We start from the raw sequence: 108,015 nt of genomic DNA, 5'->3' as shown, positions 1-108,015 counted from the left end.
AAGTAAATCAGCACCCAAAACAATCTCAACATCTTTAAATGATCCGCCAGGAACATCATACATATATACTAAGGTTGAAGGATAAACAGCAGGAGTAGGGTCATTCTTATTTAAAACCAAAGTGTTAGCGCCTGTAGTGTTGATTTGATTCACATTTAACCTGTAAACCATAACACCATAGCCGTATCGTCCATAATTTCCTAAATTGCCTTGATCCCTATACCATTCCAGTGGAACAATTTCATAACCGTTGAATTTAGCATCAAACATTTCCCTAGTTTCATTATAAGCTTTAGCGTTAAACCAGTTATATGGAACGAATAGGAATGCTTCCCTAATTTCAGTGTCTTCAGGCAAATTGATGTTCCAGACATCGGTTCTGTTCATGTCTGAAGCACCCAAATAAGTGCTGTCATCTTTTACATCAACTACAACATCACCCCTAATTTGGATTGTACGATAATACGGTTCAAGACCTCGAACATCATACCCATAGTCATAACCTAAATTACCGTTGTAAAGTACAGGAACTGTTTTGTTTGCTTTTCCGACAACAGTGCCATTGTAAATAACATCAACTTCATATTCCACTTGAGTGTTATTGGCGCCGTTTACGGTAGTTTCATCAATTGGCCTGATTTTAGAGTCAGTCAACAGTAAAGTGGTTTCATTTTCACCGTCAAGTTCAACTTCGGCTGTTTCATATGCACCATCACTGGATACTAACTCAACCATGTATTTGCCGGCTTTATTTGCCTTAACTTTAACAGTTAATGTGTTATTGGTTCCGGCATAACATGTAGGAACACTAGTGTATTCAGTGTTGAATGTCACATCAGCGCTAGCTGTTTTGGATTGTATTTTTAAAACAGTTAAAACGTTTTTAAGTGATCCGTAAGCTGAAGTTCCTGCATATCTGCTCATGATTTCAGTATTTTTGCCTTCTTCTATTTTATCTGTAACATCCCAGTAACTGTATTGATAAGTGCTGCCTGCAGTGTGGTTATCAGGTTCGCCAAGCAACTTATCATTTAATGTGAAGTTTCCATTAGCACTGGAAAGTACAATATCTGTTAAATCCGCTTTTGCAATATCTGTTACACCCTCAGTATCAAAAGAAATTGTAACATTGGTTTTTGTCCATCTTTGAGCAGAATCTATCCAATAGTTAATTTCATCTGCATCCCCGTCATCATATGCTAAAACCAAAGCGATTAACTTGATTCTGCCGTCAAATGACTTATTAGTCATTTCAAATGTATCAACTTTAATAGAAACAGATGTACCGTTCAAACCTTTTAAAGAGTCTGTTATGTCATAACGCATTTGATAGTCTGAATAACACTTATCGACATGGTCATTTACAGGATAAACGGTTCCATCAGTAGTTCCATTTTCAATCCATAACTCTTCGCTTGCTATCTGATTTTCACCATTTTGGGTTTTCAGACTCACATTGGCATTTGCACCATATGTATTTTTTGCACTGCCCGAATAGACATTCACATAAACATCTGCACTCTTGACGTCTTTGGCATCGGCAGGAATGTCATATGTCAGCTCACCTGAGGTAGTATAAGGATTTTCACTAACTACAACAACATCCCCTGATACCTGACCGGAATCAGATGTCTGTAAATCGTCTGCGCAAACAGCGCTGAGAGAGAAAACCATCACAAAAATCAGTGCAATTAAAAAAATAAATGATTTAGTTTTCATAATATACCACGATTTTTTTTACTTTCGGCAGTTTATTTAAAGTGGGGAATAAAAGGAAAATGGGCTCTATACACTACTTTAAATAACTAAGCCTTAATTAAAGTGAAGTAGTAATAACAATATAAATATTTCTTATTACTTTTTTTATAAAAATTTGTTTAAAAGTAATACTTTTAGCCAAAAGTAATACTAATTTTAAAAAAATTGCAATAATAGTAATAAAAATTAAATGAATTGAAAAATGAAAAGTAATACTCTGTAAAAAATATATTAACAAAAATTAACCATCACGAAAATTTTGCCCAAAAAATTGAAAAAAAATAGAGAATAATACTCTATTTTTTAATTACAATAGTACTTTTTGCACTGATTGTGTATTTTGAATTGCCGGAAGAAATCACAACCTTATGACTACCAACCTTCAGTGCCTTGGTATTGAACTGGGCAATGCCTTTGCTGTTGGTTTTAATGGTCTTGGTTACGTATTTCTTGCCAGTGTAGATTTTTAATTTGACTTTAACATTCTTAACTGCCTTTTTAGTTGCCTTGTTTGTAACAGTTACTTTGAAATATTTAGATTTTTTAAACTTATTGGTTACTTTCACAGCCTTGACAGTTGTTTTGGCTTTGGATACCTTAATTGATGATGTTGCATTTTTAACAGCATAAGTTTCATCAGATGATATGATTTCAACCTTATGTGAACCAATGGCCAATTTTGATGCATCTTTAAAGCTTGCAATACCATTTGCATCTGTTTTGATAGTTTTTGATGTGAACTTATTGCCTGTAAATATTTTTAAAGTAAGCTCCAAACCGCCAACAGGATTACCTTTCGAATCCAATGCAGTAACTTTAAATGCCTTGGCAGAATCATATGTAGCGGATAATGCCTTAGGTGTTAAAGTAACTTTTACTGGTGCATTTTTGTATGTTACCACAATTTGATTCAACGCCAGAACTGTAGATCCGGTTGCAACAAAAGCAATATCATTTGAGTCTGTTAATTTAGATGAAATGTCGAAGGTGAATGAATCAAGAGAGTTAGAAGTGCCGTTCCATACATCTTCCATTACATTTCCATTGAATATAATGTTTCCTTCACCTTTTTGAGCACCGGCAGCAAAAACAGTGAATGCAGAATTAATTACATCATTAACATCTGCATTTAATACATTTGAAGTTTTAACAACTCTTCCAGCATCATTGTTGGAATTTGCAAGCAAATCAGCACCATTCAACAGGTAAATATTTTTTATATAATCGCTTTCAGTGCTGTTGTATAAATATATTAAATTTCCAGGATATACTGAAGTCAATCCTGATTGCTTATTTAAGATTAAAACATTATCTCCAGGTTTTGCCAAATCAGACACATCATAAAACATCAATCCGTACCCATATCTTCCGTAACTGCCCAAGTTGGACTGATCACGATAGCTGGATTTAGGAGAAATGGCATTACCGTTGAATGTGACGTTAAATACAGGCCCTCCAACACCACTCTTATCCCAGTTATAAGCAATGTAAACGAATGCTTTTTCCAGAGATGAGCTTTCATCCAAATCAATTTTGAAAATATCTGTTCTGTTTGATGCGGAGGCAGACAGGTAAGTTGAACTGTCTTTAGTGTCAGCTGCAATTCCCCCGGTGACTGTAAATACCCGAATATCTTCAATATAACGTGCATTGTAGGCCAAATCCTTTCCAAGATTACCGTTATACAATACCGGAACGGTTTTATTGGCACTTCCTACAATAACATCACCCAATTTAACATTGATTATATAAGTTACTTCTTTATTGCCGGCACCATTAACAGTAGTTTCATCAACTGCCCTGACAGTCGGGTCGGTTAATAAAACAGTAGCCTCTTCAGCAGCATCCAAATCAGTTTCACTGCTGTTTAGAAGTTTACCGTCAGCCAATAGCTCTATTGAATACCTGCCTGCAAAATTGGAACTGACCTTTACAGTCAATGTGTTGTTGGTGCCTGCATAACATGTCGGAACACTGGTATATTCTGTATTGAATGATACATCCGCAGTTATGTTTTTGGATTCCAGCTTCAAGAATGTTAAAACATTTTTTAGTGAACCGTAAGCACTTGCACCTGCAATTGAAACAAATTCTGTGTCCTGACCTTCCTTTACATTATCAAGAATATTCCAGTAGTTATACTGATAGTAATTTCCGGATACATGTTCGGTTGAATCGCCTATGAATTCACCATTTAATTTGTAGATTCCGTCACCGCTGGAAAGTGCAATATTTATCAAATCGGCTTTTACGATACTGGTTATGTCTGCGGTATCAAATGAAGTTGTCACATCTGTCTGTGTCCATTTCTGTGTTGCATCAAACCAGTAATTAATTTCGTCATCATCTCCGTCATCGTATGCCAAAATCAAGGCAATGAGTTTGATTCTTCCGTCAAACTGTTTATCACTCATTTTAAATGAATCAACATTAACTGAAATTGATGAACCGTTCAAACCCTTCAATGAGTCTGTTATGTCATAATGCATCTGATAGTCGGAGTAGCACTTATATGTGTGATTGTTTAGTGGATAAATGGTTCCGTCAGTGCTTCCGTCTTCAATCCATAATTTCTCACTAGCTATTTGATTTTCACCGTTTACAGTCCTTAAGCTCACGTTGGCATTTGCACCATAGGTGTTTTGGGCGCTTCCGCTGTAGATATTTACATAAACATCAGCACTTTTAATGTCTTTTGCATCAGACGGAATGTCATATGTCAGCTCACCTGAAGTTTTCCATGGATTAACGGTAGCTACATCAACATCACCTGAAACCTGACCCGAATCGGTTAACTGCAAATCATCTGCACTGACGGCGCTTAGAGAAAAAAGCATCATGAAAATCAGTGCAAATAGATAAATAAATAATTTGTTTTTCATAATATCATCCAATAATTCCATTTTTTCCTATCCTTCCACCATTATCAGCTTGCCCGTTGAAGGATCCTTATAAACCTTTCCCATTTCCATATAGCCCTGACCTGAGCTTTCGGATGACTCCGGTGTTTCGTTCAACTGCTGACCCTCTGTTACCTCGGTAATGTTGGCAGGAGATTTCTGGACGGCCTGGGACTGGTCCTGTGAGGTGTCCTGAAAAATTACACTTTGCATATTCCAGCTTATTACAACAAAAATAAGAAAACCGACTGCAATAACAAGCATTGCATCAACAAGATTGGAAGTTCCAGCCATCGGGTCCTCTTCACCTTCGGAAAATCTTTTCTTGCATTTACGCCTAACCATAGCTAAAACTCCATCGTTATTGTTTTAATTTATCCAAAAGCGCATCGCATAAAGCATCAAGATTGGAGAGGTCTTCCTCATACCATCTGCGTCTTATCTTTGATACGATATATCCAACTGCACCTGCACCAATACCTACAACGGTTGTATCGAACGCAACAATAATAGCATTTGCCAGTGTATTTACATCACCCGCACCCAATGCAGCAAGACCCGGACCCATAGGGATTAAAGTACCCATCAAACCTAATGTTGGTCCTATACGGGTTACAATATCTGTTCTTTCTAATGTTTTTGCTGATTTTGTCTCTTCAAATTCTATCAGTTTTCTGGCCAATGTTTCGCGTGTATCATCGGTCAGTGAATCTGCACGCAGGATTTTAACCAAAATCACCTTTTGATTTTCATACAGCTTGGCATTCTTAATTATATTCATTAATTCCTCACTGGAGGTTGCATTTGATATGGAATAAATCAATTTTTCCAATGTATCTGGAGTAACCTTTTTTCTTGATGTGTATTCGCTTACAAGGCTACCCAATGTAAGTATTGCAAAAAATGCAAAGACGACTAAAAATATGATTACCGGAATCTGTAAACTTTGAGCAATCATATTCAAACCGGAAGTTAATATTTCACTTCCGGGAATTGTTGTTACCATATATTATCACCATTAATCTAAATAACTGTTATTTTTAAAGTAAAATGCTCCTAAGAACATTATCATTAACATTAAGCCTAAAACCGCTAAAATATATTCTGGAGACTGGATTGAGATTGCATCCATCGGACTTTGCAGAAGTGCAGTAATGTTCGGAAGGCATAATGCGGAAATTAAAAAATAAATTCCCAAAAAGAACATGAAATTTCCCAAAACAATAGGATAAGGCTTTTTAATAAATCTTATGAGGTAGTTTGATGCATAATAGGTTGCAATAATTGTTAAAACCAAAGCGACTGCAACGATAATACTTAAATTCATAAGCCCTAAACCTACAGTTGGTGCCACAAGCATGATACTTACAATAATTGAACCGAAACAACATGGACAAGGAGCCACAACCGCCATACATGTGGCTGCAGTAGTATTTTTCTCAAAAACCTTATATTCCCTTATTGTAAAGATTCCTGCAAGAATCATTATGACCGCCATTATCAGGAAAAATTCAAAATTATAAGTGTAAATCAAATCTGTAATTTGTGCTGTGTAAAATGAAGATATTTCAGTTAAAATTAAAACTCCAGCACCATAACCTATTGAAACCATTGCCAAATATCTTTTGGACATGTTTGCAAGACCAGTTGCAAGTCCCAATTTGATTCCAAAGATTAAAACTGCGGATAATATTCCAAGTTGCCATAATAAATTAATTACTTCCATCTTTTTCCCTCTTTTAAAAAATAAAAAATTAATGAACTAGATAATTTTTTCATTATATAGCTCATCTAATTTACTTGAATTTTTATCTTCATCTTTGTTTCTAAAGTAACCGACTCCAATTATTAAAATTAAACATACCACTCCCAAAACTGCAATCAAGCTCATTCCGACTTCACTTGCAGACTGCTGAGTTACGGGATTAATTTCAATTGATTTTTTAACGTCAGCTCCCTGTGCAGAAGATCCGCCTACATCACCTGATGGAGCAGATTCACCGGCATCAGAAACTGACTGTCCGTTTGAAGCAGAACTGGACTGTGAAAACTGATTGTTGCTTGTGGTTGTTGAGTTAGCTGAAATTGTTGAAGATGAAGTGGAACCTTTAATCGGATTAGGAGTTGATGCCTCATTGTTTGAAGGGTCCGTATTTTCAGGAGGAACACTGTTGGTGTTATTTAAAAATACGGGATTTTGAGTTGCATCATACAATTTAGGCAATAGCTGAGCCAGTATATCCGGATTTACATATTGAACTGCCCACTGCATCATAGCAATATTACCGCAGCTGCAGTCACAGCATGCAACACCGTTCTGAACTGTTGCCTTTGCCCATGTATTTGCGATGTCACTAAGTGTAGCCTTATCGGCGTTCCAATATCCTTCATGAGCTGCAGTCAACATGGTACCGCTCATGGAAATAAGTGAATATGCATTATTTCCGCTCATCAGCCAATCTTTAACACCCAAACCATATTTATCCTTATAATAGGTGTTGTAAACCCTATTCCACAAGTCATCAGATACTGAAGCTGGTCTTGTTACCTGCCAGCCGTATAAATTACTTACGAATTTGTTTGACATGTAACGGGCTCCGCTGTAGCCTTCGCCCATCATGCCCTTAATCCAGTTAGGGTTGTCGTATCTTGCAGCAATTTCGCGATACATTACCTCTTCCAGGGATGAAACATATGCATTGTCCTTATCCGCATACATCAGCACTTTCATTTTAGGGGACTTGCCTGAAACATTTTCAACAGCCATGGACAAACCTCCCCAATAATCAAAGAAGTCATCGTTGTCCAATACCCCATACTGATTGGTGTTACGGCTTGTAACTACTGTATCTGAATTTGACAGTGCCCTTAAAAATACCAAGGAGTTTGTATCTCCCCAATACTTTTTGGAATACATGTTTCCCATTCTTCCCAGATAGAACTGTGCCAGTTCGTCGGTATCGTTCCAAGTCCATGACATTGATACCAGTTTAGATATTCCTGCACCGTAATCACCGTTAGGAGGTGCAAAAATACGGGTAATGGCACATTCTCCAGCATAAGTTGCATTATAGCCAATGCTTAGATAGTACTTGGTATCTTCTATCCAATGTTTTGCAACATAGTTGTCGCTTATTGCTTCATTTGAAACACCATAATAATTGATGCTTTCCATAACTCCTTCCAAAGCCTGTTTCAAATCATTATCTTTCATTAATGTCTTATTGTTGATTAATGTGAGGTATGATCTTGCAAGTGCGACCCTATATGCGTTATCCATCAGGATTGACTGGGAAGAGTATAAATCCCTGAACAAACCGCTTGTAATTACAGTTACGTCAATTCTTTTCTTGGCCCATCCGTCAGGACGGGTTAAATCATTAAGTTTGATTACTTCAGGCATTGCGCCTACCTTTTTACCTGTCGGATTTCCTTCATCGTCATATCCTGCACTTGATGAATCTGTCCAGACAGGTTTCATTCCAAGCAGGTATAAAACGCTTGAAACCAATGCTCCATCATCCCTTGCGGTTTCCACACACCATATTCCCATGATAACCTTTTCAGTCTCATCATCAAGGTCGGATAGTGTTAATAGTGCAAGGGTCTTTCCGTATTCCCATGCCTCTTGTGTCGGAAGCTCACTGGACTGGTCCTGGAACATGTTTGCCCCGGTTGGAAGGATGCTTGGTTTTACTACAATTTCTCCACCTTCACCCACTGGAACGTATCGGCCGTTCAAACCGTTTATCATGGCATTGAGTTCATTTGAAATACTCAGATTTATCAATTCAATGTAGGATTTAGCTAGATTTAAGCATGCCATTACCTTGGAATCGTTGAATTTGGCATTTTCTGTGGCAAGAACCTCACCGACAGTTGCCGCATCCCAATAGATTAATGCCTTTGCAATGTCATATGATTTGTTTAAGATGAATTCCCTTTCAAAAGCTGATAGGGAGGAATATTCCTTTGAGAAATAAATATCCGAAAGTTCACCAAACAGATTAAGCACACCTTCATTGTTTTCCAGCACATGATCCCTTGACAGCATTGCACTTACTGTGCTTGCTATGTCCTGTTCGCTCCAGGCATCACCCAATGCATGAAGACCCAAAGGATGGAGCGTGTCCTGGGTGGTTTTAAGGAAAGTGTTGACCTTATCCATCAGGGAAGCGAACTTAATAGTTTTGACTTCACTTTTATTAAGTCCGAGATTGGTTGAATAATCATTGCTGATTATCAGATTGCGGATTTCATTTTCCGTGCTTTTTTTAGGGTTTTTATTGTAATCATTGATTAAATTAGCTAAACTGGTTAAATTACCATATAAATGTGTATATGCCATTGGAGAGGTTAAATGTGAAATTATAACGGCAAAACCTCTTCTTTTAGCTTGAATAGCTTCTGCCAAACCATCACTGATATAGAAATATAACTGCGGAACATCACCGACAACAACGGATCCATAGTCAGTTGATGAGAGAAGAATTTCCTTTCCAGGCAACCATTCGTGTGTAGCGTGCCTTCCCACAAATATCATTGCATTAGGATGTGATTTCTGCATGTAGTAGTAAGCCGCCAGATATTGGTGTGTTGGAGCGACAGCAGTACAGTGGTACAGGTTTTCAATGTCTGCCTCCCATCCCCTTTGAGGTTCGGGAGCTATGAATATGTTTCCAAAGGTCAGACCGGGAATGACAAAATAATCTGTACCGTTTCTATTGATTACCATCACGTTTCCTGGAGCTTCACCCCAACCGTTTAATCCTGAAATGTTTAATTTAATAAATTCATCATAATACCTTAAATATAAATCATAATAATCTCCAGATTGTGTTTTTGCATAATTTTTTAAGCTTGACACAATATTGTCCAATGCCTTTTTGGCTTCACCAGCCTTTTCATCCGGTAAAAGTGCAACAACCTGATTTAACCAGTCATCGATTGTATCGGATATTGTTTCGGTGTAGTTCAGCTCAACGGCACGTCTTGTCAGCTCGCCTATGTATGCGACAGTACCGTTTGTCACCTGTATTTTTACAATATCATCCAAAGAGTTAAACCATGATGTGTATTCCTTTACTGGAAGCAGTGTAACTTGCGGACGGTTTGCCAGTTTTGCAAGCTCGCCTGGTGCCCATGTAGCGACATTTATACCGCAGGAAATGATTAAATCTTCCAGTTCGGATACATTGTTCGGCAGACTGCCGACGTCATATCCCTCTTCCTTTAATGTGAGAAGAATGTTGTAAATACTTTTAATAGTATCCAAATAGCTTGAACCGATATTCTGTTTTCCAGGAGGATAATTGTAATATATGATGGAGAGCAGTTTCTCGTCATTTGCAGTGTATTTCAAGTCAACCCATGAGTCAATCCTGTCAGCCAAAAGCTCGATATTGCCCTTATGAGCAATGTATGTTGTGATTTGAGCTCCAGTCAGGTTTGAAACATAGCTTGAAGCGCCTCCAATGAATGTTGCATCGATTATCCCCTGTGTTTCGGCAATGGTAATGTGCCACCATTTGTCACTCTTTTCTGTTGTAAGACCGGTTGAACCAAGTTCCCACCGTTCATTTGAAACATAATCCGAGTGGACTGCCCTGAATACAGGAACTCCTGCCTCTTCAAAAAAGTCTGTCGCTTTGGTGAAATTTTCACCTCCGACACCATAGGCAACCATGGAAACTATTGCATCAATGTTAATGTCGTATTTAGATGAATCTGCCAAAAATCCGGATATGTCACTGCCTGCATCTGTCCATGATTCAACCATTACCTTAAGCTGGTCGGCAGACCCTCCTGCAGCAAAAACAGGAATGACATTATATCCCCTGGATTCCAAAGACTCTATAATTGAATAGCAGGTATGCAGCTGCTGGGATTCAATATACATTGTACTTTCAAGCACTCCAACTGTCCTGTTGAAGTTCGGATTGAAGAAAGTAGCTACATATTCATCTAAGGAGTACCATCTGTCCCTGTAGATGCCGTAGGTTTTAGAGCCTGTAAACACAGGTTTTTCAAAACTGACATTGACGCCAAGGTAATTGAGAATGTAGAGAATCTGATTTTTCAAATTGTCCTTGTCGTTCAGGTCCTTATAGAGAACAAGCTGATTTAAAATAGGGCTGAAACCTTTCGCATCATCTGTCAAGTAACTGTTGACATTAGAGTATGATATTCCTCTTTTAGTGTTTTTGAAGTATTTTATTAACTCTTCGTTGGAATATGCTGCAAAGATTTTGTTGTAGTTCAGGGTATTGTTCCTAAGAAGCTTGATTGAACTGGAATCAGAATTCAGATTACCTGAAGGAGGTTCCAATATCAGAAACATTTTTTTATTGGATAAACCGGGATTTTTTGATAAGACGCTTGTTAGAACTGAATCCACATCACTGCTGATCCACTCCCCGACAAAAGCGTCACAGCCAGACAGCAAACCTTTCAGTTCATTTTCATTCATTGCCTTAATCTGCTCACCGCTTCTGATGATGAGATTTACATTGTCAAGTTTTTTCTCATCGTGGAGTTCCCAGCCGGCCTTATCTAAAATATTGGTTCCGGGATTATCGCTGATTATAAATAAAGTAGTATTTTTAGAATCTGATAATTCATTTTGTGAATTATCAATTGAAATCTTATCCTCATCACAATATTCATTGCTTAAAACTTCAATTCCACTATCGTCATTTACTAAAGTATCGTTTGTCTCGGCAAAGGCAACCTGCGAGAACAGCAATAATGACAGCATCACCAGAAGTGCAATAAGAATATTGTGTTTTTTTCCATAAAATTTCATTTTTTTTACCTCTTAAATAAAAGGTCGAATATGTAGTAAATTTTTAAACAAAAATATTACTACAAATGATAATTTTGTAATAATTTATAATATATAATTTTCTAAAAAAAGTAATACGAAATAGCTTAAAATCGGCAAAAAAGTATTAACTATTGTTTAAATATGGAAATTGTAATACATAGTATTTAAATAACTAAACAAAAAGTAATACTTTCTCAAAGTATTACTAAAACCCTTAAAATAAGAAAAAAAGTAATACTTTTTAATAGCCGCACTGCCTTTTGAACTTCATATTAAATATCCAGATGCAGGCAAAACCCAGAATCGAACCTATGTTCATGCCGATTATGGCACCGAGATATACTCCGAAAACGCCCATAGACATGGTTATTCCCATCACATAAGCAAAGGCCATGCTCAAAACCAGTTCCCTTAAAGCAGTCAGACCCAATGATTTAAATCCTGCTCCGACACCCTGATAAGTATATGCGGCAGTGGCCCCAAACGAAATAAGACAGTTGTAGAAAACCAGAAGCCTTAATATTTCGGCAGCACGCTCAACCAGAGCGGGATTGGCTGTCTGGAAGTTGAAAAGACCACATATCGGATATGCGAACAAATAAAATATAGCACAAATCGCCAATGTTATTGTCAGACTCAGCAGAGTGGAGTATTTGATTGTCTCGTTGAAGTTCGGCCAGTTGCGGGCGCCGTATGCAACCCCTGAAACCGTTATTGTAGCTATTCCGATTGCCATGCATGGCAGAAATGCAATGCAGATGAACCTCCAGGCAATGGTAAAGGATGCGACTTCCCCGACACCTGCGGTTGTCATGATGAGATAATTCAGGATGATGGCAACCAGTGCAAATATTATCTCCTCCGTTCCTGCCGGAAGAGAAACGACAAGGATTTCCTTATAGATTTCAAGATTGCGCCTATAATTTTTAAGCTTGAATTCAAAGAAAGTGTCCTTTTTAATGAAAATCCAGTAAATCATCCACAGCCAGCCGATTAAGGAGGCTATCACTGTTGCAAGGCCCGCTCCGAAAATCCCCAAATCCAGACCGAAAATCAGTATGGGATCCAAAATCATGTTTATGATGGCAGTTAGAATCAGAGGATTGGTTGCCCTTTTGACATCCCCTTCTGCCCTGAATATGCTTGAGGTAACGTTCGGCGCAAGAAAAACAATATTGAGAAGAAATATGATAAATCCGTAGCTCACGCAATATAACTTTACCGAAGATGCACCGAGAAGCACGACCAGGTCATCCAAAAAGAAAATGCCCACAATCAAAACAATTAAAGAAACGATTCCCATCAAAATCAGTGCATGAACAACGGCATTGTTTGCATTGTCAAACCTTTCGGCGCCGACATATCTTGAAATAAGCGAATTGGCGCCTGCACCAACGCCGCTTCCAAGACCTATGATGACCAGATATAATGGAGATATGAATCCCAAAGCGGCCAGCGCATCAGCATTGATGCCTGAAACCCAAAAGCTGTCAATCAGATTATTCAAAAACATCAGAAGCATTGAAAAAATGGTTGGAAATGCCAGAGTGTTAATAGCTTTTCGAGGATTTCCGACAATCGTTTCAATATTATCATTTGTCTGCATCAATCATATATTTGCAGAGAGAACAGATTAATCTTTCTTATTCTTTTTAACCAGCTCTTCGAGATGGTCAAACTTATCGTTGGCATATCTCATTACAATGGCAACGGCCAAAGTGGCGGTACCCACACCTGATAAAAGAAAACCGCTCCAAACCAGTATCAGCGCATTTATTTTTCCAAATGTTGAATTTCCCAAAACCGAATAACCGTTACTTGTAAATGCATTGGAAACCATTGCAAGAGAATCAAGAGGCATAGTATTTTCAACAAACATCGTAATGAAGAAACTGACAAAGACTATTCCAAATAAGAACAGTATAGTGATTCCTAAACTATTGGTCTCAGTGTAATCGAGGAATTTGTGAAAATACAGTCTAATAAGATATAGGAAGACAAATATATGGAAAAAGTCCATAAAACTAATGAAGTTATTATAAAACATTATATATGACAATGAAGCGAAAGGAATTATCAAACAGTAAGCCAGCTTGTTTTTGGAAAATGAAATGTCCCCATTGATTACCGCATACAATGAAACAATAATGTCCATAAGCAATAGATTGATGGAGTTTTCACGCCAGCCAAATATGATATATATTATATTCGTAACAAAAATCAAAATCATTATAAGGTAAAATACCTGTTTGACGGTTGAGGCTTCCTCTTCGGGAAGATATTCATCAATATTCAAGAACTTGGAATTTTTAAAGCGGGATTCTGATTTGATTTTGTCATGAACAAATTTTCCGACATACGCCAGAACAAGAAAAATTCCCAATGATAATATAAACTGAAATATAAGAATTATAAGTATCTCTTCCCAGTTCATTGCTCATCACCTTCGTCAATCAATCTTTCAAGCTCTTCAAATCTTTTATTGAAGTGCCTCATTAAAATGGCTGCAGTTAAAGTTGCCGTACCCGCACCTGATATGATATATCCTCCCCATACCAGAAAAATACTGTTAATCTTACCAGGAATGGATTGGCCCAAAACAACATATCCGTTACTTGTAAATGCATTGGAAACCATTACAAGAGAATCAACTGCATTGGCCTTTTCAACCACCTGAGTAACGAAAAAACTAATGAATACTATTGAAAACAGAAGAAGTATGGATACTCCCAGACCGTTTGAATTGGTAAACTCACTGAATTTATCGTAATAATACTTAATGAAGTAAATGAAAACAGGAACGTGAACAAGGTCCAGCAGACTCACCATAGAAAATCCGAATATAATGTAATTCAGGGACCCCCATGGAACCACCAAAAATAATATGATCTTGTTTTTCAGGGAACTCTTCTCATATGTGATTGCAATATATAATGACAGGCCCACATCAAACAGTACCATATAGATATAGTCAGCATTCAGTATAAAAGTATAAATTACAACAATAAAACAGGCACTTAACATGATTAGATAATAAACCTGCCTTAAAGTGAATATCTCATCATCTGGAAGAAATTCATGAATATCCAGATATCTGTTATCGGAGTTTTTAACCTTATTGAATACAAACACTCCTATAACTGTCGCAACAGAAAAAATAATCAGTTCAAATAAGAATTGAAAAATTGAATTGCCCAATATGTCCACTGATATTCACCATTATTAATATATAGCAATAATATAATTTAAATGTTAAATATTTAAAAAAAAAAATAGAAAAAGAGTGAATAAGAATTTTATTCACTTTTGACAATTTGTAAACCTACCTCATCACACATGTCCGGCAGATTTCTGAATGTGTTCATATTGTTTTCCTGAAGTTCCTCATCCAAATCTTCCCATTTTACCAGATTTGGAGAGGTCTTTTCTTCCACATCAAGAGGCCCGTGTCTCCAACCCAAATCATACTTGAGCATACACCAGCCGTAATGCTCTCTTTCGGCAAAATGTTCCAGATCATGCTCATCAAAGTCACCGCTTTTAATGGCATCAATCTTGTCATTCTTGTCAATTATGTCATAGCCCCTTTCATTCAATATTTTAATAATGAAATTGGTTTGCTTATAATTGGTATATTTAACATAGTCAGGGAGTTTCTTAAAGTTATCTTCAGAGCTCAATTCAGGGTCATATTCATCTTTTTCAATGTTTTTCTCAAAGTATTCCTGCATTTTATAGGTAAGCAATCTGATTTTGCTTCTTACCACTTTCAATCCTAATGAATTTAAAAGTTCAGGAATTATTACAATCGTATCAACATCATACTGTTTAATCTCATCGGATAACTCATCCCATCCCACAATGTTAGGGTTTTCACGTAAAACTTCATCTTTTACAGGACCGTATGTCCAGCCGGTACCTCTTTTTTCCCTACACCATTCCTGATGTTCAAAGATTGCCAGGTTTTCAATTTCCTTCTCATCCAAGTCTTCAAAAGTTATCTCTTCACGTTCATCATCCTGAGGAGCAATCTCACAACCTATCAGATTCAATTTCTTAGGAATTGACCTGGCCTGTCTGAGATTGGATAACTTATATTCCGGAGACAATTCATTGAACTCCACCAGGGAGTTGTGGGATATTTCAAGATTTTCATCTATTTCCTCACCGCTCTTGACGGCCTCATCATAGTCTTGATTAATACGGTTGTTATAGTTGGCATTTATCTTGCTTGCCAGCTCTTCGATATTTTTAATCAGAATATCCGGAGCTTGGATTTCCTCAAAATCAATATTTCTCATGATGCCCTCTTCAATGTCCGGTTCGACATCACTGGATACGAAAATGCCCTTTACAAATATGGATTCAATATCCAAAACATTGTTGATGAAGTCCCTTTTATCTTTGGAAAATCCTAAGCCCATTGAACCATTTTTTATAATGTAAATTACATCCATGGAATTTTCCCCAATGCTAATGGACAGTTCATTTACATGCAATTTCTGCTTATCAATCTGACCGAATGGCTGCCTGTTCCATTCCTGAAGCTCATCACACAAAATCAGCAGATATGCAATAGGATTGGATTTAGGAGAGAGTTTTTTTAAGTTAAACGGATCTTTCTGCAGGGTTTTGTTGTAATAATTATGCAACAGTATTGCTGAAGCACTGTCCACAATAGGATAGAAGAAGAATATGTTATTCTTATCATATTTCTGCAAAATTTTTCCATATGAGTTCAGGACCAAGATAGCTGAATAAAAACCATGGTCGATGAAATCCTTCTCTCTCATATAATAGATAAAGCCGTCTAAATGTTTTTTCAACAATCTAAATTTCTCATTGTTGAATTTGAAATCCTTTGCCACTTTATGCGCTAAAATATCTGTAGGCTTATATAAATCCAAGACTTTGGATCTCTTGTTTCTTTTACGGTAATTGTCAGCAAAATCATAAGGGTCCATCTTTACAATGGAATTGAATTCATCGAAATCATCAAAATCAATTCCTAGGTTTACACTGTATGAGTTTGAAATGGACTTGACACCATCATTGATTATCTTTTTAAGCTGCTTTCCAACAATTTCAAAAGGATAACCTATATCATGCAAAAGGGAGGCCACTCCCCACCGGTATAAAAACTCCTCACGGGAAACTTCATTGTTTTCATGACCGTAATACTTTTCGTACTGGCTTTTCTTTACATAGTTTTTGAATGCCCTTCTGTATCTTTTGTTTTTAGTGTAAATGGCCAAACCCAATAAGAAAACATTGACGGAATGAATGAAATGGTCCCTTTGCCTGTCAATCAGCTCCCCTGTGTTTTTTTCGTATTTTTCCATTACATTTAAAAGATTTAAAAGCGTGTTAGGTTCACTTATAAGATTTTTATTATCTTCCCTTTTGGATTTATCCTCACCTGTTATCTGATAAATCATGAAAAAGGACCTGTATACCTCTTTTGCAGTGTAATCGCTTTCAAAATTTAAAAAAACATCAATACTTGCTTTCAAAATGCCTTTATAATCATGCCTGCCGTCATAATCATCATATAATTCCAAGTCATTGAAAAAGTCATCAATGTAATTCTTAAAATTATAGATGTTCAGTTCTTCGCTCATTGAATTTTCCACCTTAAATTGCACTGCTTAAAACATCATGATAAGATTTCAAGTCTTTTTCACGTAAATTCAAACTTTGCATCAGTTCTGTTACTAAAGCATCGAGTAAAACCAATGCTGAGACTTCAAAAGCGGTTCCCATTAATATTAACTCCAATGGACGGTAAATGTTACTGATTCCTCTGATTTCTTTAGGCAACTCATTAATCTCTTCCCATAACTGATTACTTGAGAGATCTGAGGATTTTTTAGGAAGGGCTTCGATTTTGCTTCTGACTTCCTCATCGCTTTCAAAGTTTATTAAAGCTCTTGGCAGAGTCTCCATGAAATCCTTAACATCACTGTCTTCAAGTCTAACCAGAGTCTGAGGAAGGGAGTCAATGACTATTCTTGCGTCTGCCTTTTGTGCAAGTTCGCTTTGGGTATTTCCACATACCGCAAGGAATTTGACATTGTCTATTTTGGAATCCTCTACGATTTGAGTGATTGAATTGGATTTACCTGATTTTGAAATAATGATAATGATATCTCCGTCCCTGACCGGAGGAGCTATTGTTTCATTGAATACATAGACATAAAAACCCAAATGCATAAGTCTCATCGCAAATGATTTTGCAACAAAACCTGACCTTCCGGCACCCGCCAGAAATATAGTGGTTTTTCTCTCTGACACCACACGCCTGTTTGAAGCTGAAAGAATAACATCTCTAAACTTGGCAATTGATTCTTCCTGATTAGCTACAACTGATTTACACATTTGAAGATTTTTTAGGATTTCATCTAATGATAAATCCATATATTTTAACTCAGACATATTAATAACCCTTATTTAAGCTTTAAAATTATAAATTAGTTTTACAATTTTCCCTTATTTAAGAGTATCTTCAACATTATTTAAATTATTATCTATTGGAATATACATCAGCAATCATGAAAGTTTTACCGTTGAAAAATGAAGCAGAATTTATAAACTAAACATGAAAGATTTTGAAATCAAAGCGACTGCAACAGTATTGCCTGGATTGATAATAATTAAGTTATCTGAATCTTTTTTTAAAAATCAGCTGATATATTAAAAAAAAATGGTTTAGGGTGTGGGAAATGTTATTCCTCATCAGTATTTTGAGAGTCTGCTTCCTCATCAGATTTTTGAGGAACTTCCCCCTCATCGGTATTTTGAGGCTCTTCCTCATCATCAGAACTATGAGTAGCTTTTTCATCATCATTTTCTTTTTCTATTTCTTTAATTTTAGACCATTCAGGAGTTTCTTTTAGTGAACTGCAATCTCCAAATATCTGATCCATATTCTCAACATTTGAAACGTCCCATCCATTAATGGCCGATACGTCCTCCAATGACCTGCAGTCAAAAAACATATGGTCCATTGCAGCTACATTTGACACATTCCATTTTTCTAATGCTGAAATATCTGATAATCTTCTGCAGTGTTCAAACATACCTGCCATTGTATTTACATTCAAAACATTCCATTTTCGCAATGCTGAGATTGATTCCAGTGCAATGCAGCCGAAAAACACTCCATTCATATTTTCGACATTGCTAACATCCCAATCTTCCATTGAGATTACGTGAATAATTGAAATGCAGTTCCAAAACATTGCCCTCATGTATTTAAGACCTGATACGTCCCAGTTCTTGAATGCGGAATTGTCCAAAAGGGACAGGCAGTTTAGAAACATTCCGTTCATGTTTTCAACATGACTTACATCCCATGAGGCCAGCGGTGAAATATCCCTCAGCAATTTGCATCTGTGGAACATGAAATTCATGTCACCTACATTTGAAACATCCCACAGTTTCAGAAATGTGATGTCCTCAAGTGATTCGCATTTTGAAAACATTGCAGTCATTTTTTCAGCCTTATCTACTCCAAAGGCAAAAATGGCTTCAAGGGAAGTCAAGCCCATATACTTTTCAGTCAAATCTTCTACACCTGACAGGTCCTCATTGACATACAGTATGTCCCGCCTGTTTTTTACCTGACTCCATTCAGTCAGGTTTGTTCCATCCTTCAGGATGATTAAGACTTCAAGATCTCCCAAGTCAAAAATATCGTCGGTTGTTTTGTTGAGTCTGTTGAATTCCTTTATATGTTTGCTCATTCCGCTGAAGTGTCCGTTTATACACCATACCGGATAATTGCTTATGGATTCGCAGTTTTCAAATACTCCTTCGGCACTTCTAATGCTTTTAAAAATCCAGAAATCAAGACATGATGCATCAGTAATGGATGTGCAGTCTTTAAACATCCTGTCGGCTAAAATCACATTGCCAACATTCCATTTTTTAAGAGGGCATAAATCAGCAAGCTCTTCACACCCGTCGAAGGTTTCTTCCATAGATTCTATTTTGGAGACATCCCAACCACCTATTGGAGAAATGTCATTCAAGGATATGCAATCTTTAAATAAACCTGTAAGCCTGGTTACGCCGGAAATGTCCCAATCCTTCATGGCTGAAATGTCATTCAATGACTCGCAACCATGGAACATGTCATAAAATGTTTTTACATTTGAAGTGTTCCATTCTGCCATTGGGGAAATGTCTTCCAGTGATACGCAGTCACAAAACATTTCAATCATGTTTTCAACACTTGAAACGTCCCATTTTTTCAGGGCGGAAATGTCATCCAATTCGTAACAGTCGGCAAACAGCCTCTCCATGGAAGTGACGTTTGAAACGTCCCAATTTTTAAGCGGCGAGATACTGGACAGCGAGCTGCAGCCATCAAACAGGCCACTTATTCTTGTAATGTTTGAGACATCCCAATTTTTAAGTGGTGAAATATCATTTAAAGATGAACAGTCACTAAAAAGTGACAGTAAACTTGAATTATCTGTCATTTTAGATAAATCCCATTTTTTAAGCGCTGAAATCTTTTTTAGGGAACTGCAACCTCTAAACATTGCAGTAATATTGAATGCACTAGACGGATTCCAATCCTTTAGGGCAGAAATTTCCACTATGGATTCGCAAAAATCAAAAATGCATGCCATGTCCCTTACATTGGAGACATCCCATTTTTTCAAAGCGGAAATGTCATATAAAGAGTAGCACTCGGAGAATATGTAATGCATGTCCTCTACATTGGAGACGTCCCATTCATCGAGTCCTGTCAGCTCCACTATGCTTTCACAATTTCTGAACATGTTTGACATATTCCTAAGGCCGGAAACATTCCATCCTTCCAGTGGGGAAATATCCTCAAGGGATTTGCACCCCTCAAACATCCTGCTCATGTTTGTTACATTAGACACGTCCCAGTTTTTCAGGGAAGATATGTCTGCCAGTTCCTCACAGCCTGAAAACATTCCCTCCATATTGTCCACATCCCCAAAACCGAATGCAACAATAGCTTTAAGAGAAGTCAAACCGGCATATCTATTGGCAAGATTGGTCTGGCCAAATAAATCTTCAGTTATATAGATAATATCATCCTTATCATCCACATATTCCCAACTGGTAAGATTTGACCCGTCCTTTAGAATTATTAAAACGTTTAAATCGTTCAGTTCAAAAATGCTCTGAGTTGTTGTATTCAACAGCTCAAATTCCCTAAGTTGTTTACTAATCATGAGTTTATCTTCCTGACTTTACAAATAATCAATATGTATTATATTTTACTAGTATATAAACTATCTTTATTTTTTCATAGCTTAAATATATTTTCTTACCCTATAATCCCAATGCATGACTAGAAACAGACATATTCATAACATTACATACAAAAAACTGCATTTTTTCATTCAAATCAGTTCATCGATTTAGAATCTGTCAAAATGAACCTTTGATTTGTCATACCTTAATTTCACTTCACTGTCCTGTGCAGGCCAGCCGACACATATAACCGAAAACGGAATGCAGTAATCCGGAATTTCAAGATACTCCTTAAGCCTTAAGGTCCGCTCTTCAATCGGATGAAAACCCAGCCAGACTGCACCCAGACCCTCATGAGTGGCCTGAAGAAGTATGTTTTCATTGCATGCGCCAAGGTCCTGCTCTATCATTGCGATGACTTTGGCTTCATTTAAGTTCCCTAAAGTGATAATCAAGTGTGATGCATTGGCTGCAGGCTTAGCAAACTTATGCATTTCGGAAATTGCCCGCTTATCCTCAGTTTCTGATACGACAATGAATTCCCACGGCTGTGAATTACATGAGGAAGGAGCCTGCATACCTGCTTTAAGCAAGTTTTCAATCAGCTCGTCCGGAACTTTCTCCTGTTTAAATTTACGAACGCTTTTTCTCTTAAAGATTATACTCATCTAACCACCAAATAAATCTTCAATCTCTTCTCTAACATACGGATAGTCATTGCTGTCCGTCAGCACATGTATCTGGTCGCCGTATTTGATATGGAAATCTTCAGTCGGAATGATGTATTTTCCGTTCCTTATTACAGACACCACTATTGCATTTTTCGGGAACGGAACATCCTTAATTTTAAAATTGATATAATTACAGTCCAGGGGAACCAGATATTCTGACAGTACATGTTTTGAAGTTTCCTTTACAAATTCCCTGTTTTTGGCTAAAAGCAACCTGTCATAAAGTGATTCATAAATTGGTTCGTTTCCTAAAAGGGTCGGAACAACATAAGCCAACAGGGACACAATAATCATGGCCACAAGGGATTCTGTCGAACCGCACATCTCTGCTATCAGCACAACACCTGTTATAGGTGACCTTACTGTTGCGGCAAAAAATCCTGCCATGGAGATGACTACAAACTTGTAGATTAAATCCTGCTCAAAACCGAAAATCGGAACAACAGCAGATCCGAACACCGCACCTATATAAGCTCCTAAAACAAGGATTGGTAAAAATATGCCTCCAGGCGCACCTGATGAGAATGAAAACATTGAAAACAGGTATTTCAACACTAAAAGCATTACCAAAACACCCAGTGAAGGCATCGCTATATCCAGCATGTCCATCATGAAGTGTCCGCCGTCGCTTATTTCCGGAATGGTCAGCGCAACAACACCAGATACCATAAACACCAATACGAACTTGAGCCATGACGGAATCCTTAAACGGGACATAAAATCACTTGACTTGATCATTCCAACATTATAAACATATCCCAAAAGACCTATTAAAAGTCCTAAAACAACCAAAATCCAATAATATCCAAGTGGAATATTTGGAATTACGAATGTCAGTGCTGTAGACTGACCAAATATCAATTTTGAGATGAAATCAGACACTATGGCAGATACAAGTGCAATGAACACCAGTGTCTTGTCAAATCCATGATTGATTTCCTCCAAAACAAACAATACACCTGCCAGAGGAGCATTGAATGCCGCTGTAATACCGACCGCCGAACCTACAAGAATCAGTCTTAGCTCATCGGTTTTGGAACCTTTGAAAAGTTTTGCCACACCTTTTCCGGCCATACCACCAATCTGAACAGACGGACCTTCAGGACCAAGTGACAGCCCACCCAAAGCTGTCAGCACACCTGCAACAATCTTAGAAAAGAGTACCTTTGCCCAATTGGCTTCCATATGGCCCTTTACTTCAGCATAAACCTGAGGTATTCCGCTTCCGGAAGAGTCAACTTCCCATTTTGTCAGCAAATCTATTAAAATGCCCATGATGGCCAGAGCAATGAAAAATAAAATAATATATAATAAATTTCCACGTATTACTGTTAAATATTCTCTTAAAACATGTTCTGATCCGTAAAGTAAAAATCTGTATAAACATACCATTAATCCTGCAAATATGCCTACCATCACTCCCTGAATGGTGAGACGAAAAATATATTTCGGATTTTCGGCCACAGATTTCATTGTTTTTTCAAGAGCTTTCATCAATTAATATTTTAATATAATCATATATGAAATTATCATAATTTTTAAAAAAATAGCTGATATTCATGCAACATCATTTTGAAAGAATAACCTTCAAATGGCAATTTTTATATGGATATTTTAAGATTTAGAAACCTAATATCCTCCTAAAAAAAGTAAAATTGTTTCCTAAAATTTTTAAAAAAAAAAGTAAAAAGCTATAAAAATTATAGCTTATTCTAAAATAACAGCAGGTTTAATTAAATCACGTGGTTTGTCCCTCATGATAATCATAGCTTCATAGATGTCATCGAATTTGGTGAATCTGTGAGTGATTAATTTACTTGAGTCAAATCTTCCGTATTCAACTAATTTTACAAGTTGTTCCATTCTGGCACGTCCACCAGGACATACTCCACCACGGATTGTTTTATCTGCAAGTCCAGCACCCCATGCAAGTGCAGGCAATGGAACTTCAGCAACGCCGTCATAGTGATTTACATTACCTAAAACACCGCCGACTTTAAGTACTTCCAATGCTTCACCGACAGTGTTTGCGCCACCACCGGCGACAACTACTTTGTCTACACCGGCACCATCGGTCAGGTCCATGATTTGCTGTACTGTATCACCATCATGATAATCAACTATATCTGATGCACCGTATTCTTTTGCGACTTTAACAGACACAGGTCTGCTTCCGACAGCAAGAATTCTTGAAGCTCCCATAAAGTGTGCTCCTGCTACGCCCATAAGTCCTACAGGACCAATACCGAATACTGCTACAGTGTCACCAGGTTTGATTTCTGCAAGTTCTGCACCGTAAAAACCGGTGGTCATCATGTCTGAAATCATTACAGCCTGATCAAGTGAAACGTTATCCGGCAAGTGTGCTAAATTACCGTCTGCCTGATTTACATTAAAGTGTTCTGCGAATGTTCCGTCCTTAAAGGTAATGAAGCTCATTCCAGTACCCATTCCGTAACAGTGTTGACCGAATCCTGTTTGTCCAGGAACTGTAAGCCAGTCAGGAGTGATAGCAGGTACGATTACACGGTCTCCAGGTTTGAAGTCTTTTACATGGCTTCCAACTTCTTCAACAATACCTGTAGCTTCATGTCCTAAAATACGGTTTGGAGCATCGCTCATGTAAGCATTTCCCCATACGATGTGTACATCTGAAGTACAAGGAGCAAGTGCAATAGGTTTTACAATTGCGTCATATGGTCCACATTCAGGATCAGGTTTTTCAACCCAGTCCATTACATCTTGATCTATTCTTGCAAGTCCTCTCATAATTTTATCTCCAATGAATTTTTAGATGTTGAATTAAGCAACATATAACATATAGTTTACATTTGAAAATATTTAAATATTACTTATTTAACTGAATACAATTCAAAAAAATAAGAAAAAATTTACAAAAAATAAAAAAGTGTAGTTTTTTTAAATAAATAAATAAAAAAAAACATTTAAATATTAATCATATGTTCACATCAATCTCGTCCAGCTATACAAAAGTTTATTTCCAATTGCCCTATGCAAAATTAAATAATTTAAACAAAAAAAATAATTTATTAATATAATAAAAACAAAATATCACATTATAGAAAACAAACAGCATTAAATAATAGAATAAGATGCAAAAATGAGCATATTATTACAGATATATAAATAAATACAATATTAATAATTTTTGTTTAAAAAAGAGGATATTATGATAGACATAGTCGCAATATTAACAGCAATTGATGATGTCATGTACTATCCCATATTGATTATTGTCATGGCAATAGCAGGATTGTACTTTACTGCAAGAACAAAAGGCGTACAGATTAGATTATTCCCTGAATCCATAAGGATCCTGTTGGAACCGCCAGACAAGGAGGGTTCAGTATCCTCCCTGCAGGCAATGCTTGTATCAACCGCATCACGGGTGGGAACAGGAAACATCATTGGTGTCTCTACAGCAATCTGTCTTGGAGGTCCGGGAGCATGTTTCTGGATGTGGCTAATGTGTCTTATTGGCGCTTCTTCCGCATTCATTGAAAGTACACTGGCTCAGATTTATAAACAAAAAGATTCTGAAGGCCACTCCTATGGAGGTCCTGCCTATTACATCGAACAGGGCTTGAAAAAACCTAAAATAGCATTTCTCTTTTGCATATTCCTAATCGCAACCTATGCTGTGGGATTCAATTTATTGTGTTCCTTCAATCTTCAGTCAACATTCATGGATTATCCGTTCTATAATGCGACCACACCAGTAATCGTAGGCGGACTGTTGGCTATCGTGACTGCATACTGCCTGTTTGGAGGTGGAAAAAGAATCATCAGAGTCACAAGTACCGTAGTCCCATTCATGGGAATAGCATATGTTTTAATCGCCTTAATCATAATCATTCTCAATTATCAAAACATTCCATCAATGATTATGCTAATTTTCCAGGATGCCTTTAATTTTAAAACTATATTGGGAGGATTTGCAGGATCATGTATTATATACGGAATAAAAAGAGGACTGTTTTCAAACGAGGCAGGTGTAGGTTCTGCACCGAACGCTTCCGCTTCTGCAAACGTTTCACATCCTGCAAAGCAAGGTCTCGTGCAGACATTATCCGTTTATATTGATACAATGCTCTTATGTACAGCGACCGCATTGATGTGTCTTTCCACCGGAGTGGCAAGGGACGTAAGTGTTTCCGGTGCTCCATATGTGCAGAATGCAATTTCCACAGTTTTCGGAACTGCAGGTCCTGTATTCATCACGGTGGCGATGGTTCTTTTCGCATTCACAACACTTATAGGAAACCTCTATTATGTGGACAATGCGCTGATATATTTAAACGGCAAAAAGAAACCTTCAAAAAAATTCATGAACATGTTCTATATTTTCGCTACCTTAATAGTCTTTGTAGGAGCCCTCATCCCAATGGATGCCGCATGGGCAATGGCAGACATTACCATGGGAGGAATGACCCTGATAAACCTTCCTACATGTATTATTTTAAGTAAAATCGCCATAGACTGTCTTAAAGATTATGAAAAGCAGAGAAAGACCAGTCCAAATCCTACATTTAAAGCTTCAACAATAGGATTTAGCGAAGAAGAACTTGATTTCTGGAAATGACCTTTCCAGAACAACCTTCTCTTTTTTTAAAAAAAAACAGTTTTTAATCTCTAAACTTTAGGCCAACCTTGAATCCGTCGGCTATTTTTCCACCCATTCCATAATATGAATGGTTAATGTCATCCCAGGCAATTGGATTTACCTTTTCAAAAATGATTTTGCCCTTTTCATCCACAACATCCTCATCGGCCTGAACATTGACAATCTCGCCAGTGATTTGGGTGTGTGAACCTACTTCTGCAATATTCATAACTTTGCATTCAAGAGACACCCTGAATTCATTGATTATCGGAGCGTTGACTTTTTCACCCCTTTGATGGGAGAAACTGATTTTAGCCAATTTGTCTTCACGATAACCTGATTCAATACCCAAATAATCGACTTCAGCCACATGTTCAACGCTTGGAAATGCCAGACAAAATTCTTTTGAATGCAAAATGCTTTTAAGGGTTTTTCTCTTCAATGTGGAATTGATTGCAATCATCACTGCAGGAGGACGGTGAGAACACATTGTTGCAAATGCCAGAGTGCATGCGTCAGCTCTTCCTTGCTCATCATATGCGCTTGCAACAACCGCAGGAGCGGGATACATCATGGTGTGATTTTTGACATTTACTTTCATGGTTATATATTAATAAGAGTTATTTCATTTCATCGGCTATTTCTTGACCAGTGGAAGTCAGTCTGTACAGTCTTCCCTTTTTGGCTTCCTCATTGATACATTCCACAATTTCCTCATTTTTTAATTCACTTAAAACCTTAGAAATGTGATTTGTTCTGATTCCGGTATCCTTAGCTATCTGTGTGGGAATCTTAATTTCATTGTTTAATGCACTGACTGCCTTAACCCTATAGGTAGACCCCATTACAAAGCCAAGCTTTTTTAATGTTTCATCATCTATATTAACACAACCTTTTACTTTAATAACTCGATTTAAATATTTAAGTTTATCTACAAAAATCTACAAACGTAACCTCAAAATGTTAGTATCATCAAAAATCTAAAACAGATGCTGGTATAATATTTAAAACGCCAACCACTATAATTTCTGTGCATTCATAAAAAAACTGAGAGTCAAGAGGCATAATAGCTAGTAGTAATGGAAACAATTTATCACAGATTTTTACAATTTCCAAAAAAAGTAAAAGAAATAGAGATTCCGAAGTTAGTTAATGATGTGCTATATGCACATTTCATCAATTTAACTTTTATCGGCCCAATAGCTCCATTCTCCGGTTACGGCATCCTGAGCGTAAACATATTTTCCGCCCTCTTCTTTTTCATGGTAACTGCCATCAGTATCATATTTGAAATACTTGCTATCCGGACTGTTGTAATCTATTTCTTCCGGTTCACTTGAACCTGAAGAATCAGCAGCATATGATTCTTCTGCCTCGGATGAGGAAGTTTCGCCTAATCCATTATTGTCCAAAGTGACATTGGTAGTATTGGCAGTGGCATTAGTAGTGTTAGTGATATTAGTGACATTAGTATCATTATGGTTATTTTGCTGTTGTCCCATTAAAAATCCGAATGATACAGCCATCAGAACAATAATAACTACAAGACAGATAATTATAATATTTTTTGTATCCATTTACCAACCTCAATTATATTGTTAATTAATATTTTGTAAACAGGATTATATACATATTTAGGTGATTGATTTACTAATTTGCGACAATATATTGAGCAAAATGCCTGGTGAAATTACTCCAGTAATACATATAACTTTAAATTCATGTTTTTATCCCGACTAAATCAACATCTCATTTTAACGGCAAAAATCATCGTTTTTATAAAATGTTGCCAACTGCAATAATAATTAATAACAAAATGCACATAAATATATACACATTAGAAATTCAGGAGGAAACAACTTTGAAGCACAAAAAGATAATGATTCTGGCAACGCTGCTTGTAGGTTTACTTGCAATTTCTACAGCCAGTGCATCAGAAAATGTTACTGACAATGCAGTTAGCGTAGATGATTCAGCAGAAGTCGTTGATTTAACAGATGATGATGTTGAACAGGAATATGACTCTGACAACTATCAGCCAAGAATAATCCCTCAAGGATACACCGATGATGAGGATATCCCTCAAGAGATAAACTATACGCTAGATTACGATGATTATGACGGTTATTATATATCAATTATTGATGAAGACGGGTATAATATTCCAGATCTGAATGTCAGACTCATAGACATAGATACAAATAATGAATTGATGACATTTGATTACGAAGAAGATGAAGATTCATACTGGTGTAATATCAATACCCTGGGTGCAGGAAAACATTCCTGCAGGATTATTGTCGACGATTCTTATTACGATATAAAACCAATCGACCTTAATCTTGAAGTTGGTAAAGCATATGCCGAATTAAATTTAAAAGAAATTTATGTTGTTAAGGGAGATTATGCGATTATCAAAGCAGAAGTGACTGATATTGAAGATGATTTTATCTCCGGCGAAGGTAAAGTGAAATTCACAGTCAACGGTAAAACCTACAAAAGGAGCGTTAATGATGAGGGTATTGCCACTTTGAAAGTCAAAATGAACAAACTGGGAACTTTTACCTATTCCGCAAAATATACTGGCAGCGAAAATTATAATCCGTCCTTTACTGAAAAAAGTAAAATCCATGTATTGAGTGCAAGCAAATCTGCAAGGACAATATCAATTAAAGGATACAAAGCTGTTATTTCATTATACAAATACAAGAAGTTGATTAATGCCAAAAACACTGGAAAAACTTATGTTTACAAAGTAGGCACCGGAAAAACAATTAAACAAGTAGTTGATATAATTGACAAAAATACTTATGAAAGAACAACCAAAACAGTAAAATCAAAAGTCTTCTTCTATATAGCCTATGACGGAACCGGCTACTACACTGGCAGTCTTCCAGCAAATCAGTATGTTGCAGAACTTACAACATCAAACCAACACCGTTACGGAAACATCATTTGCCACAAATGGCTGTTCGGCTACAAGCAGGCAAAAGTATTTTCAAAATTGAATTCTTCAAAAGTCAGACAAAGACTTTATGGCCTATAACTGACTTAAAAACCCATCACCAAAATTTTTTTCTTTTTATAAATAGAATTTCCCGAAGTTATACTTCTAGTTGGAGCTTCTCCATGTGTTTCCACATTTGGCGCAGCGTATGAAATTGGTTGGTGCCTCATCTGCAGATCTTGTTTGCACTGTCCACCAGTATCCTTTTGTCCCGCCGCATTTATAGCAGGTTATTGTTGTAGTCGGCAGAGCCACATTGTCCCTGTCGGTTACTATCACTTTCATTTCCGGATTGGTTTCCCCTTCCATATGATACTGTTCTTCAATATCTTCATCAGTCAATGATTTTTTATATCCACATCTACATTCAATCTTGCCATTCTTTGGCATCAGCATCGCACCGCAATCAGGACAGAATTCCATATTATTAAACACCATTTAAAATTAATAAGTATCGGTTTAACTGTAGCTAACTTCAAAATACAAGCAGCTAAATTTGTACAATCAAACCAGAATGTAAAAATCTCCTCCAAACTCATCTTGAAAATTCTGAAATGCACATTTATTCCTCATGATAAACGTGTTTATTTTACCTGTCAATCATGATATTAAATATAAACCTTAAAATTGCAAACAGAAGCAAATATAATTTCTTGGATAAATTTAAAGCAAATTGAATACCCTGTAAAGATTTTTCCTTGCCATAAAATATAGGTAAATACTATGTTTATCTTTTAAAACATATAAGGATTACAGAAAAGTTATAAAAAAATAGTAAAAAAAGTTTGACGTGAAAGGCTTAGCCCTCCACCATAATCAGCTTGCCCGTAGCAGGGTCCTTATAAACCTTACCCATCTCGGTATAACCCTGGCCTGAGCTGTTTGAAGTGTCAGGGGTTTCGTTCAGCTGTTGGCCCTGATCGACTTCGGTAGTTGTCTTCTGCTGCATCTGTTCCTGGATGTTTTGATTTGGGTCAATCATTGCCTGCATGTTCCAGCTTATGATAACAAAAACCAAAAATCCAACAGCAATAACCAGCATTGCATCCACTAGATTGGATGTACCTGCCATCGGATCTTCTTCCACACGTCTGGATCTGCGTCTTCCCTGTTTTCTTACCATATAATCACTGTCTATTCATGTAATCAAGAACTGCATCAATCAAAGCGTCCAAATCAGACAGGTATCTGTCGTACCATCCTGACCTTATCTTTCCGATAACGTAACACAATGCACCGGAACCGATACCTACAATTGTGGTGTTGAACGCAACTGTCAGGGAGCTTGCAAGAGTGTTGATGTCTCCCGCACCCAATGCGGCCAAACCCGGACCCATCGGAATGAGTGTACCCATCAGCCCGAGAGTCGGTCCGATACGTGTAATTATATCTGTCTTCTGTAAATTATTCATGGTTTTTTCTTCTTCAAATTCGAACAATTTACGTGCCAACGCTTCACGTGAATCCTTTCCTAAGGATTCGGAATTTGCAATTTCAGTGAGAGCTTTCTTTTGGGCTTTCGGTATTTTGGCATTTGCAATGACGTTTTTCAACTCATCGACTGAACTTGCATTGTTAATGTCATAAATCAAATCTCTGATTGTTCCGATTGGAACCTTTTTCCTTGAAGTATACTCGGCTATTACTCCTCCCAATGAAATAATGGATATTATAACAATTACAAGTAGGATTACAAGTACAGGAATTGTTAAGCTTTGTGATATGACATCAAGAGAGCCGGTTAAAAATTCTCCACCAGGAATATTTAAAGCCATATTTTTTCACCTAAATTTTATTCTAGAATATTTTTACCTCGTTTAGTTAAAACCATACCCCCAACGATTAGGATTGCAAATGCTAAAATTATCATCAGTATGTCCTGAGGGGAACCCAGTGATATCGGACTCATGGTCTTGCTCATGGCACCTGCAATATTCGGAATCACAATAGCTGAAAGCAGGAAATAAGCTCCAAGCAAAAGCATGAAATTTCCCAGGATAACAGGATACGGTTTTGTAGTAAATCTGATAATAGTATTTGATGCTAAATATGTAACGACCATCACTCCAACCAATGCGGCGGCAGCATACCAACTCAGATTAAGTGAACTGACACCGATTGTTGGTGCAACAATCAAAACACTTGCGATAATTGAACCGAAACAGCATGGACAGGGAGCAATGATTGCCAGGGAGGTCGCAGTAGACGTATTCTTATCGTGTATTTTCCATTCCCTTATGGTAAAGAGTCCGGCAACAATCATGATTAAAGCCATAATGATATAAAAAATGGAATTATAACCGTAAATGGCCTGAATCAGCTGGTCAGCATATAACGATGCAATAGCTGATATTATAACAACTCCACCGCCATATAAAATACAAATTACTGCAAACAGTTTTTTTGACAGATTTGCCAAACCTGATGCAAGTCCTATCTTTATTCCGAATACAAGCACGGATGCAAAAATACCTACCTGCCACAATACACTCATCATATCCATATCAATTTCCCCGTTCAAATTAAACTTATAAATTTACAATTTAATATTACTCTAATAAAGTATATAAATTTTTTAAGATGTCGATAAGAACCTAGACTAACATCAATATTATATTTAATATTCATGGTTAAAAAGATTGACACTTTACGTTTAATCAAAAGAAAATTTTATAGTGAATGGAAATTATATATAAAAACATTAAAATTAATGAGGCAAAAAATGTTTTGGAATGAAGAAATTGAGACAATGCCAAGGGAAGACCTTGAAGAATTACAATTGAAGAAACTTCAGGCCACTGTTAAACGAGCTTTTGATAAAATTCCATACTACAATAAAAGATATACAGAAGCTGAAGTATTTCCTGAAGATATTGAAACTTTAAAAGACATCGAAAAACTTCCATTCATCACAAAAGATGACTTAAGAGAAAGTTATCCTTTTGGACTGTTTGCAGTGGATATCAAAGAGATTAAGGAACTGCACTCATCATCAGGTACCACAGGTAAACCAGTTGTATCAGGATATACCGAAAAAGACCTGGACACCTGGGCAGAGACAATTGCACGTGGTCTTACCAGAATGGGAATTGGTGAAGATGACATCCTTCAAAATACACACGGTTACGGAATGTTTACCGGAGGATTTGGAGTCCACTACGGATGCCATAAAGTCGGAGCGGCAATAATTCCAATATCAACCGGACAGACAAGAAGACAAATTGAAATCATGAAAGACTTCGGAGCTACCGGATTAATCTTTACACCATCCTACGGAATTCATTTAGGGGAAGTTGCCCTTGAAGACGGAATTGATCCAAAAGAATTGGGAATTAAAGCCATTGGATTTGGAGCTGAAGGATGGACCGAAGAGATAAGGCAAAGAGTAGAGGAAATCTTTGGATGCAAAGCATACAACATTTACGGTCTAACAGAGCTTATGGGTCCCGGCGTAGGTATTGAGTGTGAAGCTCAGCAAGGTTTGCATATAGCAGAAGACATCTACTATCCGGAAATTATTGACCCTAATACCGGTAAAACATTAGGTGCAAACAAACCTGGAGAATTAGTGCTGACCAATCTTGAAAGAGAAGGAATGCCAGTCATCAGATTCAGAACAAAAGATTTAACCAAGCTTACCTATGAAAAATGCAGCTGTGGATGCACACATGCAAGAATGAGCAGAATTACCGGCAGATCCGACGATATGATTAAGGTCAAAGGAGTAGCTATTTTCCCATCACAAATCGAAAAGGCATTGCTTAAGGTTGGTGATGTAGAGCCTCATTATTTAATTATAGTTACAAGACCTGAAACTTTAGATGAAATCGAAGTCAAGGTGGAAGCATCAAAAGACATTTTCTTTGATGGCGTTAAAGAAATGATGGCCATTCAGGAAAGAATCGGCAAATCAATCGAAAATGAAACTGGAATCCGCGTAAAAGTAACACTGGTTGAACCTAAAACCCTGCCTAGGTTTGAAGGAAAAGCCAAAAGAGTAATAGATGAGAGGAATTTACATTAGGTGATAAACATGAAAATCAAACAGTTATCCATCTTTTTACAGAACAGAATGGGCAGTTTATCCAAACCTCTTGAAGTGCTGTCAGATGCAGACGTCAATATCAGGGCAATGTGCATGGCGGACACTTCCGAATTTGGAATTTTAAGACTTGTTGTTGACAATCCTGAAAAGGGAAAGGAAGCTTTGGAAGAGCAAAATTTCCTTGTTAAAATTACCGACATTATCGGCGTTGAGATGAATGATGCGCCAGGCGGCCTGACATCTGTTTTAAAAGTTATTAAAGACAATAAAATCGATTTGGAATATCTTTACGCATTTACACATGAAAAGAAAGGAAAAGCTATACTATTGCTTCATGCAGATAAACTCGATGAACTTACAGAGGCATTAAAAGAAAATGATATAGTTATCGTTTCGTCTGATGAAGTCTATAACCTATAACTTCCTTTTTTATTCTTTTTTTAATATTTTTAATTCAGACTAAACACCAAAATTTGCTTACACTCCTTTTTAGTTTTTCTTCAAAAAATATGTATTCAGGTACAATTGTTGGCTTGCACATTTACTTGAAATGACAGCAAATCTCAGAAATATTTGACAAACATCTAATTAATAGATTTAAAAATATTCAGAATATTCAATTTATTTTTTTAAATTTTTCAACAAAAACCAGCATTTTTAGTCAATATTTAAATAGTGTTTAAGATAAAATGAAATCAAGACATCATGAACTACTATGATGTTAAAATGGTGATAAAATGGGAAAACTAGAAGGTAAAGTAGCAATCGTAACCGGAGCAACCTCCGGTATGGGTAGAGATTCTGCAAAACTATTTGCAGCAGAAGGAGCAAAAGTTGTTGTAACTGGAAGAAATGAAGAAAGAGCAAAAGCCGTAGTGGACGACATTAAAGCAGAAGGCGGCGAAGCAATCTACGTAATTGTCGACATGGCAAACCTTGATGAAGTTCCTAAAGTATTTGAAGCAACTATGGAAGAATACGGAACCATTGACGTACTGTTCAACAATGCAGGAGTACTCTCAATGTCCCCGTTAATGGATGTAAGTATCGAAGAATGGACAAAAGTGTTTAACGTTAATGTCACATCAGCATTACTCTTAACACAACTCGTTGCACCTGTAATGAAAGAAAAAGGAAAAGGAACAATTGTCAACACCTGTTCTGTAGCATCCTTTGGAGCGCACCACGGATTTGCAGCATATGTTGACAGTAAACATGCAATGATGGGATTAACCAGATCCATGGCATGGGAATTAGGTCCTGAAATCAGATGTAACGGTATTGCACCTGGACTTATCCACACCGCAATGGTAGACAGCATCGGCGGACCTGCAGCACTTCAGCAAATGATTGACCAATGCCCTGTTAAAAGATGCGGCCAACCTGAAGACATCGCAAATCTTGCTCTTTTTTTAGCAAGCGACGACTCTTCATTCATTGACGGCCAAATCATCAAAGCAGACGGCGGATTTGAAATTTAAACACCTCAATACAGAAGTTGGATTTTTTCCAACTTCTCAACTATATTTCAAGCTAATTTTCAAAACGTATATGCAATAGAAAATCATTACAAATGCCAATATTAAAAATGCAAGGCCACCTACAAATATTGACATCACACCAAAATCATTAACCAAAAACCCACCTATTGCAATGCCTATGGCTATTCCACCATTTAAAATACTTAAAAATACCCCGTTTGCAATTTCAGGATCATCCGGCAATACCGATGTTTCGATATACTGAATCAGATTATATCCCATTCCATCCAGAATACCGAATATCATAAACAGGATTAAAACAGGAATCAGATAATCTGCAAAAATATAGAACAGCGCAAAAACCAAACCGCATACAATCTGAAAAATAATCAGAGTAGCCTTGTCCCTGTAGACTATCAGCTTTCCGCCAAGCCATGTTCCACCAATAGAAACGATCCCATATATGAAAAGGAGAATGCTTAATTTGTAGGTGTAGATATGGCTTACAGTCTGGAGGAAATAAGGCATGTAATTGTAGACAATGCTTGCTCCAATAGGCATCATGACTATGCCCAATGACGCCAAAATGAATTCCCTTGATTTTAGAGAAGATACCGGAAGTTCAAAGGTCTTTGATTTTCCAGGACATCTTGGGAAGAATGCCAGAATCAGAATCAATGCCAAAAAGTTTATTGCAAATATCCAAAACATTGCCGCCTGATATCCGAATATTGTTCCAAGACCGGTAGTTATGGGAAGACCAACAATGCTTCCGACCGATATTCCAAGCAATATTTTAGTAATGTAGTCCTGCTTTTCGCCTTCAGGTGCGATTTCCTCACAGAATGTCAGGGCAATTGAGATGAATCCAGGATAAAACACCGCAGAGAGAATCCTGAATATCAATGACACATATAAATTCGTGGAAAATACGATGACCAGATTTGAAACTGCAAATACCGCCAGTATGGATACGAACGTTGTTTTTCTCTCAAATTTTGAAAATAAGGCGGGAACGAACAGACCGCATATCGCTATTGTGAATGTGAATGAGCTTACATACAATCCTGAAATAGCTATTGAAGTGTTGAAATATGTTGAAATTTGTGATATAATGCCTACGATACTGAGAGGTGTGTTGATTCCCAGCGTAGCCAACATCAGAATGTACAATAATATCTTAGGATTGTTTTTCATAAAAAAAGAAGATAGAAATGTTATTTTTCAATAACAAATCCATGATTTTGTGCTTTGGTTACAAAGACTGTTCCGTTTTCACCAATGATTTCCTTGGTTTTCTCTACAATGAAGTCATTTGATTCGTCAAATACTGTGTAGAGTACAGGACCGAATGATGAAATACCTACACCATATGCGCCTGCATCTTCAATGGCTTTCATTGCAGGCAGGTAGCTTGAATCGAGTGAGTGTTCAAGCTTGTTGAAACCAACTTTTTGAAGTTCGCTTACAGCCCAGCCAAAGTTTTTGATGTCCTTTTCAAGCATGAAAGGAACAAGATTCATTAAAATCAGGTGAGATACCTGTTCAACTTCCTCTTTTGGAATAGGACAGTAGGTCTGGAATACGTCCACTTCGTCATCCCCTTCCACATGCTTTTCGATTTCAGGAATGGCAATGAGAATCTTCCATTCTTCAGGGAAATCATATCTTGCAATAAGTGTTGCAGGTTTTGCCTTGGATGCTCCGGAAGGCAGGAATAATGGTTTTTCCTCTTTGCTGTGTCCTCCATCAAGGATAAATCCTCCTAAATCGTGAGTGTATGTTCCGATTCCGGAGGTTCCTCCCCTTCCAACAATTGTACTCAATTCACGGCTTTCTATTTCTATTCCCATTGTTTCAGTTATCAGATGCGCTGTTGAAACTGCAATCTGGGTTCCGCTACCGAATCCTGAGTGTGGAGGGTAGGTTTCATGAACAATAAATTTAAAACCGGCATCAATGTCAAAATGTTCTATGGTTCTTTTTGCCGCATCAGGAATTTTTTCCTTACATTCTAAAATAGCCTCTTCATCTGTAACGGTGTCTGCAAATTCAAGTTCGATTCCACTTTCTATCTGCTCGACTTCCAATACAAATTGTGGGTCAGCCAATGCTAGACCAATTCCACCATCGACTCTTCTATATGACCCGTTCAAGTCAATAAGGGACATATGTATTCTTGAAGGTGCTTTTATAATCATCTTTTCACATCCGTTATAATATTTACCTTTAATATTTTTGTTTATATAGTATAATAAATCTTTTCATATTATATCAATTAAACTTTAAAAAAAATAAAAAGTATTTTATAGTAGATTGGATAATATAAACTCATGAACTTTAATTCTATTATTGCAGATTTAAAAGAAACAGATGTTGTAACCGCAACAGTATATCTCACTTTGATTATACCGCTGGTTTTAGCATTGATATATTCATTTTAAGGAAAAACATACTTTATTTTTCCTTTATTCTTTTTTTAACTCGTCTATTTTCCTGTTAAGTCTTTCAACTTCACCAGTCAGATCATCAATTTTTGATTCCAGTTCGTCATGATGATACCTGGAGATTTTAGACATGTATATTGTGGAGATTGCGGCAGTTATGGTTGCAAAAATCAGGATTCCGCCAATCATTGCAATAATGCCTATGAGTCTTCCGGAATGTGTAACCGGAACAATATCCCCGTAACCGGTACTTGTCATGGAAACGACAATAAACCATATTGCAGTAGGAATATCATTGATGTTCGGATCTAACAAACGAATTGAAACTGTAACTATGAAAATAAACAGAATAGCTATAAAAATAATCTTATCCAAAAGAGTATGCTTTAAAAACTTGGAAATGTTTCCGGTTGTTTCACGGGCTAATACGTATAATTTAATTAACTGAACAAGCTTTACCAGTCTCAATGCCCTTAAAAATATAAAATCTATAGGAAACATCCCTAAAATACTTAATGAATTATCCTTTAAGTACTTTTTTTTGCTTTTACTATGTCTGTAGCTGTAAATAAATTCAATCCAAAGGATAATACATACAATCAAATCAAAAGCGACAACACTATATCTTAACGTTGAAGAAACGGGAAAGAAAACTACATACCCCAAAAATAGGATATCCAAAAATGTCAGAAATATTATAATTAAATAGAATAGTCGCTTTCTGGTGCTCATCATGAAATTATATTTAATCCAACAACTATTTAAAATTTAAATTGTCTACACAGTTTATAAGTTTTAATGCCAGTGCTAATGTCAAATCCATAGGCTCATATGAATAGCATTCATAGACCAGTGTTGGAATTCCCGCCTTTGCAGTCGGTTCTGTTATAAATGGAGGACTTGATCTGAATTCGGGAGCATAATAAATAACTCCATCTACAGATTCAATGATTTCATTCATATATTTTGAGGATTTCTCATCAAAGCCCGGAGCGAAAACAAAATTGGTTATCTGATAGTCACCGGGTCCGTGTGATCCACGGTTTGAGTGAATATCCAAAAACAGATTATATTCCTTATCGATAATATCATCACGGACAAATTCCTGAGCCAGAAGCTGGCCTTCATTTCTCCCTTCGGATTCGCTTTCCTTATCGTTGACATTGATGTTGTAGATATAATAGCAGTATTTCAAATCCCCTTTGGATGTTAATTTCTCAAAAAGCGCCCTGTGTGATTTGCTTTCAAGCGGATGCATTCCAATCAGATAAGCTATTTTTACATCAGATTCAACATCTCCAAAAGGACCGTGAATATGTACACTACCCAATTCATTCTCGCCTATAAGCTCTGATTCATATTCTGTGGAATCTATCTGGGCTTTGCTGGTTGGACCTTCCGGACAGTTCATTGAAAACACCTAAAAAAAATAAGTTGAGACTAGATAAAATCTAGTCTTCTGAAGGTGAACGTGCACCTAATTCTTTGTTCAATTCGTAAATCAATCTGTTGTCGCCGTCAGCGAGTTTTATTTTTGCAACTAATTCCATTGCATTTTCCTCTTCTTCGACTTGTTCTTCAACAAACCATTGGAGGAAGTTGTTGGTTGCATGGTCTTTTTCTTCAATAGCAAGGTTAACCAAATCGTTAATAAGTCCTGATACCTTTTTTTCATGTTCAAGAACATGTTCGAAAGCTGCAACAGGAGAGTCCCATTCGGTTTGTGGACCTTCAATTTCTGTTAAAGTTACAGAAGCGCCTCTTCTTATGATATAGTCATAGAATTTCATTCCATGTTCCAATTCTTCTTCTGCTTGTACTCTCATCCAGTTAGCAAATCCTGCTAAGTCTTCATCTTCAAAGTAAGCTGCCATGGACAAATATAAATATCCTGAGTAAACTTCAGCATTTAACTGACCATTTAAAGCTTTTTCCATATTTTCAGATACCATTAAATATCACCATTATTATTTTAGTATTTGATTTCATATAAATTTTAAGTTAAAAAAAATACATATAATATAACATGATAGAAAAATCACTCTATGAAAACTACCATATCGATTTTAGTGAAAACATTACCCCCGATAGCGACGATATACTATTTGTTTTTAATGAAAACAGGGAATTATACTTGGATAATGATCAAAAATTAGCAAAATCACTGGATGATTTTAACGTTAACTTCTGCCTCTACATTGGAGATTATAACGGTAAAAAAGCGTTTGTCGTTAATGTTGATGGTGAAAAGTCATTTTATAATCTGATGGATGTTTATGAACTCAGCCATGACATGTACCATATCGCCGGAAAGGCAGTACTTGTAAACGACTGGTATATATCACACAGGTTCTGCGGAAGATGCGCAACACCGACACAAATAGATGAAAAGGACATGATGTTAATATGCCCTAAGTGCGGTCAGATGCACTATCCGCGCATCGCCCCTGCAATTATTGTGGCAATCAGAAATGATGACCAGCTGCTTATGGCAAAACACAGCTACCATGACAATATCAGATATGCCCTGATAGCAGGATTCGTAGAGCCCGGCGAATCAATAGAGGAAGCAGTCCACAGAGAGGTCATGGAAGAGGTAGGCATAAAAATCAGGAATCTGAAATACCAAAGAAGTCAATCCTGGCCGTTTCCAAACTCACTGATGCTTGGATTTACTGCAGAGTATGAATCCGGCAACATAAAAGTGGACGGCGATGAAATATTAAAGGCAAAATGGTTCAAAAAAGATGAAATAATCAGATATGCCTCCGACATCAGCATATCCGACTGGCTGATTCAGCAGTTCATTGATTCAACAGATTAACAATAGCTCACTGACAGTGAACAAAACTAAATTATTTTTTGATTATGGTTAAAGCGGTTATTCCTGCCTTTAACCTGCCCAAACCATCACGCAACAATTTCTCAGGACATGCTATATTCATCCTTAGGAAATTGTCCCCATTTTTTCCAAAGTCAATGCCTGCTGATAAAAACAGTCCCTGATTGGTTCTCAGAAATCCTGAAAGCACTTTTGACGGAACATCAAGGGCTGAACAGTCAAGCCACAGCAGGTATGTTGCATCACATTCAACCAATTTAATTATCGGAAGTTCGCTTTCAAGGTACTCTTTAACAATCTGCTTATTTTCGTATAAAACTTCCCTAAGCTCTTCAAGCCATTCTTCAGACTCGTCATATGCGGCCATTACTGCGGATGTAGCAAATACGTTGCATGAATCCGAGTTGTCAATGTGCATCTGGGCCTTGATTTTTTCAAGCAGCTCCCTATTTGTTGCATGTACAATGGAGCTTTGAAAACCTGCAATATTGAATGATTTTGAAGGGGAAAGACACCTGATGACATTATCCTGTGCCTTGAATGGATTGTATTTAACTCCGGGATCAGTCAGGTCACAGTGAATTTCATCGGAAATCAGAACCACACTATGCTTTTTGCACAGCTCTCCAATGCGGTCCAGATCATCCTCAGACCAGATTTTGCCTACGGGATTGTGAGGATTGCACAGTATCATCATCTTAACCTTTGAGAGCTTCTCATCCAAATCCTCAAAGTCTATCCTATATTCGCCGTTTTCATAAATCAATTCATTTTCCAGGACTTTTCTGTTATTGTCTTCAATGACATAGAAGAATACATGGTATACCGGTGACTGAATTAAAATTTCATCACCGACATCAGTAAGACATCTTATCATTGATGATATTGACGGCATCACTCCCATGGAATATGCCATGTCCTCCCTTTGCATTTTAAGACCATATCTTCTCTCCCACCATCCGATATATGATTCAAACAGACCGTCCGGTACAAGAGTGTAACCGTATATGGGATGGTTTGCCCTTTGTCCAATTGCATTTTCAATGGCCGGAGCCACCCTGAAATCCATGTCGGCAACCCACATCGGCAAATCGTCATCAAACAAATCCCATTTCAGGCAGTTTGTATTTCTTCTTTCAATGACTGTCATGAAGTCGTATTCAGTATTTTTCATAGTGTATCCTTTCTTCGTCAAATTTGTCCATGAATTTGTTTTCCCATCCTTCGGCAGGATATCCTATTGTAACAATTGAGTAAGGCCTGAGATTTGTAATGTCATCGATTCCAACGATTTCACCAATTTTAGTCATCCTTTCCTCATCCGGTGCGACCCCATTCCATAGGGCGCCTAACCCCAGGTTTACAGCTTCCAGCAGCATGTTTTCGCATGCGGCACCCATATCCTGTTGCCATACGGTTTTATAGAATGCCCTTTCAATGTTTGCAACCAGTAAAATAGCTACAGGTGCATTGGTAACTCTAGGTTTTATTTCACCAATTTTTGCAAGAGTTTCCCTGTTTTTGATTACGATAAATTCCCATGGCTCTGCACCCAGTCTTGATCCGGGTGCCTGCATTGCGGCCTTTAGAATCTTTAGAATATCTTCATCGCTTACCGGTTCATCGCTGTATTCACGAATGCTTCTTCTTGTTTTAATAATCTCTTCAAATTCTACCATATTTTTAAATAACATTTTGATTATATAAATAATTAATTAAAATTATGGAGGCGAATCATGGACGTACAAAAAGGTGCAGGAATACTTTCCATCATATTGGGATTGATTTTCATTATTTTCCCAATGTTTTCAGCTAGCCTGGTTTCCCTAATAGTCGGATTAAGCCTGCTGTTCTTTGGTATTTCATCAGCATACATGGGATTCAACATGAGAAATCAGATGAGTACCTATTCAACTGCAAGCATAATCATTGGAATCATAGCCATTATCTTTGGATTCTTGTTTATATTCTATATTGATGCATTATCCTTCCTTGTAGGTTTACAATTCTATATTGTCGGATTCATCATGATAGTGTTCGGAATAACCGGTTTATTATCACTAATGACAAGATTTTCCAAATTCACATCATTGCTTGTGCTGATAATGGGTATTCTTGCTATAGCTCTTGGAGCACTTGCTCTTAACCAGCCAATATATATTGCGATTATCATTGGAATTGTCTTAGTCATTGAAGGAATTGCAATGATTTTAGAATAGGCCTGGTTAATAAGAAAAAATGTTCCAACGAAAAAGATACATTAAAAAGCCATCACCAATTTAAACTAAAAAAATTATTAACCAAGCCAAGGATTCGAACCCGGTTAATAATCTGTTTTGAGAAAAAATAAATATTTTGGAAGTGTGAAAGTGCACATATGCACACTTCCGAAAGTTTTTTAAAGATTACTGTTTTCCAGCAATCTGAATCCGATATTGTTGTCACCACAATATTCATTGACATGATTTATGATGTCTTCAATATCTTTGGTATTATATTCGTTTTTAAAGTAGAACAATACCGGTTGGGCGTTGGTGTATACTGTCAAAAGCAGATAGTCGTTTCCCCAAACGCTGACGTCCTGGGTATTGTATATCTGAATCATGCGGATGATATCGTTTTTAGCCTTTCCGACAGAGGTTTCATTGCCTATGGCTTTGATATTGGTTTTTTCGTATAATGCATGTAATTTTGCCAGTTTGTCCTCATCGGTCATGACATCTATTTCCGGCTCCATTTCACTCAGCTTTTCCTTGAAGAGTTTGGCGTTGTGCAGTTTTTCCTGGACTTCCGCAAGTTCCTTTTCAAGCTGCTTTTCATCTTCAATCAGTGAGTTGATGAATGCCTCTGAGCCGTTGTTGAAATTCTCATACATTTCAAGCACCTCCCTTGGTGAGAGAATTGAATTGTTTTTGAAAAAATCTTTGGTGTGTGGTTTTACACGGATGCTCAATGGCTTCAGGTTTTCCTTTCTTGCCTTTGAAGCACCTTCAAAGAATTCTTCAGCAAAGTCATTGCCTCTTTTGTGCAGGGCATTCATTCTTCTTGAAAACATTCTTTCAAATTCTTCACGGGACATATCATTCGGGAAATTGAATTCAAAATCGCCCGGAGTGTATGACCCCCCAAATCTTTCATTTCCGAATTCAAATTTTCTAGTTCTTTTTTGGTTTGACATGTTATCACTTCAGAATTTGTATTACAAAATTGTTTTTTGTATACACTATTATATTGTGAAGAGGTAGTATATAAATGTATTCATTTTTAAAATTTGTATACGTGAAAAATTCAAAAAAAATAACGGCCGAATCATTGGCTCAATTCGCCGGCAATATCATGAACCTTTTTCAAATCAAGAGATAACTGTTTTTCTTTTGCTTGAATCAAATCTGCATCCTTACTTGCGTAATCGTTTTTGGAAATGTTTGAAAATGTATCAATGACAACATTACCGTTCAGCATTTTAAGCAAATCCTCAGACTGCTTAAGATGAGGCCTGACAGACTTTTCAAAATAATCCCTGGGATAATTGATGGTGTAGAAAAGCCCCACATTGACTTTACCCTTAAATTTATTGCCTGTCCTATATGAAACCATACAGTATATCAGCCTTTCAAGAAATGCCATATAATGACTTGACGGATTTGAGAAAAAAATTGGAGCAGCAATTATAAGAGAATCTGCAGCAAAAATCTCCTCAATAAGCGGTGAAAGCTCATCCCTCCAATAGCATTTGCAGACTTCATCATCATTCTTACATATTAAGCAAATTCTGCAGCCGCTTAAATCCAATTTATACAAATCAACATATTTAACATCACTTCCTGCAGATTCAGCACCTTTTACGGCTGATTTTGCAAGCTGTGCATTTATCCCTTTCCTTTTAGGATCTGCATTAATAACAACGGTCTTCATTTTGACAGCTCCGCTCCGATTTCAAATGCCTTTTCCAGGTCTTTCGGAAACTGCAGTATCCATTGTTTTTCCTTAAGCTCCTGTGAAAATCCCGCCATATTGAATTTTGAATAATCGCTTATTTGAATTGTATCACAAACCGGATATGTTACTATCTCCCCATTGAGAAACGAAAAGAGATATTCGGTAGTGGCCAGGCTGTCCTTCATGGAATTTTCATAAAACTCAAGTGGAGCGTTCATCGTGTAGAAAATTCCGACATTGACCTTGCCTGTAAAATAGCTTGACCCGTCATCATAAGACATTATGCAGAATATCAGGCGTTCTATTAAAGCTCGAAATTCACTTGTAGGCTGGCCGAAATAAATCGGCGAGCCTATCAAAAGGCAATCGGATGCTAGTATCTTGTCTATTACATCAGTCAAGTCATCATTCCAGTAGCATTTTCCTTTGGTTTTTGTTTTGAGTTTGCAGACAAGACAGCTCCTGCAACCCTTAAAAACGAGATCATATAAATTGAAGTATTCAGTTTCAGCCCCGACGGATTCCGCTCCCTTTTGGGCAGCCTGCATTATTTCGGCAGTATTCCATGTTTTTCTCGGACTTGCATTAATGACAATTGTTTTCATAATTATAGATTATAAAAACTTGATTAATAAAATGTTCTAAAAAAAGAAGAAATCATATAAGTAAATAATTGAATTTTTGGAAAAATTAAAAAAAATAGGGTTGAAGCTATTTTTTAGCTTCAATAACAGTTTTTCCATTCATGTAAGGGACTAACACTTCAGGAACTTTAACACTGCCGTCGGCCTGCTGATAGTTTTCAAGAATACAACACATGGTCCTTTCAGTTGCAATAGCTGTACTGTTTAAGGTGTGAAGAGCCTGTGCATCTCCGGAACCTGCCCTTCCAACACGTGTTTTGGTTTTACGTGCCTGGTAGTCCTTACAGTTAGTACAGGATACCAATTCCCTGAATGCACCGGAACCAGGGAACCAGGCTTCAAGGTCGTATTTGATTGCAGCATTGTCATTCAATGCAGAGGATACGATAGCTATTACCTGATACGGAAGACCTAATTTCTGATAGATTCTTTCTGTAACCTCCATCAGGTGGTCATGCTGGTTTCTTGAATCATCAGGAGCGGAATAGATGAACTGTTCGATTTTTTCGAACTGGTGAACCCTGAATATACCGAGTGTGTCCTTTCCGTGGGACCCTGCCTCTTTTCTAAAGCAGGTAGAAAGCGCACAGTATCTCAAAGGCAAGTCTTCAGGAGGTATGATTTCATCCCTGTGAAGAGCCGCAAGGGTCTGTTCAGCGGTTGCAATAAGATACATGTCCTCATTTTCAACCTTGTAAAGGGTTTCATAAAATTCGCCCAATTCTGAAGTTTCAGCTGCAACTTCGCCTTTTACAAAGAATGGGGTTTGCATTGGAATGTAACCTTCATTTTCCAACTCGGAAAGTGCAAACTGAATCAGTGCAAGGTTCAGGTGAAGGATATCTCTTTTAAGGTAGTAGAAACGGGCACCTGCAATCTCGGCCGCTGTTTCAAGGTCTGCTCCATCGATTTTTTTAATGAGATCAACATGATTTAGAAGTTCAAAGTCATGTTTAGGGATTTCGCCGTAGGTTCTGACTACTACATTATCGTCTTCAGTGTCTGAGATTGGAACATCCTCATCAATGATGTTTCCGACCTTGTATCTGTAGTCATCTCTGAGCTGAAGGTATTCTGCATTTTTAGCTGTCAATTCTTTGATTTCAGCCGCTACCTCTTTAGATCTGGCAATCACTTCATCTAAATTTCCTTCCTCTTTGGCCTTTTTGAATGATTTGGATAATTTATTTTTCTCAGATCTTAAGGAATTGAGTTTTCTTTCACCTTCTCTCCATAAGGTGTCATATTCTATTACTTTTTCAACATTTTCTGTGTCTCTAAATCTCTTCTTTTCAGAGTCTATGATGATTTCCGGATTTTCTCTGAATAATTTTATATCTAACAATATTTTGTCCCCTAAAATATTTTATTCAATATTAGTTTAGTTTCTCTTGTTTTTTAAAGTTAATGCTAAAATTAAACAGAATTCTGGAAATTTTTCAAAATCAAAAAAAGTAGTGTTTAGGGTTCACACCGCAACCCCAATAGCTATAACAAGTTTTCCTTAAAACTTGCCTTCAGTTCACCGGCGAGCTTTTCGGAGTAATTTTCACTGTCAACAGTTACCATGGCAATTTCATACAAAACCTTGTTTAATGATTTGCCCTTTTCAGTTAATATGTATTTTACGTTTTTCTTATCGCATTTATCAACAATACGTTGGATTAAACCGTTGCTTTCCATATCCTTAAGGCAGTTGCTTAGGACCTTGTTTGAAAGATCAGGCTTATCCTCATTGAATTCGTGAAAACGGGATTTGCCGTAAAACAAATCTCTCATTATCTGAATTACCCATTTTTTGTTAATTAATTTTACAACCAATTCTATCGGACATGATTTAACATGTTTAGTGATGTTCATGATAATACCTCCTTAAAATCAGTCGGCTATATTGACTTGTTTTTAAAGCATATAAACTTTTCGGTTTTTCATGGTTACCAAACAGTTACAAAAAGCTTTTATATACTATCGGCCCAAGTCTGTATTGAAAGCTACAAACACTGTGCTTTCAAATCCGAGGAGATAGCAAAAAACATCGAAAAAACACACCGGAATGAAGATTGAAACTTTAACGTGAAAAATAACTTATAGCATACATGAATGTAAACTCATAGCCTCCCCTAATGAGTAGCATTGCAGAACAAATTAAAAAATCGATTGTTACATCGAACCCATATTTAATCCCCAAAAAAAGGTTTCATGGATTTCATAAGAGAATTTTTTGAGACAGCATTGGGCTGTCACCATCCTCCTAATCCTTAAATCCCATATTCCCTAAAAAAAAGTAAATGGTTAAAATCAAAAAATTCCTGCTATCTCTTTTTATAATAATTTTTCTTCCCATTCCTTAACCTTAAAGCCGACCAAAACAAAATCATCAGCCACCAGAACAGGCCTTTTGACAAGCATTCCATCAGTGGCAAGCAAATCAAATTGTTCGTCTTCAGACATGTCGGGAAGCTTATCCTTTAATTTCAATTCCCTGTATTTCATGCCGCTTGTGTTGAAAAATCTCTTGAGAGGCAAATCTGATATTTCCCACCATTTGCGCAATTCTTCAGCGGAAGGATTGTCCTCAATTATATGTCTTGACTCATATTCAATATTATGTTCATCTAACCAGTTTTTTGCTTTTCTGCATGTTGAGCATTTCGGGTAATTAACAAATAACATAATTAATTGTTTGACTTTAACTTAAAAATAGTTAAGTATTTCATATGGATCATCAACAGTTTCTATAGGATAGTCGCTTTCAAATGCATCTTTTCTGCCATAACCCCAGCCGACAAGTATGCAATCAATTTCAGCATTCTGAGATGTTCTGATATCGGTTATTGAATCTCCAATATAGACTGTTTCATCTTTTGTAACTTCCAATTGCCCCATTATTATTTCAACACCACAGGGACTTGGTTTTGACGGATATGACGGGTCGTGTCCTTCAATAGCCTTAAAATCAATGTCTTTGAAAAACTTATCCACATACATCATGATGGAATCTGTGGTTCTGTTGGAGTTGATTGCCAGATATATTCCTTTATCCTGCAGAGCCTTCAGTACTTCATGGGTTTTGGCAAATGGTTTGGTATTGTCCTTAGGCAAAGAGGAATACAGTTTGCCGTATGTATCTTTAACAAGTTCGATGTTTTCGGCAGTGCTTTTGTCCTTTAAAATCAGGGAAACGATTTCATCAATGTTTCCGCCCAATCTGTCAAGATATTCCTCATGTGTCAATGTAGGAAAACCATGAATTTCAAGAGTTCTGTTAAAGCAGATTTCAACATCCCACACAGAATCAAACAATGTTCCGTCAAAATCAAAAATTGCAAGCCTTTTCATGATTTTAATTATGTTTTTTGGTAAATATATGACTTCCCAATATAATATATAAAATTTAGGTATGCCTAAATATTTAAATATTATGAAAAATTAATATAACATCAAGTGAAATGACATTCCAAAAATGTTGTTTTAAAATCAATACTGAGATGATAAAATGATTATAGGAATTGAAAACTTAAAAGAAAAACAAAAAGAAAAAGAAGAATCAGAATAATGTATCTAATCTACATTATTCTGCAAACCACGCTATCACCATTCATGAGAAAAAGAATTTTTATTTCAATCATTTTTTAAGAGCGTAAATGCAGATTGGCAGAGCCAACAGTGTAATTGCAGAAGATATCAGGTATACCGGAGCATATCCGTTGACGGCAAACATACCTAGCAGTGCCGGTCCGAATCCCATTGTTCCATCACAGAAAATATAGAATGTTGAGACTGCATAGGACCTTCTGTGTTCGGGGGCGTTTCTTGTAACTATTGTTGTACATGCGGAATTCAGTGTTCCGAAACCCAGTGCGGCGCATACCGCACAAATCATGACAGTTAATGTTGAAGGCCAAAGCGCTATTAAAAGCAGCCCGACTGACTGGGCAACAATTCCGACAACACAAATAATCAAATCACCATTTCTGTCCTGGATTTTGCCTGCAACAGGTCTTGAAAGCACCAGGACAATTGAGTACACTATAAAAAACCATGAAAATGCCGCAGTCAAATCGACTTCAGCGGCATACAGTCTGTAAAACGATAAAATGGAAACATAACCCAGGCTTGTCAGGGCTGTGAAAAAGGATACTGGAATGGCATTAATCTCAAAAACCTTTTCAATACCTGAATAGTTATTTTCACTATCCCTAACCGAATCCGGATTGTTTGCCGGATCATGCTCGCTGACATCAACAAAATAAATGAAAATCAAGGCAAGACCTGAAAAGACACTTGCGGCCAAAAAACAGCCGTAGGGACCTACAGTATCATATAGAAATCCGCTGATGTATGGTCCAAGACCTACAGCTATTGTTGTTCCGAGCATAAAATAGCCGAATGCCTCTCCAAAGCGTTTTTTGGGAAGCACATCCGAAGCTATTGTAACTATTGCATTGGCGGTTGCTCCAAAACCTATACCGTGGATGAAGCGAACACACAAAAGCAGATTAACATCTCTGACAAAAAAATACAGAAGGCATGAGAGAAAATGAATGCTCATGAATATCAGGGCTATCTTTTTCCAGCCTACCTTCTCGAGAGCATTTCCCGAATAGATTCTGGAACATAGGCCTCCGAAGATGTATAATCCTGATACAAGTCCCGCAATGGTTGCCGATGAGCCTAGCGATGTTGCATATTCCGTTACTGTTGACATCAATGCATACATTACCAGCGCTGAAAAAAGCAGAGCTCCGAATACAAGAAAGAAGTCCTTTGTAAAAATTTTTTCATCATTGACATTTGCATTCATTGATGAGAAATATGTAAATTAAAATTTAAATAGTTTCATGAAAAAAAGAAAAAAAGGATATAATTAGAAATTATATGATTCGTTGATTTTTCCGGTTATATCACGGATTTCAGCAGTAGCCTCTTCCAAGTGGAAAATAGCTAATTTGAAACCGGTTTCATCATTATAAATTCCCTGAAGGAATTCATTTCCGGAAACTATTGCATCTGCAAGTTCGTAATCAGGTTCGAAAACAACTTTTCCGTAATATCTTAAAAAGTCAGTTTCGACTAAAGCAACGATTTCGACATAAGGGTTTTCCTGCATTTGTTTGAATACGTCCTTGTGGTTTCCAACACCAAAGTAAAGTTTCCCATCTTTCAGCAAATGAAAACCAAGCGGTCTGTTTTTAGGTTTGTCCCCGTCTACGGTTGCCAAGAAAAATACTTGTGCCTCATTCATGAACTCATCGATTCTTTCTGCTCCTTCCAATGCCATTGTTATCACCTAAATATTTATACTGAACCATCACAACATTTTGAAGGTTCGGGCAATTCACAGTACCAATGCCTTATCTAAAAAAAAGATTCATTGAACATTATCATTGCCATTTAATATTTTTTGTACTGTTAGTATTTAAAGTTCAGCTATTTACGCAAAAACAGACGAAAAATATATGCCCCCGGTTTAATCCCGAAACATTATTTTTTCAAGTTTCAGCAATTCTATCTTTTTGTCAAGGCCTGCGGCATAACCAGTTAATTTTCCATTGGCCCCCAATACCCTGTGACACGGTATCATAATAGCTATAGGATTATGTCCAACGGCTCCTCCCACTGCCTGGACGGACATTGTCTCGGATATCATTGATGCGATTTCACCGTATGTCAATGTTTCACCGTAGGAAATTCCAGAAAGTATCCTCCAGACCTTTTGTCTGAATTCAGTGCCCTGAGGATTAAGTTTAAAATTGATTTTCGGGTTCAAACCAGCGAAGTAATCGTCAAGCCAATTTTTTACATCTCTAAAAATAGTCAGTTCATCTTTTCTGATGAAATCATCAAATGACGGCAAATGCTTTTGACCACAAAACGAAACTCTGCAAATGGATTCGCCATCACCTGCAATCAACATATCACCTATCGGTGATGCATAGGTTGTATAGTACATTCTTACACATACACCTTGAAGAACTCTTCAAATTCCTCATCACTCATAGGTTCAGGTGTGGATATGTTTTCATTATTCATTATACTTGAAGCAAGGTTTCTGTATTCTTGCGCTTCATCACTTTCAGGGTATTTTTCTATAACGGTTTTTGCATCTAATTCAGCATCCTGAATTAAATTACTTCTGTGAATTGTTCCAACTACATGTGTTCCTATCTTTTCTGCAAAGTCACTGACAATCTGCTCCTCATTGTCAACATTTCTGCAGTTGCACACAATACCGCTCAGGTTTCCCTTAAGCTTTTTAACTCCACGAACAATATTGTTTGCAGCATAAAGTGACATGTATTCACCTGATGTTACAATCAATACCTCATCAGCATATTTTTCACGCAAAGGCACTGAAAAGCCTCCGCAAACAACGTCACCCAATACATCATATACGACAACATCCAACTCATCATTAAAGATATCAAGCTTTTCAAGCCTTTTCATTGCAACAATAACTCCACGTCCGGCACATCCAACTCCAGGTTCGGGACCTCCGCTTTCAACACACTGAATGCCCTTAAAACCTGTAAAAACCAAATCTTCCTTTTCAGGTTTTTTGTTTTCCTTCAATGTATGGACAACAGTAGGAATTCTTGAGCCATATAATGTACGTGTTGTGTCCGCTTTCGGATCACAGCCAATAACAAGACAGTTTAAATCATCACTACCCCATACGGCAGACAAGTTTGCCACAGTAGTACTTTTTCCTATTCCTCCCTTTCCATATATAGCAATTTTTTTAATCATTCGAATTCCTCTCAATTAATTTATAAACAAAATCATTTTTTCTAACTTTAGTAGGTATTGAAACAGCAACATTGGAGTTTTTATCCACATTTTCAACCGGCTTTCCTTCAATCTGCATGGAATCTATTGTGTGTGTAATTGAGCCTGTGGTCTGGCCCTGGATGATGATTTTATCTCCAATCTTTAAATCATCCCATATCCTCAGTTCAGCAGCCTTAACCCTGCTGTAGTAGTTTACAACCTGTCCTATGTCTCTTTTGATATATTTTGACTGGTTGTCTTCACTTACCTCGAATGGAGTGCTGAAATAAAAGTTGGTATCAAAACCACGGTTGAATACGCTTGTCAGCTCGTCCATCCACTCGTCTTTAACATTATACTGTGAAGGGTTGTTCTCATAGGAATCGATAGCTTCGCGATAGATTCCTGTAACCATTGCACCATAATCAGGACTACGGGCTCTTCCTTCAATTTTGAATGATGCCACACCGCTCTCCATAAGCTGCGGAATGTATTCAATCATGCACATGTCCTTTGGTGAAAAGAAGTTGGTTCTGTAGCTTCCGTCATCACTTCCTGTAATGACAAATGTCTCATCTTCAACATCTGAAAAGTTTATGACATTGTCTTCTCCTTCCTCATATGTCAATGTCCAGTTCTTACGGCATGGCTGCAGGCAATCCCCACAGTTTGCACTTCTTCCATAAAGCCCATAACTTAAAAAACATCTCCCTGAAATTGCCATGCAGATTGCACCATGAATAAAAATCTCGGTTTCAATCGGTGATTTTTTAGTGATTTCAGTGATTTCGCGCAAAGACAGCTCCCTTGAGAGAATTGCCCTTTTGGCGCCAAGTTTCTTAAGAGTCCTTAATGTATATGAATTTGTGACATTTTCCTGAACACTGATGTGGGCTTCAAGACCGTGGGATACGGTATCCTCAATAAGGCCTATGTCAGATAAAATAAGTCCGTCAATATCAGATGATGAAATTTTCTCCAGCTTGGATTCCAGTTCACTGGCCCGTCTCTCGTTTAGGATAATGTTGGTGCACAGATATGTTTTGGCTCCATATTGAGAAGCTATTTTGGAAACCTCCGATAGGTCATCTATCGAAAAGTTTTTTGCATTGGCCCTCATGTTATAGTCATCAAGGCCAAAGTAAACTGCATCGGCACCATTTTCCAAAACGGCGCGAAGGGAAATGAAATTTCCCGCCGGAGCTAATAATTCAACCATAAGTATCTAAGGTTTGTAGTAGGTTTCAGCTTCAAGCCCTTCAGGAATTTCTGTAGGATATTCTTCATTCAGACAGCCTAAACACAAGTTCTCTTCAGGCATTCCGATAGCTTTAACCAAAGCAGGAAGGGTAATGTAACCTAAAGAGTCAATGTCCAATTGTTCCCTGATTTCATCAGTAGAATAATTTGCAGCAATCAGTTCCTTTTTGGTTGCCATTGCAACACCGTAGTAACATGGTGCAATAACAGGAGGACATCCTACTAAAAAGTGTATTTCCGCAGGTTCAGCTTCCTTAACAAGGTCAAGCAACTGTTTTGAAGTTGTTCCCCTTACAATACTGTCATCTATTAAAATAATCTTTTTGCCTTTAATGGCATCTTTTATAGGGTTAAGTTTTACTCTTACCGCAAGTTCCCTTTCTTCCTGGGTCGGCATGATAAATGTCCTTCCCACATATCTGTTTTTGATTAAACCTTCACCGTATGGAATTCCTGATGCTCTGGAATATCCGATGGCTGCAGGAATTGAAGAATCCGGAACTGGAATAACCAAATCAGCATCGATAGGATACAATTCACGTAACTGACGACCGATATTCATCCTGGTTTCATAAACGTTGATGCCATCAATGGTACTATCAGGTCTTGCAAAGTATACGTATTCGAACATGCAGTGTGAAAGTTTGCATTTTCCTGCACTTTCGAGCATGTAGGAATTGATTTCATCGTTTTTGAAGTGAACTACTTCACCAGGTACAATATCTCTGATATATTCTGCATTGATTACATCGAATGCGACAGTTTCAGAAGCCAATATAAATTCATCATCCCTTTTAGCAATAGCAAGAGGCTTTATTCCCATAGGGTCCCTTACACCATACAATTCACCGTCGACCAGGATTGTCAGTGCATATGATCCTACAAGCTTTTTACATACTGCTTCAATAGCAGCCAAAACATCCTTGTCATTGTCATAATGCTCTTTTTTAAGCATATAACATATCACTTCGGAATCACAGTCGGATTTGAAATAAAATCCTTCATCGATAAGTTCCTTTTTTAACTCATCGGAGTTGACAATATCACCATTATGAGCCATGGCAATAAATCCATCTCCAAAATCAGTTACAAAAGGTTGTGAATTTTCTAATTTTGATTGTCCGGTAGTTGAATATCTTACATGGCCGATTGCCCTGCTTCCTAATAAGCTATGAACATCATAATCCCTAAATACATCAGTGATTAAGCCCATGCCACAATAATGACTCAAACCAATTTCCGGATTAAAAGTAGCTATACCTGCTGATTCTTGACCTCTGTGCTGTAAAGCATACAAACAATAATAAACAAAAGATGCGACATTTTTAGAATCATCTGCACAATGGATTCCAACAATACCACACTTATCTTCCATCTCACCTTGCATTTATAAACTCCCTATAAAATAGTATGATTATAATTATCTAAAAACTAGTATAAAATAATAATTGTTTTAGTGAGACAATCACAGCAACATCATGAAATTTCCACAAATCATTTTTTCAAAAACATGAAAATGAAGAAATTAATCACTTGATTTAATAGCTAATATGATTGAATAATATTGCAAAAAATAAATTGAAGGCAGTTATAATGAATGGAAAAGAATTAGTTGATTTTAGCTAATCCCAGAAATTTTCAAAGCTGTTGGAAATGTCGTAGTCGTCTTTGACTTCAGGGATTTTTTCTTCCGTTTCTGTTTCATTCAGCTCTTTTTTCAGCTCTTCGGAATTTTCATCAACGAATATTAATGCAGTTCGGACAATATTCAGCCATTCGACAGCCTTTGATTTTGACTCCGCCGCAATATAGTTTTGGCCAACGATAATGTTTTCGGGACGAAACTTGTTAGTTGCAATGACAATACGTTCCTCATCGACCAGATCCTGCCTGAATGTTTCCTGCCATAGCTCTTCGAGATTGAAGATTTCCAATATGTCCTTTGAATAAATGTCTTCATATCTCAGTTTAAATGCGGAGAAATCTGATTTAACATCATTAATATCCTCGATTAATTCGTTGTTCTGCTGAGTCAATACCTCATTTTCCTTTATAAGCTGATTATAGTCATCCAAAAGGTTATTGTAATTATGGGTTACCTTCATCAGCTTGTTTTCCAAAGTGTGGATATTGATCAGATTTAAAGAATAGGACAATGTTGATCTAATTATAGAATTCAGGATTTCCTTTTCCGCAAGATTGAAATCTAATGACTCATCTTCTATGATGATGTTGTTGTAATCAAACAGACCGATGTGATTGAAATCTGTTTTAAGTTCATTAAAAAGAATGTTATATGTTTCATCATGCCCATACCCTCCAATCAATAATATATCGGCACCTGAAGCTACCTTCTTGACGATGCTCAGTTCTGTGGTAGGAATAATTGATGAAACAATGATGTTATAATCGTTTTCAAGTTGAATATTGTTGACAGCCTTTGAAACAAGCTGTGCAACATCCAAACCCTGAACAATTATACGAACATCAATTTTTGATTCGTGGTATTCATTTTCCATGAAAATTACCTAAATTTTATTCACTTTCTGATGCCATGCCCAAGCAGACTCTACAATCTGTTCGAGATCATATTGAGGAGTCCAGCCCAGTTTTTCGTGTATTTTTGTTGAATCCGCTATCAATATTGCAGGATCTCCTTCACGGCGTTCATCAATTTTAACTTCAAAATCACGTCCTGTGACTTTTCTGCACATGTCAATTACTTCACGAACGGAATAACCTTCACCGTTTCCCAGGTTGAAGATGTTTGATTCATTATCGCTACATAAATATTCATATGCCCTGATGTGTGCATCTGCAAGGTCATTTACATGAATGTAATCCCTGACACATGTTCCGTCAGGAGTGTCATAATCATCGCCAAAAATGGAAATGCTGTCCCTTTTTCCGATGGCGGCATCCAATACCAAAGGAATCAGATGAGTCTCAGGGTCATGCAATTCACCGATTTCACAGTCAAAGTCACATCCTGCTGCGTTGAAGTATCTTAATGATACATAGTTGAAATCACCTTTGTCCGCTTCTCTTTGAAGCGCCTTTTCTGTAATGAATTTGGAGTGTCCATAAGGATTGATTGGTTTTAAATCACTGTCTTCAGTGATTGGAATTTTTTCTGGATTTCCGTAAACAGCAGCAGTGGATGACAAGATAAATTTGTCAACACCAAATTCCCTCATGATTTTTAAAAGGTTTAGCGTATTTTTATAATTGTTCTTGAAGTATTTTTGAGGAAGTTCAACAGACTCTGCTACTGATGAAAATGCTGCAAAATGAATGACACCATCAATGTCATAGTTTTTAAATACTTCTCTTAAATCACCGCTTCCGAAATCGCAGTCTTCAAAAAATCCCCATTTTACAAAGTTTTCATATCCTTTGCAAAGATTGTCGACTACAACAGTATCATAACCTGCGGCATGCAGTGCTTTATTTGTATGTGCCCCTATGTAACCTGCTCCACCAGTAACTAAAATCATGTTTTCACCATTATACGAATTTACCTAATTTAAGTAATGCTTTTGGAGATAATTTAATTAATTTCTTAACGATTTCTGTTGTGGAAATTTTTTCAAAGTCCTCTCCCTGGAAAGCGTGACCAATGCTGTCAAGCTCTTCATCAGATAAAGTAAGGAGGTATTCCTGTACTTTCTTATATCTTTTGATTTCATGGTCAAGTTCTTCATGAGCCATTTCATCATATATTTTTAAGTATTTTTTAGAGCAGTCTTCTTTAATAGCCTGTGCGGCCACTTTACCTGCACACATTCCACCGGTCATACCGGAGATGATTCCTCCACCGGTCAATGGATTTACCTGACCTGCTGCATCTCCGACAACCATGATATTGTCGTCATATAATTTTTTGGTCATTCCGCCAACAGGGTCTCCACCAACATTCAATTCAACAGCCTGTGCGTTTTTCAAATAAGGAGATTTTGCTACGAAATCATCCAAATATTCTTTTGCTGTTTTTTCAGCTTTGTGAGGTAATATAGCTAAACCGACATTTGCGATGTCATCACCTTTTGGGAAAATCCATACGTAACCTCCAGGTGCACATGAACCGAGGTAGAATTCGATTACACCAGGTTTTTCAAATTCCACATTACACATTTCGTACTGTACTCCTGATTCCATTTCTTTAGGTTTTGCTGCAGGTCTTAATCCTGCCCATCTTGCAACATGACCTTCAGGACCGTCTGCTGCAATCAAGATTTTACATTTGTAGTCTATTTTTTCTCCCATGCATTCAGTGTAGACTATATAACCATCATCAATTTTATCAATGCCTGTCACTAAGGTTTTGATTCTGATTTCAGCACCTGCTCTTGCGGCATCCATTGCCATGTGCTTATCGAAGACTTTTCTTTCAAGAATGTAACCTGCTTCAGGGATTTTTACTTGATCTTCGGTTAACCAGACATCTGTTCCGTCAGGTGTCTGTATTCTTACACCTTCAATCTTTTTGGTAATCCAGCGAGGAGATGGTTCAATTCCTAATTTTTCAAGGCCTTGAATTGAAACTCCTTCTGCACATCTTTTTGGTGATCCTATTTCGGATTTTTTATCCATTAAAATTACTTTTGCTCCACCTAATGCAGCGTGTTTTGCTGCACTGGAACCTGCAGGTCCAGAACCAACTACTATTACATCAGTTTCAATCATATAAATCATTCCTCTTTTTCTAAAGCATCAATCGGACATGCTTTAATGCATGTATCGCAGTCTCTACATTCTTCATCATTAAATACCAATGAGTATTCTCTTACTTGAATTAAATTTCTTGGACAAACTCCGGCACATTCTCCGCAGAATGAGCACCAATCTTTCACAATCATAATATCTCCTTATAGTAAACAGTTTAGTTTATGAATAGTAAGATTTTTATTATATTTAAAAGTATAGTAAAAAAATAGAAATTATAGCAACAAAAAAGAAAAATAAAAAGTTTTAAGGGTTTATTTTACCAGTAATACTGGAACTTCAGAAGTTCTTAAAAGTCTTTCTGAAACAGACCCTATTTGAGTATCGGAAACGCTGTTTTCCTCAAATGAGACAAACCTATTATTGTTTTCCCCATGAGCATGAATAACAACCAGATCAGCACGGGTTTGGTCAACTATGAATTTCATGTCCCTTAAAGGGTCTGCTGTAAGCAGGTGTTCGGTGACTTCAACACCAGCTTCGCCAGCTTTTTTTGTGATTTTAGCCAGAATTGCATCTCCGGAATCCTCTTCAGAATCATAGCTATTGAAAGAAAATTCTTCCAAAACATGCACTGCAGCTATCTTGGATGAAAATTTCTGAGCGATTTCAATGGCTACATCAGCAGCTTTAAATCCATATTCGGACCCGTCAACGGGAACCATAATCACGTCAAACACTAGCAACCACCCTTCAAGTAATCCGCATGGCAGAAGTCAATGAAATTGTCCACAATCTCATCGATGTTTTCGCTGTCATCAATGATTTTGCCGTCATCCATAAAGATTGCCCTGTTACTCAATTCCTTGATGAAGTCAGTATTGTGTGAAATCATTACAATTGTAATTCCATATTCCTTGGAAATCTTTTTAAGTGAATTTGTCACATCCCTTAAGGTAACCGGATCCAAATCACCGAATGGTTCATCCAAAAGAAGGAATTTAGGTCTTGAAACCAAAATCAGTGCAAGCATTACACGAACTTGCTGACCTCCGGACAATTCATAGGACCTTCTAGGCAATATATCCAAATCCAAGTCAAGATTTTCGAAAATATCCGCTACGGCTTCCTTGGTTGCAGTTTCAGGGAACCTTGGGAACAGGTCATTTAAAATTTCAGCATCCAAACCGATTTGCTCCAGACGATGTTTTGCTTCTGTTTCAGGCAAATCAGTCAAAAGATAAAATGAATCGAGCAATTCTTCGCCGATGCCAATTTTTCTTGCTCTTTCCTGTGCATCCTTAACAATATCCTGATTTTTATATCCCAATCTTGTAGCCAGTTGGCTTAAAACGGTTGAATAATGAACAAGTGAGAATTCCTGATGCATGAAACCCAATTTTGAGCGTATTTTCATACGGCTAATGCCCGGAATTTCAATATCCCTCCATTCGCCGTCGACATAATACATCACATCCCCCTCATCGGGATCCTCAAGTCCGCCCAGCATTCTTAAAAGAACTGTTTTACCGGCACCACTCGGACCTATAATGCTTAAGATATTTTCATTTTGAACTTTAAAGCTAATGTCCTCCATTTCAAGAACTTCACCACCGGTCAACAGGTAGAAACGTTTTTTGAGGTCTTTGGCTTCAATGACATCCTCATCGGTTGCGACATTTTGGATATCTACAATAGGCTGCATATCCTCCATGAACTTATCACAGATTTCTTCAGGAGTACCTTCGTCGGCAATTTCACCGTCTTCAAGTAAAATTACCCTGTCTGCCAGGTATTTCTGAACATCAGGCAAATGGGACACAACAATGACAGTAATATTCAACTCTTTGTTGATTTTTTTAACCGCATCCAATATTTCCTGTTTAGTTTTAGGGCATGCCATGGTAGCTGGTTCGTCGAGAAGTAAAGCTTTAGGTTGTTTTGCAAGTTGACGAGCCATGATAAGCCTTTGCTTTTCACCTCCACTCAGGACAGACGCATAATGATCCGCCTTATGGGTAAGTGAAACCAGTTCCAAAAGTTCATCCGCCTCATCACCGAATTCGCTTTCTGCGGTTTCAAAATTGGTATCAGATTCATCGAAGTAATTTCTTGCATATAACTTTCTCAATACATTTTCACGCACTGTGTCAGGCCATAGGCCGAATGACCTTTGAAGATGTATTGCGGTTTCCTTTTTAAGGTTGTTGTAATAGAACTGGGATTGACCTGCCTTAACGGTAACGTCACCTACAGTGACACTGCCCTCGTCAATGTGTTCAACTCCCCTTAATGCCCTTAAAAGTGTAGTTTTACCGGAACCGCTTTTTCCCATGATTCCGACGATTTCACCCTCTTCAACTTCAAAACTGACATTCTTAAGTGCAGTGACCTTTGTTCCATTATCCAATTCATAATCTTTACTTACGTTTTCAACTTTTATCATTATTTATGCCCCTTTTTAATAATATCATTATATTTGTGAAACTATTTATATTTTATTTGTACATATTTAAAAACAAGTGATAAAAATGGCTAGCGACAATAAAATTCAAGAATATTTAGATAGTTTAGAACAGGAAAAAATAATGATTGAAACACATTTTGCAAATATGGAAAGAATCTTAAATGACAATCCAAAATTAGACCAGCAAAAGGCATTTGCACTACTGTCTAACTTCAACACTCTAAGTATTCAGTATGAACAGTTATGCAATGACATGATCGCATTTATCAAAATATTTAAAGGTAAGGATGAGCAGGAAATCAGACTCTACAAAACCGAAGAACTAATAGAATTGTTGGAAAAAGCAGTTAATCAAGTTTAACTGTCAAAAAACAAAGTAACACTATTAGTACCATTTGTAGTTGAATTTTCAGCTACAACTTTACCATTTCTTAAAAGCTGAACCTGAAGCTGACCTTCACCACTATCTTTTTGGGCATCAATTTCAACATCATCCCAGGCTGCACAGTCCAGTGAAAAAGATCTTGAACCTGAACCATATTTTTCTACAAGATATCCAGGATTGCCCATTTTAGCTGACCAATCACCATCACATTTAATTACAGCCTTGAACGGATAAGAAGCAGACTGATGTTGACTTCCATCATCATAAATAACATTCAATGTATCACTATGAGCCTTCTGAGTGCTATTCTGCACTAAAGTAAAAATCAATAATGCTACAACAATTATACCCAAAATAAGTACTACCTTTCTAGCAAAACTTATATTCCATCTTTTACGCTTTTTTGATTTGTTTACTGCTGACTGATTTTTTGCAGTTAAAAGATAGTAACAGTTATCACAATAAGTAGATGAAGATGCATTTTCATATCCACATCTAGGACATTTTACCATAAAATTTATTCCTCTTAACTTGATAATAAACACTTTAAATATACTTATATTTAAATTTAATGGAAAATTAGTTGTTTTTTCTAATAACCGATTAGAAATTAGTGATAATAATTATAAACATTTTCAGCCGTTTTTTGATTCATACCCTCTATTTTGGCTAATTCCTCAACAGAAGCATTTTTAATGTTATCGATTGTTTGAAATTCCTTTAAAAGATTAATCTTTCGTTTTTTCCCAATTCCAGCAATATCATCAAGTGAAGAGGAGGATATATTCTTACTGCGGAGTTTTCTATGATATGTTATTGCAAAACGATGAGATTCATCACGCACCTGCTGAAGCAAATGCAGCGCCTGGTTATTTTTAGGAATTATAATTGGACGAGACGAATTTGGAATAAATATCTCTTCAAATTCCTTTGCAAGACCAATGATTGGAATATGTGTGAGATTTAATTTCTCCAATACTCCGCATGCCATACCTAACTGTCCCTTGCCCCCATCGATTACTATGAGGTCAGGTTCTGGATCCCTGTCCACCATTTTTAATCTTCGGGTCAATAATTCCTCCATCATCGCAAAATCGTTCGGTCCGGGAGTTTCCATTTTGAAATGTTTATACATTTTTTTGTTGGGTTTTCCGTCCTTGAACGATACCTTTGAACCCACGGCAAACTTGCCTGAAATGTTACTTATGTCATAACCTTCGATGACATGGGGAATCCTCTCAAGCTTCAGGTATTTTTTAAGCTCGATTAATGCGGATTCCATCTTTTTCTTTTGATGCTTGATAATGTCGGCATTTTTGCGGGCCATCTTGACCAGACGTAACTTGACTCCCTTTTGAGGAACCTTTATGCTGACCTTATTGCCCCTTAAATCACTTAGCCATTCCTCCAGCAGCTGTTTTTCATCAATGTCTTCATCAAGAAGAATCTGCTTTGGAACATGCCTGTTATATCCGTAATACTGCTGTATGAAAGCAAACATGATTTCTGAAGGAGAATCATACTGTGATGCACTCATCAAAAAGTCATCCCTTCCGACAATCTTTCCGTTTCTAATCGGCATTATGATAACCACAACTTCATCATCACCCTGGGAAATTGCTATTACGTCCTGGTCCAAATCATCATCAACCAGATCCACAAACTGCTTTTCCATGATTTCCTCGATGGATGCAATCTGGTCCCTTATTACGGCTGCCTTTTCATATTCCTCATTTTCAGCAGCCTCCATCATTTCCACCTTCAGATTTTTAACAATAGTGGAATACTTTCCCTGGAAAAACAAATCGATTTTATTTATGATTTCGGAATATTCCTTTTCAGTAATCCCATCATTGCACGGGGCATAGCAAAGGTCAATTTGAGAGTTAAGACATGGCCCGTTCATATTGCGGCAGGTCCTGATTTTGAACAATGACTTTAAAAACTTGACAGTCTGCTTGACGGAACCCACATCGGTAAATGGACCATAATAAATACCATTTTTGGTTACATTCCTTGTAATAAGCAAACGCGGAAACTTCTCGTCGGTTATCTTGACATAAGGATACCTTTTATCATCCTTTAACTGGACATTATATCTGGGACGGTATTTCTTAATTAATGTTGCCTCTAGAATCAAAGCCTCTTTTTCAGAATTCGTTATAATATATTCCAGACTGTCAAAGTGACTCATCAGAATTTGAGTTTTAGGCCTGTCTAGCTTTTCGCGAAAATAAGATTTTACCCTTTTGATAAGATTTTTGGCCTTTCCGATGTAGATTATGGTGTCGGATGCATCACGCATAATATAGACGCCAGGCTTATTCGGCAGGTTATCAGGAGATTTGACTTTGGTTGACATGAAGACCTCCTAATTTAGTTCAACATAATCATCGACAATCTTTACACGATTGTTTGCAATCATCAAATCCAAAACGCTGTTTATTCTGGTAGCTGTCTTTTTGGAAGTGGACCTGAATCCAAAGTTACGTGAGGCTTCCTTTGCAATCTGTTTGGTTGATATGTTTTGATTGTGAATAAGCACCAGTTCAATGCTTTTAGCTATTTCCTCATCGGATATCAGTTCAATGTTAGGTTTGTTCCTTTTTCTTATGACTACATTATTGTTTGAAGCATCATAGAGGAAGTCACCGATTTTTATGATATCACCTGTTTTTTCGGCTTCACCAATTGCGGAATTAACTGTTTTTTTCAAATGGGAACCCGCCCTTTTAATATTGCAGCTGTCCTTGACTCTTGCCGTAACCTCCTTGACATGAATAGGTCCTTCGACATCAACAATAGCTTTAATTGATTTTGCCACCTTAGGAATCGGCATTGCATATAGGTCATTTTGAGGAGTCAATCCGATATCATCAGCCTTGACATAATCTATTATCTCATCTTCCGGTTTCCTTTTGCCAGGAAGTTTTTTATCGTCAAATGCCTTTAACTTATTTGAGCTCTGATACCTTTTCTTTTCGATTTGTTTGTAATCGTCATCTGCATTTTGAATGATATTCTCAAGAGCCTGATCCTTAAGTTCTTCACGTCTGTACTGCTCATTTACAGTCACTATTACATCATCAGGAACTTCCCTATCAAATGATTCATCAATTATTTGTCTTTCTTCAACTGTGGCATCCTTTTCCATTTGAATTATCTTATCCGAATCATCATCGCTCGGCCTTGACAAGTAATCGTTAGGGTCATATTCTTCTGTCCTGTCAACTACTGAAACATAGTCTATTTGAGTTGGATTTTCAATTTCATTAAGGGATTTGTTAATGTACTGCATATCCTTTTTAATTCCCCTAATGGAATCTTTTAATGACCTGCTGTTATGTTCCTTGTAATAGACATTATTCTTTCTCAAAGGATTTGTCACATCAGTTGCACCCTTAAAGTATATTACGTCATCAACTGATGTAGATGTATCTTCAACAATATCATCAACCACATTAACATCCTCATTATCTTGAACATTTGCCTCATTTGCTTTGATTATTTCCTCTTCCTTAGGTTTTTCTTGAATGTTAATGTCAGTATATTCTTCACTTTTCGGTTCAACAAATTCACTTTCAACTTCAATGTCGTCAGCTATTTCCTCATCGACAAATTTATTCTCAATTGAGTGTTCAAATGAACCATCATCATTAGTAGGAGAATCCTCCTTATCGAACACATCACTCATGAATTCGTTCATGGCCTCATCAATTATTCTGGTTGCTTCATTGTTGATTTCCTCATACTCCTCCTGACTTAAATCCGGAAGGTCATCTGTGAAAATGTTCAATTCCTCATCCTCTTCAAAATAATCTTCTTCATGATTTGGCTTTTCAAAGAGGTCTTCAGAAGAGCCTACTCCACCATTTACGATTTCTGCTTCTACAACATATTCATCTTTAGGAGCAGGTTTATATAATGGGGTTTCATCCTCTTCTACAATTTCCCCACGGACAGTTTCTATTTCTTCCGGTTCGAGTCTGGATTCAGCATTGACAACACCAGATATTATGGTTTTAACAAATTTGGATTTCTTGGATTTATTTTGAACATTCATTTCCTTTTGAGGTTTATCCTCATACTCTGGGGTGTCGTCAGCTGTCTCGGTTTCTTCAGCTACTTCGTCATCTGAATGGTCAACATAAATATAATCATCATCGGAGCCTAAATCAACCTTATCATCATCATTGATTTTTTCATTAACATCAACATCATCATCAACACTAACAGAACCTAAATCAACATTAACATCATCAACATTAACATCATCATCAACATTAACTGAATTGAATTCGTCTTTAAAGTCGTCATCGGATTTAATATTAATTCTATCACTGAAAATAGGTTTTTTAATATTTTTTTCATTAACTGTTTCATCTGGAGTGATTTCATCATCAATAGGGTCTTCATCAACATAATACTCCATTTCTTCTTTGGAAACGTAATCGTTAATGTCAGGCTTTTCGGGTTCTTCAATATCTTCAGCTACCTCATCATTGGAGTGATCAACATAAATATAACCATCATCAGATCCAAAATCTATTTTTTCATCTTTAACAGACTCTTTTATATTGTTTTCAAATTCATCCTCCATGTCGGTATTTTCACCCAAACCGTTTTCAAATTTAAGTGATGAGAAAAATGAACTTTTAGATGAACTTTCATCATCCGAATCGTCATGTCTAAAGAATGATTTTACCTTTTGATTGACTTTTTGAGCAATTGACTGTGATTCTGACTCGTCTTCGATGTCAGCATAATCAGTGTCATCCTCCCAAACTTCAGCATTATCTTCAGGAGCTACACCTTCATCGGATTCCCACACTTCCGCATCATCATTTTGATTAACAGAATCATCATTAGCTTCCCAAACTTCATTATCATCATCAGAAACTTCATCTTCAATAACATCCTGTTTTTCATCTGGAACATCAACAACAGATTCCCCAACAGAAACATCATCAGAAACTTCATCAATAACATCAGAACCCGCATCTAATGAATCATCTTCATCAGGAGTTTCATCAACAACAAATTCAGATGGAGTTTCCTCAATCTTAATTTCTTCTCCATCAGTATCATCAACTACAAATTCAGATGGAGTCTCCTCAATCTTAATTTCTTCATCAGGAGTTTCTACAGCTACAAATTCAGATGGAGTCTCCTCAATCTTAATTTCTTCATCAGGAGTTTCTACAGCTACAAATTCAGATGGAGTTTCTTTTTGAGAATCATTATCTTCATTAATTGATTTATCTTGAGTGTTTTTACCTGAGGCTGTCTTTATATCATCATCTGCAAAGAATTCCTCAGGATTGATTTCGGATACGTCAATAGGTTTTTCCAAAATATCTCCGTCATCAACTTTTTCAACTTCTACAAAATCATTTGGACCTATGTCCTCAGGATTTATTTCTTTTTCTTCAGCTTCTTTTTTGGCACGCTCCTCTTCCTCTTTTTGACGTGCCAACCGCAGTTCCTCTGCTTTCTTCTCTGCTTCCAGTCTTCTTTTTTCAGCTAATTTTTTCTCTTCTTCAGATCTGCGCCTTTCCTCTTCACGGGATTTTTTAATGGACTTTTCAACATTTTCCAAGAGTTTTTTACGTCCCAAATCCCTGTTTCTATACCAATCAGTAGACCATAAGTGATACAGCTTCCAGCCTAAACCTGTAAGTACCTGTTCACGAAGCCTGTCCCTGTCACGGGCCACTTTACTTGAGGAATACATTTTTCCGTCAGTTGTGATTCCCAAAATGTATTTACCAGGGTTTTCATCATCTACGATTGCCAAATCAACCCTGAATCCTGCACATCCAATCTGTCTGTCTACGGTATAGCCGTTCTCCTCCAGGAAACTGGCTATCGCATCTTCGAAAGGTTCTTTTGTGTGTGCGTCAGGACTGTTAGTTCCAAGGGTCAAGTTTTCCGCATATTCCAAAAATTCCTTCAAGGATTTTACACCATACGGAGGGTTTGCAGTTAATTTCATGTCATAAGCTTTAAAGTTTGAAAATACTACACATTTCTCCCTTGCACGTGTAATCAGTACATTCAAACGTCTTTCCCCACCGTCCTGATTCAGAGGACCGAAGTTCAGGGACATTTTGCCGTCCTGGTCATATCCATAACCTATACTTATTAGAATGACATCCCTTTCATCCCCCTGAATTGTTTCAAGATTTTTGACAAAGAAACGTTCTTCCTTATTGTCTGAGAACAGAGGTTCAAATTCCGGTCTTTCTTTACGTTTTACTTCAAGAGCTTCAAGAATTGCGTTCTTTTGTGCAACTGAAAATGTTCCGACACCCAAACTTTTAGTGTCCCCATATTTTTCAAAGTGGTTGAAGATTTCCTCCACAACGTCCTCCGCTTCAAGAGGGTTTGCGGATGATGCTCCCCTAAGGTATTGGGTATTCGGGTTGTAATGGAATTTCAATCCCAGTTCAGGGTCGTTGTGTGATGGGGAAGGATAAACCAATAGGTCATCATCATAAAATTCCCTGTTTGATACTGTAATCAGTGATTCATGGCGGGATCTGTAGTGCCATTTCAGCATTTTGACAGGGAAGGACAATTTACACAAGTGAAGAATACTTTCCATATCAAGTGATGTGGCCTCCTCTTCGTCACTGTCTGCATCGGACATCTGGTCGAAAAATGAAGTTGGAGGCAGTTGCTGTGTATCTCCCATTACGACTGCAGTCTTACCCCTCATGAATGCACCTAGTGCATCTTCAGGTTTTACCTGACTTGCCTCGTCAAAAATAACAACGTCAAACTGAAGTTCCTCATTTGTCGGATCCAGGTATTGTGCAATGGATAACGGGGACATCATAAAACAAGGTTTGATTTGTTTTATCATTCCACCAGCCTTTTCCAAAAGTTTTCTGACCGGCATGTGTCCGCTTTTTCTTGTAAATTCTCCTGCAAGGATTTTGGCCTGTGGATTTTCAGTTCCACCGAAGATTTTAGGAATGTTGCTGTTTAACTTATGGAAAATTCTTTTTCTGTTAAGGTTTAGAATCTTTCTGTCCAGGTCCTTGAACTCACGAATTCTATTTTCATGAAGCTCTCCGACAAATGTGGCCAATTCCTGATTTTCTACAAATAATATATTTAAAAGTGAATCTGCAAAGTTTCCTTCAACCAATGCTTCAATGTCATCTTTTTTAATGTTTCTTTTTTCAATTGAATCCACAAACATTTTTGCATTAGATGTTTTCAGCGCATTTTTGGTATTGAGATATTGTGACCATAGATGAAGGCTTGATAGCTGTCCTCTCCAATTATACAGCTGCTCTTTCCATGCTTCAAACGGCACGTCCCCTGTTTCCCTTTTGAAGATTAACTTGCTTCTTGGATTTAGCTTATCTTTTAATCTTGAAAGCACCCTTACGAACTCTTCTCCGGCTTCAATATATTCAGCAAGGTCCCTTTCAGGTTTAATGTCATATAGATCCCTGCTCATAAGCTCGATTGTGCTTTCGGAAAATGTTCCGTCACGAACGAGAGCTGTAAATTCATGCATCCAGCGGGCAATAGCTTTCAGGTCATTTGGATCTGCATTAAGATGCCAGTATCCTCCATAATACTTTCGACCTAAAGCGTCATTGGCCTCAAGGTTTCTTCTGATTTTTATGATTGCCTTTGCCTGTTTTAACTCTCTAATGATATCTTCGGCACTTCCGGATACAGGAACTGCATAATACCTCTCAACCAGTTCTATGTGCTGATTATTATTAAACAAGCGGAACCTTTTGTTTGAAATGTGATATAGCTGTGCTATCAGTCTGTCAATGTCGGCCTGATAGATGCTCTGATTAAACTTATCCAAAGCAGGAGCATATTTCTGATATCTTTCAAGCTCCCTGATTAATAAAAACGCATCATCATTGTTATTGTTCCATGCCCCTGATTTGATTATGCTTCCGTCAATCAATTCGGCATTCTGTGATTTGATTATTTCAAAGGCTGAAAGTGAATTCTGAAATTCATTTAAGGTATCAGGCTTTTTAATTCCATAAATGTCATAGACCCTTCCACGTTCGACAAGGAAATTGTCCAGACTGTGAAGGGAATCGTTGATAAGCATTTCAATTTCTCTTAAATCTCCCGGAAGAAGACTTTTAGGAGCACATTTGCTCCAAGGATTTTCCTTGGATATGGTCTGGTAGAGTTCTGCCAGGTTTTCCAGGGCAATTTTCATATCATCCAAATCTTTTAAGGTAACGTTTTCAGGGTTTTCAAACCTTACCAATGGCATTAATGTGTCTTTGCGTGCAAAATGGTCATCAGCAGACTCTTTCATACCATATAACTGGAATGCTGACAAGTTGACAGCAAATACAGGTTTGTGAATAATTTGAGAATAATCATCAAGCTGGCGGCGCAAAGTCTCCAGTTTACGGATTGTCTGGTCAATGTTCAATGGCTCCTGAGCCCTGACATTGGTTGCCTTCTGCAGGTCTTTAAGGAATTTCTTACGTCGGGTCTTATGGGAATGCAGCTCCAGGACAAACTTGCCCAGACCGACTCCGGTTAACCTGTCCTTTACAACATCCAGTGCAGCCATTTTTTCTGATACGAATAGAACTGATTTTCCTTCCGCCAAAAGTTCAGCTATCAAATTCACAATAGTCTGTGATTTACCGGTGCCTGGGGGTCCTTCCACTACCAGATTTCTGCCGGCCTTGACGTCCTGAATCGCCGCAATCTGTGATGAATCCGCATCCAATACCTGATACATTGACCGGTATTCAAGTTGGGAGTCAATGTCTTCCTCCCTGAATGCCTCCTGATCGTTTTTGGCGGGATTGAAAATAGCCTGAATCAATTCATTTTTAGTTAAATCAACATTATCTGCCCATGCTTCTGGGTTTAAATCATTATACATTACGAATTTTGTAAAACTAAAGAAACCTAAAGCCACATCGGTGTTTACTTCCCATCCGTCCATACGGTATACTGCTCGGCGAACGCTTGCAATGTAATGGTCTATGACTTCGCCATACCTTTTGAATTCAAAATCGGGAAGTTCAATACCTCCTTCCAGCAATTTGGCCTTAAGTGAAATGTTAGTCTGAATATCCTCTCCGGTCCATTCAAGGTTAAAAGATTCTCCAACCTTTTTCCTTTCCATTGCAACCGGAATCAGAACCAGAGGAGCTTTGTTTTTCTGTCTCGGTTTGGATTTGTCCTTCCATTCCAAAAATCCGACAGCCAGGTATAAAATGTTATAACCCTGCTCCTGAAGCATTGTCTTTGCCTGGTTGTTAATGTAATATAATCTTTTCTGAAGTTCCTTTGGGGTCAAATCGGTTGCCAGTTTCCTGTCTCCTTCAGAAAACTTTGAAAAGTCGAAGGGAATATGGTCCCAAACTGAAGACTTGTCTTCCTTTTTGTCTTTCTTATTGGCAACAAAATACATTTTGCTGTTCTGTAAAACAAGTGTTTGGAAAAGATTTACAGGAGTCTGATTTACAATTGTAATGGTTTTGGCTCTTGATTTGAAGTTAAGAAGTTGATTTCTTAAAGTTAAATCTAATAGCTCCCTACGTAAATTCTTAAATTCCTTTTCGATTATATTGCTTGATTTGTTTAACATGATGACCCTTTTTAGTGTAAAAAAAAATTCAGAAAGACATATATTATTTTAATTCATATAACTTATAAAGTTTACTAAATTAAATAAATTTACTTAAAAACAATTAAAAATTAAAATTAGATAATTAAAAAAAGAGTTTAGTAATACTTTAAAAAAATATCTATTCATTTTTACAATAGGGACCATGTCTTTCGATTTTTTGACTGGCGATTGATGAAGCAAATCTGCCTGCATTTTCAGATGATTTGGACCGTAATTTACTTGAAATATAAGCCGCCATATATGTGTCGCCGCAACCGGTGGTATCCACAACATTAACACATTCCACAGCATCTATTTTTATCTCGCCGTCACCGACTATTCGAGACCCCTTACTTCCGTTAGTTATGACCATCTCATCTACATCAAGGTCCGAACCAATGATGCTTGCTTCTGCCTCATCCAGAAATATTGAAGAGGCACCCTCTAAAATAGTACTTAATTTATCAAAGTTATCTAATTTTATAGTGTAATTTTCATTTACTTTAACGCCGCAGACTCTCAAAAAACCCTGTATCGATAAAAACATAGGGACATTGAAAGTTTTGAGATATTCGACAGTTTCGGCTGGAAAGTCATAGCGGTTCAGGGGATTCAAAACAAAACCGTCGATATTTTCGGGCAGGATTTCCTCAAGATCTTCAGGATAAATTGGAATTCGGCAAAAATTACTCAGCTGATGCCTGACATCCCTATTGTTTTTGTCCGGATAGTTATTTTCAAAAAAATGAGTGTCCTGCTTTAAGACTATCCTGACCTTATCCGGATTTGGAAATTCAAAAGCCAATTTTTCATCATCGCAATTGACTACGGCAAGATAATCTGTGTAAAATTCCTCAAAAACAAAACTTTGAAAGTAGGTTGCACCACCTACATTGCTAGACTTTTCATCACCGATAACAACCAAATCATTTGTTACCGGACCAATAACAACCAATGTCATAAAAATACCCTAATTTCAGTTAAATTCAACAGTAATGTCAACAATATGATATTTGGAGGATATATTATAAATCTCTTTTTTAATTTCATCCCTATTTTCAAAATTATCAGCGGACAGCTTCAACGTTAAGACCGAATCGATTCCATCAAGTGACCATAGGTGAAAACCATCTATAGATTTAACACCTTCGATGGAATTGATTGAGGATTTGAGCTCATCAACATCGAAATTATCCGGTGCCTTTTGAAGAAGAACCTCAAAGGATTTGTATAAGTTTCTTGCGAGGTTGAAAATCAGCCACAATGCAATACCAATTGAAACGAAAGGATCAAGATATTGCGCACCCTTCCAAAACATCAGAACGACACTCAATATCAGAATTGCCACCCATTCAAAAATATCCCCGAGCTGATGAATCAATATTGCCTTTTCATTGAATGTTTCACCCTCATGAAGGCGATAAACTGAAAGTGACTTGAATATTATGCCTACAATAGCAACCAAAAGCATTCCTTGCGCATCAACACCTTCTGGAGAAAATAATCTTGGAATTGCCTCTGAAAGAATTATGAAAGCCATCAGGATTACAAAAACAGATATTATGACCGCTCCCAAAATTGAAAACCTTTGATAACCATATGAATATTTATCTGTTGATTCTTTTTGGGCGACACGTTCCAATAACCAGGCAAAAGCTATTGAAATAGTATCGGACATGTCATGAATGCAATCTGCAAGAATTGCCATACTGTTAGTGGCCAAACCCCCAATTATGACAATTATATTGAATGTCAAATTCATGAAGAATACAAATGCCAAATTTTTTCCTGCCTTCTTGTGATGATGATGCATATCTACACTCATTAATAAAATTATTAAAGTATAATTATAAAAAAGTTATCTAATCTGTAAACTATAAATTCTAAAGTAGAATTAAGTTATATTTATATAATTAAAAAAAGTAAATTATAGTAGTGATAAAAAATGGCGATAGTTGGAACAACAATATTTTCTCATATTTTACCTGTAATCTGCGGATTTTTCGCAATAATATTTATAATTTCCGGTTCATTAGATGACAATAAACCTAAATTAGGTTTTGGAATTGCATTATTTATTATAGCATGCATTTTCCCTTATATAGTCTTAAGGCTGTTAATCTAGAAGTTTTACTTCTCCTGAATGTAGGCTTGTGCCTATCAATACTTTTTTTATTCCAAGTGAATCCAATTCACTTAAAGATTTTTTATTCAAACCACCGGCTATTATCAGTTTATCTTTCAAATCCGCAAATTCTTCCAAAAGCTTTTTGTTATATCCCTTTTCCGTGCCGACACCGGTAATGTCCAAAAGAATTATTTCATTAGGGTCAAGCTCATTTAGAATCTGCTTAAATTCAGACAAACTCAAATCGAAGTTTTTTGAAAGAAGCTCATTGTTTTTAACATCAACACTGACAACAATTCTTTCTTTTGGATACTTTTCAAATATTTTGCGCATCTCATCAATGCTTTCAATGGTTTCGGTGGGAACGATAATCTTGAATGCATAATCAAGGAAAAACTCAAATCCCTCAAGGTTTTTGACACCGCCGTCAAACATCACCGGCAGAATAGTATTCACCATTTTTATGTCGTCGATGTTGTGGCCCACAGATTCTATCAAATCCAGATCGGCGATGTACATCTCATCTGCACCGTTTAATTTGAGACCCTGTGCTATTTCAACAGGACTGGATGATGGTGCAAAAACAGTTTTTAGTGGTGTGTATGTATCTCTCATACCTGATTTGCCGCTTACGGCCTGGTGCTGTTTCAAATCAATAACTGGAATTTTCTTAATCATAATAATAGTTAGAATATCAAAGTATAAAAAGATATAAAAAAATTCAAGGAGGTGAAGGAAGCCAATGTGTTTTTTAGCCCCCTTCGAGAATATAAAAATAATGATCAATTTAAGATTAATAACAGAGACGTTATGAACCTCTACTTATAGTTTTTAGTCACATAGTATATAAATGTTACTCTATTTTAGAAAAATTAAAGTATACTTGAATAAATAATTTTTAATTATTATAAAAAAATTAAATCAAAAATATAAAAAATATGATATTCAATTAAACAAAATAAATATAAAACATGAAAATCATAAAACGCACTTTTTTTAAGCGATTAAAGTTAGCGAAATTTAATAAAATTAGGTTGATAAAGTTAAATTGAATTAATTCAGTTTGAAGTAACAATTAGAGGGAAATTGAAAGATAGTATTAATCATTTTATATAATTGCTAAGCTATTGTGTTACTTCAAACTAATTAATAATGCAATTAATATGGCTGAATCATAATCGTCATTGCACAATATAAATATTGTCAACTAGTAGTATAAATACTTTTTTATAAAAAAGTATTACTATATTTGATAAAAATTATAAAAAAAGTATTACTACGAAATTAAAAAAAAATAATTAATCCCTGTAATTCTCATCGATATAGGAATCAAATTTCAAATAAGCACCGTCAATAGCTTTCATGATTTGGTCCTGGTTAATGTCGGAAAGCGCATCGAACAAGACGCCTACATCCACATCAACGTCCAACTGGTCATTTTCATAATTGATAATGATATCCAAATCCAAATCCTCGACTTCCTTGGTTGAAATGTTTTTGGAAACTTCACGTTCTAAAATCTCACCGAAGTCATCAGAAATAGTTGATAAATCATCTTGGGATAATTTTTTGAGTTTTGACATGTTAATCTAAAAAAAGAAAAGAAAGTATTAAGCCTATTGGCCCATACCTTGCATAGCAGCTTGGATAGTAGCTTGCATTTCTTCAAGTTTTTTCATGACCCTTTCTTCTTGACGGGACATGGTTTGTTTTCTTAACTCGAGAGTTTCCAATTTGTCTTCCATATCTGCTAATGCGTCTGCATATTCAACTTTAATAAGTAAAGTTCCAGCTTGTTTGAATACTTCAGTAGTTTCATCAGCTTTTTTGAGTTCTTCTAATGCTTTTTCAGTTTCTTGAATTTGAATTTCAACATTTTGAACTTGCATGGTTACTGCTTGAGCTTGTTGTTGTAATTGTTGAAACTGATTTAATTGGTTTTGAATGTTTTCAGGAATCTCCATAATATCACCTATTTAATTATTTTTATAAACGTTATTAGTTTGTTAAATTATTTATTTCTAGCGCCAATTTAATCCATTTAATAGCAGAATTTACAGATGCCCTAAATGAGGTTGAATCCTCTGCATCGATATTGATCAGGATTTCACGACCATCCAGTTCGATGGTCATTGATGATCTGAAATCCGGAGCGGTTTCAAATTCCAGAATGATAGCGTCATAAATTATTTTAGCCTGTGCAGGGCTTTCAAATTCAACGGATATGTTGCTTTTGACAGATTCAAGAGGAGTTTCATCAATCATGAGGTGCCTCTAAAATCTTTTTAACGTTAATCTGGAAGTTGAGCTTCTCTCCAAATTTATTGACGAAGTTAATCTTAGCTATTAAATTTTCATGCTTAGAAATAATTATGAAATTGTCTTCTGCCCTGTCTACCAGTTCCATATCAAAAATATCGCTTAAAACATTGAGTTTATCGAAGCTGGAAACTATTTTCAATTGGGATGGCGCAATGTTAAGCTTTTCATTATTGTCCATAGAAATGCTGATTAAAAGAACAAGTAACACTTCACCCTTATTTGAATAAAAGGTTATTTTACTTGGGTTTCCTTTAATTTCATTAACAATAGCCAGGTTAATTTCATCCAATTCCAGAGCTTTCAGGAGAAGTTCGCGCATATTCATTTTTCCCCTGTTGACAGAGGTTGAATCGGTAGTGCGCGCTAAAGTTTTGCAAAACTTTCTAGTTTTTTGAGAAGGTTTTCTAGAAGTTGAAATTAACATTTAAATCAAAAATAGTAAAAAAATATGGTAAAAGCAAAGAGATTATCTTGCTTTTATAATTCTAGTAGTTTCTGGAACATTTTTAAATAAAATCCTATATCTGCATTTAGGACATTTATTTTCCATGTAGCTTTTATGGTCTACTTCTGCTCCACAACGTGGACATCTATACAAAGCCTATTCCTCCACTTTAATGTCTCTGATACTACGTGCTGCAGATTTTGCCATAGGAGTTTGTGGAATGTAAGCTCCTCCGGTGAAAACCGCACCACATTTTTTGCATTTCCAAATTCCAGCAGCTTGTCTTTTTACATAAGGTCTATCACATTTAGGACAAACATGATTTTTTTTCATGTTTTCTTCAATGATTTTAACAGATCTTTTTGCTTTTCTTCCGTATCTTGCACCGAACCTACCTGTGATACCAACTTTTTTAGTTCTTGCCATTTATATTCTCTCCGTAATAATAAAATTTAATTAATAATGTAAATTATTTTAATTTACATAGATTATCTAAAATAATCATAAAATTATCTAATATGATAATATAGTATTTACTAATATTTAAAGGTTTGCTAAAAATGAGCATTTTAAAGAAAAAACCAATGATAATCAAGAAAAAATATTATTTAGATGAGAAATTTTAATTTCCTATAAATCGTATTGCCATATTTGAAATCTCATCTAAAAATATAATGAAATTACCCAACTATTCAAGAGTTGGATAATTAGGACTTTCATTAGTAATCAACAAGTCGTGAGGGTGGGATTCCTTAATACCACTGCTTGTAATTCTAACGAATCTGGCTTTTTCTTTCATTGCAGCAATATCCTTTGCACCGCAATAACCCATGGAGGATTTTAAACCACCAACCAATTGGAATAAAATTTCTTCAATGGTTCCTCTGTATGGTACAGCACCTTCAATTCCTTCAGGAACATATTTAGTATGATTCATTTTACTTTTTTGGCCTTGGAAGTATCTGTCTGCTCCACCATCATATTCACTGGTCATTGCACCCATGGATCCCATTCCACGGTATTTTTTGTATTGCTTACCGTTCATTACAACAATATCACCTGGAGCTTCATAGGATGCCGCAAGTAAGTTACCGAGCATTACAGCATCTGCACCTGCACCAATAGCTTTTGCAACATCACCGGAGTATCTGATACCTCCATCGGCAATGACAGGAATGCCTGAATCTGCAGCTGCATCAGCAACATCGGAAATTGCTGTTAACTGAGGAACTCCGACACCTGCTACAATACGGGTGGTACACATTGAACCTGGACCGATACCTACTTTAAGTGCATCTACGCCCATGGATATCAAGTCTTCTGCAGCTTCAGCAGTTGCAATGTTACCTACACATAATTCAGCGTCAATGTTATCCTTAATGGTTTCTGTGAATTTGACCACATTCATGTTGTGTGCATGAGCACAGTCAATGGAAATGATATCCGCACCGGCCTGATCAAGTGCCATAGCCCTGTCCAAATCAAACGGACCGCATGCTGCAGCAACCAAAAAGTTTCCGTCTTTATCACGTGCGGCATTAGGATACTGGGACCTGTTCAATATATCTTTAATAGTGATAATTCCTACCAGTTTACCATCACGAACAACAGGAAGCCTTTCGACTTTATTGTCATAAGCGACGTTCAATGCCTCTTCAGCGGAAACTCCTTCTTCAACAGTGACAACATCAGAGGTCATTATATCCTTAATAGGTGTTGCAGGTTCTGATTTTAAAACAGGCCTGATATCCCTTTTGGATATGATACCCATGACTTCAGAGTTATCATCAACTACAGGCAAACCGCTGATGAGTTCATCATGCATTACTGTTTCAGCTTCACTAACGGTAGAGTCCGGAGAAATGGTTATAACATCACGGATGGTTAAATCTTCAGCATTCTTAACTTTTTTAACTTCTTCAACCTGCCTTTCAAGTGACAGATTTCTGTGAAGAACTCCAATACCCCCCTGCTGTGCCATAGCAATTGCGAGATCTGCTTCTGTTACAGTGTCCATAGCAGCACTTAAAACAGGGATGTTCAATTTAATTCCTTTACCTAATTCAATAGTAGTGTCAATATCTTTTGGTTCCACATAACTTGCATTTGGAGTTAAGAGAAAATCATCAAAAGTATAAGACATTCTTGCTTCTTGAACTTTTTTTGAATATGACATAATTTACACCTGATTAGAATGAATCCAATAATTCTTTAAGCTCAGCTACTGCAGTATGGTGTATTTTACCGGTGTTTCTGTCACCGCCAACACATGCTGCTCCCCTAATACCTACAACATCACAACCGATATCGTGCAATGGTTTCAATTGGTCTTTTTTAACGGATCCAGCAAGTGCAGTTAACAAACCATAGCTGTGAGCTTCCTCTACAAATTCTTTTAATTGATCAATATCTAAATAATCGAATAATGTATGACCGTCTTTAACAGCAGTATCCAACATTGCAAGGTCGCATCCTGCATCTTTAGCTACCTTTGGAATTTCCATTGGGCCTACTGCACCTACACGGTGAGCATCCGCATATCCTGCTGCTACAATAATAGTATCTTCACTTACATCTTTTACAGTTTTTACAACGTTTTCCATGACTTCAACCGCTTCATCATGGTCTTTTGTTCCATATAATCCAACTTTAATATAATCTGCCCCTGAAACGTGTGCACCCATTGCAGCAAGTGAAACTGTACCTGGTTTGTAAGGCACATCACCTAAAGTGGCACTGACAAGTTTGTCTTCAGGAGTCAATTCCCTGATTTCCTTTATGACCCAAGGGAAATTAGCACCCAAAGAACCCTCTTTAGGATTTTTCACATCAACAATATCTGCTCCGCCTTCAATAGATTCGAGAGCTTCTTCACGATTTATAGGACTTATTAATAGAAGCATAAATTTCCTCCAATAAAATATAATTTTATAATATAATAATATTACTTCTTTATTATTTATAATATTATTGGTTTAAAAAAAAATTTAAAAAAAAATAGCGTTAATAAGGAGAATCATTATCCCTGACATTGTCCTTGATGATGCCATGAGCCTTAGGGTAAAAACCGACATCAGTGGATAACTTTCTCATGTTTTCAATTATTTCATTTGTAGGAATTGATACCGGACAGTTTAAAGTGCACAGACCGCATAATGTACACATGTAAAGGCCTGAATTATAGCATGTCTCATCATCCTCAATGAATTTTGACATTGCAACTCCACGGCCTCCAAGGTAATTGTTAAATCCGAATTCGTTGCCCACTGCATTGTATACCGGACAGTGAACCACACAGTTTCCGCAGCCTATGCAGTACAGGCATTCTGCAGTTGCCTCGCTTCTTCCATTGTCCAGAAGTATTACTACAACCTTTTCGGCGCCGTACATGTTTTTGAGAAGTTTTTTCTCGATGTCTGCTGTTTTTGACGGTCCTGAAATTACATTCATATATGATGTAACATAGTTTCCAGTTGCAAAGATTGTTTCAAGCTTCACAACAGATATTGCGTCCTCAAGACAAGGCACTATTTTATCGATTCCAGCTACAATTATATGCAAATCCTTTAGTGAAACTATTGAAATATTGCCCTCATTGTGCACCATTACAAGGGACCCCTCTTCGGACGCTATAGCGTTGGCTCCACTTATACCTACATTGGCACTTTCAAGGCGTTTTAGAACATCTGCCCTTACGGTTTCCATAATCTCCCTGGCTTCGGGATTGACGTTTGTGTCCAGAGAATCATTGACAATGTCAGTTATTTTTGATATGTTCAAATGAGAAGCAGGTCCTGTCGGATGAACCGGCTTGTTATCTGTTTTTTTAAGCTGTAAAATACGATCCCCAAGGTCAGTTTCAACAACGTCAATGTTTGTGTCCTTGAGATGATTTTTAAGGTCAATTTCACCTAAAGTGTTTGACTTGGCTTTAGCTATTGTGGTGCAGTCATATTCTTCAAGCAGTTCATCAATGATATTCAAGGCATCTTGTGATGTTTTGGCTATTTTAAAGTCAATATCATTGCGTTTGAATGATTCGGTAGCCTGATTGAATAGCTCATCATTATTTTCAATGGAATATTTCTTGATTTCCCTAACTCTTTCAGTTAGCCTTTTGGTGGATGGTGAATCCTTAATGGAACTTGACCTTTTTTTGACAGTGTTGAAGGATTTTCTCATTGTTTCAAGTTCACTGCTCTCCATTTACATCACCATACTTTACTAAAAATTCTGTTAAGTCCAAAACTTCAATATCATCATTTTCAAGATTCAGCTTGCAAAAGGGACATGGGGTAACCAGTGTTTTGCAGCCGGTTTCCTTTGCCTGGGCAATCCTTAAAGATGCCATCTGATCGGCAATTTCGGGATAGGCTGATTTTACGCCTCCGCCGGCACCGCAACACAGACTGTTTTCACGGATATTTTCCATTTCAGTAATGTCTGCAACGGATTGAATAACATTTCTGGGCTCATCGAAAACGTTGCAGTGTCTGCCCAGGTGACATGAATCATGATAAGTGACATTCAAATCCCTTTTGGAGAAATTAAGTTTGCCGTTGCTAATCAGTTCATCCAAAAGCTGTGAGATATGTATAACATCAAGACCTTCATAGTCCTCCTTTAATGTCTTATAGCATCCTGCACAGGAAGTGATGATTCTTTCTCCTTTAAGGATTTCAGTGTTCTTTTTGATTTGATTTTGAGCCTCATCAATAAAACCTGTTCTGAGCAAAACAGATCCGCAGCATTTTTCATCATCCAAAGTGTGAAAATCAACACCTGCAATTTCAAGAAGTCTTTCGGTAGCTTCTGCAATGTCCGTCTGCTTTTCCCTTGCAGTGCATCCTCTAAAATATAACATGACCTATTCCTCTTCGTCGTCAAGAGTGATTTCATTTTGTATTGCTACCTGTTTTACAACAGTATTCAAATCATTCTGCAGTTTATCCACAATAAAGTAAAGTCTTAAGACAGTGTAGAACAATATTATGAATACTAAAATGATAATAAAGTCTAGACCACGGGTTATTCCGACCAATTTAGCAAATTGGTTACTTAAATTCGGGAAAAGTGAAAATATTGCTACAACAATCCAAAAAAGAGTCCACAATACTGTTGTGATTATTGAATTTTTTCCCTTCAAATATCTGAATGCAAACCACACTATGGCCATGATGGAAATTATTGGAAATATTAAAGAATATAAAAACATATTATCACCTTAAAATTGATGTCTAATCATTTGAAGCAATATTTTTATTGCCGCAGTAGCATTTGTTCCTTTTGCTTGAGTTTCTGGAGTGTAAATTGTTTCGATTGGAACCTCTGCAAATGGAATATCATTGTCATTGATTTCACGTATGAATTCTGAAGATATGAGATAACCTGAAGCGTTGATGGTAATCTTATCCAGCGCCTCACGGGTAATGGCCCTGAAACCTGTCTGTGAATCGCTTACATCAACCCTATAAAATATTCTTGTTAAGAGATTCATTATGGCATTTGCATAATTTCGGCTTCTTGGCATGTCCTTTAGAGGTCTTACGCCTATAACCGCCTGGGCCTCTCCAGTAACCAATGGCTTTATTACAGCATCCAAATCATCGGCGGAGTGCTGTCCGTCTGAATCCATACTGACAACATATTTCGGATTGAATTTCAAAACGGCATCAAATCCTGTTTGTGTAGCAACACCCACTCCACGATTAATCATCAGAGAAAAGACATGGATCTGATTTGGATATTTCCTTTTGGATTCCAGAATAACATCCAGCGTATTGTCTGTTGAACCGTCATTGACAATGACCATATTATATCCTTTCGCTGCAATGTCTTCAATTACAGGCTGGATTCTTGTCGCTTCGTTATATGCCGGAAGAACCACATAGGTTGCATTTTTATCTTCGGCAGTTATTTCATATTCCATTTTACACCTTTTTTATAATGGTCCTGCATCATCTTTTCCTTCACGCATTCCCATTCCAGCTTCTTTTCTCATTGCCTTTCTGTGATACATCATTTTAATCAGGTTTTGTGCATGTTCACGGGCCCTGTTTTCCGCAAGCTTTGCAAGTTCAACAGGATCTTCCTCCTCATCTTCATGGACAAATACTTCTAAAATGTGAGTGTTTGTCATTAATTGTGCATTAATCAGTCCTGTTGATGCTTCATGAGCACACATCTTATCTTTTTCCATAGGTCCAGGCATTCCAAGTGCCATTACTATATCACAGTTTTCCTCTTCAATGAGAATTTTTGCAGTTACCGGCAAGTCTTTTACGCCAGGAACTGTTTGTCTGATAATTTTTAAATCATAAGCATTGTTTTTAAGCTCATCAATAGCTGCTGCAGCCATGTCAAAGCGAGCAAATGTTGTATCACAAATTCCAATTCTCATATTAAATTCACCTTATGAAAAAATATGTTTTTAATAATATAAATGTTTAGTTAATAATCAAAAAGTATTATGAATTAATACTGAGAGTAATACTTTAGGCAGTATAATTATGAAAAAAGATTTGATTTAAAAAAAAATTAGTTTTTGTTTAACAATTCTAAAAACTTATCCTTAGCTTCATCAATTGTTAACGGATAGTCCCCATTCATGTCATATCCTTCCTTTTCAAGATCCTGGAATAATTCAGTGACAATAGGAACTTTCAAATTAGCTTGTTCTAATATTTCAGGTTTTGCGAAAATCTCTTTAGGTGTACCTTCTGCAATTAACAGACCATCAACTAAAACAAAGACACGTTCAGCATAGTTCGGAACCAAATCCACTTCGTGAGTTGAAATTACAATTGTAATTCCTTCATCGTTAAGTTCCCTTAACAACTTGGATAAGTCAACAACACCCTGAGGGTCTAGACCTGCAGTAGGTTCATCCAAAACCATTACTTCAGGCTTCATTGCAAGAATTCCAGCAATGGCAACACGTTTCTTCTGACCTCCACTTAAATGATGGGGTGCCTTTTTCTCAAATCCTGACATGCCCACACGAGCCAGTGCATCCTCAACTCTATCCTGAACCTCTTCCATTGACAATCCCAAGTTGAGAGGTCCGAATGCGACATCTTCTTCTACTGTAGGGGCGAATATCTGATCATCAGGGTTTTGGAAAACGATTCCTACCTTTTGTCTGAATTTAAGCAAAGATTTCTTATCATATTTCAGTTCCTCACCATCAATGAAAACCTGTCCTTCATCAGGTTCATAAATACCATTCAAATGAAGAAACAAAGTTGATTTACCGGCACCGTTTTTACCTAAAAGAGCAACCATTTCTCCTCTTTCAATTTTTAAGCTAACTCCTTTAAGAGCCTGATATTCAGAATTATAAGCATATTTAATATTCTTTACTTCTAACATGTTATTCCTCTATTTTCTTGGTTCATAAATCGGAAGTTCACCTGTGTACCCTCTGGAGTCAAGAGAATGCTGTAATGTTTCACTTTTATCAAGAGACCTTAAAAATATTGTACTTACAAGAGCACCTAAAGACTTGAATGAAGTCCAGTATGAATGATATCCTAATCTAGAGTTTTGGGCCTTCTGCATGGTATCAATTTCATTCAGGAATATAAAAATAACATTATACATCAAAAGTGCAATTTCAATCATGACTTTAGGAACTTTCAAAGTCCTAAGACAGTGCAAAATCTTTGATATTGGTGTTGTAAGTGCTAAAAAACCTAAAATAGGCAAACAACCCAATACACGCATAAATGTATAAACCGCATAATGAAATGAATCGTCAGTGACAACTATACCGAGTATTCCTGTTTCATATATTACCTCCCCCTTTCCAAAGAAGAACAGTAAAAAGATACATGTTATAACAAGAAACGCCATTGGAATTGTTAGAAACTTAAAATATGATCTGAAGTTGATTTTAGCAATGGCCAATATGACAATAGACATTACAACAAATATGAATACATCGAAATATAGATTATCAAGTGCCAATGTAACAATTAACAAAATAATTGTTAAAAACAGTTTAACATAAGGATTGAATTCAGTCAACTCATTGTTATGTGCAATATAATCCATATCAAATTTCATAAAATCACTTTAAAAAAAAAGAAAAAAAATAAAAGAAGAATCAAGTTATTCTTCTTTACCTTGTCCCATAACCAATAATGATTGCACCTATAGCTGCTTGAAGAGCAAATAATAAACTTTCTATTTCACCACTAGGTGGTTCCCATATAGATGAAAACCAAGGTTGGAAACCTGTTCCTTCGATAACTTCACTTGCTGCATCATCAGACCCTCCAAAGTATCCGTCATCTTCTCCATGACCATTAAACATTATCAATGGTGCAATGAATAATATGATACAGACAACAGCTAAAATAATTAATGTTGATGTTTTCATTTATATCACCTTATGCTTCATTAGGAGCTAAAGCGCCTAATTTATCTAATAATTTTGGTTTGTAAGCTTTTAATCTGTCCCAGATAATTACGGTTAAGAGACCTTCACCAATAGCTAATGGCACTTGAGTTACTGCGAAAATAACTAAGAATTTAGTTAATGCTGATCCAAAACTTGGAGCAGGGAAAGCTAAAGCTAATTGGAATGAAGTAGCTACGTAAGTTAATAAGTCACCTAAAAATGCAGCAAAGAAAATTGCAATTGTTGATGAAATATTAGCTTTAGTCAAACCTTTATATACTAACCATGCTGCTAATGGTCCGACAATACCCATAGAGAATATGTTTGCACCTAAAGTAGTTAATCCACCGTGTGCAAGTAAGATTGCTTGGAATAAAAGTACGATAGTTGCAAGTACTGCAGTTACTGCAGGACCAAATAATGCTGCACCTAATCCGTTACCACAAGGGTGAGAACAGCTTCCAGTAACAGAAGGTAATTTCAAAGATGATAAGACGAACATGAATGCACCGCTTACTGCAAGTAAAGCTTTGGATTCAGGGGTTTCATCTACAATTTTTTTGATTTGATATAAACCGAATGCGACAACGATGATTGATATGACAAACCATATAATACACCAGGTCAATGGTAAATATCCTTCCATAATATGCATAAATAATTTCCTCCAAATAACCTATCAATACAATTTGATAAATAACTCAATAAAAATTTAAATTTAAATTAAAATTTATTAAAGTTTTATTGATAATGTTATTATATACCTTATTATATATAAATATTATTAGTAATACTACAAACAATATTTAGGCAAACCTAATAAATTTATTAAATAAAAGAACAAAGAGGATAATATGAACATAAAAAACAACCTGATTTTGGCACTTGACGTTGGAAGTGAAAGTGAAGCTGTTGAAATTTGCGACTCAATCAAAGACTACATTGACACCATTAAGATAGGATATCCCCTGGCACTTGCGGAAGGCCTTGAAATAATAAACAAATTAAAGGACAAATTTGGATTTCAGGTAATATGCGACTTTAAAGTGGCGGATATCGATGCAACAAACTCCAAAATATGTGATGAAACATTCAAAGCTGGAGCTGATGCAATAATATGCCACGGCTTTGTCGGATCTGACAGCGTGCAGGCATGTCTTGACGTGGCAAACAAATATGAAAAAGAACTGTTTTTACTAACCGAAATGTCCCATCCTGGAGCTAAGATGTTTCTGCAGAAAAATGCTGACGCAATAGCCCAAATGGGCGTTGACATGGGAATTACAAACTATGTTGCACCGGCCACAAGGCTTAACAGACTCGCTGACATTCGCCGAATTGTCGGTAAAGATGCATATATCATATCCCCCGGTGTCGGCAAACAGGGTGGAGACGGCAAAAGAACTTTAGAAATTTCAAATGCCATCATTGTTGGAAGAAGCATTTACGAATCAGACAATCCAAAAGAAGCATGTGAAAATTTAATCGATTCACTTGATTAAAACTAAAAATATTTTAATTAGGAAACATAAATATAAAATTGTTCTTATTATCTATAGAACACAAAATTAAAAATAGGGTGAAAAAATATGGCAAACGAAGTAACTAAAATGATTATGGAAACTATTTTGGCTTTAATCACTACTGCATTCGCATTCGTTGCAGGTGAAGCATGGAACAGCGCAATTCAAAAATTAATTGAATCATTTATCGGTAGCGGAGACGCACTTCCAAGTTTATTCACTTATGCTATCATCGTAACAATTGTTGCAGTTGTCGTTACTGTACTCATTGCTAGAGTTGCAGGTAGAATGGGTGTTGACACCGAATAAACATGTTAAAAGGAATTTCATATTCCTTTTTTAAATTTCTTTTTTTTTTAATTCAAACTTTCAAACAATATTCCGGCAGTTACATAGGATATTTCAAATAAAATAAAGCAGACAAATATCCAAATATTGAATACACCACAAACTGCAAGAAGAAGAATAACGACTTTCATCACAAATCTGTATTCGAAAAACAGATTCAGAAACTTGTTTTGAGTGACTTTTGAGATTAGTTCATGGCCAACTTCATCTGAAAATGCTGCCAAAATACATATTAACAGAACAACCAAGTTCATATCAGGAATCCCACCGATTAAAAGAATTACAATGAAAAGTATTAACGTGATTATATGGTGAATTCCATCCACTTTCAGGGCAATCAGGTTTCCAATTAGAATAGCTATAAAGATATATGCCGCTTCAATACTGTAAACTGATGCTAGGGCTGATGCAATACCGCAAAAAACACCAAAAACTGTTGCAAAAGTAAGATTATGCTTAACATCATATAAATCATCCGAATATTTCATGAAAAATCCGGATAGAATAAACAATACTGCCAGAATAATGTAACTCATCTAATCACGACCGATTTTATCCAGAGCAGCAGCATAAATCAACGGGAAAATAACAGTAACATCACCGACAACACTTGCAAGACTTGATCCGCATCTTGCCTTTGCCCATGATTTTGCCTCTTCTAATGGAGCTCCACCAAGACTGCCGGCTTCAGGCCTGTCCATTGTAATTTGGATTGCCGCATCAAGGCCTCCTGTAATGACATTGGAAGCAAGAGTATAATGCTTGGTCAATCCACCGCCTAAAAGTACGGCTCCTACCTTTTCAGATGAGAATACTATGTCTGACAATAACGGCATGTCTCCTGCAGCACTTATTGTAAAGTCATGATCCTGTGAAAATATCCATAACTGCAGACCCATCATTGAGTCTATTAGACCCGGTGCGAATATAGGAACACCGTTTCTAGCGGCGCTTGCTACAAAGGAGTTTTCATCATCAACCAAAAGGCCAATTTCATGAAGCAATTCCTGAATAGAAACAATCTTTTTCTTTTTGGATATTTCCTCAAATATTTTTGTTATTTCAGTTTCAAAGATTGTAAAATCGTCAGCCCCTACATTGATATCTGCAATCCTGCCGATTCCTTCCTCATTTAATTCTTCATCATCCTTTCCTTCGTGACGATAATGGGAACCGCCGAACGCTTCGACCAAGTCATGTGTAATATTGGCTCCGCTTGAAACAATCAAGTCGACATGACCCTCATTAATCATTTTGGTCACAATATTTCTCATCCCTCCAGGGATTAGAGGACCTCCAAGACTTAAAAACACATTCATGTCCTCGTCCTGAATCATATCTGCCAATATATTGCATGCTCTGGCTACTCTGCCCGCTCCTAAAACACCAGATTCATCAAATTGATTCAATAAATCGGATACACTCATACTCTTGTCTACATTAATCTGGTTAACTTTCATTAAATCACTTGAAAAATAAAATTAATTTGTTTTAATTGGGAATTGATCTAGACTTGTAATGCAATCAATCAGGTCTGTTCTTGTTACAATACCCAAAAGGTTATTGTCATTGTCGGCTATAATCAGTCTTGAAATTGATTTTTTAAGCATTACTTCAATGGCATTAGCTATTTTTAAATCTTCATTTACAATAACGACATCGGTTGACATTAAATCTCCAACAGTCTTGTCATCATTATCCTGTGCTATTGCCTTTACAAGATCGGTTACGGTAAATACTCCAACCACCTTTCCATCCTTCATGACCGGAGCGCCATCGATTTCATTGGCGATTAATTTTTTGGCGGCATCCCTTATATTGCAGTCCATCTTAAATGATATTACATTGCGGCTTGCAATTTCGCCTACAGTCAGTTTAGGAATGCTTCTAATGGTTTTGGTATTCACAAGAAGAATATTGTCCATATCATCCCGTCCAACAATTTCACCCATCACTCCCAGGTTGTTTACAGGCGTTGGACCTATTTTAATCATGTCTCCTAAATTCAGGTCTTTAATACTTCCCAAAACTTTAATTGCCGCTTCGCATTCACTAGGTTGGGGGACACTTGTAAATTCAATCTTTGCAACGGAAACCTCTTCCAAACGCTCATCATTTTTATAGATAGGAACTTTTGAATCCTCATCAGAAACTGAAATATTCAAAGAATGATAAGCTTCTATAGTTGGTTTGTATCCTCCTCTAGGACCCGGTACCCCCTTAACCAAACCTAAACTTCTAAGTGACTGCATCTGGTTACGGATTGTTCCAGGATTTCTTGCCATAACCTCAGCAATGTCTTCGCCCTTAATTGATTTTCCATTAGAAGATTGGTATAGATTGATTAAGGTTTGTAAAATTTCTTTTTGAACAGATGTTAACATGTTTTATCCCCATCATTATAATCTAATATATTAATTTATGTAATGTATACCTTATAAATGTTAATGATTTATCATGATGGTTTTCGTGACGGTTTTGAACAGTGTTTAAAAAAATAATGGGTTGAAATGATTATTCAACCAACTGTTTCAAATCATTTCTGATGATTGAAGTCGCATCAAATCCTTTGATTGCATCCACCATTTCAGGGAACTTTGCCTTAGGAATCAATACGTTGATTTGTGAGAAATCAGAACCCTGAGTTATTGTAGGTTCATCTGCACAGAGCTTATTGTCAATCAGATAATTGGAAACCTCTTCAATTTTGGTATTTGCAATGTTGAATTTTACATCGAAATACTTCTTAGCGGTAATGGCTCCCAATAACTGCTCATAAATCATTTGAGCTTTGGCGAGTTTTTCTTCACTGCATTTTTCACTTGCGTAAAGACCTGCTGAGGAATGCAGAATGGTTTCAATTTCCTTAAGGCCTGCCTTTCTTAGGCTGCTTCCGGTTTGGGTATTGTCCACAATGAAGTCAGCACCTTTAGCAATGTAAACTTCAGTGGCACCGTCAGAGTTAATGACCTGAACCATTTCATTGTCCCCGTCAGTCAACCCTCTGACCTGGACAAACGGTACTGCATCTCCGTAAAGTTCCTGATACACTTCATTTTCCATAATGAATTTTCTGGTTAGGTTAGGATATTCTGTGAAACATAAAATAGGAGTTTTTCTGTCTTTATTTGCTCTGAAAAAGTCTGACAGATTATCATATGGTGCCTCTTTGGGAACGGCAACTATCAGACGGGTTTTTCCATAATCCAAATCACCTATTTTTACGGTGTTTGTTTGCCTCAAAACAGACTCTTCCTTAATCCAGTCTTCACCTACAATAGCAATATCAACCATTCCCCTGTTCAGCTCTACAGGAGTGGATTGAGGACGAGTAATAAATGCTACGATATCCTCATCGTTTAAAATTTCAATTTCATAAGATTCATCACCAGGTTCGTATCCTTTGACTTCATAACCTGCATCAACAAACAATTGATAAGTATTGCCTCTTTTTACATTATTCAAACTTCCCTTTGGAAGTCCTAAAATTATTTTATCATTCATAGTACTACCTACAATAAGATTATAATTTAAAATATATAATAATTGTGATGGTTTAAAAAAAAAGAATTTAGTTGTGATATGGTTCACAACTTTGTCTGTCCAATGCATGTTTGTGAACATGCATATGCTTGATTCCATTATCGGTCTCGATTTCATCAAGAATTTCAACACCCTCATGGGAATGTGAATGCTCACCGTCATTGTGGAAGTGATAATGTGAGTGTTCAGTATTCTGAGTGTCGATTTTTTTGATTGAATCATCAAAGTGCCTATCGTATAATAACGCTGCGTTTAAAACCACGAGACATGAACCTGCATTGTGGACAATAGCTCCTGTGACAGGATTCAGCAGTCCCAATACAGAACATACGATAGCTACCGCATTGATTGTCATTGAAATTGCAATGTTTGCCTTGATTGTAAATAAGGTGGAATTTGACAGTTTCTTAAGATATGGAATCTTGCCTATGTCATCACCCAAAAGCGCTATGTCTGCCGCTTCGATAGCAACATCGCTTCCTACTGATCCCATTGCAACACTTACGTCAGCAGTTTTGAGTGCGGGCGCATCATTAACACCATCTCCAATCATACATACCTGCTTACCTTCACTTTTGAATTTCTCAATCCATGAAAGCTTTTCTTCAGGAAGCAGATTTCCATAAACCTTGCCTATTCCAACCTGTGATGCAAAGTAATTAGCAGTTTCTGTGTTATCTCCTGTAAGCAATACTGTTTCGGTTCCAAGTTCATGCAAGCTATCAATCATTTTCTTGGAATCCTCACGTATCACATCAGACAGACCAATCAGACCAATGACCTCACCATTCAATGCAACAATAATTGAGGCTTTACCTTCATTTTTTAATTTATTTAGCTGTGTGTCTACATTTACATCAATATTGTTTTCTGATAGGAATTTGGAGTTTCCGGCATATGCCTGACCGTAAGAATTTATACATGAAACCCCTTTTCCGGGATACATCTTAAAGTCTTGCGGTTCTTCAATATCGATTTGTGCTTCTTTTGCATTGTTTACAATAGCTTTTGCCAATGGGTGTTCACTTAATTTTTCACATGAAGCTGTGATTTTAAGCAAATCCAAATTGGTCAATTCCTCTTTAAGAGAAATAACATCAGAAACTTCTAAATTACCGTAAGTTAATGTTCCGGTCTTATCGAATACCAGTGTATTCAAGCCACCAAGAGTCTCCAGTGCCTCACCTGATTTGATCAGCACACCATATTTGGTTGCCTGACCTATTGCGGCCATGATTGCAGTTGGGGTTGCTAAAATTAATGCACAAGGACAGAATACTACCAAAACAGTTACTCCCCTTTCAATATTACCTGTTACAAGCCATGCAACAATAGCTATTATCAATGCAACAGGAACAAGCCATGTTGCCCATTTATCTGCAATTCTTTGAGTTGGTGCCTGCTTTTCATCGGCAGCCTTTACCAAGTCAATTAATTTCTGAAGTGAAGAATTTTCACCCAGACTGGTTGCTTTTATATCAATTGCACCGTACATATTCATGGTTCCGCAGAATACCTCATCGCCCACCTCCTTGTCTATAGGCAATGACTCACCTGTCATGATTGACTGATCAAGTGATGAAGTACCGCTTATTATTTCACCGTCTACCGGAACGCTTTCACCTGGAAGAATCCTTAAAGTATCCCCGATTTTTATCTCATCAACAGGCACTACTTCCTCTACACCGTCTACAATTCTTCTTCCAGTTTGCGGAGTTAAATTAATTAAATTTCTTAAACCTTTTTTAGCTCTCTCAACAGTCCAATCTTCGAGAAGAGCACCTAAAGCCATAATCCATGCAACTTCACCTGCAGCAAATATCTCACCTATCAAAAGGGATGCCACCATAGCTATCGCAATCAGCAGTGCAGATGAAATCCATTTTTCACGAATTAATCTGGTCATAGCCAGAAGCAGCATAGGAATACCGCTTATTATTACTGTCCCCCATGCGGGGTTTAAATAAACTGGAACATCTATTCCAAATATCATAAAAATAACTGCAATCAATAGGAATATTCCTGAAATAATTGTCATTTTAAGACCAAACAGGAAGTCAGTTATTTCATCTATCACACTAAACACCTCTAAGTATTACTTTTTTTGAATTTATTTAAATACCCAGTATTACTCAAAAAATTTTTTAAGAGTTTTCCCCAAATTTTAAAAACTTCCCAAAAAATTAAATCCAGTAAGTACCAACAGCCAAAAAGTATTACTTTTTTTGAGTTCATTTATATACTCAGTATTACTAATTATTATTTTGGAACAAGAAGTATATAAAATTATTACTTTTTTTCAATTCATTTAAATACCCAGTATTACTTGAGAAAAAATAGCGTGAAATATCTTTTGCATTTTCAAACTTTCCTTAACATATTTGACGTTATATTTAATTGCAACATTAACGTTAGGAGTTAGGCTTAAAAAATAGAAAAACGAATCTTATAATCTAGTTAAAGTAAAAAAAAATAATTAGAATAGAAATTATGTATCTATTCTTCCTTTTTCGGCAAAAAGTTCTGACATTCCTTTACGTCCAACAAAAGATGGTCATGAACTTTACATACAATCTTGTACTTATTTCTGAGTTCCAAATATTCACAGTCATCACAAATCATAATTAACCTCCTATTTCATTGCAAGATCCATAATGCTGAACGGTTCACCTTCATTTCTAGGGGCTGGTGCGCCCATTCCAAAGGCTGATTTGGCAAATTCCTTATTCATCCTTTTTGAAACTTCACCGAATATCATCTTATATGCAGTACATTGAGGGTCTACCGCCTGAGGTGTCTGATATGCCACAATTGCATTATAAGGACATCCCCCTTCACAGTATTTCTTATGCCTGCATTTTTTACAGTCCTCATCAACAAAGTCCCTGAATTCCTGAAGTTTCGCCCATGCATCAGACTCTTTCAAATCATCAAAGCTTGGATTTTGAGCCACATTACCTAAAACGTATTCAGGCATTCCAACAAATCTGTAACATGGATAGATTGAACCGTCAGAGCCAACTGCCAGTGTTGTTCCAATACAGTCTGCAAATGTACACAGAGTTCCTCTTCTTCTGAGTGTGCTTTTGCAGATATGGTCCAGATCCATTATGGCAAACTTGTCCAGGTCATAAAGGTATTTGTCCAGCCAATCGACAAGCAGCTTGCCGTGCTCTTCCTGGTCAAGTGCCCAAGGGTCTGCATTGTCTCCCCTAAGTGACGGAAGGGCTGCATGAATCTTCAGACTCATCTGTTCGCCTTTAAAAAACTCATATAATTCATCTGAGAAATCCTTGGAGTAATCAGTGACTGTCAAAACAAAGTTGATTGTCAGACCTTTGCTTTTGGCAAGCTCATATCTGCCCATGGTCCTGTCAAAGTATCCGTCTCCTCTCTGATAGTCATTGATTTCCTTTGGCCCGTCAATGCTTGTACTTACGACAACATTGTATTTGACAAACAGGTCAATCAGCTCTTCTGATAAAAGCCAGATATTGCTTTGAAGGGAAAATCCCTCAAAATTATCCAGTTTTGAAAGCTTATCCAGAGCATATTCATAAAAATCATAGCCTGCAAGAAGAGGTTCCCCACCATGGAATGTGAAGTGAACCTTATCATCTCTAAAATCAGCCAGCCAGTCAATAATCTGGTCGATGATTTCCAAATCCATCATTTCCTTTTTATTTTCAGATCCCCAACAGTATTTGCAGTTTGATGGACAGTTTAATGTTGGAATAATCATTACATGAAATGTCATTTTATCCATGAACTTTATTTAATTCTCTTAACAGCTGTTTTTTCTCATCTTCATCCATATCATCGTTTACAAAGAAAATGTAACCGCATTCAGAGCATTTTACTGCTTCCATTTCTGCATGTGCCCTATGGTTGTCTAATAATTTTCTTTTGGCCACTTTATCCTGTGAACCGCATTTTGGACATGGAGCCAATAATTCTTCAAGTTTCATTAATTTCACCTTGGTTAATATTTCTATTTTTTTAGTATATAATCTTATAGAATTACCGAAAACTTTAAATAAGATGGTTAAGTGACAACAATTTTACAAAATGGCTTCAACAAGCCTTAAATATCAAAATAGGCAAAATTATCTATTAAATTAATATTTGAAGTGATTAGATTGCCATATGACTACTATGACCTATTTTTAAAAAAGAGAAATAATGGAGTTTATACTGAAATATCAGATATTGTCCGCCAAAAAGTATGGAGAGATTCATTTGATGTTGTAAAATCTCAGGAATGGGAAGATATAACTGACAGAATAAGAAAAAATTAGCGATTCAAAAGTTTTACAACAGTTCGGTAAACTGGAAAACCAATAACTCTAACGAATATCAAGCCATATTTCATTCCCGGAAATTCAAACTCTTTTTTAACTTTTTTAAGTTCTTCTATAATATCCAATTTTTGAGGGCATTTTCTTAAACACTTGCCGCAGCCGTTGCACTTTCCGGCATTGCCTTCATTTCCCATAATCCCCCCAACATACTGATAATAATCCATGAAAGACTGATTGAATAAACCCTTATGTTCAAACAGATACTTCTCATTGTAAATCTTCATGCATTCCGGAATGTTGACTCCCTGAGGACACGGCATGCAGTACCCGCATGTTGAACAGTTAATCTTCAATGAATTTCTAATCACCCTTTTAACATATTCTATTGTTTCCATTTCCTCAAAACTCAAGGAAAGCGGAGTGGTTTTTTCTGCAATAGCTATATTTTCATCAATCTGTTCAAACGAATTCATCCCTGACAGAACACATGTGACATTTCTGTTATTCAAAACCCACTCAAGAGCCCATTGGGCATTGCTTTTATTTGGATTTGCCTTTCTGAATACCTCTTCAGCTTCACTAGGCATCTTACCTGCAAGAATGCCTCCCTTTAAAGGTTCCATTACAAAAATTCCTATTCCTTTTGATGCGGCATATTCTATGCCTTCAGTACTTGCCTGAACATTGTCATCAAAATAGTTATACTGAACCATTACAACATCCCAGTCATATCCGTCAACAAGCAGTTCGAATTCCTCTTTGGGACCATGATATGAAAATCCAACATGCTTTATCTTGCCGTCTGCCTTGGCTTTGCTTATGAACTTAAGAAGGTCCCTTTTCAAAAGCCTGTTTATGGTCTTCAAATCAACGGCATGAATCAGATAATAATCAATAGAATCCCTTTGAAGGCGCTTTAACTGCTCATCAAGAATATTTTCCATATCTTCATATTTTCTGATGTTGATGGCAGGAAGTTTAGTGCATAATTTAACCTTATCCCTATAATCCCCCTGCAGGATTTCTCCCAAAAATGTCTCACTGTCGCCGTAAAGATAGGCAGTGTCTATAAAATTAATTCCATTATCAATTGCATGATATATTTGTTTACGTGCAAGTTCTCGATCAACCTTACCGTTCTTCAGCGGCAGCCTCATGGCTCCAAAGCCCAACGGAGATATTTCATCACCAGTCTTTTTGATTAATCGATTTTGCATAGTATCAAAAAAAGTTTTGAAAGGTTATCTGAATAAAATAACCTATTCGTTTTCCTTAATAATTTCCTTCATATATTCAATCAGTGCATCTTTGGATTCCACATCATCCATTGCAAATTCGATTGAAGTTTTAAGCCATTCGAAACGGTTTCCTATATCGTATGTTTTTCCTTCAAAGGTTACGCCATAAATTGAATCAAGTTTCTGAAGGGCATCTGTAAGCTGGATTTCACCGCCGACACCGGGTTCTGTCTCATCAATCTTATCGAAAATTTCAGGTGCCAATACATAACGGCCCATTATAGCCAGATTGGATGGTGCCTGATGAGCCAGAGGTTTTTCTACAAGTTTTTCAATGTTATAGACATTTGGTTCAACTTCAGTTCCTTTAATGATACCGTATCTTTCCACTTTTTCTTTTGGAACCGCTTCAAGAGAAATTGCAGATGAGTCATATTTCTCATAAACATCAATCAGCTGTTTAGTGCATGGAGTTGGGCCTTTTGTAATTGAATCTCCCAAAAGAACAGCAAATGGCTCACCGCCGATGTGCTTTTTAGCACAGTAAATCGCATCGCCAAGTCCCTTCTGTTCCTTTTGTCTGACATAGCAGATGTCTGCCAAATCAGTGATTGCACGAACCTGCCTTAAACGGTCATCCTTTCCTGCACTTTGCAGGGTTTGTTCAAGTTCAAATGACTTGTCAAAGTGATCCTCGATGGACCTCTTATTTCTACCTGTAACAATTAAGATATCATCAATACCTGAAGCTACCGCCTCTTCAATAACATATTGAATTGTTGGTTTATCATAAACCGGCAACATTTCCTTTGCCTGTGCCTTGGTGGCAGGTAAAAATCTAGTACCGAAACCTGCCGCTGGAATTACAGCTTTCATAAATTATCACCATAAATTTTTATTTAATAATTATTTTTAATTTAATGTATTAAATAAGTTATGAAAAAAAGAAATTAATTTGGATTTGTATAACACTAAAAACCAACCGATTAATACATAACCAAAAACCAGGTATTGAAATCTCTGAAACTTGCCAATTGGTTTTTAGAAACATATCAAATAATAAAAAAAATGGTTAAAAATACGCCTTGTTTTCTGATTTAGTTTCATTTAAACCTAGCGCCATTTCATTATAATTAACCACTCGTTAAAATTACAATAGCCATGTGCGATGATGTATAGTTTGGTTTAAAAAAAAGAAAAAATAGTTAAAAAATAAATTTACTTATTTTTTAACAGTAAGTTTATTGGATATTGTTAAACCTTTACAGGTAGTTTTAATAGTGTATTTTCCAACTTTCAAGTTTTTAGGTAATTTAAAAGTAGCAATACCTTTTTTGTTAGTTTTAGCAGTGTAGGTTTTGCCTTTTAATTTGATTTTTACTGTTTGTTTAGCGTGCGCTTTACCTTTTGTATTTAAAACTTTAACAGTAAATTTACCTGCTTTCTTGAATTTTTTGGATACGTTTTTGGTAATGATGGATTTTTTAATTACAATTTTGTTTTTTACAATAGTCTGAGCATATTCAGTTGTAATGAAATATGTTCCTGGTTTTAATTTTTGGCTTAAAGTTGCAACACCATCACTTCCAATTTTAGAAGCATACTCTTTATTGTTAATTGTAAATACAACACTACCGCTGGTTAATGGTTTATCTCCAGACATAACAGTAACTTTGAAATTGGTTTTTTTAGCGTAATAAGTGGTCAAATCAGTACTGTTGATGGAATCTTTTTTACCGGTGATCATATCAATTATTCCAGACATGTCAAAGGAAGATGTATTAGTGTTGTTTCCGGTAGTATTGCCTCCGAAGATGCTACTCCAATCAAATGTAGCGTTAGTACCATTTCCACCGAAAAGATTACCAATAAGATCAGTTAAATTCAAACCAGTACCATTACCGCCAAAGAGACCGCTTAAATCAAAATCAGTTAAATTCAAACCAGTACCATTACCAAAAAGAGCACCAAAATCAAAATCAGTTAAATTCAAACCAGTACCATTACCGAAAAGAGCACCAAAATCAAAATATCAAAATCAGTTAAATTCAAACCAGTACCATTACCGAAAAGAGCACCAAAATCAAAATCAGTTAAATTCAAACCAGTACCATTACCGAAAAGAGCACCTAAATCAAAAGTACTATTACCTCCAAAGAGACCACTTAAGTCAAAACCATCGGATAATGAATCATCCTTATTAATTCCATCGTCTGCAACATTTACAACAACAGGATTACTTTGACTTAAAAGAGCGGATTCGCTTTCGCTTACTTCAGTAGGTTCATTTTCACTTAAATCGACCTGTTCATTTTCAATTTCTTTAGATAAATTATCAAAAGTAGCAACATCATTTTCAACAGTCACTACATCATTAACGTCAGAAGTTTTAATAACATCAGATGCATTTTCTGATGCACTTACCGCTCCGATAGCTAGTAATGAAATAATAACCATTGAAATTAATAATATGCGATTAAATTTCATTTTTTAATATCCTCCTTTAATTTAAATGTTAGTTATATGTTATTATAAATCTTTTGGAAAATTTATAGATTTATTGGAAAAATTGGGATTCCTATTTAAAAAAAGAAAATATTATAATTATTTTCTAACTATAATCTTATTTTTATTTGACAGACCATTATGGCTAGTTCTTATAATATATTTTCCAACCTTTAAATTCTTAGGAATTTTAAAAGTAGCTATTCCATTTTTATTAGTCTTTAGTTTATATGATTTACCTTTAAATTTAATTTTAACTAATTTTTTTGCAAAAGCTTTACCTTTTGAATTAAGGACTTTTACTTTAAATTTAGCTGATTTTTTAACTTTGACATTAACATTTTTAGTGATTAATGTATTCTTGATAGTTATCCTGTTTTTAACTTTAGCACTGCCAAAGGAACTGGTAATTAGATATTTACCTGGTTTTAAGTTGACTTTTAAAGTTGCAACACCTTTATTATCTGTTTTGACTTTATAATCTTTACCTTTAACTGTGAATTTGACGTATTTACCTATCACCTTACCTGTAAAATCACTGACCTTAACCTTATATGCAGTTTTACTTTTATAATAGCTTTTCAGGTCTTTTGAAGTGATTTTATCTTTGGAGTCAACAGTGACATGAACATTACCATTAATCAGTGTAATATTCAAATATCCTGTTTTTTGTGCAGTATAGACCAGCTGGCCTGACTTATCAATAAAAACATCATATACAGACACATTTCCATCTTTATCTACCAGATTTGTAATGTCATATTTGATAACTATCCTTTGGCCTTTTTTAACCAGTTCCCCATTGTGTGTGAATTTCATAACCAACCATTTTGTGACACTGTCTATTTTGGATTCATGATTCGGATTATCCAGAGTGTCTCCCCAGAAGTTATAGTCTGCATTGACATTAGCAGCGAATGGCCCCAATGCAGCTCTAAATCCATTTCCAAGCAAAATTGAGTTTTTGACTGTACCATTGTTTCCAAACCAGTAGATTCCACCATCAAAAAATGTGCTGTTGGCTACTGTTGAAGATAAAATTGTTCCGTTATCTCCAATCCATGCAATTGCAGATCCGCACCATGCATCATTTTCGTAAAACTCGGATGAAATGATTTTTCCGTCATTTCCCCTCCAGCATATTGCACCACCAGTATTCGGATATCCGACAGCGTTTCGCATGAAAATACAATTTGAAACAGTTCCATTAGTTCCGTTCCAGACTATTGCTCCGCCTTCATTGATTTTGGCTCCCATCGGCCTTACTCGGACAATATGAATTATCATTCCATTTTCATCAACGATTGTTTCTTCTTTGTCAAACGGATCATCTTCAATTCCACTTCCTGTATTGTTTATGAAACTGCAGTTTTCAGCAATACCATTTGATCCAGACCAGTAAATTGCTCCTCCACCTGCAATTCCGCCATATCGTCCGAATGCATTTCCATTTACAAAATTAATGTTTCTAACAGTAACATTGCCTGCTGTGATGTTGAACATTCTTGAGAGATGGTTTCCGTTTAGTGTGTGACCATTACCGTCGATTGTGATTGATTTGTTGACTAATATTCCTTTGTTTGAACCGTTAATGTATTCATAATCCTTATATAATACCAATATGCTCCCTTCAGGAGTTTCATTTACTAAATATGACAAGTCTTCAAAGGTGCCCATATCGGCGAATGTCACATTGACATATGTGGCATTATACCATGAATCGATTGAATCTTTACTGTCAAATGTAGAATTGATTATGATAGCTTCAGTATTCAGGAACAGATTTTTTAGAGAGTTATTTTCAAATGTTGAATTGATTAAAGTTGCATTTTTACTGTTCCAGTCGATTGCTCCCCCGTTATATCCCGCAATGTTGCGCTTAAACTTGGAGTTTGAAACTGTAACGTTTTCCCCCCAGCTGATTGTGATTGCCCCACCATTCAGGGTGGCCCTATTGCTGTTAAAATTACAATAATCAATTAGAATATTGTTTCCGGAAACGAAAATAGCTCCACCTTCACTATTGACTATCTGAATGTGAATCAGAGAGGGGTCAAAGCCTTCGCCGTCTACCAATGTTGTTGCCTTGCCGTAATTTACCCGATTATTTTCAAAATTACAGCGGGTTATGGTTCCGTCATTACCTTTCCAGAGAACTGCTCCTCCGCCTGAAATTGCGGAATTGTTTGTGAAATTGCAGTTTGTCAATGTTCCGTTGTTTCCCCACCAGGAGATGACTCCTCCGGCAAGATTGGCCTTGTTTGAATTGATGAAATTAATGTTTTTGACAACCACATTGTCTGCCTTAATAAAGAAAACCCTTGACAGGTCAGGCGCCTGGATTGTGTGATTATTGCCGTCGATTGTCATGGACTTTTCAATGACAATATGTTTGTTTGATGCATCGGTTAATGTATAATCCTTATCCAGATTCAAGGTCTGATTTTCATCTGTATGATTGATTTGAATTGACAAATCATCAAAATCAGAGCTGACAGTATCATTCAAATCATTTGCACTTGCACAATTCATGCAGAGAAAAATCAGAGAAAGTATTGTTAATGCAAATATACATTTTCTATTCAAAAATAATCCTCCAAAATTTAATTTCTAAAAAATATATTTGAATTGAATGTATAATAATGTTTTCAAAAATAGTAATCAGATAGTGCGGGGGACGGGACTTGAACCCGCGAAGGGACTAACCCACTAGGCCCTCAACCTAGCGCCTTTGACCGCTCGACCACCCCCGCATAAAAACAAAAGTAGTTATTAAAAAATATATTTTTCAACTTATATAAAGTTATCTATTTTTCACATAATTTTATGGTAACTTCCATGATTTTTTCATTTTTTAAATCATCAATCAGGTCACGGTCAAGATCTTTGGCGGCCTTATCCGCTCCAATCATCAATGTTCTGCTGCATACATAATCACTTTTTCTAATGACAATGTCAGTAGGATGTGTCAATGTCAAATCCTCATGGCCAAAACCGGTTATTTCATCATGACCGTTTTCCGTTTTGAGTTCCACAATGATTTTTGTATTTGAATTGGCTATTTTATCCTTGAACTCCTGAGGGAAGTCAAGCATGGTCTTGTCCATGTCAACTCCGACTATGCAGTCTGCAGTGGGCCCTATTTCAGCATCCTTTGTTATCTCAAAAGTGGATTTGTGATGGGATGTGACATTCCTGTGACCCTTTGAGAAAATTTTAAAAATCATGAATAATAATTAGACTCAAAAATTAATATAATTTTCCATGCCGAATACTCAAAATAACAATCAAAAATATTATAGGACCTGATGAAAACTTATGGAATAAACAGGGTTTCAATTAATTAAATCGATTTTACAAAAGACAATTATCATTTAAAACAAGGAAGTCTATATGAAAAAATAAAAATAGGAGAAGTTTTAAAAAAAAACTTCTATTTTTTAATGGTTATCTTATTGGTTATTGTGGTTTTGCCATAACTGGATTTTATCTTATGCTTGCCCACCTTCAGGTTCTTCAGGGTTAAAGTGGCTATTCCCTTCTTGTTTGTTTTGGCAGTGTACTTTTTACCGTCAATTTTGAAGGTAATCTTTTTGTTCTTTTGAACTTTACCTTTGGAGTTAACCAGTTTAGCCTTGAATTTGACCTTTTTGGATTTCTTTACTGAAATGTTTTTAGCGGACAGCAGCTTCTTAACAGTGATCTTATTGGTAATCTTGTATTTTGAATATTTCACTGTCACGGTGTATTTTTTCGCTTTCAGCTTAATGGCCAGCTTTGCATAGCCGTTCTTGTTGGTTTTGACCTTGTATGTTTTGCCGTTTATTTTGAATTTGACTGTTTTGCCTTTGCCGACAGGATTCAAATTCAGCTTGTAGATGCGAACCTTATATTTGGTTTTTGAACCCACATAATTTGAAGAGTCCTTACCCATAATCGGATAGATGATTGTAATCTTATTTGAGAGTTTCTCTTTTGTTGCAGGATTTACACATGATATCACATATTCTCCAGGTTTGAAATTGACGTTAATCTTTGCAATACCGTTCGGAAGTGTTGCGACCTTATATGAATTTCCTGAAATCTTGAATGTGACATTGGTATTTCCAAGAGCCTTTCCGTTTGAATCCGTAAATATTGCAAAGTATTGGGTTCCGCTGCCGTATAATTTTACAACATCAATTCCCTCTACAGTGGATAGAATCTCAACTGAAGCATTGGCTGATGAGGAGTGGTACTTTTCGGTTTCAGGGAAAACTACTGAAGCGTTATATTTGCCCGGATTCAAATCAACATCAACACTGGCCTGACCTTTAGAGTCTGTAACCAGGTTATATGTTTTTGAGGCGATTTTAACAACGATGCTTTGGTATTGGAAAGCCTTACCGTTGGAATTTTTCAGATTGATTATGAGCTTTTCACTTCCGCCATAATATTTGGAGAGGTTATTGCATGTCAACTCTGCATCCAGCAAATCATCGACAACCTTGAACTCACCGCTATAATGTGCCCTGGAGTAGTTGTAGGTTCCCCCATATTCCACTTCGTATGTGTAGTTGCCGACGGCCATCCTACCGACAACCAGTGATCCGCTGCCGCCTGTAATGTCAATGCTGTATACGCTGTTTTTTATCTTCAATGTTACCTTGTCGGTTATTGCCTCGCCGTCCTTGGTTTTAAGGGTTACCTTACATATTACCCTCTCGCTGACGCCCGCATCGTTAAGTTCAACATCGAGAACTGACTTTAGCTGACTTACATTCAGAATGAAAGTTGTATTTGACGGATAATAGTTTTTATCTCCGAGATATCTTGCAATAACTTCATATTCGCCTGTCTTTAAAGGAGCGATATACCAGTTTGATGTGGAATTTTTCACCGGCTTGTTTCTAGGTGAGAAGTAACCGGTCATACTGAATGAAACGCTGCCTGTTGCATTTGGGCTTAAATCTGCATAGATTCTTATGTTTTCATCCAGCACAACCTCCCTGACATACAGTTCGATTGTTGAATTTGCCTTGAATACACTGAATGATGTTTCATTTTTTGATGAAATGTAATAGTCGTTTCCCAGATATTCAACAGCCATTGTGTAATTTCCAACATCAATGCCTGTAAAGTTCCAAATAGCTTTTCCGTCAACAATTTCAATGTCTTTTGTAATGTTTGCAACACTGAATCTTACGGTGCCTGTTGCATCGCTGTTCAAGATTGCGGAAGCTATCAGGTCATGATAGTAATATGCATCATTAACTGTTACGTTTAAATCTGAGGCAAATATCTTGATGCGGAAATCAACACTTTTTTCAAGTGAATTGTGGTTTTTATCTCCGGCATATTTTATTGTTAGTGTATATTCTCCCTCATTTAATTTTGATAAGTTCAAAACAGCTTTGCCGTCATCAATCGGCACACTGTATTCATTGCCATTGAAGACGAATACCATTTCACCGGCGATGTTTTCAAGATTTGAAACTTCAATTATCTCATCAACTTCAGGAGTTGCCGGACCGACATTGACGCTAATGTTTAAATCAGCCTTATTGACTGTGAATTGCGCTTCCCTGACAAGATCATGATAAATTGCCCTTATGCCGTATTTGCCTGCATCCAAATTGGAATAGTTATAGCTTGCTGTTCCGTTTACAATGTCTACTGTGACATTCAAATTGCTGCTGATGAAATTTACGCTACCGGCTACTCCATTTTCAAAGACTGCACTGATTTTTTCAACATCACCGTAGACAATGTCTGAAACTGTCAGATTGAAGTCGACCCCTTTGACAAACAGGGTATTTGAGATTGTAGCGTTCTTGAATGTGGCCTTTATTGTGTATTCCCCTTCTTCAAGGTTCAAAGGAAGGAATGCGAAACCGTTGTCATTGGTTGTTATATTATATTTTACACCGTTGAACTCGACTGTAACTGTTCTTTGAGGCATTGGAATACCGTTAATCTCAATAAGCCTTACGGAATAGTTGAAGTCATTTTTTGCAAATCCTGTTGAGTTTTCACCGATGAACACGAATTCATCTGCAACGCCCAATGTAGTGTTCCAGGAGGCATCCTCATAATATTTGTTGCCCTCATAAAATACGAATACGTAGTTTGTTCCCTTATCGAATTTGACTGCAAATTCCGCTTCGCCATTTGTGAAATTCATCTTGTAGAGCTCATAGTTGATGTAAACTCCCATGACTCCGCTGCAGTTTTTAGGATCTGTAGTGACCTTTATTGTACCGTTCATGTTCTTTTCGTCCTGAGTGATGTCGACTGTCAGTGCGGTAGGGGTCCTTATGACTTCAAATGATGTGGAGACGTTGACAGGGTAGAATCTCAAATCCCCATCAAATATTAAAGTGACATGATACATTCCGCCTTCCAGATTGCTCAGAGTAACGTTTGTGGTTGAATTGTCAATGAATATCTCATTTTCAACGCCGTTGATTATCAGTGTTGCCTCTCCCCTCAATGTGTCAGGTGAAACTGTGACTGTTATTGTTGCGTTTTCTCCGACTTTAACATCATCTGCAGTGATGTTGATTGATGAGTCGTAACGTGATACCCTGAAAATGGCACTGGCATTGGCGGAATTATAATATGAGGTTTCCACAAACTGCAAAGTGATGTTGTATTCGCCTTCTTTAAATTTGGACAGTGTGATTGAGGTGTTGCCGTTGTACAGATAGACTATTTTAGTTCTTTTTCCGTCGACAAACATGATTGCCTGACCCTGAACTCCTTTAGGCCCTAAGGTTGCGATAGCCTGACCGGTCTGGGAAACCTTGATTTCTGAAATGTTTAATTTCAAATCAACATCGAGCTTTTTGATGTTGACTTCTGTGCTGTTGAATGCCTTGAAGTGATTTTCGCTTCCGTCATAAACAATATCCAATGTATATTTTTGAGGATTCAGGTTAGAAATTGTGCATTTTCCCTTGCCATCTACCAAATCAACTGTGTAGGTTTCATCACCCATCTTCAAAAGAACAACACCCTGAGGAATGGAGTTGTCTGCACTGGTCACTTCAACGCTTACGTTCAAATCGTCAAGAAATGTGATGTTGTCATTGACGTTGAAGCTTACATATGTGAAAGCCTTTCCAACATCGACAAGAACGCTTTGGCTGAAAGATTCCATAGTATTGGTTACTTCATACAATCCCTTGTTTTGGGCATAATCGAATTTGAAGTCTGCCTGTCCGTTTGTAAGCTGTTTTTTTGAGATAATCTCATTTCCGTTTACGTTGGTTTTGAAGGTTACATTGAATAGAGGAATCAAATCAATGTGAGTTAAAAGATTGATGTTGTTTGTCCATGCTGCACTGATAGTTACTGAATCTGAGATATTTAATTTTGTGTAATCCGGAGTTAAGTTGAGTATTAACCATGAGTTTAGCTCATCGACATTGATTTTTGTACCTTCATCATATGGATTTTCGTTTGTATTCCACCAGTTGTTGTCTAAAGTGATTAGGTCTCCTCCATTGTAATATACGTCGGATGATATTCCTGAAAATGGAGCATTGTCAATGAATGCATTGTAGGTCAGGTTTAATTTTCCGCTGTTGTATATGTTGGGAGAACCTTTGTATGAAGGTGTTGGGGATTCATAATAACCTGTATTGTTTCTGAAAATGTTTCCCCTTGCTGTAAAGGTTCCTGCATTATATATTGCACCATAGATATAGTTGAAATTGGCCCTTGCAATATAGTTATTTTCAATTATTGAATCATACAGCTCAAAGTCGCCTGTGTTATAAATTGCTGAACCCTTGGATTCATAAAGCGCCCTGGATTCCGCAATGGTACTGTCCTGCATTATTATCTTACCGTCATTAGCTATTGCGGCACCATATCCGAAATTGACGCCTCTTGATTTTGAAAATGTGGTATTGAAAATCCTTAATTTGCCCTTGTTATAAACAGCGCCTCCATATGAGTTAAGCCCTGATGTGGAAAGGGCAGTGTTATTGCTGAACCATGAATTTGTTATGGTCAAATCTCCGAAATTACTGATTGCACCACCATAAATTAGCTGACCAATTGCTTCATCATAATTAAGCACATTTCCCATGAATGAACATCCGTCAATAGTTACTGTTGCATTTTTTATATCCAAAGCAGCGCCGTAAACGCTTTTATCATAATTAATGGAATATGAGCCCGGAGACTTATAAGCGTTTATGAACTTGATATTCTTAAAACTGACGCATACATTATCCTGTATTTCAAATAAATAATCCTTATTTAATCCATTTATTGTTGTGTCTTGCGCACCAATGAAATTTAATGATTTATCAATAGTTAATTTATTATTTAGAGAATTTTTAAACTCCCCGTTTGAAAGATAAATTGTCCCGTTTTCCTTTGATAGGGATATTGCCTTATCTATAGTTGAAACTGGAGAGTCCTTAGATCCGTCACCTGAATCATCACCATTGACATCGACAAAGATTGGTTCATCATCCAAACCAACAATGCCGGCATCAGTCAGGTTATCAGATGCACTGACCGCAGAAACGGACAGCATCACCAAAATAATAAATAACGTAAATGTTACCTTACTTATTTTCAAATTAAATACCCCGATTAATTTTAATTATACTTAACAAAATATCATTTGTCTATGATAAGTATAGTTATGAAAAAAAGAATATTTAAACATGTCGAGTATTAGTGACAATAAAAAAAAAGAAGATTAGTTGAAAAACAACTAATTTTAGTCAAGATTTGATTTTCTGCGTCTAACTCCAATGTATAACAGAATCAATACAGGTATGATGAAAAATATTGACGGAATAAATTTGTCTTCGTTTTTCTCATCAATTTCATAAGCCTTTTTACTGACACTTTGAGATTCACCGCCAGCGGCTGAATCCGGACTTCTTGATGATTTTGATTGACTTGCTGAACTGTCAGCACCACTGTCAGACGGTGTTGCATCACTCTGATTTGTGCGGGTGTTTACATTCTGTCCATTGAAAGAAGTAGTGTTCACTTTTCCTCCGTCAGTGTTTGAGTTAATGAAATTAATCAAAAAGTCTTTTAAAGACATTGAATCACTTTTTGAGGAGTTTCCAGAACTGCTTCCTTGATTTGGAAATGTACCGCTATTTTCTGAAGTGGATGAATCATCATCGTTTTTGTCATCACCATTTTGTGTCTGGTCGCTGTTATCATTTCCCTGATCTTTTGAATTTCCCGGAATCAAAGGATTGAAGGAATATTTATTTTCATTTTCTGAACTTGAAAGTTTAGAACCGTCTATTTTGTTGGAGATTTCCTTGGTATTCTTTGGTGTGGAATAGTCGTTTTCATCCCCATTGTCAACATTATTATTGATATTTGCAAAATAATCAAATGCCTTCATGATTTGATTGTTGTAGAATTCTAAACCGTCATGCCTGTTTATATCCCAATATTTGAATCCTCCGTTGCCGTCTTTTACCTTGGAATTATATGAAACCAGAAGGTTATTGGTGACTTTTGAATTGACTGAACTCAAGAGATTTACGGCATAAAAACCGTCACTGAATACAGTGTTGTTTTCAATATCGTATGTGTGATTTCCACTTGTTGACTGGCGGTAACTGATACCGTAAAGATTGTCATCAATTGATACGTCGCCGACACTGTGGACTTCAATGATATTGTTAAGGATTGTTGAACATGTGTCCTGGGATTCGATTCCCGCTACCAATGCCCATTCATGAGTTCCGGCAAGTCCTGTTACATTAATCCTATTATGAGTAATGGATAATGTGGTTGCACCATAGAAATTTTGAGAGTAAATTCCAATGTTCGGACCGTTGGAAAATGAATACAAATCATTTTCTGTGATATTGACCTGAGAGATCGGACCTGTAATCTGAATTGGATATGCCGTACCTGCGGCCAGCTTACCACCGGTAGTTATTATAGAAATGTCGTTGTGGCAAACAGTAATGTTGTTCAAATTATAGATGTCCAATCCGTAAAGGTAATTGTCAATACCCGGATATGTCAGAAAGTCTGTCATAAAGATGGAATTATTGCATATTAATGAATTATCTGATTTTGAGATTAACATACAATCGAGGGAAGGATATAAGTTTTCAGGTCTCTTATTCACTTCTGAAAAAAGGCGATTTCCAATGAAAGTTGTATTGTTGCAACCACCAATTCCGACTGTTAAAACCAAATCTGATGCGAGCTCAGCACCATCGGCCCCGAAAATAATATCTTTAAGGGGCAACGCTGAAATAAAAGTGTTGTTCTCAATCAGGGAATCTTTGCAGTTCTCCAATTTTACAGCACAGTTATAAACGTTTACATCATCGTTGTGTCCTTCAAAATTGATATTGGAATTTTTGATTTTCAAATTTTTCAACGGGTTTCTGCTTGATCCCATCGCATAGATTCCATATGCTTCGACATTTCTTGGGACGACATAATCAATGTTTACATTAATCAGACTTACATCATCTGAAACGATTTCAATAGCAGCACCATCATTTGATGCAAATTGACTATCCAAATCCAAATTCAAATCGGATAATGTAACATCACGCGCATCAACTTGAAATACAGTGTTTTTCAGAATATATCCTGAACCTTTAATTGTAACGTTTTTCGCATTAATTACTAATTTTCCAAGATTTTCAAAATTTTGATTGAATATCAAAGTCTTATTGTCAAATCTGGATGTTAGAATGCCGTTTGTGAAATACTCATCGATATTATCAGAAGTTACATAAATTGTATCGTTTAAAACCAAATCCGGTTCATCGGGAATTTCATCTTCAACTTTTAAAACTGGAGTGTCTGCAATTGACAGCCCATTAGTTGAATTTGTTTGATTAAAATCCACTGCACTTACAGATGAAACGGAAATTATAAAACAGATAATCATTAACAACGTGAATAATTTCACATCATTTCTTATACCTATCACCTCCTACAACTAAATTACTAAAAGACAATAGATATTATATTAAAAATAGTTTATAAACTTATCTAACTAATTGTGGCTGTGTATTTGCCTTTTTTGTTTAGGTTAGTTATTTTGAAGGTGACTTGTCCTTTGTCGTTGGTTTTGCCTGTGAAGGTTTTGCCTTTTACAGTTAATTTCACTGTTTGAGGGCTTAAATAGACTTTACCATCATATACTGATGGGATTGTGGATAATGTGGCTGTGTACTTTTTGGTTTTAGCAGCTGCTTTATAGGTTTTTGCAGGAGCTTTTATTGTTATTGGTTTTTTATCCAGATCTACACATACGCATGCGAATGCGTTGGTGTAGTTGTCATCACCAGCAAAGTTGAAAGCCATTGTGTACCTACCAGCTCTAACCATGTTGAGTTTGTATGGTTTGAAGCTACCGTTTTCATAAGTTGTTCTGTTGTAGATCTTGTTGTTTACAGCAAATTCCATATATACATTAGATATTGGTTTGCCGTTAGCATCAAGTAATGTTGTAGCGTAGTATATTCCTTGTTCGCCTGCAGGACCATCTACGGCATAGCCGTTAAGGGTAATTGCACGATCAGAAATATTAAATTGAGCTGCAACTTTAACAACCTCAGGAACAGCTGCACTGTTCAGTTTCAAGGT

General features: G+C 36.6%; 99 protein-coding genes, 1 tRNA gene and 1 pseudogene. 12 read left to right on the top strand and 89 right to left on the bottom strand.

Annotated elements, in window-relative coordinates; all coding sequences use genetic code 11:
- The 15 genes from QZU83_RS01030 to QZU83_RS00960 form a co-directional block, all read right to left on the bottom strand.
- The coding region (locus QZU83_RS01030; RefSeq protein WP_295609099.1) for a DUF3344 domain-containing protein at nt 1-1,674 on the bottom strand (1,674 nt) is incomplete at its 3' end.
- A gap of 380 nt (nt 1,675-2,054) precedes the next feature.
- The gene (locus QZU83_RS01025) at nt 2,055-4,598 is read right to left on the bottom strand and encodes a DUF3344 domain-containing protein (protein WP_295609098.1); all 2,544 of its coding nucleotides are present in this window, start codon (nt 4,596-4,598) and stop codon (nt 2,055-2,057) included.
- A gap of 69 nt (nt 4,599-4,667) precedes the next feature.
- Nucleotides 4,668-5,003, bottom strand: a complete 336-nt coding sequence (locus QZU83_RS01020; protein WP_295609097.1) for a DUF2149 domain-containing protein — start codon at nt 5,001-5,003, stop codon at nt 4,668-4,670.
- A gap of 16 nt (nt 5,004-5,019) precedes the next feature.
- Nucleotides 5,020-5,664, bottom strand: coding sequence for a MotA/TolQ/ExbB proton channel family protein (locus tag QZU83_RS01015; RefSeq protein ID WP_295609096.1), 645 nt, complete (start codon nt 5,662-5,664; stop codon nt 5,020-5,022).
- Between the two features lie 12 nt (nt 5,665-5,676).
- A complete protein-coding gene (locus QZU83_RS01010) occupies nt 5,677-6,384 on the bottom strand; it encodes a DUF2162 domain-containing protein (protein WP_295609095.1) in 708 nt (235 codons plus the stop codon).
- A 36-nt stretch (nt 6,385-6,420) separates the two neighbouring features.
- Complete coding sequence (locus QZU83_RS01005) at nt 6,421-11,463, bottom strand: cobaltochelatase subunit CobN (protein WP_295609094.1); 5,043 nt, start codon at nt 11,461-11,463, stop codon at nt 6,421-6,423.
- Nucleotides 11,464-11,725: 262 nt separating this feature from the next.
- Complete coding sequence (locus QZU83_RS01000) at nt 11,726-13,090, bottom strand: MATE family efflux transporter (RefSeq protein WP_295609093.1); 1,365 nt, start codon at nt 13,088-13,090, stop codon at nt 11,726-11,728.
- A 27-nt stretch (nt 13,091-13,117) separates the two neighbouring features.
- Nucleotides 13,118-13,918 carry a hypothetical protein gene (locus QZU83_RS00995; RefSeq protein ID WP_295609092.1) on the bottom strand — a complete coding sequence of 267 codons (801 nt, stop codon included), beginning with the start codon at nt 13,916-13,918 and terminating at the stop codon, nt 13,118-13,120.
- Nucleotides 13,915-14,691 carry a hypothetical protein gene (locus QZU83_RS00990; RefSeq protein WP_295609091.1) on the bottom strand — a complete coding sequence of 259 codons (777 nt, stop codon included), beginning with the start codon at nt 14,689-14,691 and terminating at the stop codon, nt 13,915-13,917. The genes QZU83_RS00995 and QZU83_RS00990 overlap by 4 nt, the downstream gene beginning before the upstream one ends.
- Before the next feature lie 89 nt (nt 14,692-14,780).
- Nucleotides 14,781-17,105, bottom strand: a complete 2,325-nt coding sequence (locus tag QZU83_RS00985) for a RyR domain-containing protein (protein WP_295609090.1) — start codon at nt 17,103-17,105, stop codon at nt 14,781-14,783.
- 13 nt (nt 17,106-17,118) lie between these two features.
- Complete coding sequence (locus QZU83_RS00980; RefSeq protein WP_295609089.1) at nt 17,119-17,919, bottom strand: SIS domain-containing protein; 801 nt, start codon at nt 17,917-17,919, stop codon at nt 17,119-17,121.
- A 290-nt stretch (nt 17,920-18,209) separates the two neighbouring features.
- Nucleotides 18,210-20,702: a BspA family leucine-rich repeat surface protein gene (locus tag QZU83_RS00975; RefSeq protein ID WP_295609088.1), complete on the bottom strand. Its 2,493-nt coding sequence runs from the start codon at nt 20,700-20,702 to the stop codon at nt 18,210-18,212.
- 189 nt (nt 20,703-20,891) lie between these two features.
- Nucleotides 20,892-21,392 (bottom strand): nitroreductase family protein, encoded by a 501-nt coding sequence (locus tag QZU83_RS00970; protein WP_295609087.1) that lies wholly within the window; start codon nt 21,390-21,392, stop codon nt 20,892-20,894.
- Complete coding sequence (locus QZU83_RS00965; RefSeq protein ID WP_295609086.1) at nt 21,393-22,949, bottom strand: ClC family H(+)/Cl(-) exchange transporter; 1,557 nt, start codon at nt 22,947-22,949, stop codon at nt 21,393-21,395.
- A gap of 213 nt (nt 22,950-23,162) precedes the next feature.
- Nucleotides 23,163-24,224, bottom strand: a complete 1,062-nt coding sequence (locus tag QZU83_RS00960; protein ID WP_295609085.1) for an NAD(P)-dependent alcohol dehydrogenase — start codon at nt 24,222-24,224, stop codon at nt 23,163-23,165.
- Between the two features lie 421 nt (nt 24,225-24,645).
- On the opposite strand from QZU83_RS00960, the gene QZU83_RS00955 reads away from it, so the two are divergent.
- Entirely contained in the window at nt 24,646-26,058 is a 1,413-nt protein-coding gene (locus tag QZU83_RS00955; RefSeq protein WP_295609084.1) for a sodium:alanine symporter family protein, read from the top strand.
- A 43-nt stretch (nt 26,059-26,101) separates the two neighbouring features.
- On the opposite strand, the gene QZU83_RS00950 is transcribed toward QZU83_RS00955, so the two are convergent.
- From QZU83_RS00950 to QZU83_RS00940, 3 genes are all read right to left on the bottom strand, one after another.
- Nucleotides 26,102-26,680, bottom strand: a complete 579-nt coding sequence (locus QZU83_RS00950) for a flavin reductase family protein (protein WP_295609083.1) — start codon at nt 26,678-26,680, stop codon at nt 26,102-26,104.
- A gap of 19 nt (nt 26,681-26,699) precedes the next feature.
- Nucleotides 26,700-26,924 carry a transcriptional regulator gene (locus QZU83_RS00945; RefSeq protein WP_295609082.1) on the bottom strand — a complete coding sequence of 75 codons (225 nt, stop codon included), beginning with the start codon at nt 26,922-26,924 and terminating at the stop codon, nt 26,700-26,702.
- 336 nt (nt 26,925-27,260) lie between these two features.
- Complete coding sequence (locus tag QZU83_RS00940) at nt 27,261-27,656, bottom strand: hypothetical protein (RefSeq protein WP_295609081.1); 396 nt, start codon at nt 27,654-27,656, stop codon at nt 27,261-27,263.
- Nucleotides 27,657-27,895: 239 nt separating this feature from the next.
- Between QZU83_RS00940 and QZU83_RS00935 the strand changes: the two genes are divergently transcribed.
- Nucleotides 27,896-29,125, top strand: a complete 1,230-nt coding sequence (locus QZU83_RS00935) for an Ig-like domain-containing protein (protein ID WP_295609080.1) — start codon at nt 27,896-27,898, stop codon at nt 29,123-29,125.
- 66 nt (nt 29,126-29,191) lie between these two features.
- Here the strand turns inward: QZU83_RS00935 and QZU83_RS00930 are convergent, their stop codons facing one another.
- The 4 genes from QZU83_RS00930 to QZU83_RS00915 form a co-directional block, all read right to left on the bottom strand.
- The gene (locus QZU83_RS00930) at nt 29,192-29,509 is read right to left on the bottom strand and encodes a transcription factor S (RefSeq protein ID WP_295609079.1); all 318 of its coding nucleotides are present in this window, start codon (nt 29,507-29,509) and stop codon (nt 29,192-29,194) included.
- A 376-nt stretch (nt 29,510-29,885) separates the two neighbouring features.
- Nucleotides 29,886-30,209 (bottom strand): DUF2149 domain-containing protein, encoded by a 324-nt coding sequence (locus QZU83_RS00925; RefSeq protein WP_295609078.1) that lies wholly within the window; start codon nt 30,207-30,209, stop codon nt 29,886-29,888.
- Between the two features lie 4 nt (nt 30,210-30,213).
- Nucleotides 30,214-30,861, bottom strand: coding sequence for a MotA/TolQ/ExbB proton channel family protein (locus QZU83_RS00920; protein ID WP_295609077.1), 648 nt, complete (start codon nt 30,859-30,861; stop codon nt 30,214-30,216).
- A 17-nt stretch (nt 30,862-30,878) separates the two neighbouring features.
- A complete protein-coding gene (locus tag QZU83_RS00915; RefSeq protein ID WP_295609076.1) occupies nt 30,879-31,589 on the bottom strand; it encodes a DUF2162 domain-containing protein in 711 nt (236 codons plus the stop codon).
- A 219-nt stretch (nt 31,590-31,808) separates the two neighbouring features.
- Here QZU83_RS00915 and QZU83_RS00910 point away from each other — a divergent pair, with 219 nt between their 5' ends.
- The 3 genes from QZU83_RS00910 (at nt 31,809) to QZU83_RS00900 (ending at nt 34,612) form a co-directional block, all read left to right on the top strand.
- A complete protein-coding gene (locus QZU83_RS00910) occupies nt 31,809-33,110 on the top strand; it encodes a phenylacetate--CoA ligase family protein (RefSeq protein WP_295609075.1) in 1,302 nt (433 codons plus the stop codon).
- The gene (locus QZU83_RS00905; protein ID WP_295609074.1) at nt 33,111-33,551 is read left to right on the top strand and encodes an acetolactate synthase; all 441 of its coding nucleotides are present in this window, start codon (nt 33,111-33,113) and stop codon (nt 33,549-33,551) included.
- Nucleotides 33,552-33,868: 317 nt separating this feature from the next.
- Nucleotides 33,869-34,612 carry an SDR family NAD(P)-dependent oxidoreductase gene (locus tag QZU83_RS00900; protein ID WP_295609073.1) on the top strand — a complete coding sequence of 248 codons (744 nt, stop codon included), beginning with the start codon at nt 33,869-33,871 and terminating at the stop codon, nt 34,610-34,612.
- A gap of 36 nt (nt 34,613-34,648) precedes the next feature.
- Here QZU83_RS00900 and QZU83_RS00895 read toward each other — a convergent pair whose 3' ends face one another.
- The 5 genes from QZU83_RS00895 to QZU83_RS00875 all read right to left on the bottom strand — a co-directional run bounded on the left by QZU83_RS00895 (nt 34,649) and on the right by QZU83_RS00875 (nt 39,011).
- Complete coding sequence (locus QZU83_RS00895; protein WP_295609072.1) at nt 34,649-35,809, bottom strand: MFS transporter; 1,161 nt, start codon at nt 35,807-35,809, stop codon at nt 34,649-34,651.
- Nucleotides 35,810-35,829: 20 nt separating this feature from the next.
- Nucleotides 35,830-36,813, bottom strand: coding sequence for a beta-ribofuranosylaminobenzene 5'-phosphate synthase (locus QZU83_RS00890; protein ID WP_295609071.1), 984 nt, complete (start codon nt 36,811-36,813; stop codon nt 35,830-35,832).
- Nucleotides 36,814-37,080: 267 nt separating this feature from the next.
- Nucleotides 37,081-37,791 carry an ion channel gene (locus tag QZU83_RS00885; protein WP_295609100.1) on the bottom strand — a complete coding sequence of 237 codons (711 nt, stop codon included), beginning with the start codon at nt 37,789-37,791 and terminating at the stop codon, nt 37,081-37,083.
- Nucleotides 37,792-37,816: 25 nt separating this feature from the next.
- A complete protein-coding gene (locus tag QZU83_RS00880) occupies nt 37,817-38,470 on the bottom strand; it encodes an adhesin (protein ID WP_295609070.1) in 654 nt (217 codons plus the stop codon).
- 40 nt (nt 38,471-38,510) lie between these two features.
- Nucleotides 38,511-39,011, bottom strand: coding sequence for a ferritin (locus tag QZU83_RS00875; protein WP_295609069.1), 501 nt, complete (start codon nt 39,009-39,011; stop codon nt 38,511-38,513).
- 74 nt (nt 39,012-39,085) lie between these two features.
- Between QZU83_RS00875 and nudC the strand changes: the two genes are divergently transcribed.
- Nucleotides 39,086-39,883, top strand: coding sequence for an NAD(+) diphosphatase (gene nudC, locus QZU83_RS00870; protein WP_295609068.1), 798 nt, complete (start codon nt 39,086-39,088; stop codon nt 39,881-39,883).
- A gap of 31 nt (nt 39,884-39,914) precedes the next feature.
- Here nudC and QZU83_RS00865 read toward each other — a convergent pair whose 3' ends face one another.
- Together QZU83_RS00865 and QZU83_RS00860 are read right to left on the bottom strand one after the other, a co-directional pair.
- Entirely contained in the window at nt 39,915-41,075 is a 1,161-nt protein-coding gene (locus QZU83_RS00865; RefSeq protein WP_295609067.1) for a MalY/PatB family protein, read from the bottom strand.
- A complete protein-coding gene (locus QZU83_RS00860; RefSeq protein ID WP_295609066.1) occupies nt 41,062-41,580 on the bottom strand; it encodes a nitroreductase family protein in 519 nt (172 codons plus the stop codon). The genes QZU83_RS00865 and QZU83_RS00860 overlap by 14 nt, the downstream gene beginning before the upstream one ends.
- 57 nt (nt 41,581-41,637) lie before the next feature.
- Here QZU83_RS00860 and QZU83_RS00855 point away from each other — a divergent pair, with 57 nt between their 5' ends.
- Entirely contained in the window at nt 41,638-42,120 is a 483-nt protein-coding gene (locus QZU83_RS00855) for a DUF308 domain-containing protein (RefSeq protein ID WP_295609065.1), read from the top strand.
- Nucleotides 42,121-42,299: 179 nt separating this feature from the next.
- Here the strand turns inward: QZU83_RS00855 and QZU83_RS00850 are convergent, their stop codons facing one another.
- The 19 genes from QZU83_RS00850 to QZU83_RS00760 form a co-directional block, all read right to left on the bottom strand.
- Nucleotides 42,300-43,079 (bottom strand): hypothetical protein, encoded by a 780-nt coding sequence (locus QZU83_RS00850; RefSeq protein WP_295609064.1) that lies wholly within the window; start codon nt 43,077-43,079, stop codon nt 42,300-42,302.
- A gap of 131 nt (nt 43,080-43,210) precedes the next feature.
- Nucleotides 43,211-43,816 carry a flavodoxin family protein gene (locus QZU83_RS00845; protein WP_295609063.1) on the bottom strand — a complete coding sequence of 202 codons (606 nt, stop codon included), beginning with the start codon at nt 43,814-43,816 and terminating at the stop codon, nt 43,211-43,213.
- Nucleotides 43,813-44,445, bottom strand: coding sequence for a flavodoxin family protein (locus tag QZU83_RS00840; protein ID WP_295609062.1), 633 nt, complete (start codon nt 44,443-44,445; stop codon nt 43,813-43,815). The genes QZU83_RS00845 and QZU83_RS00840 overlap by 4 nt, the downstream gene beginning before the upstream one ends.
- A 106-nt stretch (nt 44,446-44,551) precedes the next feature.
- Entirely contained in the window at nt 44,552-45,829 is a 1,278-nt protein-coding gene (gene serS / locus QZU83_RS00835) for a serine--tRNA ligase (protein ID WP_295609061.1), read from the bottom strand.
- Nucleotides 45,830-45,972: 143 nt separating this feature from the next.
- Nucleotides 45,973-46,344, bottom strand: a complete 372-nt coding sequence (locus QZU83_RS00830; protein ID WP_295609060.1) for a helix-turn-helix domain-containing protein — start codon at nt 46,342-46,344, stop codon at nt 45,973-45,975.
- A 462-nt stretch (nt 46,345-46,806) separates the two neighbouring features.
- The gene (locus QZU83_RS00825) at nt 46,807-47,157 is read right to left on the bottom strand and encodes an arsenate reductase family protein (RefSeq protein ID WP_295609059.1); all 351 of its coding nucleotides are present in this window, start codon (nt 47,155-47,157) and stop codon (nt 46,807-46,809) included.
- Between the two features lie 21 nt (nt 47,158-47,178).
- Nucleotides 47,179-47,823, bottom strand: a complete 645-nt coding sequence (locus QZU83_RS00820) for an HAD family hydrolase (protein WP_295609058.1) — start codon at nt 47,821-47,823, stop codon at nt 47,179-47,181.
- A 286-nt stretch (nt 47,824-48,109) separates the two neighbouring features.
- Nucleotides 48,110-49,288, bottom strand: coding sequence for an MFS transporter (locus tag QZU83_RS00815; protein WP_295609057.1), 1,179 nt, complete (start codon nt 49,286-49,288; stop codon nt 48,110-48,112).
- Between the two features lie 63 nt (nt 49,289-49,351).
- Nucleotides 49,352-49,765 (bottom strand): pyridoxamine 5'-phosphate oxidase family protein, encoded by a 414-nt coding sequence (locus QZU83_RS00810; RefSeq protein WP_295609056.1) that lies wholly within the window; start codon nt 49,763-49,765, stop codon nt 49,352-49,354.
- A 189-nt stretch (nt 49,766-49,954) separates the two neighbouring features.
- Entirely contained in the window at nt 49,955-50,437 is a 483-nt protein-coding gene (locus tag QZU83_RS00805) for a methylated-DNA--[protein]-cysteine S-methyltransferase (RefSeq protein ID WP_295609055.1), read from the bottom strand.
- Nucleotides 50,438-50,439: 2 nt separating this feature from the next.
- The gene (gene cfbC / locus QZU83_RS00800) at nt 50,440-51,234 is read right to left on the bottom strand and encodes a Ni-sirohydrochlorin a,c-diamide reductive cyclase ATP-dependent reductase subunit (RefSeq protein ID WP_295609054.1); all 795 of its coding nucleotides are present in this window, start codon (nt 51,232-51,234) and stop codon (nt 50,440-50,442) included.
- Nucleotides 51,227-52,474: a peptidase U32 family protein gene (locus tag QZU83_RS00795; protein ID WP_295609053.1), complete on the bottom strand. Its 1,248-nt coding sequence runs from the start codon at nt 52,472-52,474 to the stop codon at nt 51,227-51,229. Before QZU83_RS00795 ends, cfbC begins: the two co-directional genes overlap by 8 nt.
- A gap of 6 nt (nt 52,475-52,480) precedes the next feature.
- Nucleotides 52,481-53,902 (bottom strand): amidophosphoribosyltransferase, encoded by a 1,422-nt coding sequence (purF, locus tag QZU83_RS00790; protein ID WP_295609052.1) that lies wholly within the window; start codon nt 53,900-53,902, stop codon nt 52,481-52,483.
- 235 nt (nt 53,903-54,137) lie between these two features.
- Nucleotides 54,138-55,034, bottom strand: coding sequence for a hypothetical protein (locus tag QZU83_RS00785; protein ID WP_295609051.1), 897 nt, complete (start codon nt 55,032-55,034; stop codon nt 54,138-54,140).
- Nucleotides 55,035-55,043: 9 nt separating this feature from the next.
- Nucleotides 55,044-56,012: a UDP-glucose 4-epimerase GalE gene (gene galE / locus QZU83_RS00780; protein WP_295609050.1), complete on the bottom strand. Its 969-nt coding sequence runs from the start codon at nt 56,010-56,012 to the stop codon at nt 55,044-55,046.
- Between the two features lie 10 nt (nt 56,013-56,022).
- Complete coding sequence (locus QZU83_RS00775) at nt 56,023-57,201, bottom strand: NAD(P)/FAD-dependent oxidoreductase (protein WP_295609049.1); 1,179 nt, start codon at nt 57,199-57,201, stop codon at nt 56,023-56,025.
- A 5-nt stretch (nt 57,202-57,206) separates the two neighbouring features.
- Nucleotides 57,207-57,374 (bottom strand): 4Fe-4S binding protein, encoded by a 168-nt coding sequence (locus QZU83_RS00770; protein ID WP_295609048.1) that lies wholly within the window; start codon nt 57,372-57,374, stop codon nt 57,207-57,209.
- Between the two features lie 120 nt (nt 57,375-57,494).
- Nucleotides 57,495-57,920, bottom strand: coding sequence for a universal stress protein (locus tag QZU83_RS00765; protein WP_295609047.1), 426 nt, complete (start codon nt 57,918-57,920; stop codon nt 57,495-57,497).
- Nucleotides 57,920-59,626: an ATP-binding cassette domain-containing protein gene (locus QZU83_RS00760; RefSeq protein WP_295609046.1), complete on the bottom strand. Its 1,707-nt coding sequence runs from the start codon at nt 59,624-59,626 to the stop codon at nt 57,920-57,922. The genes QZU83_RS00765 and QZU83_RS00760 overlap by 1 nt, the downstream gene beginning before the upstream one ends.
- A gap of 85 nt (nt 59,627-59,711) precedes the next feature.
- Here QZU83_RS00760 and QZU83_RS00755 point away from each other — a divergent pair, with 85 nt between their 5' ends.
- Entirely contained in the window at nt 59,712-60,008 is a 297-nt protein-coding gene (locus QZU83_RS00755) for a hypothetical protein (RefSeq protein WP_295609045.1), read from the top strand.
- On the opposite strand, the gene QZU83_RS00750 is transcribed toward QZU83_RS00755, so the two are convergent.
- From QZU83_RS00750 to QZU83_RS00730, 5 genes are all read right to left on the bottom strand, one after another.
- Nucleotides 60,005-60,544, bottom strand: coding sequence for a zinc ribbon domain-containing protein (locus tag QZU83_RS00750; protein WP_295609044.1), 540 nt, complete (start codon nt 60,542-60,544; stop codon nt 60,005-60,007). The two genes, QZU83_RS00755 and QZU83_RS00750, sit on opposite strands and share 4 nt — an antisense overlap.
- 98 nt (nt 60,545-60,642) lie before the next feature.
- Nucleotides 60,643-62,394 carry an excinuclease ABC subunit UvrC gene (uvrC, locus tag QZU83_RS00745; protein ID WP_295609043.1) on the bottom strand — a complete coding sequence of 584 codons (1,752 nt, stop codon included), beginning with the start codon at nt 62,392-62,394 and terminating at the stop codon, nt 60,643-60,645.
- Between the two features lie 9 nt (nt 62,395-62,403).
- Nucleotides 62,404-69,642 carry a DUF3320 domain-containing protein gene (locus QZU83_RS00740; RefSeq protein ID WP_295609042.1) on the bottom strand — a complete coding sequence of 2,413 codons (7,239 nt, stop codon included), beginning with the start codon at nt 69,640-69,642 and terminating at the stop codon, nt 62,404-62,406.
- Between the two features lie 160 nt (nt 69,643-69,802).
- Nucleotides 69,803-70,624: a PfkB family carbohydrate kinase gene (locus QZU83_RS00735; protein ID WP_295609041.1), complete on the bottom strand. Its 822-nt coding sequence runs from the start codon at nt 70,622-70,624 to the stop codon at nt 69,803-69,805.
- A 15-nt stretch (nt 70,625-70,639) separates the two neighbouring features.
- Complete coding sequence (locus QZU83_RS00730) at nt 70,640-71,488, bottom strand: cation diffusion facilitator family transporter (protein WP_295609040.1); 849 nt, start codon at nt 71,486-71,488, stop codon at nt 70,640-70,642.
- A 120-nt stretch (nt 71,489-71,608) separates the two neighbouring features.
- Here QZU83_RS00730 and QZU83_RS00725 point away from each other — a divergent pair, with 120 nt between their 5' ends.
- Entirely contained in the window at nt 71,609-71,788 is a 180-nt protein-coding gene (locus QZU83_RS00725; RefSeq protein ID WP_295609039.1) for a hypothetical protein, read from the top strand.
- Here QZU83_RS00725 and QZU83_RS00720 read toward each other — a convergent pair.
- The 18 genes from QZU83_RS00720 to cbiM form a co-directional block, all read right to left on the bottom strand.
- Nucleotides 71,780-72,469 carry a HisA/HisF family protein gene (locus QZU83_RS00720; RefSeq protein WP_295609038.1) on the bottom strand — a complete coding sequence of 230 codons (690 nt, stop codon included), beginning with the start codon at nt 72,467-72,469 and terminating at the stop codon, nt 71,780-71,782. The genes QZU83_RS00725 and QZU83_RS00720 overlap by 9 nt on opposite strands.
- 620 nt (nt 72,470-73,089) lie before the next feature.
- Nucleotides 73,090-73,374, bottom strand: a complete 285-nt coding sequence (locus tag QZU83_RS00715) for a DUF3194 domain-containing protein (RefSeq protein WP_295609037.1) — start codon at nt 73,372-73,374, stop codon at nt 73,090-73,092.
- Between the two features lie 33 nt (nt 73,375-73,407).
- A complete protein-coding gene (locus QZU83_RS00710) occupies nt 73,408-73,755 on the bottom strand; it encodes a prefoldin subunit beta (protein WP_295609036.1) in 348 nt (115 codons plus the stop codon).
- A gap of 34 nt (nt 73,756-73,789) precedes the next feature.
- Entirely contained in the window at nt 73,790-74,056 is a 267-nt protein-coding gene (locus QZU83_RS00705) for a KEOPS complex subunit Pcc1 (protein WP_295609035.1), read from the bottom strand.
- Nucleotides 74,049-74,537, bottom strand: coding sequence for a Brix domain-containing protein (locus QZU83_RS00700; protein ID WP_295609034.1), 489 nt, complete (start codon nt 74,535-74,537; stop codon nt 74,049-74,051). The genes QZU83_RS00705 and QZU83_RS00700 overlap by 8 nt, the downstream gene beginning before the upstream one ends.
- 42 nt (nt 74,538-74,579) lie before the next feature.
- Nucleotides 74,580-74,711 carry a DNA-directed RNA polymerase subunit P gene (locus QZU83_RS00695; RefSeq protein WP_082706360.1) on the bottom strand — a complete coding sequence of 44 codons (132 nt, stop codon included), beginning with the start codon at nt 74,709-74,711 and terminating at the stop codon, nt 74,580-74,582.
- Between the two features lie 3 nt (nt 74,712-74,714).
- Nucleotides 74,715-74,984: a 50S ribosomal protein L37Ae gene (rpl37A, locus tag QZU83_RS00690; protein ID WP_295609033.1), complete on the bottom strand. Its 270-nt coding sequence runs from the start codon at nt 74,982-74,984 to the stop codon at nt 74,715-74,717.
- A gap of 262 nt (nt 74,985-75,246) precedes the next feature.
- Nucleotides 75,247-76,734, bottom strand: a complete 1,488-nt coding sequence (gene guaB, locus QZU83_RS00685) for an IMP dehydrogenase (protein ID WP_295609032.1) — start codon at nt 76,732-76,734, stop codon at nt 75,247-75,249.
- Nucleotides 76,735-76,747: 13 nt separating this feature from the next.
- A complete protein-coding gene (locus QZU83_RS00680; RefSeq protein WP_292824451.1) occupies nt 76,748-77,461 on the bottom strand; it encodes a (5-formylfuran-3-yl)methyl phosphate synthase in 714 nt (237 codons plus the stop codon).
- Nucleotides 77,462-77,561: 100 nt separating this feature from the next.
- Nucleotides 77,562-78,764 (bottom strand): LUD domain-containing protein, encoded by a 1,203-nt coding sequence (locus tag QZU83_RS00675; protein WP_295609031.1) that lies wholly within the window; start codon nt 78,762-78,764, stop codon nt 77,562-77,564.
- Nucleotides 78,751-79,422, bottom strand: coding sequence for a (Fe-S)-binding protein (locus QZU83_RS00670; protein ID WP_295609030.1), 672 nt, complete (start codon nt 79,420-79,422; stop codon nt 78,751-78,753). The genes QZU83_RS00675 and QZU83_RS00670 overlap by 14 nt, the downstream gene beginning before the upstream one ends.
- A 3-nt stretch (nt 79,423-79,425) precedes the next feature.
- Nucleotides 79,426-79,773 carry a DUF2304 family protein gene (locus tag QZU83_RS00665; RefSeq protein ID WP_295609029.1) on the bottom strand — a complete coding sequence of 116 codons (348 nt, stop codon included), beginning with the start codon at nt 79,771-79,773 and terminating at the stop codon, nt 79,426-79,428.
- Between the two features lie 9 nt (nt 79,774-79,782).
- The gene (locus QZU83_RS00660) at nt 79,783-80,487 is read right to left on the bottom strand and encodes a glycosyltransferase family 2 protein (protein WP_295609028.1); all 705 of its coding nucleotides are present in this window, start codon (nt 80,485-80,487) and stop codon (nt 79,783-79,785) included.
- Nucleotides 80,488-80,499: 12 nt separating this feature from the next.
- Nucleotides 80,500-80,958: a riboflavin synthase gene (gene ribC, locus QZU83_RS00655; protein WP_295609027.1), complete on the bottom strand. Its 459-nt coding sequence runs from the start codon at nt 80,956-80,958 to the stop codon at nt 80,500-80,502.
- Nucleotides 80,959-81,095: 137 nt separating this feature from the next.
- Nucleotides 81,096-81,929 (bottom strand): ATP-binding cassette domain-containing protein, encoded by an 834-nt coding sequence (locus QZU83_RS00650; protein WP_295609026.1) that lies wholly within the window; start codon nt 81,927-81,929, stop codon nt 81,096-81,098.
- 9 nt (nt 81,930-81,938) lie between these two features.
- Complete coding sequence (cbiQ, locus tag QZU83_RS00645) at nt 81,939-82,625, bottom strand: cobalt ECF transporter T component CbiQ (RefSeq protein WP_295609025.1); 687 nt, start codon at nt 82,623-82,625, stop codon at nt 81,939-81,941.
- Between the two features lie 55 nt (nt 82,626-82,680).
- Complete coding sequence (locus QZU83_RS00640) at nt 82,681-82,941, bottom strand: energy-coupling factor ABC transporter substrate-binding protein (protein ID WP_295609024.1); 261 nt, start codon at nt 82,939-82,941, stop codon at nt 82,681-82,683.
- Between the two features lie 10 nt (nt 82,942-82,951).
- Nucleotides 82,952-83,617: a cobalt ECF transporter S component CbiM gene (gene cbiM, locus QZU83_RS00635; protein ID WP_295609023.1), complete on the bottom strand. Its 666-nt coding sequence runs from the start codon at nt 83,615-83,617 to the stop codon at nt 82,952-82,954.
- Nucleotides 83,618-83,816: 199 nt separating this feature from the next.
- Here cbiM and pyrF point away from each other — a divergent pair, with 199 nt between their 5' ends.
- Nucleotides 83,817-84,464, top strand: a complete 648-nt coding sequence (pyrF, locus tag QZU83_RS00630; protein WP_295609022.1) for an orotidine-5'-phosphate decarboxylase — start codon at nt 83,817-83,819, stop codon at nt 84,462-84,464.
- 87 nt (nt 84,465-84,551) lie between these two features.
- Nucleotides 84,552-84,794 (top strand): DUF5654 family protein, encoded by a 243-nt coding sequence (locus tag QZU83_RS00625; protein ID WP_295609021.1) that lies wholly within the window; start codon nt 84,552-84,554, stop codon nt 84,792-84,794.
- Between the two features lie 47 nt (nt 84,795-84,841).
- On the opposite strand, the gene QZU83_RS00620 is transcribed toward QZU83_RS00625, so the two are convergent.
- The 8 genes from QZU83_RS00620 to QZU83_RS00585 all read right to left on the bottom strand — a co-directional run bounded on the left by QZU83_RS00620 (nt 84,842) and on the right by QZU83_RS00585 (nt 92,344).
- On the bottom strand, nt 84,842-85,369 hold the full coding sequence (locus QZU83_RS00620) for a hypothetical protein (protein WP_295609020.1): 528 nt from the start codon (nt 85,367-85,369) through the stop codon (nt 84,842-84,844).
- Nucleotides 85,370-86,293, bottom strand: coding sequence for a deoxyhypusine synthase (locus QZU83_RS00615; protein ID WP_295609019.1), 924 nt, complete (start codon nt 86,291-86,293; stop codon nt 85,370-85,372). It abuts the gene before it with no gap.
- Between the two features lie 21 nt (nt 86,294-86,314).
- Nucleotides 86,315-87,217 carry a CBS domain-containing protein gene (locus QZU83_RS00610; protein ID WP_295609018.1) on the bottom strand — a complete coding sequence of 301 codons (903 nt, stop codon included), beginning with the start codon at nt 87,215-87,217 and terminating at the stop codon, nt 86,315-86,317.
- Nucleotides 87,218-87,347: 130 nt separating this feature from the next.
- Nucleotides 87,348-88,337, bottom strand: a complete 990-nt coding sequence (locus tag QZU83_RS00605; protein WP_295609017.1) for an ATP phosphoribosyltransferase — start codon at nt 88,335-88,337, stop codon at nt 87,348-87,350.
- A 67-nt stretch (nt 88,338-88,404) separates the two neighbouring features.
- A complete protein-coding gene (locus tag QZU83_RS00600) occupies nt 88,405-90,453 on the bottom strand; it encodes a cation-translocating P-type ATPase (RefSeq protein ID WP_295609016.1) in 2,049 nt (682 codons plus the stop codon).
- 419 nt (nt 90,454-90,872) lie between these two features.
- Nucleotides 90,873-90,998, bottom strand: a complete 126-nt coding sequence (locus QZU83_RS00595) for a hypothetical protein (RefSeq protein WP_295609015.1) — start codon at nt 90,996-90,998, stop codon at nt 90,873-90,875.
- 10 nt (nt 90,999-91,008) lie between these two features.
- Nucleotides 91,009-92,133: a TIGR04083 family peptide-modifying radical SAM enzyme gene (locus tag QZU83_RS00590; protein WP_366925369.1), complete on the bottom strand. Its 1,125-nt coding sequence runs from the start codon at nt 92,131-92,133 to the stop codon at nt 91,009-91,011.
- 1 nt (nt 92,134) lies between these two features.
- Entirely contained in the window at nt 92,135-92,344 is a 210-nt protein-coding gene (locus QZU83_RS00585; protein WP_292824397.1) for a TIGR04165 family Cys-rich peptide, read from the bottom strand.
- 171 nt (nt 92,345-92,515) lie between these two features.
- Here QZU83_RS00585 and QZU83_RS00580 point away from each other — a divergent pair, with 171 nt between their 5' ends.
- Nucleotides 92,516-92,674 carry a hypothetical protein gene (locus QZU83_RS00580; RefSeq protein WP_295609013.1) on the top strand — a complete coding sequence of 53 codons (159 nt, stop codon included), beginning with the start codon at nt 92,516-92,518 and terminating at the stop codon, nt 92,672-92,674.
- Here QZU83_RS00580 and QZU83_RS00575 read toward each other — a convergent pair.
- The 10 genes and pseudogenes from QZU83_RS00575 to QZU83_RS00530 all read right to left on the bottom strand — a co-directional run.
- Nucleotides 92,671-93,894 carry an aldo/keto reductase gene (locus QZU83_RS00575; protein ID WP_295609012.1) on the bottom strand — a complete coding sequence of 408 codons (1,224 nt, stop codon included), beginning with the start codon at nt 93,892-93,894 and terminating at the stop codon, nt 92,671-92,673. The two genes, QZU83_RS00580 and QZU83_RS00575, sit on opposite strands and share 4 nt — an antisense overlap.
- A 42-nt stretch (nt 93,895-93,936) precedes the next feature.
- Entirely contained in the window at nt 93,937-94,791 is an 855-nt protein-coding gene (galU, locus tag QZU83_RS00570) for a UTP--glucose-1-phosphate uridylyltransferase GalU (protein WP_295609011.1), read from the bottom strand.
- Nucleotides 94,792-95,137: 346 nt separating this feature from the next.
- Nucleotides 95,138-95,908, bottom strand: a complete 771-nt coding sequence (locus QZU83_RS00565) for an Ig-like domain-containing protein (protein ID WP_295609010.1) — start codon at nt 95,906-95,908, stop codon at nt 95,138-95,140.
- Nucleotides 95,905-96,402 (bottom strand): hypothetical protein, encoded by a 498-nt coding sequence (locus tag QZU83_RS00560; protein WP_295609009.1) that lies wholly within the window; start codon nt 96,400-96,402, stop codon nt 95,905-95,907. Before QZU83_RS00560 ends, QZU83_RS00565 begins: the two co-directional genes overlap by 4 nt.
- 117 nt (nt 96,403-96,519) lie before the next feature.
- Nucleotides 96,520-99,006 carry a hypothetical protein gene (locus QZU83_RS00555; protein ID WP_295609008.1) on the bottom strand — a complete coding sequence of 829 codons (2,487 nt, stop codon included), beginning with the start codon at nt 99,004-99,006 and terminating at the stop codon, nt 96,520-96,522.
- An 83-nt stretch (nt 99,007-99,089) separates the two neighbouring features.
- Nucleotides 99,090-99,173 (bottom strand) — tRNA-Leu (locus QZU83_RS00550).
- Between the two features lie 54 nt (nt 99,174-99,227).
- Nucleotides 99,228-99,647, bottom strand: a complete 420-nt coding sequence (locus QZU83_RS00545; protein WP_295609007.1) for a DUF371 domain-containing protein — start codon at nt 99,645-99,647, stop codon at nt 99,228-99,230.
- A 206-nt stretch (nt 99,648-99,853) separates the two neighbouring features.
- Nucleotides 99,854-104,998, bottom strand: coding sequence for a hypothetical protein (locus QZU83_RS00540; RefSeq protein WP_295609006.1), 5,145 nt, complete (start codon nt 104,996-104,998; stop codon nt 99,854-99,856).
- Nucleotides 104,999-105,142: 144 nt separating this feature from the next.
- Nucleotides 105,143-107,356 carry a right-handed parallel beta-helix repeat-containing protein gene (locus QZU83_RS00535; RefSeq protein ID WP_295609005.1) on the bottom strand — a complete coding sequence of 738 codons (2,214 nt, stop codon included), beginning with the start codon at nt 107,354-107,356 and terminating at the stop codon, nt 105,143-105,145.
- 62 nt (nt 107,357-107,418) lie between these two features.
- Nucleotides 107,419-108,015: pseudogene (locus tag QZU83_RS00530) on the bottom strand (hypothetical protein); the annotation flags it as partial.

The sequence above is a fragment of the uncultured Methanobrevibacter sp. genome (assembly GCF_902771435.1).
In the GTDB taxonomy this organism is placed as follows: Archaea; Methanobacteriota; Methanobacteria; order Methanobacteriales; family Methanobacteriaceae; genus Methanocatella.
This window is presented reverse-complemented; position numbering and strand designations above follow the sequence as displayed.

What these genes read in the sequence shown, in the direction of transcription:
- QZU83_RS01025 (WP_295609098.1), bottom strand. Translation starts at nt 4,598, where the DNA reads ATGATGCTTTTTTCTCTAAGCGCCGTCAGTGCAGATGATTTGCAGTTA.
- QZU83_RS01020 (WP_295609097.1), bottom strand. Translation starts at nt 5,003, where the DNA reads ATGGTTAGGCGTAAATGCAAGAAAAGATTTTCCGAAGGTGAAGAGGAC.
- QZU83_RS01015 (WP_295609096.1), bottom strand. Translation starts at nt 5,664, where the DNA reads ATGGTAACAACAATTCCCGGAAGTGAAATATTAACTTCCGGTTTGAAT.
- QZU83_RS01010 (WP_295609095.1), bottom strand. Translation starts at nt 6,384, where the DNA reads ATGGAAGTAATTAATTTATTATGGCAACTTGGAATATTATCCGCAGTT.
- QZU83_RS01005 (WP_295609094.1), bottom strand. Translation starts at nt 11,463, where the DNA reads ATGAAATTTTATGGAAAAAAACACAATATTCTTATTGCACTTCTGGTG.
- QZU83_RS01000 (WP_295609093.1), bottom strand. Translation starts at nt 13,090, where the DNA reads ATGCAGACAAATGATAATATTGAAACGATTGTCGGAAATCCTCGAAAA.
- QZU83_RS00995 (WP_295609092.1), bottom strand. Translation starts at nt 13,918, where the DNA reads ATGAACTGGGAAGAGATACTTATAATTCTTATATTTCAGTTTATATTA.
- QZU83_RS00985 (WP_295609090.1), bottom strand. Translation starts at nt 17,105, where the DNA reads ATGAGCGAAGAACTGAACATCTATAATTTTAAGAATTACATTGATGAC.
- QZU83_RS00980 (WP_295609089.1), bottom strand. Translation starts at nt 17,919, where the DNA reads ATGTCTGAGTTAAAATATATGGATTTATCATTAGATGAAATCCTAAAA.
- QZU83_RS00975 (WP_295609088.1), bottom strand. Translation starts at nt 20,702, where the DNA reads ATGATTAGTAAACAACTTAGGGAATTTGAGCTGTTGAATACAACAACT.
- QZU83_RS00970 (WP_295609087.1), bottom strand. Translation starts at nt 21,392, where the DNA reads ATGAGTATAATCTTTAAGAGAAAAAGCGTTCGTAAATTTAAACAGGAG.
- QZU83_RS00965 (WP_295609086.1), bottom strand. Translation starts at nt 22,949, where the DNA reads ATGAAAGCTCTTGAAAAAACAATGAAATCTGTGGCCGAAAATCCGAAA.
- QZU83_RS00960 (WP_295609085.1), bottom strand. Translation starts at nt 24,224, where the DNA reads ATGAGAGGACTTGCAAGAATAGATCAAGATGTAATGGACTGGGTTGAA.
- QZU83_RS00955 (WP_295609084.1), top strand. Translation starts at nt 24,646, where the DNA reads ATGATAGACATAGTCGCAATATTAACAGCAATTGATGATGTCATGTAC.
- QZU83_RS00950 (WP_295609083.1), bottom strand. Translation starts at nt 26,680, where the DNA reads ATGAAAGTAAATGTCAAAAATCACACCATGATGTATCCCGCTCCTGCG.
- QZU83_RS00945 (WP_295609082.1), bottom strand. Translation starts at nt 26,924, where the DNA reads ATGGGGTCTACCTATAGGGTTAAGGCAGTCAGTGCATTAAACAATGAA.
- QZU83_RS00940 (WP_295609081.1), bottom strand. Translation starts at nt 27,656, where the DNA reads ATGGATACAAAAAATATTATAATTATCTGTCTTGTAGTTATTATTGTT.
- QZU83_RS00935 (WP_295609080.1), top strand. Translation starts at nt 27,896, where the DNA reads ATGCACATAAATATATACACATTAGAAATTCAGGAGGAAACAACTTTG.
- QZU83_RS00930 (WP_295609079.1), bottom strand. Translation starts at nt 29,509, where the DNA reads ATGGAATTCTGTCCTGATTGCGGTGCGATGCTGATGCCAAAGAATGGC.
- QZU83_RS00925 (WP_295609078.1), bottom strand. Translation starts at nt 30,209, where the DNA reads ATGGTAAGAAAACAGGGAAGACGCAGATCCAGACGTGTGGAAGAAGAT.
- QZU83_RS00920 (WP_295609077.1), bottom strand. Translation starts at nt 30,861, where the DNA reads ATGGCTTTAAATATTCCTGGTGGAGAATTTTTAACCGGCTCTCTTGAT.
- QZU83_RS00915 (WP_295609076.1), bottom strand. Translation starts at nt 31,589, where the DNA reads ATGGATATGATGAGTGTATTGTGGCAGGTAGGTATTTTTGCATCCGTG.
- QZU83_RS00910 (WP_295609075.1), top strand. Translation starts at nt 31,809, where the DNA reads ATGTTTTGGAATGAAGAAATTGAGACAATGCCAAGGGAAGACCTTGAA.
- QZU83_RS00900 (WP_295609073.1), top strand. Translation starts at nt 33,869, where the DNA reads ATGGGAAAACTAGAAGGTAAAGTAGCAATCGTAACCGGAGCAACCTCC.
- QZU83_RS00895 (WP_295609072.1), bottom strand. Translation starts at nt 35,809, where the DNA reads ATGAAAAACAATCCTAAGATATTATTGTACATTCTGATGTTGGCTACG.
- QZU83_RS00890 (WP_295609071.1), bottom strand. Translation starts at nt 36,813, where the DNA reads ATGATTATAAAAGCACCTTCAAGAATACATATGTCCCTTATTGACTTG.
- QZU83_RS00885 (WP_295609100.1), bottom strand. Translation starts at nt 37,791, where the DNA reads ATGAGCACCAGAAAGCGACTATTCTATTTAATTATAATATTTCTGACA.
- QZU83_RS00880 (WP_295609070.1), bottom strand. Translation starts at nt 38,470, where the DNA reads ATGAACTGTCCGGAAGGTCCAACCAGCAAAGCCCAGATAGATTCCACA.
- QZU83_RS00875 (WP_295609069.1), bottom strand. Translation starts at nt 39,011, where the DNA reads ATGGTATCTGAAAATATGGAAAAAGCTTTAAATGGTCAGTTAAATGCT.
- nudC (WP_295609068.1), top strand. Translation starts at nt 39,086, where the DNA reads ATGATAGAAAAATCACTCTATGAAAACTACCATATCGATTTTAGTGAA.
- QZU83_RS00865 (WP_295609067.1), bottom strand. Translation starts at nt 41,075, where the DNA reads ATGAAAAATACTGAATACGACTTCATGACAGTCATTGAAAGAAGAAAT.
- QZU83_RS00860 (WP_295609066.1), bottom strand. Translation starts at nt 41,580, where the DNA reads ATGGTAGAATTTGAAGAGATTATTAAAACAAGAAGAAGCATTCGTGAA.
- QZU83_RS00855 (WP_295609065.1), top strand. Translation starts at nt 41,638, where the DNA reads ATGGACGTACAAAAAGGTGCAGGAATACTTTCCATCATATTGGGATTG.
- QZU83_RS00850 (WP_295609064.1), bottom strand. Translation starts at nt 43,079, where the DNA reads ATGTCAAACCAAAAAAGAACTAGAAAATTTGAATTCGGAAATGAAAGA.
- QZU83_RS00845 (WP_295609063.1), bottom strand. Translation starts at nt 43,816, where the DNA reads ATGAAGACCGTTGTTATTAATGCAGATCCTAAAAGGAAAGGGATAAAT.
- QZU83_RS00840 (WP_295609062.1), bottom strand. Translation starts at nt 44,445, where the DNA reads ATGAAAACAATTGTCATTAATGCAAGTCCGAGAAAAACATGGAATACT.
- QZU83_RS00830 (WP_295609060.1), bottom strand. Translation starts at nt 46,344, where the DNA reads ATGAACATCACTAAACATGTTAAATCATGTCCGATAGAATTGGTTGTA.
- QZU83_RS00825 (WP_295609059.1), bottom strand. Translation starts at nt 47,157, where the DNA reads ATGTTATTTGTTAATTACCCGAAATGCTCAACATGCAGAAAAGCAAAA.
- QZU83_RS00820 (WP_295609058.1), bottom strand. Translation starts at nt 47,823, where the DNA reads ATGAAAAGGCTTGCAATTTTTGATTTTGACGGAACATTGTTTGATTCT.
- QZU83_RS00815 (WP_295609057.1), bottom strand. Translation starts at nt 49,288, where the DNA reads ATGAATGCAAATGTCAATGATGAAAAAATTTTTACAAAGGACTTCTTT.
- QZU83_RS00810 (WP_295609056.1), bottom strand. Translation starts at nt 49,765, where the DNA reads ATGGCATTGGAAGGAGCAGAAAGAATCGATGAGTTCATGAATGAGGCA.
- QZU83_RS00805 (WP_295609055.1), bottom strand. Translation starts at nt 50,437, where the DNA reads ATGTACTATACAACCTATGCATCACCGATAGGTGATATGTTGATTGCA.
- cfbC (WP_295609054.1), bottom strand. Translation starts at nt 51,234, where the DNA reads ATGATTAAAAAAATTGCTATATATGGAAAGGGAGGAATAGGAAAAAGT.
- QZU83_RS00795 (WP_295609053.1), bottom strand. Translation starts at nt 52,474, where the DNA reads ATGGTTGAATTATTAGCTCCGGCGGGAAATTTCATTTCCCTTCGCGCC.
- purF (WP_295609052.1), bottom strand. Translation starts at nt 53,902, where the DNA reads ATGCAAGGTGAGATGGAAGATAAGTGTGGTATTGTTGGAATCCATTGT.
- QZU83_RS00785 (WP_295609051.1), bottom strand. Translation starts at nt 55,034, where the DNA reads ATGGAAAATGAATACCACGAATCAAAAATTGATGTTCGTATAATTGTT.
- galE (WP_295609050.1), bottom strand. Translation starts at nt 56,012, where the DNA reads ATGATTTTAGTTACTGGTGGAGCAGGTTACATAGGGGCACATACAAAT.
- QZU83_RS00775 (WP_295609049.1), bottom strand. Translation starts at nt 57,201, where the DNA reads ATGATTGAAACTGATGTAATAGTAGTTGGTTCTGGACCTGCAGGTTCC.
- QZU83_RS00770 (WP_295609048.1), bottom strand. Translation starts at nt 57,374, where the DNA reads ATGATTGTGAAAGATTGGTGCTCATTCTGCGGAGAATGTGCCGGAGTT.
- QZU83_RS00760 (WP_295609046.1), bottom strand. Translation starts at nt 59,626, where the DNA reads ATGATAAAAGTTGAAAACGTAAGTAAAGATTATGAATTGGATAATGGA.
- QZU83_RS00755 (WP_295609045.1), top strand. Translation starts at nt 59,712, where the DNA reads ATGGCTAGCGACAATAAAATTCAAGAATATTTAGATAGTTTAGAACAG.
- QZU83_RS00750 (WP_295609044.1), bottom strand. Translation starts at nt 60,544, where the DNA reads ATGGTAAAATGTCCTAGATGTGGATATGAAAATGCATCTTCATCTACT.
- uvrC (WP_295609043.1), bottom strand. Translation starts at nt 62,394, where the DNA reads ATGTCAACCAAAGTCAAATCTCCTGATAACCTGCCGAATAAGCCTGGC.
- QZU83_RS00740 (WP_295609042.1), bottom strand. Translation starts at nt 69,642, where the DNA reads ATGTTAAACAAATCAAGCAATATAATCGAAAAGGAATTTAAGAATTTA.
- QZU83_RS00735 (WP_295609041.1), bottom strand. Translation starts at nt 70,624, where the DNA reads ATGACATTGGTTGTTATTGGTCCGGTAACAAATGATTTGGTTGTTATC.
- QZU83_RS00730 (WP_295609040.1), bottom strand. Translation starts at nt 71,488, where the DNA reads ATGAGTGTAGATATGCATCATCATCACAAGAAGGCAGGAAAAAATTTG.
- QZU83_RS00725 (WP_295609039.1), top strand. Translation starts at nt 71,609, where the DNA reads ATGGCGATAGTTGGAACAACAATATTTTCTCATATTTTACCTGTAATC.
- QZU83_RS00720 (WP_295609038.1), bottom strand. Translation starts at nt 72,469, where the DNA reads ATGATTAAGAAAATTCCAGTTATTGATTTGAAACAGCACCAGGCCGTA.
- QZU83_RS00715 (WP_295609037.1), bottom strand. Translation starts at nt 73,374, where the DNA reads ATGTCAAAACTCAAAAAATTATCCCAAGATGATTTATCAACTATTTCT.
- QZU83_RS00710 (WP_295609036.1), bottom strand. Translation starts at nt 73,755, where the DNA reads ATGGAGATTCCTGAAAACATTCAAAACCAATTAAATCAGTTTCAACAA.
- QZU83_RS00705 (WP_295609035.1), bottom strand. Translation starts at nt 74,056, where the DNA reads ATGATTGATGAAACTCCTCTTGAATCTGTCAAAAGCAACATATCCGTT.
- QZU83_RS00700 (WP_295609034.1), bottom strand. Translation starts at nt 74,537, where the DNA reads ATGTTAATTTCAACTTCTAGAAAACCTTCTCAAAAAACTAGAAAGTTT.
- rpl37A (WP_295609033.1), bottom strand. Translation starts at nt 74,984, where the DNA reads ATGGCAAGAACTAAAAAAGTTGGTATCACAGGTAGGTTCGGTGCAAGA.
- guaB (WP_295609032.1), bottom strand. Translation starts at nt 76,734, where the DNA reads ATGTCATATTCAAAAAAAGTTCAAGAAGCAAGAATGTCTTATACTTTT.
- QZU83_RS00680 (WP_292824451.1), bottom strand. Translation starts at nt 77,461, where the DNA reads ATGCTTCTATTAATAAGTCCTATAAATCGTGAAGAAGCTCTCGAATCT.
- QZU83_RS00675 (WP_295609031.1), bottom strand. Translation starts at nt 78,764, where the DNA reads ATGGAGAGCAGTGAACTTGAAACAATGAGAAAATCCTTCAACACTGTC.
- QZU83_RS00670 (WP_295609030.1), bottom strand. Translation starts at nt 79,422, where the DNA reads ATGTTATATTTTAGAGGATGCACTGCAAGGGAAAAGCAGACGGACATT.
- QZU83_RS00665 (WP_295609029.1), bottom strand. Translation starts at nt 79,773, where the DNA reads ATGTTTTTATATTCTTTAATATTTCCAATAATTTCCATCATGGCCATA.
- QZU83_RS00660 (WP_295609028.1), bottom strand. Translation starts at nt 80,487, where the DNA reads ATGGAATATGAAATAACTGCCGAAGATAAAAATGCAACCTATGTGGTT.
- ribC (WP_295609027.1), bottom strand. Translation starts at nt 80,958, where the DNA reads ATGAGAATTGGAATTTGTGATACAACATTTGCTCGCTTTGACATGGCT.
- QZU83_RS00650 (WP_295609026.1), bottom strand. Translation starts at nt 81,929, where the DNA reads ATGTTAGAAGTAAAGAATATTAAATATGCTTATAATTCTGAATATCAG.
- cbiQ (WP_295609025.1), bottom strand. Translation starts at nt 82,625, where the DNA reads ATGAAATTTGATATGGATTATATTGCACATAACAATGAGTTGACTGAA.
- QZU83_RS00640 (WP_295609024.1), bottom strand. Translation starts at nt 82,941, where the DNA reads ATGAAAACATCAACATTAATTATTTTAGCTGTTGTCTGTATCATATTA.
- cbiM (WP_295609023.1), bottom strand. Translation starts at nt 83,617, where the DNA reads ATGCATATTATGGAAGGATATTTACCATTGACCTGGTGTATTATATGG.
- pyrF (WP_295609022.1), top strand. Translation starts at nt 83,817, where the DNA reads ATGAACATAAAAAACAACCTGATTTTGGCACTTGACGTTGGAAGTGAA.
- QZU83_RS00625 (WP_295609021.1), top strand. Translation starts at nt 84,552, where the DNA reads ATGGCAAACGAAGTAACTAAAATGATTATGGAAACTATTTTGGCTTTA.
- QZU83_RS00620 (WP_295609020.1), bottom strand. Translation starts at nt 85,369, where the DNA reads ATGAGTTACATTATTCTGGCAGTATTGTTTATTCTATCCGGATTTTTC.
- QZU83_RS00615 (WP_295609019.1), bottom strand. Translation starts at nt 86,293, where the DNA reads ATGAAAGTTAACCAGATTAATGTAGACAAGAGTATGAGTGTATCCGAT.
- QZU83_RS00610 (WP_295609018.1), bottom strand. Translation starts at nt 87,217, where the DNA reads ATGTTAACATCTGTTCAAAAAGAAATTTTACAAACCTTAATCAATCTA.
- QZU83_RS00605 (WP_295609017.1), bottom strand. Translation starts at nt 88,337, where the DNA reads ATGAATGATAAAATAATTTTAGGACTTCCAAAGGGAAGTTTGAATAAT.
- QZU83_RS00595 (WP_295609015.1), bottom strand. Translation starts at nt 90,998, where the DNA reads ATGATTTGTGATGACTGTGAATATTTGGAACTCAGAAATAAGTACAAG.
- QZU83_RS00590 (WP_366925369.1), bottom strand. Translation starts at nt 92,133, where the DNA reads ATGACATTTCATGTAATGATTATTCCAACATTAAACTGTCCATCAAAC.
- QZU83_RS00585 (WP_292824397.1), bottom strand. Translation starts at nt 92,344, where the DNA reads ATGAAACTTGAAGAATTATTGGCTCCATGTCCAAAATGCGGTTCACAG.
- QZU83_RS00575 (WP_295609012.1), bottom strand. Translation starts at nt 93,894, where the DNA reads ATGCAAAATCGATTAATCAAAAAGACTGGTGATGAAATATCTCCGTTG.
- galU (WP_295609011.1), bottom strand. Translation starts at nt 94,791, where the DNA reads ATGAAAGCTGTAATTCCAGCGGCAGGTTTCGGTACTAGATTTTTACCT.
- QZU83_RS00560 (WP_295609009.1), bottom strand. Translation starts at nt 96,402, where the DNA reads ATGAAATTTAATCGCATATTATTAATTTCAATGGTTATTATTTCATTA.
- QZU83_RS00545 (WP_295609007.1), bottom strand. Translation starts at nt 99,647, where the DNA reads ATGATTTTTAAAATTTTCTCAAAGGGTCACAGGAATGTCACATCCCAT.